This window comes from Chthonomonas calidirosea T49 (genome assembly GCF_000427095.1).
GTDB lineage: Bacteria > Armatimonadota > Chthonomonadetes > Chthonomonadales > Chthonomonadaceae > Chthonomonas > Chthonomonas calidirosea.
This window is the reverse complement of record NC_021487.1, coordinates 2,650,655-2,765,997: the sequence shown is the minus strand read 5'-3', so window position 1 is coordinate 2,765,997 and position 115,343 is coordinate 2,650,655. Positions and strand designations below refer to the sequence as shown.

Annotated in this window: 107 protein-coding genes and 3 tRNA genes (2 of these 110 running past the window's edge); 62 read left to right on the top strand and 48 right to left on the bottom strand. The window is 54.9% G+C overall.

Annotated elements, in window-relative coordinates; translation table 11 throughout:
* Nucleotides 1–390: the 3' portion of a hypothetical protein gene (locus CCALI_RS11595; protein WP_016483674.1), read on the top strand. The gene continues 48 nt to the left of window position 1, outside the view; only the last 390 of its 438 coding nucleotides appear in the window; the start codon falls outside the window, past its left edge; its stop codon occupies nt 388–390.
* On the top strand, nt 387–1,067 hold the full coding sequence (locus tag CCALI_RS11590) for a cyclase family protein (RefSeq protein ID WP_016483673.1): 681 nt from the start codon (nt 387–389) through the stop codon (nt 1,065–1,067). Before CCALI_RS11595 ends, CCALI_RS11590 begins: the two co-directional genes overlap by 4 nt.
* Here CCALI_RS11590 and CCALI_RS11585 read toward each other — a convergent pair.
* On the bottom strand, nt 1,029–2,117 hold the full coding sequence (locus tag CCALI_RS11585) for an alcohol dehydrogenase catalytic domain-containing protein (RefSeq protein WP_016483672.1): 1,089 nt from the start codon (nt 2,115–2,117) through the stop codon (nt 1,029–1,031). The two genes, CCALI_RS11590 and CCALI_RS11585, sit on opposite strands and share 39 nt — an antisense overlap.
* 364 nt (nt 2,118–2,481) lie before the next feature.
* On the opposite strand from CCALI_RS11585, the gene CCALI_RS11580 reads away from it, so the two are divergent.
* A complete protein-coding gene (locus CCALI_RS11580; protein ID WP_016483671.1) occupies nt 2,482–2,724 on the top strand; it encodes a hypothetical protein in 243 nt (80 codons plus the stop codon).
* Nucleotides 2,725–2,878: 154 nt separating this feature from the next.
* Nucleotides 2,879–3,334: a GtrA family protein gene (locus tag CCALI_RS11575; protein WP_016483670.1), complete on the top strand. Its 456-nt coding sequence runs from the start codon at nt 2,879–2,881 to the stop codon at nt 3,332–3,334.
* Here CCALI_RS11575 and CCALI_RS11570 read toward each other — a convergent pair.
* From CCALI_RS11570 to CCALI_RS15400, 3 genes are all read right to left on the bottom strand, one after another.
* A complete protein-coding gene (locus CCALI_RS11570) occupies nt 3,328–4,203 on the bottom strand; it encodes an NAD+ synthase (protein WP_016483669.1) in 876 nt (291 codons plus the stop codon). The genes CCALI_RS11575 and CCALI_RS11570 overlap by 7 nt on opposite strands.
* 6 nt (nt 4,204–4,209) lie before the next feature.
* Nucleotides 4,210–5,118: a nitrilase-related carbon-nitrogen hydrolase gene (locus CCALI_RS11565; protein ID WP_016483668.1), complete on the bottom strand. Its 909-nt coding sequence runs from the start codon at nt 5,116–5,118 to the stop codon at nt 4,210–4,212.
* A gap of 312 nt (nt 5,119–5,430) precedes the next feature.
* Nucleotides 5,431–6,255, bottom strand: a complete 825-nt coding sequence (locus tag CCALI_RS15400) for a ferritin-like domain-containing protein (protein WP_016483667.1) — start codon at nt 6,253–6,255, stop codon at nt 5,431–5,433.
* Between the two features lie 443 nt (nt 6,256–6,698).
* On the opposite strand from CCALI_RS15400, the gene CCALI_RS11555 reads away from it, so the two are divergent.
* Together CCALI_RS11555 and CCALI_RS16210 are read left to right on the top strand one after the other, a co-directional pair.
* Nucleotides 6,699–7,565 (top strand): phytanoyl-CoA dioxygenase family protein, encoded by an 867-nt coding sequence (locus CCALI_RS11555; RefSeq protein WP_016483666.1) that lies wholly within the window; start codon nt 6,699–6,701, stop codon nt 7,563–7,565.
* 110 nt (nt 7,566–7,675) lie between these two features.
* Entirely contained in the window at nt 7,676–7,828 is a 153-nt protein-coding gene (locus tag CCALI_RS16210; protein ID WP_156415936.1) for a hypothetical protein, read from the top strand.
* A 24-nt stretch (nt 7,829–7,852) separates the two neighbouring features.
* Here the strand turns inward: CCALI_RS16210 and CCALI_RS11550 are convergent, their stop codons facing one another.
* The 3 genes from CCALI_RS11550 to CCALI_RS11540 form a co-directional block, all read right to left on the bottom strand.
* Entirely contained in the window at nt 7,853–8,242 is a 390-nt protein-coding gene (locus CCALI_RS11550; protein ID WP_016483665.1) for an ArsR/SmtB family transcription factor, read from the bottom strand.
* Between the two features lie 286 nt (nt 8,243–8,528).
* Entirely contained in the window at nt 8,529–9,221 is a 693-nt protein-coding gene (locus tag CCALI_RS11545; RefSeq protein WP_016483664.1) for a response regulator transcription factor, read from the bottom strand.
* Complete coding sequence (locus CCALI_RS11540; RefSeq protein ID WP_044949175.1) at nt 9,199–10,371, bottom strand: two-component system sensor histidine kinase NtrB; 1,173 nt, start codon at nt 10,369–10,371, stop codon at nt 9,199–9,201. The genes CCALI_RS11545 and CCALI_RS11540 overlap by 23 nt, the downstream gene beginning before the upstream one ends.
* 269 nt (nt 10,372–10,640) lie before the next feature.
* On the opposite strand from CCALI_RS11540, the gene murA reads away from it, so the two are divergent.
* The 9 genes from murA to CCALI_RS15395 all read left to right on the top strand — a co-directional run bounded on the left by murA (nt 10,641) and on the right by CCALI_RS15395 (nt 19,576).
* On the top strand, nt 10,641–11,924 hold the full coding sequence (gene murA, locus CCALI_RS11535) for a UDP-N-acetylglucosamine 1-carboxyvinyltransferase (RefSeq protein ID WP_016483662.1): 1,284 nt from the start codon (nt 10,641–10,643) through the stop codon (nt 11,922–11,924).
* 10 nt (nt 11,925–11,934) lie between these two features.
* Nucleotides 11,935–12,924, top strand: a complete 990-nt coding sequence (gene mreB / locus CCALI_RS11530) for a rod shape-determining protein (RefSeq protein ID WP_044950445.1) — start codon at nt 11,935–11,937, stop codon at nt 12,922–12,924.
* A gap of 19 nt (nt 12,925–12,943) precedes the next feature.
* Entirely contained in the window at nt 12,944–13,615 is a 672-nt protein-coding gene (locus CCALI_RS11525; RefSeq protein ID WP_016483660.1) for an S-layer homology domain-containing protein, read from the top strand.
* Between the two features lie 3 nt (nt 13,616–13,618).
* Entirely contained in the window at nt 13,619–14,140 is a 522-nt protein-coding gene (locus tag CCALI_RS11520) for a hypothetical protein (RefSeq protein ID WP_016483659.1), read from the top strand.
* 24 nt (nt 14,141–14,164) lie between these two features.
* On the top strand, nt 14,165–15,097 hold the full coding sequence (locus CCALI_RS11515; RefSeq protein ID WP_016483658.1) for a hypothetical protein: 933 nt from the start codon (nt 14,165–14,167) through the stop codon (nt 15,095–15,097).
* A 2-nt stretch (nt 15,098–15,099) separates the two neighbouring features.
* On the top strand, nt 15,100–16,251 hold the full coding sequence (locus CCALI_RS11510) for a Predicted dehydrogenase (RefSeq protein ID WP_016483657.1): 1,152 nt from the start codon (nt 15,100–15,102) through the stop codon (nt 16,249–16,251).
* Between the two features lie 17 nt (nt 16,252–16,268).
* Nucleotides 16,269–17,591: a magnesium transporter gene (locus tag CCALI_RS11505; RefSeq protein WP_016483656.1), complete on the top strand. Its 1,323-nt coding sequence runs from the start codon at nt 16,269–16,271 to the stop codon at nt 17,589–17,591.
* A 234-nt stretch (nt 17,592–17,825) separates the two neighbouring features.
* Nucleotides 17,826–18,479: a nucleotidyl cyclase domain-containing protein gene (locus CCALI_RS11500; RefSeq protein ID WP_016483655.1), complete on the top strand. Its 654-nt coding sequence runs from the start codon at nt 17,826–17,828 to the stop codon at nt 18,477–18,479.
* 5 nt (nt 18,480–18,484) lie between these two features.
* Nucleotides 18,485–19,576: an HD-GYP domain-containing protein gene (locus CCALI_RS15395; RefSeq protein ID WP_016483654.1), complete on the top strand. Its 1,092-nt coding sequence runs from the start codon at nt 18,485–18,487 to the stop codon at nt 19,574–19,576.
* A gap of 3 nt (nt 19,577–19,579) precedes the next feature.
* On the opposite strand, the gene CCALI_RS11490 is transcribed toward CCALI_RS15395, so the two are convergent.
* On the bottom strand, nt 19,580–21,304 hold the full coding sequence (locus tag CCALI_RS11490) for a GspE/PulE family protein (RefSeq protein WP_016483653.1): 1,725 nt from the start codon (nt 21,302–21,304) through the stop codon (nt 19,580–19,582).
* Nucleotides 21,305–21,455: 151 nt separating this feature from the next.
* A tRNA-Phe gene (locus CCALI_RS11485) sits at nt 21,456–21,528 on the bottom strand.
* 261 nt (nt 21,529–21,789) lie between these two features.
* Between CCALI_RS11485 and CCALI_RS11480 the strand changes: the two genes are divergently transcribed.
* The 5 genes from CCALI_RS11480 to CCALI_RS15390 all read left to right on the top strand — a co-directional run bounded on the left by CCALI_RS11480 (nt 21,790) and on the right by CCALI_RS15390 (nt 25,545).
* On the top strand, nt 21,790–22,116 hold the full coding sequence (locus CCALI_RS11480) for a hypothetical protein (protein ID WP_075163097.1): 327 nt from the start codon (nt 21,790–21,792) through the stop codon (nt 22,114–22,116).
* Nucleotides 22,117–22,187: 71 nt separating this feature from the next.
* A complete protein-coding gene (locus CCALI_RS11475; RefSeq protein ID WP_016483651.1) occupies nt 22,188–22,862 on the top strand; it encodes a TIGR03936 family radical SAM-associated protein in 675 nt (224 codons plus the stop codon).
* 371 nt (nt 22,863–23,233) lie between these two features.
* The gene (locus CCALI_RS11470) at nt 23,234–23,497 is read left to right on the top strand and encodes a hypothetical protein (RefSeq protein ID WP_016483650.1); all 264 of its coding nucleotides are present in this window, start codon (nt 23,234–23,236) and stop codon (nt 23,495–23,497) included.
* A 145-nt stretch (nt 23,498–23,642) separates the two neighbouring features.
* Nucleotides 23,643–24,878, top strand: coding sequence for an acyl-CoA dehydrogenase family protein (locus CCALI_RS11465; RefSeq protein WP_016483649.1), 1,236 nt, complete (start codon nt 23,643–23,645; stop codon nt 24,876–24,878).
* A gap of 52 nt (nt 24,879–24,930) precedes the next feature.
* Nucleotides 24,931–25,545, top strand: coding sequence for a DsbA family oxidoreductase (locus CCALI_RS15390; protein WP_016483648.1), 615 nt, complete (start codon nt 24,931–24,933; stop codon nt 25,543–25,545).
* Here CCALI_RS15390 and CCALI_RS11455 read toward each other — a convergent pair.
* The 3 genes from CCALI_RS11455 to CCALI_RS11445 all read right to left on the bottom strand — a co-directional run bounded on the left by CCALI_RS11455 (nt 25,529) and on the right by CCALI_RS11445 (nt 29,051).
* Nucleotides 25,529–26,869, bottom strand: a complete 1,341-nt coding sequence (locus CCALI_RS11455; RefSeq protein WP_016483647.1) for an MFS transporter — start codon at nt 26,867–26,869, stop codon at nt 25,529–25,531. The genes CCALI_RS15390 and CCALI_RS11455 overlap by 17 nt on opposite strands.
* 152 nt (nt 26,870–27,021) lie before the next feature.
* On the bottom strand, nt 27,022–28,077 hold the full coding sequence (locus tag CCALI_RS11450) for a Gfo/Idh/MocA family protein (protein ID WP_016483646.1): 1,056 nt from the start codon (nt 28,075–28,077) through the stop codon (nt 27,022–27,024).
* A 191-nt stretch (nt 28,078–28,268) separates the two neighbouring features.
* Nucleotides 28,269–29,051 (bottom strand): WecB/TagA/CpsF family glycosyltransferase, encoded by a 783-nt coding sequence (locus tag CCALI_RS11445; protein WP_016483644.1) that lies wholly within the window; start codon nt 29,049–29,051, stop codon nt 28,269–28,271.
* A 115-nt stretch (nt 29,052–29,166) separates the two neighbouring features.
* On the opposite strand from CCALI_RS11445, the gene nusB reads away from it, so the two are divergent.
* The 3 genes from nusB to CCALI_RS11430 all read left to right on the top strand — a co-directional run bounded on the left by nusB (nt 29,167) and on the right by CCALI_RS11430 (nt 32,602).
* Nucleotides 29,167–30,216, top strand: coding sequence for a transcription antitermination factor NusB (gene nusB / locus CCALI_RS15385; protein WP_016483643.1), 1,050 nt, complete (start codon nt 29,167–29,169; stop codon nt 30,214–30,216).
* Nucleotides 30,213–31,097: a bifunctional methylenetetrahydrofolate dehydrogenase/methenyltetrahydrofolate cyclohydrolase FolD gene (gene folD / locus CCALI_RS11435; protein WP_016483642.1), complete on the top strand. Its 885-nt coding sequence runs from the start codon at nt 30,213–30,215 to the stop codon at nt 31,095–31,097. Before nusB ends, folD begins: the two co-directional genes overlap by 4 nt.
* 149 nt (nt 31,098–31,246) lie before the next feature.
* Nucleotides 31,247–32,602, top strand: a complete 1,356-nt coding sequence (locus CCALI_RS11430; protein ID WP_016483641.1) for a C1 family peptidase — start codon at nt 31,247–31,249, stop codon at nt 32,600–32,602.
* A 66-nt stretch (nt 32,603–32,668) separates the two neighbouring features.
* Here the strand turns inward: CCALI_RS11430 and CCALI_RS11425 are convergent, their stop codons facing one another.
* The 4 genes from CCALI_RS11425 to CCALI_RS11410 all read right to left on the bottom strand — a co-directional run bounded on the left by CCALI_RS11425 (nt 32,669) and on the right by CCALI_RS11410 (nt 37,767).
* The gene (locus CCALI_RS11425; RefSeq protein ID WP_016483640.1) at nt 32,669–34,132 is read right to left on the bottom strand and encodes a carboxypeptidase-like regulatory domain-containing protein; all 1,464 of its coding nucleotides are present in this window, start codon (nt 34,130–34,132) and stop codon (nt 32,669–32,671) included.
* A gap of 153 nt (nt 34,133–34,285) precedes the next feature.
* A tRNA-Leu gene (locus tag CCALI_RS11420) sits at nt 34,286–34,366 on the bottom strand.
* Nucleotides 34,367–34,444: 78 nt separating this feature from the next.
* A complete protein-coding gene (locus tag CCALI_RS11415) occupies nt 34,445–36,436 on the bottom strand; it encodes a beta-galactosidase (protein WP_016483639.1) in 1,992 nt (663 codons plus the stop codon).
* Nucleotides 36,436–37,767, bottom strand: a complete 1,332-nt coding sequence (locus CCALI_RS11410) for a DUF1015 domain-containing protein (RefSeq protein WP_016483638.1) — start codon at nt 37,765–37,767, stop codon at nt 36,436–36,438. The genes CCALI_RS11415 and CCALI_RS11410 overlap by 1 nt, the downstream gene beginning before the upstream one ends.
* 257 nt (nt 37,768–38,024) lie before the next feature.
* Here CCALI_RS11410 and CCALI_RS11405 point away from each other — a divergent pair, with 257 nt between their 5' ends.
* Together CCALI_RS11405 and CCALI_RS11400 are read left to right on the top strand one after the other, a co-directional pair.
* Nucleotides 38,025–38,600 carry a DUF1858 domain-containing protein gene (locus CCALI_RS11405; RefSeq protein ID WP_016483637.1) on the top strand — a complete coding sequence of 192 codons (576 nt, stop codon included), beginning with the start codon at nt 38,025–38,027 and terminating at the stop codon, nt 38,598–38,600.
* 2 nt (nt 38,601–38,602) lie between these two features.
* A complete protein-coding gene (locus CCALI_RS11400; protein ID WP_016483636.1) occupies nt 38,603–39,079 on the top strand; it encodes a DUF4149 domain-containing protein in 477 nt (158 codons plus the stop codon).
* 119 nt (nt 39,080–39,198) lie between these two features.
* Here the strand turns inward: CCALI_RS11400 and CCALI_RS11395 are convergent, their stop codons facing one another.
* Entirely contained in the window at nt 39,199–39,693 is a 495-nt protein-coding gene (locus CCALI_RS11395; protein ID WP_016483635.1) for a MarR family winged helix-turn-helix transcriptional regulator, read from the bottom strand.
* 190 nt (nt 39,694–39,883) lie between these two features.
* On the opposite strand from CCALI_RS11395, the gene CCALI_RS11390 reads away from it, so the two are divergent.
* The gene (locus tag CCALI_RS11390; RefSeq protein WP_016483634.1) at nt 39,884–41,770 is read left to right on the top strand and encodes a chloride channel protein; all 1,887 of its coding nucleotides are present in this window, start codon (nt 39,884–39,886) and stop codon (nt 41,768–41,770) included.
* An 81-nt stretch (nt 41,771–41,851) separates the two neighbouring features.
* Here the strand turns inward: CCALI_RS11390 and CCALI_RS15380 are convergent, their stop codons facing one another.
* The 7 genes from CCALI_RS15380 to CCALI_RS11355 all read right to left on the bottom strand — a co-directional run bounded on the left by CCALI_RS15380 (nt 41,852) and on the right by CCALI_RS11355 (nt 48,100).
* Nucleotides 41,852–42,787, bottom strand: a complete 936-nt coding sequence (locus tag CCALI_RS15380) for a DUF1559 family PulG-like putative transporter (RefSeq protein WP_016483633.1) — start codon at nt 42,785–42,787, stop codon at nt 41,852–41,854.
* A gap of 409 nt (nt 42,788–43,196) precedes the next feature.
* Nucleotides 43,197–44,060, bottom strand: a complete 864-nt coding sequence (locus CCALI_RS15375; protein ID WP_016483632.1) for a thioredoxin fold domain-containing protein — start codon at nt 44,058–44,060, stop codon at nt 43,197–43,199.
* A gap of 35 nt (nt 44,061–44,095) precedes the next feature.
* Nucleotides 44,096–44,845 carry a 3-keto-disaccharide hydrolase gene (locus tag CCALI_RS11375; protein ID WP_016483631.1) on the bottom strand — a complete coding sequence of 250 codons (750 nt, stop codon included), beginning with the start codon at nt 44,843–44,845 and terminating at the stop codon, nt 44,096–44,098.
* The gene (locus tag CCALI_RS11370; RefSeq protein WP_016483630.1) at nt 44,842–46,653 is read right to left on the bottom strand and encodes an alpha amylase family protein; all 1,812 of its coding nucleotides are present in this window, start codon (nt 46,651–46,653) and stop codon (nt 44,842–44,844) included. Before CCALI_RS11370 ends, CCALI_RS11375 begins: the two co-directional genes overlap by 4 nt.
* Nucleotides 46,650–47,060, bottom strand: coding sequence for a hypothetical protein (locus tag CCALI_RS11365; protein WP_016483629.1), 411 nt, complete (start codon nt 47,058–47,060; stop codon nt 46,650–46,652). Before CCALI_RS11365 ends, CCALI_RS11370 begins: the two co-directional genes overlap by 4 nt.
* 17 nt (nt 47,061–47,077) lie before the next feature.
* Complete coding sequence (locus CCALI_RS11360; RefSeq protein WP_016483628.1) at nt 47,078–47,926, bottom strand: phytanoyl-CoA dioxygenase family protein; 849 nt, start codon at nt 47,924–47,926, stop codon at nt 47,078–47,080.
* 101 nt (nt 47,927–48,027) lie between these two features.
* A tRNA-Pro gene (locus CCALI_RS11355) sits at nt 48,028–48,100 on the bottom strand.
* Between the two features lie 229 nt (nt 48,101–48,329).
* On the opposite strand from CCALI_RS11355, the gene CCALI_RS11350 reads away from it, so the two are divergent.
* Together CCALI_RS11350 and CCALI_RS11345 are read left to right on the top strand one after the other, a co-directional pair.
* Complete coding sequence (locus CCALI_RS11350; protein ID WP_016483627.1) at nt 48,330–49,880, top strand: PDZ domain-containing protein; 1,551 nt, start codon at nt 48,330–48,332, stop codon at nt 49,878–49,880.
* Between the two features lie 97 nt (nt 49,881–49,977).
* Complete coding sequence (locus CCALI_RS11345) at nt 49,978–50,178, top strand: hypothetical protein (protein WP_016483626.1); 201 nt, start codon at nt 49,978–49,980, stop codon at nt 50,176–50,178.
* 164 nt (nt 50,179–50,342) lie between these two features.
* On the opposite strand, the gene CCALI_RS11340 is transcribed toward CCALI_RS11345, so the two are convergent.
* The 3 genes from CCALI_RS11340 to CCALI_RS11330 all read right to left on the bottom strand — a co-directional run bounded on the left by CCALI_RS11340 (nt 50,343) and on the right by CCALI_RS11330 (nt 52,321).
* Nucleotides 50,343–51,320 (bottom strand): UTP--glucose-1-phosphate uridylyltransferase, encoded by a 978-nt coding sequence (locus CCALI_RS11340; protein WP_016483625.1) that lies wholly within the window; start codon nt 51,318–51,320, stop codon nt 50,343–50,345.
* Between the two features lie 93 nt (nt 51,321–51,413).
* Nucleotides 51,414–51,731 (bottom strand): anti-sigma factor family protein, encoded by a 318-nt coding sequence (locus CCALI_RS11335; protein WP_016483624.1) that lies wholly within the window; start codon nt 51,729–51,731, stop codon nt 51,414–51,416.
* Between the two features lie 2 nt (nt 51,732–51,733).
* On the bottom strand, nt 51,734–52,321 hold the full coding sequence (locus tag CCALI_RS11330; RefSeq protein WP_016483623.1) for an RNA polymerase sigma factor: 588 nt from the start codon (nt 52,319–52,321) through the stop codon (nt 51,734–51,736).
* A gap of 657 nt (nt 52,322–52,978) precedes the next feature.
* On the opposite strand from CCALI_RS11330, the gene CCALI_RS11325 reads away from it, so the two are divergent.
* From CCALI_RS11325 to CCALI_RS11310, 4 genes are read left to right on the top strand one after another with little or no spacing between them, the layout of a single operon-like run.
* Entirely contained in the window at nt 52,979–53,491 is a 513-nt protein-coding gene (locus CCALI_RS11325) for a HEAT repeat domain-containing protein (RefSeq protein ID WP_075163117.1), read from the top strand.
* On the top strand, nt 53,488–54,120 hold the full coding sequence (locus tag CCALI_RS11320) for a type II secretion system protein (RefSeq protein ID WP_016483621.1): 633 nt from the start codon (nt 53,488–53,490) through the stop codon (nt 54,118–54,120). Before CCALI_RS11325 ends, CCALI_RS11320 begins: the two co-directional genes overlap by 4 nt.
* Nucleotides 54,121–54,142: 22 nt before the next feature.
* A complete protein-coding gene (locus tag CCALI_RS11315; RefSeq protein WP_172636652.1) occupies nt 54,143–54,790 on the top strand; it encodes a DsbA family protein in 648 nt (215 codons plus the stop codon).
* Between the two features lie 45 nt (nt 54,791–54,835).
* Nucleotides 54,836–55,423, top strand: coding sequence for a sigma-70 family RNA polymerase sigma factor (locus CCALI_RS11310; protein WP_016483619.1), 588 nt, complete (start codon nt 54,836–54,838; stop codon nt 55,421–55,423).
* A 223-nt stretch (nt 55,424–55,646) separates the two neighbouring features.
* Here the strand turns inward: CCALI_RS11310 and ruvA are convergent, their stop codons facing one another.
* The 6 genes from ruvA to CCALI_RS11285 all read right to left on the bottom strand — a co-directional run bounded on the left by ruvA (nt 55,647) and on the right by CCALI_RS11285 (nt 60,930).
* The gene (ruvA, locus tag CCALI_RS11305) at nt 55,647–56,273 is read right to left on the bottom strand and encodes a Holliday junction branch migration protein RuvA (protein ID WP_016483618.1); all 627 of its coding nucleotides are present in this window, start codon (nt 56,271–56,273) and stop codon (nt 55,647–55,649) included.
* 4 nt (nt 56,274–56,277) lie between these two features.
* Complete coding sequence (hisG, locus tag CCALI_RS11300) at nt 56,278–57,156, bottom strand: ATP phosphoribosyltransferase (RefSeq protein WP_016483617.1); 879 nt, start codon at nt 57,154–57,156, stop codon at nt 56,278–56,280.
* 236 nt (nt 57,157–57,392) lie between these two features.
* Nucleotides 57,393–57,617: a double zinc ribbon domain-containing protein gene (locus CCALI_RS16205; protein ID WP_155850545.1), complete on the bottom strand. Its 225-nt coding sequence runs from the start codon at nt 57,615–57,617 to the stop codon at nt 57,393–57,395.
* A gap of 13 nt (nt 57,618–57,630) precedes the next feature.
* Nucleotides 57,631–58,443, bottom strand: a complete 813-nt coding sequence (locus CCALI_RS11295) for a M50 family metallopeptidase (RefSeq protein ID WP_016483616.1) — start codon at nt 58,441–58,443, stop codon at nt 57,631–57,633.
* A gap of 223 nt (nt 58,444–58,666) precedes the next feature.
* Nucleotides 58,667–59,590: a sugar phosphate isomerase/epimerase family protein gene (locus tag CCALI_RS11290; protein WP_016483615.1), complete on the bottom strand. Its 924-nt coding sequence runs from the start codon at nt 59,588–59,590 to the stop codon at nt 58,667–58,669.
* Complete coding sequence (locus CCALI_RS11285; protein WP_016483614.1) at nt 59,587–60,930, bottom strand: Gfo/Idh/MocA family protein; 1,344 nt, start codon at nt 60,928–60,930, stop codon at nt 59,587–59,589. The genes CCALI_RS11290 and CCALI_RS11285 overlap by 4 nt, the downstream gene beginning before the upstream one ends.
* 222 nt (nt 60,931–61,152) lie before the next feature.
* Here CCALI_RS11285 and CCALI_RS11280 point away from each other — a divergent pair, with 222 nt between their 5' ends.
* The 5 genes from CCALI_RS11280 (at nt 61,153) to CCALI_RS11265 (ending at nt 68,768) form a co-directional block, all read left to right on the top strand.
* Nucleotides 61,153–64,704, top strand: coding sequence for a CRTAC1 family protein (locus tag CCALI_RS11280; protein ID WP_016483613.1), 3,552 nt, complete (start codon nt 61,153–61,155; stop codon nt 64,702–64,704).
* 101 nt (nt 64,705–64,805) lie between these two features.
* The gene (locus tag CCALI_RS16200; RefSeq protein WP_155850544.1) at nt 64,806–65,036 is read left to right on the top strand and encodes a hypothetical protein; all 231 of its coding nucleotides are present in this window, start codon (nt 64,806–64,808) and stop codon (nt 65,034–65,036) included.
* Between the two features lie 341 nt (nt 65,037–65,377).
* Complete coding sequence (locus tag CCALI_RS11275) at nt 65,378–66,577, top strand: multicopper oxidase family protein (protein ID WP_016483612.1); 1,200 nt, start codon at nt 65,378–65,380, stop codon at nt 66,575–66,577.
* 22 nt (nt 66,578–66,599) lie between these two features.
* Nucleotides 66,600–67,820, top strand: a complete 1,221-nt coding sequence (locus CCALI_RS11270) for a hypothetical protein (RefSeq protein WP_016483611.1) — start codon at nt 66,600–66,602, stop codon at nt 67,818–67,820.
* Nucleotides 67,821–67,838: 18 nt separating this feature from the next.
* Nucleotides 67,839–68,768 (top strand): FixH family protein, encoded by a 930-nt coding sequence (locus tag CCALI_RS11265; protein ID WP_016483610.1) that lies wholly within the window; start codon nt 67,839–67,841, stop codon nt 68,766–68,768.
* A 38-nt stretch (nt 68,769–68,806) separates the two neighbouring features.
* On the opposite strand, the gene CCALI_RS11260 is transcribed toward CCALI_RS11265, so the two are convergent.
* Nucleotides 68,807–70,996: a S53 family peptidase gene (locus CCALI_RS11260; RefSeq protein ID WP_016483609.1), complete on the bottom strand. Its 2,190-nt coding sequence runs from the start codon at nt 70,994–70,996 to the stop codon at nt 68,807–68,809.
* A 180-nt stretch (nt 70,997–71,176) separates the two neighbouring features.
* On the opposite strand from CCALI_RS11260, the gene CCALI_RS11255 reads away from it, so the two are divergent.
* The 4 genes from CCALI_RS11255 to minE all read left to right on the top strand — a co-directional run bounded on the left by CCALI_RS11255 (nt 71,177) and on the right by minE (nt 73,856).
* Nucleotides 71,177–71,815, top strand: coding sequence for a sigma-70 family RNA polymerase sigma factor (locus CCALI_RS11255; RefSeq protein WP_016483608.1), 639 nt, complete (start codon nt 71,177–71,179; stop codon nt 71,813–71,815).
* An 81-nt stretch (nt 71,816–71,896) separates the two neighbouring features.
* Entirely contained in the window at nt 71,897–72,496 is a 600-nt protein-coding gene (locus CCALI_RS11250) for an anti-sigma factor family protein (RefSeq protein WP_016483607.1), read from the top strand.
* Between the two features lie 243 nt (nt 72,497–72,739).
* Nucleotides 72,740–73,555: a septum site-determining protein MinD gene (minD, locus tag CCALI_RS11245; RefSeq protein WP_016483606.1), complete on the top strand. Its 816-nt coding sequence runs from the start codon at nt 72,740–72,742 to the stop codon at nt 73,553–73,555.
* A 25-nt stretch (nt 73,556–73,580) separates the two neighbouring features.
* Nucleotides 73,581–73,856, top strand: a complete 276-nt coding sequence (gene minE / locus CCALI_RS11240; protein ID WP_016483605.1) for a cell division topological specificity factor MinE — start codon at nt 73,581–73,583, stop codon at nt 73,854–73,856.
* Between the two features lie 4 nt (nt 73,857–73,860).
* Here the strand turns inward: minE and CCALI_RS11235 are convergent, their stop codons facing one another.
* The 6 genes from CCALI_RS11235 to CCALI_RS11205 form a co-directional block, all read right to left on the bottom strand.
* Nucleotides 73,861–74,706 (bottom strand): MBL fold metallo-hydrolase, encoded by an 846-nt coding sequence (locus CCALI_RS11235; RefSeq protein WP_016483604.1) that lies wholly within the window; start codon nt 74,704–74,706, stop codon nt 73,861–73,863.
* Between the two features lie 9 nt (nt 74,707–74,715).
* On the bottom strand, nt 74,716–75,678 hold the full coding sequence (locus CCALI_RS11230) for a ribose-phosphate diphosphokinase (RefSeq protein ID WP_016483603.1): 963 nt from the start codon (nt 75,676–75,678) through the stop codon (nt 74,716–74,718).
* A 217-nt stretch (nt 75,679–75,895) separates the two neighbouring features.
* Entirely contained in the window at nt 75,896–77,368 is a 1,473-nt protein-coding gene (glmU, locus tag CCALI_RS11220) for a bifunctional UDP-N-acetylglucosamine diphosphorylase/glucosamine-1-phosphate N-acetyltransferase GlmU (RefSeq protein ID WP_016483602.1), read from the bottom strand.
* A gap of 155 nt (nt 77,369–77,523) precedes the next feature.
* Nucleotides 77,524–77,958, bottom strand: a complete 435-nt coding sequence (locus CCALI_RS11215) for a DUF1844 domain-containing protein (RefSeq protein WP_016483601.1) — start codon at nt 77,956–77,958, stop codon at nt 77,524–77,526.
* 187 nt (nt 77,959–78,145) lie between these two features.
* A complete protein-coding gene (locus CCALI_RS11210; RefSeq protein WP_016483600.1) occupies nt 78,146–78,487 on the bottom strand; it encodes a histidine triad nucleotide-binding protein in 342 nt (113 codons plus the stop codon).
* A gap of 21 nt (nt 78,488–78,508) precedes the next feature.
* Nucleotides 78,509–78,880 (bottom strand): phage holin family protein, encoded by a 372-nt coding sequence (locus CCALI_RS11205; RefSeq protein WP_016483599.1) that lies wholly within the window; start codon nt 78,878–78,880, stop codon nt 78,509–78,511.
* Between the two features lie 141 nt (nt 78,881–79,021).
* Between CCALI_RS11205 and CCALI_RS11200 the strand changes: the two genes are divergently transcribed.
* The 3 genes from CCALI_RS11200 (at nt 79,022) to CCALI_RS15370 (ending at nt 82,209) form a co-directional block, all read left to right on the top strand.
* Nucleotides 79,022–80,290, top strand: coding sequence for an MFS transporter (locus CCALI_RS11200; RefSeq protein WP_016483598.1), 1,269 nt, complete (start codon nt 79,022–79,024; stop codon nt 80,288–80,290).
* A gap of 103 nt (nt 80,291–80,393) precedes the next feature.
* Nucleotides 80,394–81,176, top strand: a complete 783-nt coding sequence (locus tag CCALI_RS11195) for an outer membrane lipoprotein-sorting protein (RefSeq protein ID WP_016483597.1) — start codon at nt 80,394–80,396, stop codon at nt 81,174–81,176.
* Nucleotides 81,177–81,198: 22 nt separating this feature from the next.
* Nucleotides 81,199–82,209 (top strand): YcjF family protein, encoded by a 1,011-nt coding sequence (locus CCALI_RS15370; protein WP_016483596.1) that lies wholly within the window; start codon nt 81,199–81,201, stop codon nt 82,207–82,209.
* 3 nt (nt 82,210–82,212) lie between these two features.
* On the opposite strand, the gene gatA is transcribed toward CCALI_RS15370, so the two are convergent.
* Together gatA and gatC are read right to left on the bottom strand one after the other, a co-directional pair.
* On the bottom strand, nt 82,213–83,679 hold the full coding sequence (gatA, locus tag CCALI_RS11185; protein ID WP_016483595.1) for an Asp-tRNA(Asn)/Glu-tRNA(Gln) amidotransferase subunit GatA: 1,467 nt from the start codon (nt 83,677–83,679) through the stop codon (nt 82,213–82,215).
* 3 nt (nt 83,680–83,682) lie between these two features.
* Nucleotides 83,683–83,976: an Asp-tRNA(Asn)/Glu-tRNA(Gln) amidotransferase subunit GatC gene (gene gatC, locus CCALI_RS11180; RefSeq protein WP_016483594.1), complete on the bottom strand. Its 294-nt coding sequence runs from the start codon at nt 83,974–83,976 to the stop codon at nt 83,683–83,685.
* Nucleotides 83,977–84,120: 144 nt separating this feature from the next.
* On the opposite strand from gatC, the gene CCALI_RS11175 reads away from it, so the two are divergent.
* The 3 genes from CCALI_RS11175 (at nt 84,121) to CCALI_RS11165 (ending at nt 86,109) form a co-directional block, all read left to right on the top strand.
* On the top strand, nt 84,121–84,441 hold the full coding sequence (locus CCALI_RS11175) for an ArsR/SmtB family transcription factor (protein ID WP_016483593.1): 321 nt from the start codon (nt 84,121–84,123) through the stop codon (nt 84,439–84,441).
* Between the two features lie 79 nt (nt 84,442–84,520).
* Entirely contained in the window at nt 84,521–85,645 is a 1,125-nt protein-coding gene (arsB, locus tag CCALI_RS11170; RefSeq protein WP_016483592.1) for an ACR3 family arsenite efflux transporter, read from the top strand.
* Nucleotides 85,642–86,109 (top strand): arsenate reductase ArsC, encoded by a 468-nt coding sequence (locus CCALI_RS11165; protein WP_016483591.1) that lies wholly within the window; start codon nt 85,642–85,644, stop codon nt 86,107–86,109. Before arsB ends, CCALI_RS11165 begins: the two co-directional genes overlap by 4 nt.
* On the opposite strand, the gene panC is transcribed toward CCALI_RS11165, so the two are convergent.
* From panC to CCALI_RS11150, 3 genes are read right to left on the bottom strand one after another with little or no spacing between them, the layout of a single operon-like run.
* Entirely contained in the window at nt 86,072–86,971 is a 900-nt protein-coding gene (gene panC / locus CCALI_RS11160; RefSeq protein ID WP_016483590.1) for a pantoate--beta-alanine ligase, read from the bottom strand. The genes CCALI_RS11165 and panC overlap by 38 nt on opposite strands.
* Before the next feature lie 2 nt (nt 86,972–86,973).
* A complete protein-coding gene (gene panB, locus CCALI_RS11155; protein ID WP_016483589.1) occupies nt 86,974–87,789 on the bottom strand; it encodes a 3-methyl-2-oxobutanoate hydroxymethyltransferase in 816 nt (271 codons plus the stop codon).
* Nucleotides 87,790–87,797: 8 nt separating this feature from the next.
* A complete protein-coding gene (locus CCALI_RS11150) occupies nt 87,798–88,643 on the bottom strand; it encodes a RecB family exonuclease (protein ID WP_016483588.1) in 846 nt (281 codons plus the stop codon).
* A 309-nt stretch (nt 88,644–88,952) separates the two neighbouring features.
* Here CCALI_RS11150 and CCALI_RS11145 point away from each other — a divergent pair, with 309 nt between their 5' ends.
* From CCALI_RS11145 to hisS, 10 genes are all read left to right on the top strand, one after another.
* Entirely contained in the window at nt 88,953–89,972 is a 1,020-nt protein-coding gene (locus CCALI_RS11145; protein WP_016483587.1) for a Domain of unknown function (DUF4380), read from the top strand.
* A 152-nt stretch (nt 89,973–90,124) separates the two neighbouring features.
* On the top strand, nt 90,125–91,180 hold the full coding sequence (locus tag CCALI_RS11140; RefSeq protein ID WP_016483586.1) for a hypothetical protein: 1,056 nt from the start codon (nt 90,125–90,127) through the stop codon (nt 91,178–91,180).
* Nucleotides 91,078–92,472 carry a tetratricopeptide repeat protein gene (locus CCALI_RS11135; protein WP_155850542.1) on the top strand — a complete coding sequence of 465 codons (1,395 nt, stop codon included), beginning with the start codon at nt 91,078–91,080 and terminating at the stop codon, nt 92,470–92,472. The genes CCALI_RS11140 and CCALI_RS11135 overlap by 103 nt, the downstream gene beginning before the upstream one ends.
* Before the next feature lie 129 nt (nt 92,473–92,601).
* Nucleotides 92,602–93,069 (top strand): CRTAC1 family protein, encoded by a 468-nt coding sequence (locus CCALI_RS16830; protein WP_016483584.1) that lies wholly within the window; start codon nt 92,602–92,604, stop codon nt 93,067–93,069.
* Nucleotides 93,066–94,091, top strand: coding sequence for a LacI family DNA-binding transcriptional regulator (locus CCALI_RS11125; protein WP_016483583.1), 1,026 nt, complete (start codon nt 93,066–93,068; stop codon nt 94,089–94,091). Before CCALI_RS16830 ends, CCALI_RS11125 begins: the two co-directional genes overlap by 4 nt.
* A 250-nt stretch (nt 94,092–94,341) precedes the next feature.
* Nucleotides 94,342–96,021 carry a hypothetical protein gene (locus tag CCALI_RS11120; RefSeq protein ID WP_016483582.1) on the top strand — a complete coding sequence of 560 codons (1,680 nt, stop codon included), beginning with the start codon at nt 94,342–94,344 and terminating at the stop codon, nt 96,019–96,021.
* A gap of 11 nt (nt 96,022–96,032) precedes the next feature.
* On the top strand, nt 96,033–100,829 hold the full coding sequence (locus CCALI_RS11115; protein WP_016483581.1) for an alpha-2-macroglobulin family protein: 4,797 nt from the start codon (nt 96,033–96,035) through the stop codon (nt 100,827–100,829).
* Nucleotides 100,829–101,629: a VanW family protein gene (locus CCALI_RS15365; RefSeq protein WP_016483580.1), complete on the top strand. Its 801-nt coding sequence runs from the start codon at nt 100,829–100,831 to the stop codon at nt 101,627–101,629. Before CCALI_RS11115 ends, CCALI_RS15365 begins: the two co-directional genes overlap by 1 nt.
* A gap of 267 nt (nt 101,630–101,896) precedes the next feature.
* On the top strand, nt 101,897–104,161 hold the full coding sequence (locus tag CCALI_RS15360; protein ID WP_016483579.1) for a S53 family peptidase: 2,265 nt from the start codon (nt 101,897–101,899) through the stop codon (nt 104,159–104,161).
* 133 nt (nt 104,162–104,294) lie between these two features.
* Nucleotides 104,295–105,596, top strand: a complete 1,302-nt coding sequence (gene hisS, locus CCALI_RS11100; protein WP_016483578.1) for a histidine--tRNA ligase — start codon at nt 104,295–104,297, stop codon at nt 105,594–105,596.
* Between the two features lie 135 nt (nt 105,597–105,731).
* Here hisS and CCALI_RS11095 read toward each other — a convergent pair whose 3' ends face one another.
* The gene (locus tag CCALI_RS11095) at nt 105,732–108,728 is read right to left on the bottom strand and encodes a GxGYxYP domain-containing protein (RefSeq protein WP_016483577.1); all 2,997 of its coding nucleotides are present in this window, start codon (nt 108,726–108,728) and stop codon (nt 105,732–105,734) included.
* A 296-nt stretch (nt 108,729–109,024) separates the two neighbouring features.
* Between CCALI_RS11095 and CCALI_RS11090 the strand changes: the two genes are divergently transcribed.
* The 4 genes from CCALI_RS11090 (at nt 109,025) to CCALI_RS15355 (ending at nt 113,213) form a co-directional block, all read left to right on the top strand.
* Nucleotides 109,025–109,459 carry an STAS domain-containing protein gene (locus CCALI_RS11090; RefSeq protein ID WP_016483576.1) on the top strand — a complete coding sequence of 145 codons (435 nt, stop codon included), beginning with the start codon at nt 109,025–109,027 and terminating at the stop codon, nt 109,457–109,459.
* Nucleotides 109,460–109,545: 86 nt separating this feature from the next.
* Complete coding sequence (locus CCALI_RS11085; protein WP_016483575.1) at nt 109,546–109,749, top strand: hypothetical protein; 204 nt, start codon at nt 109,546–109,548, stop codon at nt 109,747–109,749.
* A gap of 312 nt (nt 109,750–110,061) precedes the next feature.
* The gene (locus CCALI_RS11080) at nt 110,062–111,945 is read left to right on the top strand and encodes a hypothetical protein (protein WP_016483574.1); all 1,884 of its coding nucleotides are present in this window, start codon (nt 110,062–110,064) and stop codon (nt 111,943–111,945) included.
* Nucleotides 111,942–113,213 carry a glycoside hydrolase family 5 protein gene (locus tag CCALI_RS15355; protein WP_016483573.1) on the top strand — a complete coding sequence of 424 codons (1,272 nt, stop codon included), beginning with the start codon at nt 111,942–111,944 and terminating at the stop codon, nt 113,211–113,213. The genes CCALI_RS11080 and CCALI_RS15355 overlap by 4 nt, the downstream gene beginning before the upstream one ends.
* A gap of 45 nt (nt 113,214–113,258) precedes the next feature.
* Here the strand turns inward: CCALI_RS15355 and CCALI_RS11070 are convergent, their stop codons facing one another.
* Both CCALI_RS11070 and CCALI_RS16395 read right to left on the bottom strand, forming a co-directional pair.
* Complete coding sequence (locus tag CCALI_RS11070; protein WP_016483572.1) at nt 113,259–113,477, bottom strand: hypothetical protein; 219 nt, start codon at nt 113,475–113,477, stop codon at nt 113,259–113,261.
* 14 nt (nt 113,478–113,491) lie between these two features.
* Complete coding sequence (locus CCALI_RS16395; protein ID WP_016483571.1) at nt 113,492–114,382, bottom strand: prepilin-type N-terminal cleavage/methylation domain-containing protein; 891 nt, start codon at nt 114,380–114,382, stop codon at nt 113,492–113,494.
* 440 nt (nt 114,383–114,822) lie between these two features.
* Here CCALI_RS16395 and CCALI_RS11055 point away from each other — a divergent pair, with 440 nt between their 5' ends.
* Nucleotides 114,823–115,343: the 5' portion of a redox-sensing transcriptional repressor Rex gene (locus CCALI_RS11055; protein WP_016483570.1), read on the top strand. The gene runs 322 nt beyond the window's last position; the window shows 521 of its 843 coding nt (coding positions 1–521); it begins with the start codon at nt 114,823–114,825; the stop codon falls past the right edge of the window.

Genomic DNA, 115,343 nt, shown 5'->3' with positions numbered 1-115,343 from the left:
CTGCCGCTGTCGAAACAGCAGCGCATTGTGCGAGCTGTCATCCTGATAGTCGGCAGCATCACGCTGTTCTCCTTCCTCTTTGCCGATCCCCTATTACGCACCTTCACCCATAAAAACCTGCAGGGCGTTCGCCCACAAATCGGCACGGCGATTGTGGTCACCTTGGTGCCCGCGGGTAGCTCGCTTTTGGGTACCCCGCAACCGCCGCTAGTGGTCGTGCGTTTTCGCGGCCATCTCTATCAGGCCGGCAAGGTCATTGGTTTCGACCGGCTGCAACTTAACCGCCCGGCGCGCATCGTCTATCGCGTGGGGCATAACGCAACGATCTATGTGGACGAAGTGGCCCCTCTCAACTCATCCCAGAACGTCCCTCCAGGAGCAAAGCCTTGAAGATTATAGACCTTTCACAGCCTATTTTCGATGGAGGCCCCAACTGCCCAGCCCACCCACCTATTCGCGTTGAAATGAGGCTTCAACACCCGCAAGACGGCTGGCAGCTCGAACTATTCGCTTTCGCCGCCCACACCGGCAGCCACATAGACGCGCCTCTTCATCGTCTCCCCGATGGCGCCTCCATCGACTCCATCCCCCTCGAGCGATTTGTCGGCCCGGCCTATATCGCCGATCTGCGTCCGCTGCAGCCTAAAGAGCCGATTACCGAGGCGAAACTAGCCGAGGCTCTGCCGCACCCTCTGCCGCCCGATAGCGTTGTCCTTCTGGCTACCGGTTGGGGTGATATTCGCGAGCGCAGCCAGCGATGGCTCTACGAATCCCCCAAAATCGAACCCTCCACAGCGGAATGGCTGGTGGCGCACAAGGTACGCGGCGTGGGTATAGACCATTGGGGCATTGGAGGTTGGGACGCGGAAAACGATAAGGCGGTGCATGCTATCCTTTTGGGAGCTGGCATCTGGATCGCCGAGGAGCTGCGTTTGCCGCCAGAGGTGTGCAGACTGCCCAGCCCCCAGCTCTTTATGGCTCTGCCCATTCACCTCAAAGGCGCTTCGGGCGCCTGGTGTCGCCCCGTGCTACTGGTGGCGGACGACATCTCTATTCCTCTCGGGTAGACCGTGCGGATAGAGCGTCACCTTCATGCCCTGGCGGCTCTCCATCACCTTAAAGGCCTCGTGTATCTGCGTTAGCGGGAAGCGATGGGTGATGAGCGGTTTCACGCGCACCACCCCCTCCTCTAGCAACTGCACGGCCTGCTGATGCTGGCGCGGCACACTGCCGTGCGAGCCTGTGAGAAAACACTCCTTATAGTGGATCGTATTCGAGTAGAGCTGCATCGGACGAGCGCTTTTGGGCAGGCCCCCAAACAGATTGACATAGCCCCTGTGCGCCACCATCTCTACCGCCTGCTCGTGCGCCTCTACCGACCCGCTGGTGGTAATAACAACGTCAGGCCCCTCGCCCCCCGTCTCCTCCCGACAGCGCGCGACAACATCCTCCTCTTCCGCAGCGATGTAAACATCGGCTTGGTAGAATTTGGCCATCTCGAGCCGAGCCCGACTTCGCTGAACCCCAATGACCTTCGAGGCGCCGAAATAACGCGCTAGATCGATCATCATGCAACCGATAGGGCCCAACCCGATGATCACCACACTTTTCCCCGGCCCCATGTTCACCAGCTCTAAGCCGTTGATGGCGCAGGCAAGAGGCTCGGCAAGCGCCGCCTCTTCAAACGAGAGACGCTCGGAAAAAGGCGTTACCGGCCCCTCCTCTAAAAGCAGCTTCGGCAGCAGCATGTACTGCGCAAAAGCGCCCGGAATCTGGTAGCCCACGGCGTAGTTAATGGGGCAGTTGTTGCCCAACCCAGCCTTGCACCAACGACACTGCCCACAAGGCACATCCGCCCCAAGCGCCACGCGGTCGCCCTCCTTTACCCGCTCCACATGGCGCCCTACCTTTACAATCACTCCTGCCGTCTCATGTCCGATGATGGTCGGGGGCTTCACACGTGGGTTTCCATGGTGGAGAATGCGTACGTCCGACCCACAAATGCTCACCGCCTCCACTCGCATAAGCGCCGAATCGTTGGTGACCTCCGGTATGGGCACCTCGCGAACCTCAAGGCGGTCAATGTCTTCCAAAACCGCCGCCTGCATAAACTCCATACTACGCCATCCATCCTTTACGAAAATGTACTTAGATCATACCTACCCCTCTCCACAAATTGTCCTCTTCCAAATGGTGCCTCGACGTGGTTCACGTCACGGTATTTCTGCGGGATTTTTTTGCGGCCTTCAGCAGTATATTTGATATATCGCATCGCAAAGAGCCGCGTTGCCGGCAGGCTCTTTTCAGTTCCATCAGAAGCTACTATTCCACGTTGGCTCATGTGCAATGTTCGGAGGGCCTATCTCTGTGACGATCGGCGATCTCCTAGGCGCCGGTCCGAAAAGATGAGACCTCCTCGTGTTCTCGTTCGAGTGGCATCCGCTCGACTAGAAGGTTGTAGGTAGGAGGTAGACGCAAACCGTGAAACACTGGATCATCGAAACCTATGCAGGGCAGAGTGTTCTGATCCACTACTGCCGCTATGCGGAAAACGACATTGGGAAAGAGGCGTTACGTCAAGATATCGGCGGTGGCTATGTACGCTGCGATCTGTGCGGCGAAAAGTTCCTTCCCCCTACGCAACCGCACCATCCTCGCCTTATTTTGAAACTGCAGCCTCTCTTGGAAGACTCGATTGCAGAAGAGGAGGTTACTTCCTGCTAAACCCTCAGCCCTTCACTATCCAATACAGATAGTTTCTGCGGTGCGTGCGCTTTTCTCTCGAAAAGAGGTGCCCTTTTGGAGAGAAAATGGGGTTTTGTGTCAAAATGAAGCGGTTCACTCACAACCCTCTTTTACCTACGAGAAGGAGATCTGTATGGAAACAACCACGCCCGTCGTGGTAAATAGCTCGAGCTGGAATCAATTTATTAAATTTTGCATTGTGGGCGCCTCAAGTACCGTAATAGATGCCGGTCTGTTCAATCTTCTGCATCTCGCTTTGGGCCTCCATCCCTACTTTGCCCGCACCCTCTCGTTCTCCGTGGCCGTGGTCAACGGCTTTATCTGGAACAGCCTGTGGACTTTTCGCGGCCTCGGCAGCGGCTCGCGCCACGCGCAGTTCGTAAAGTTCGCCGTTATTAATGTCGTGGGGCTTTTTCTTAATCTCTTTATCATGAGCGTGGTCTACTATCTTCTCAGCGGCCATCTGCCGCGCGCTCACGAGCACGCACCGCTGCGAATCAATATCGCGCTGGGAGCCGCCATTGTGATCGTGGCCTTTTGGAACTTCGGCGCCAATAAATACTGGACGTTTCGGGGCGTACGTCAGTAGTCTACCGGCCGCAGATAGTAGTCGTTGATCGAGGTGGAGGAGATCATGGCCGTGGTCGGCAGGTGCCGCTTCCAATGCGTGGAGTCTAACCGCCCTTTCACCAGCTTTACCTCTTCCTCGGTGAACCCCATCTCCAACAGGCGAGCGGGCGGATAGCCGCGCAGCAAGAAATAGAGAATGCGGTCGGCCTTCTGATAAGAGATGCCAAAATCGCCCTCATCGGTCTGCCCCACAATAAGGTCGGCCGACGCCGGCTTGTTCACAATGACCTCTGGCACCCCCACATAACGCGCGAGTTGCCAAACTTGGGTTTTGTAGAGGTCGCCCAGCGGGTTGATGGGCGGGGAATCGTCGGCGTGCCAGGTAAAGTAACCTAGCAAGCGCTCACTCTTATTGCCGGTTCCCACCGGCAGCGTGCCCAACTTCTGGCTTTGGTCGAAGAGCACGATCATGCGCATGCGCGCCATCACATTCCCACGCCGACGTGGGTCGGCATCGGGAGCATATTTTAAATAGCCATCCACTGCATCGGTAATCGGGATGGTCTCCATGCAGATGCCGGTTACTTCCGCTACGAGGGCCGCATGCTCGAGGCTCTCTTGAGAGGAGGTTTTGTAGGGCATGCGAATGCCGAGCACGTTTTTGGGCCCGAGCGCCTTTGCCAATAAGAAGGCCACTAACGACGAGTCGACTCCGCCCGAAATTCCCACAACCGCTTGGTGAAAGCCGCGCCGTCGCACGATCTCATCTTGCAAAAAGGCCACCAGCCAGTCGGCCAACAGGGGCGCGTTGATCTGCAGAATATCCTCCGACTCCGCGGTTAGAGGCTTGGCAGAGATAATAGGTAATCGTTGCCGTTCCTGTTGCATAGGCGTCTACTCCCTGTGCACCCGTTGTGCGGCCACCTCCAACTCCGCTACCACATCGCCCAGATTGGCTTCGAGGTCGGCTAAAAGAGGCGAGGTGGCACGTGCAATGGCGACATCTTCTCTGTCTATGGTGGCCGTTACGATGCACTCATCTCGGTCGGACCCCATAACCAAACACTGCCCCCAAGGGTCTACCACCTGGGATGAGCCGGTAAATCCCTTTCCTCCCTCAAACCCAACCAGCCCCGCATAGACCACCCAAATGCCATGTTCGGAGGCAATAGCGGGCAGCAGGATATTGTAGTGAGCGATATTTCCCACATTTTTACCGGTGAACTCACGCCCAGGCGACGCGCTGGGAACGTAAAGGATCTGCGCCCCCTTGAGGGCCACAATGGTGGGAGCGACCGAGTGCCAGATATCTTCGCAAATGAGTATGGCCGCGCGCCCAAAACGGGTGTCGAAAGCGCGAAAGGTGCGGCCGCGAGAGACAAAACGCTTCTCGTCGAAGACACCATAGGTGGGCAGAAAGAACTTGCGGTGCACGTGCTTCAATCCCGCCTCAACCTTTGCGGCAGGCGATGCCAGCGTGGCGTAAAGAGCGCTGTTGTAGTAACGGCCATCCCAAAGTTCATAAAACCCCAATACCACGTCCAGGCAGGCATCGGGACGGCGCACTCTTTCCCGATAGAGCCGGAGCAGATCCGCGTAAACGCTCTCGGCAGAACGCGCTACCTCCCGCACACCCCCCTCTAAAAAATAGCCGGAAAGCACCGTTTCCGGCAAAACCAGCACATCGGTCTGCGGCAGCTCCTCTTCCAATTGTGAAAAGAGTTCGGCCACCCGCTGCAAATTCGCCTCGTAGTGCCCTTTGATGGGTTTGATCTGCGCTATAGCCAGATGTAGCTTCGTCATCGTCTGCTTAGCCCCTCACTCATTTTACCTTGTGGGGGCGTTGCCGGTTCCCGCTCAGGCGCAACCACAAGAGGCATGCGTAATGGCTGGCTTTGAGAATCGGGGGGTGATATAAACAAAAAATGCGTGGCTCTTGCACGAGGTTTGAGGGACAAGGTGGAAGCAGGCCTCTTTCGGTCTCCGGTCATAGACCTTAAGAGCGTTCATCCCTCATTTTCGAGCAAGCGTTTGCAAGAGCCACGCCACGCGAGCCTTAAGTAAAATTCCCTTCCTCTCGCAAAAGGGGAGCGACCGTCCCCATCTGTCAAGCGGTTAGGAGTTAGGAGTCGTGCTGTCCAGAGTCACCGTCGGAGTTTCGGTGAGGTAGAAGTTGGCGGTGGTATTGAACTGATAGGGCGTCGGGTCGAAGCCGCTTCCGCTTGTCGGAGGCGTTACAAACGGTCCGAGCGCCTTCACCACATCGTTAATGGTTTGAAATTTGGGGCCGGTGGTAGAAAAGGTGCGTTCGAAAGCGATGTTGTTCGCCGCGTGCCCACTGGCCCCAACCACCGATTCCGGGGTTCCGCTAAGGCCCGTCACGGATGTAAGACCTAAATCGGCCGCAATGACACGACCGAGGGTACGGTGCTCGCTCTCCACGCCAAGAATCTGGCCCGCCAAAACTTTGAGGGCGCTGGTGGAGAGGTCGCGAATACCGATAAGGTAGGCCGCAATAAAGGCATCTTCAAGGGTGATCAAGGTGTTAACAACCGTCTGCGCGTTCTGCTGGCCATTTGCAGTTGTGAACATGCCGATAGGGAAATAGAAGGTAAGTGCAAGCGGCTGTGCGCCGGCGCCTACAAGCACCTGATAGTGTAGAGCCTCCTGCTCGCGACCGGCCACAAGGTAGGCTTGATCGTTTGCATTTCCATTGAGACCGCTGGTGTAGACGGCCGATTTGATAATGTTGTCGTACATCACGGTAGCTAACGCTTCGGCCGTGGCGGCAGCGTTGATGATGGTTGCGTCCTGATTGGTTGAAGAGGAGCTGCTTCCTCCACATCCCGAAAGCAAAAGGCCCGCCGTGGCACTTAAACCAAGAGTTCCTACCCCCGCCATAAAGCGGCGTCGGGAAACGGCTTGTTGAAGCTCGTTCATAAAACAGTATTTCCTCCCTTAATCTGTTCAGAATATGGTTCGCGCCATCTTTCTGAGCATGCGCAGGAAAGGGTTGAACCCACTAGTCTGTTCCTGCTAATAACATCTTAACCTATGAGGATTAAAGGAAGGTTTCTAGAAGGTTTCACAAAGTTTACAATTTTGACCTAGCCCAAATAAAAAGAAGAGACAAACGGGTTCAGCCTACGCCTCCCTGCTGAAAAAGGCCGTCGAACTTCGCTTCTAAACCCAAATACCCCCTCCCAAAGACAGCAGGCTTGCGCCTAACTTTTGAGGCTCTGTCGTTTAAGGCAGCCTGTGGCAGCAAGACACAGTACTTCCTCTAAGAACGGCTTTTCCCCTCCGCCAAAAAGACCATGGAATTTCGCAGCCAAATAAGGTAAATCTACATGCTAGGTATCATATAAAAGGAGACGAGCACGATGCTTACCCTTACCCCAACGCCCGACGAGATGCAAACGGGCCAGCTCTCCCCAGAACACCTGCAGGCCGCGCGGGAGGCGATTCTTACAGAAGGCTTTGTGGTGCTAAAGAATGTTGTAGATAAAGGCCATTTGAAGATCCTCCAAGAAAAGATGCTGGAGGATCTACACGACCTTCAAGCTAGAAAGGACGCGCCTTACAACTGGAACAGAGGGAATATCCAACAAGATCCTCCGCCGTTCCCTCCCTATCTGTTCCAAGATATCTTGCTAAACGATCTTGTTATCGCCGTGACAAAGGCGGTGCTCGGCCCTAAACCGCGTAACGTGTTCTATAGCGGCAATACGGCCCTGCCAAGCCCCTACCGTCAACCCGTCCACCTCGATATGCCCCAACTGTATAAAGAGGACGGCAGCGTATCGGCACCCTACGCTTTGGTTATCAACGTGCCGGTCGTTACCATGAATCCCGAAAACGGCAGCACGGAGATCTGGCCAGGGACGCATGCTTGCGCCGAGGTAGATAACGACTGGCCCAACTTGGAGGTGCCAGAACCGATGCTGGCACGCCAAAGAAAGATCGCTCCACCGCTGCAACCTACCGTTGAAGCGGGCTCCGTGTTGATCCGAGACATCCGCTTATGGCATGCGGGAATGCCGAACCGGACGCCTACTCCCCGCCCTATGATCGCCATGATCCACGCCGCCTCTTGGTATCGTCATATCGGTAGCAATCTACGTTTTCCAAAGGACACGGAGGCCTTTTTCGCGCATCCGGAGCTTATAACGGAAGCTGTCTTCGTAGAGGAGCCCATAGACTACCTCCATCAACCTCACGGTTTTGCCTATCAGGCAGAGGCAGAATAGGAGAAAGGGCGAGCAAGCCAAGCGCGCTCTGCCGAAGGGCTCTGGAGGAGGGAGCTTGCTTACTCGCCCATCCCTTGCTAGTTAGGGGCACAACGGGCACGGTGGGCAACATGGCGGACAAGTGGGCGGGCAGTGAGGGTTGCTTTGCCGTGCCGCGATCGCCACCTGCACCCGTGGCGCTCTCGCATGGTACCCCCCGTTCCGGTGCGTTGCGCGTGGTTTGGCGATTGTGCAAGGCGCAAGCACCGACAGCAGAGCACTAAAGGTTACTACGGCTCCGATCCGGCTCATCTCTCTTCACCTCCTCCCCTGTCAAGCTGATAAAACCCCAACACACAGCAGCCGCATTCGCGCATCGCCAACCGCTGCTGAATGCGCTCGGCATCGCGTTTTAAACGCCTATCCGCTTCCAGAGAGGCGCGATAGGCGGCAAAGAGCTCATCCAGCAGTGGCCTGGTTGCTGGCTCGAGCGCGTAATAGACCCATCGCCCCTCCCGCCGCGTTTGGACAAGCCCCGCTTGCCGTATGATCTGCAGGTGCGTGGAGAGCGTGGATTGACGCAATTCCAAGGCATCGGCTAACTCGCAAACGCAGAGCTCCCCCTCCCGTAACGCATACAGAATGCGTAGCCGGATGGGATCGGAAATCGCCTTGGCGAAGAGCAGTAGATCGTTCATTTCGGTTTTTATCGTATCGGATTTTCTTGATATATTATAACACACCGCTCTCCTCTTGTCAAGAGCAAGGGGAACGGTAAATCGTCCTATCAGAGATGAATCGCCTTTTTGGCAGTTTAGGGGCACCAACAGCTACCGGTTGTAAAAGCGCGCTAGAAAGCCGTCTCTCTGCAACACAGCCTTTTGCCGGTTCGCGCTAGGAGGGGGAACAGACGGCTCTACAAAAATACACGAGGTCAGCGAGGCCCACGTTGGGTTAGAGCACCGAAAAGTTGGTCGTCTGAAATTAGGAAGGAAACACCAGCTGATAACCGAACCCACGTACGGTGAGAAGATATTTGGGGTGGTCGGGATCGGCCTCGATCTTGCACCGCAGCCGGCGAACATAAACGGCCAAGGTTTTGGGGCCTGTTTCGCTTTGGAACCCCCAAACGTTCTCAAAAATCCATTCGGAAGAGAGCACCTTGTCCACATGGCGCGCCAGGAGAGCTAAGAGCTCGAACTCTCGTTCGGTCAGTTGGGCCCGCTTCCCCGATATAAAGGCATCGTGCCGATCGAAATCCACCACGAGATCGCCGATACGAATCTCGTTCCGCGCTTCTACGGGGCGGCTATACTCGTTTGCGCGACGCAGTTGCGCCCGCACCCTCGCCACGAACTCCCGTGGAGTGAAGGGCTTCACGATGTAGTCATCGGCCCCAACTTCTAGCCCAACCACGCGCTCGGCGCTCTCGCCACGTGCCGAGAGGAAGAGCACCGGCATGCGATGCTTCAGACGAATGCGGCGACATAAAGAAAAACCGTCCATATCCGGCAGCCCAACGTCGAGCACAACGAGGTCGAACGGCTCCCCCTCCAAAAGGCGCAGCGCTTCTCTAGCGCTCGAAGCGCTCTGGCAGAAGAACCCCTCGGAGAGCATCAGCTTTTCGAGGGAGCGCACCAAAAACGAATCGTCATCAACCACCAAAACTCTGGTCATTTTCGCCCTCAATAGCCGGCAGCATCACGACGAAGCAGGCCCCCTTGCCCGGCCGGCTGCGCACCGTGATGCGCCCTTTGTGCTCACCCACGATGCGTTTACAATTATACAGCCCAAGCCCCGTTCCTCCAGAGCGCGTGGTAAAGAACGGCATAAAAATCTGTTTCTTTATCTCTGAGGCGATCCCTGGCCCAGTGTCTCGCACCTCCAAATAGAGTTTTCCGCCTTTGCTATAGGTTCGCAGCGTGAGGGTGCCCCCCGTTGAGGCCATGGCCTGAAAGGCGTTCAAACACAGGTTGATGAGCAGCCTATCTATCTGAACCGGGTCGCCCCAAAAGGCCGGTAAGCCTTCCTCCAGTTCATAGCAGAGGCTCACATTGCAGGAATCGGCCTGAGCGCTGAGAAGCGGCGCGACGTGTCGGATGCGATCGTTAAGCAAGACCGGCTCCCGATAGCACCTATCGGCATGAGTCATGGCCAGCAGCCTTTGGGCGAGCACTTCAAACCGATGGAACTGCTCGATGAGCGCGGCCGCGCTCTCAGAAGGCAACTGCTCGATCTCCATGCGCATGGTGGAGAGAATATTGCGAATGTCGTGCGCTACGCTTGCCGAGAGCGTTCCAACCACGCGCAGTTTCTCGGCCTCCAACAGGCGACGTCGCGTCTCCTGAAGGATCTGAGTGGTTTTGTGCAGACGACGGCGCACCTGCGCTTGCAACCGCTTCATTTCGGAAATATCTAGAAATGTCCAGAGGCGGGCAATAGGTTTCCCCTGCGCATCGAGCACGGGCGCGGTAAAACGTCGAAGAATGCGGGGCGGGGTTTCACGCAACTCAACCTCATCTTCACCGGTAAAATAGGGGTCGGCGTAGGCCCGCTGAATCATCGCCTCGAACTGTGCCGGATGGCGCACCCTCGATCGCGCCCAGGCGCGCACGCTGTCTGGGTCGCTCTCCACCACCAAGCGGGGTGGAATAGAGAACAGCTCACCGAGGCGCCGGTTCGCCACAATGTCTTGCCGATCCAGTCCGCTCACGAGCACCCCGTAGTCTATGGATTGTAGAAGCGCGTGCAGTAGAGCCTGTTCTCGATGACGATAGAGCGGATGAAGCGCGATGTCTTCATAAACCACTTCGTCTGGATGTGCCATTTGACCGCTACCTAAATCTTCTTTTGAGACGGCAGGAGTAGGAAGGGAGTTCCTAACAATTATAACGGATTTTGTAAGAATTCGGAATGACCTGTTTTGCTTCAACGATCGGCCATTTTCAAATGAACCCGCGAAACGATGGTTAAGCTGTGGGGTATACTGTAATTTGCTTATGAAGCGAAAGGCCATTGACATATCTACCGGCCTTTCTCACGCTCCCTAAATTTTTGGGCTTCAACAAATGCACTTATTAGAGAGGCTGCTTATCTGTGGAAAAGCTAGTTATCCGGGGCGGTTCCCCCCTATCAGGTGAGGTATACATCGGCGGCAGTAAAAATGATGCGCTGGCCATCATCCCTGCGGCGTTGCTGGTGCCAGGCAAAACCCGCCTGAGAAACGTCCCTCGCATCACGGATGTAGATAAGATGCTCGAAATTCTTCGGCATCTTGGGGCTAAGGCTGATTTTCTACCCGACAACACGCTGGAAATAGACGCCACGCAACTCACCACCTCCCAAGCCCCTCACGAGCTGGTGCGTCAAATGCGTGCCTCCTTCAACCTGTTGGGCGTGCTTCTTACGCGGTTTCAAGAGGCCGCGGTGGCGATGCCTGGTGGCTGCAACATTGGGGCGAGGCCGGTGAATTTCCATATTAAGGGGCTCGAGCAGTTGGGCGCCCGCCTTACCTTAGAACACGGCATTTACGTGGGAACGTGTCGGCGTCTTGTGGGCACAAATCTCTACCTGGAATTTCCTTCTGCCGGTGCCACACAGCATCTCATGATGGCCGCTTGCTGCGCGCAGGGCCGCACCGTTATCCAAAACTGCGCTCAAGAGCCAGAGGTGGTGAACCTCGCCGAGTTTCTTAACGCCTGCGGCGCCAAGATCAGCGGAATGGGCACCTCGACCATCGTCATTGAGGGCGTCGATCGCCTCTATCCTACCGAGTTCTCCATTATTCCCGACAGGCTCCAAGCTGGAACCTATGCGATCGCGGCGGCAGCTACAGGCGGCGATGTGTATATACGTAATGCCGTGCCAGACCACTGCCGCGCCGTATTAAACAAGTTGATGGAGGCCGGCGCCGAAGTAACCCCCATTGATGGAGGAATGCGCGTGCGACGAGTAGGCAAAATCCACCCTACCGACATAAAAACCATGCCCCACCCAGGCTTTCCCACCGACATGCAACAACCCTTCGTAGCTCTTCTTACCATCGCCGATGGGGTCTCCGTCATCACCGAAACGGTCTACGAAAGCCGCTTCCGCTACACCACCGAGCTGCAGCGCATGGGGGCCGACATCCGTGTGGAAGGCCCAACTGCCATCGTTACGGGGGTTCCTCAGCTAAATGGGGCGCCCGTGAGCTGCACCGACCTGCGCGGCGGCGCCGCCTTGGTGATCGCTGGGCTTGTGGCGCAGGGCGTTACCGTGGTCTCCGAACTCGAACATCTTGACAGGGGCTATGAGAACCTTGTAGAAAATCTAAGGGGGCTTGGCGCCGACATCGCGCGAGTCCCCGAAGAACAAGCGCGGAGTTACGAGAGTGTTTAACCTGTTTCCTATGCTCGGAATTGACTTGGGCACCGCCAATACGCTGGTCTATCAGAAGGGAAAGGGCATCGTGTTGCGAGAGCCCTCGGTGGTGGCCGTTTCCGCCCAAAACCGCAAGGTGTTGGCGGTGGGCTCCGAGGCTAGCGAAATGCTAGGACGCACGCCCGGCAACATCGTGCCGATCCGCCCTATGAGCGACGGCGTTATTGCCGACTATACCATCACTCAGGCCATGCTTCGCTACATCTTTGATCGCGTGCTCGGGAAACGTTGGCTGCTTAACTTTCGCCCACGTGTGCTTATCTGCGTGCCCTCTCAAGTAACCAGTGTAGAGAAGCGCGCGGTGCTCCAGGCCGCAGAAGAGGCTGGCGCCCGTGAAGCCTACCCCATTGAAGAGCCCATGGCAGCTGCCATCGGTGCCGGTCTACCCATCTCCTCCCCTGGCGGCAACATGGTGGTGGATATCGGTGGTGGAACGACCGATGTGGCCGTCATCTCCCTTGGCAGCATCGTCCATAGCGAAAGCCTGCGTATCGCCGGAAATCGTATGGATGAGGTGATTATGCGTTACATCCGCAACGTCTACAACCTCATGATCGGCGAACGTACCGCAGAAGAGATTAAAATGCGGATCGGCTCGGCCTACCCACTTCAACAAGAGCTTACCATGGAAGTACGCGGCCGTGACCTGGTGGCCGGACTGCCGAAAACGATTCAGGTTACCTCCGAAGAGATTCGGGAGGCCCTTTCCGAGCCCGTTAGCGCCATCGTAGAAAAGGTCAAACGTGTTTTGGAAAAAACACCGCCGGAGCTTTCTGCCGATATCATCGAACGCGGTATCATGCTTACCGGAGGAGGAGCCCTGCTTCGGGGCCTTGATCAACTTATCTCCTCCGTCACGGGCCTGCCTGTTCGCGTTGCCGAAGACCCCCTTACCTGCGTTGTCATCGGAACCGGAAGGGCCTTAGAAAATATGGCGGCCATTCGCCGCAGCGCCTGATATAAGGAGACGGCCACCCATGAAACGACTCTGGCTTCTTGTACTTCTCCTCTGTGCAGTACCCGCTCTTTGCTTGCCGCCCGACGTCCGCCCCAACCATTGGGCGGCAGCCTATGTGCAACAAGCGTTGCAAAACCATCTGCTCTCGCTTGAATCGGATGGGCGCTTCCATGGCGAACAGAAGATCACGCGGATAGACGCCGCCATCGCCCTTGCCCGATTGGCAAAGGCGCTTCAAGAGAACACCTGGCACGCCGCCCCTAGTAAACCGGTGCCAGAAAGCGTTGCGCAGACACTGAAAGCGCGCCGCTGGCAGAACCGCCCCGTTACACGCTATATCCTGGCCTCGGTGCTTTGCCGCGTCGGAAACTATGTGGCCAATGGCATTACGCGTGCGCCGGCGAATGCGCCAGATAAAGCAAAGTCGGAAGTGCTTCCAACGCATGTGACCATCGCTGTGCCTCCTACCAATCCAGCCTACACCTCTTTGCAGTATCTGGTACAGCATCGTGAGATCGGCCCCGACTCCCCTCTTCTTAAAGCAGATCATACCCCCCTGACGGCAGCGCAGCTTAGTGTGGCCGTCGCCCAGATGGTTGCCGGGCTAAACGACCAGCTAACCTCCCTCGGCCACGACGCCCAAGGCAACACGCCCGACGCCAGCTTTCATAAACCCAAAGGAGGGCACTGAGAGGTGCCCGATGCCTCCACGCCGCTACGGTGTCACTGCCGGCGTCATGAGATAACCTCCCTGCGGTGTGCGCGCTGCGGTGTGCCCATATGCCCTCACTGCTCCGTGGTCTACCCCGCCGGCATGCTCTGCAAACAGTGTGCAAAGCCCGATCGCGCCGCCCGTCTACAACTGCAACCCCAAGAGCTCCTCTTGACGCTCGTCGTCGGAACCGTGGTTAGCTACGTGGCAGCATGGCTTCTTTTGCTCGCCGAAGGGGTGCTCAGCAGCGTGCATCTCGGCTTTTTTGCCATTTTCTTGGCCTTTTTTCACGGGATGCTGGTGGGAGAAACGGTGCGCCAAGTGACCCGATTTAAACGCGGTACTCAGGTGGAGCAACTGGCTTGGTTGGCAGCAGCCTTAGGGCTGATCGGCATGGCGCTCTACCTGTCCGGAGGCCATCTCGGGGCTTTACTAGACCTGATGCTGTGGTTACAAATAGCCCTCAGCATTGTTGGAGCGCATAACCGTGTTCGTGCTTACTAACCTAGGTGCGGAGAGAAAAACGCCGTGAAACGCGTGGTTAGCATTAGTCTAGGCTCCTCACGACGCGATAAAAAAGTGATCGCCCGGTTTTTTGGAGAAGAGTTTTCTATCGAGCGCATCGGCACCGACGGCGACAAGCAGCGTTTTCGTCGCCTTGTGCAGGAGCTAGATGGCAAGGTGGACGCCTTTGGTGTAGGGGGGTGTGACATCTATCTCTACGCCGGCGATCGCCGCTACGTGTTTCGCGAGCCGCTCTCGCTGATGGCCGGTGCCCAAAAAACACCTTTCGTGGACGGCAGCGGCCTCAAGCATACCCTTGAACGAGAGACCATCGCCTGGCTCGATGAAAACAAGGTGGTGAATTTCTGTGAAAGCTCGGTTCTGTTGATGAGCGCAGTGGACCGCTTTGGGATGGCCGAGGCGCTGGTACAACGCGCGCGTTCCATAGTGTTTGGCGACATTCTTTTTGGACTTGGACTGCCTATCCCCATTCGCTCTTGGACAACCCTTCAACGCCTCGCCCGCCTTATTCTTCCCATTGTGGTGCGCTGTCCCTTCCAGTGGTTCTACCCAACCGGCGAAAAACAGCACCAGAATGTGCCCAAATTTCCCAAGTTTTTTCAAGAGGCCGATGTCATCGCTGGCGATTATCTCTACATCAGCAAATATATGCCGCAACAACTCTCTGGTAAAACAGTGATCACCAATACCACTACCCCTGCCGATGTAGAAGAACTAAAACGCAGAGGCGTGCATAGGCTCATCACCACTACCCCTGTGTTCGACGGACGCTCCTTTGGCACGAACGTTATGGAGGCCGTGCTCGTAACTTTACTACAGAAACGTCCTGAAGAGCTGACCCCGCAGGACTATCTGCAGAAACTGAAGGAGCTAGATTGGAAGCCGAACGTGCAGGTGCTTAACCCACAACCAGCGATCTGCGCTCAAACCGTGTAATTATGGAACGCTTTGCCTTTGTTGTTCACCCTATTGAGGCCCGCCGCGATGTGGCACGAAAATATCCCATCGCGCGCTTCCTTCCAGTGCGCCTCATTGAATGGTTTTTGACCCGCCAAAACCCTCTGGTGGTCTGCGAAGTGAAAGGCGTGCGGTCGCTAACGGGGAAAGAGCTGGAGGGCTGGTTTATCGGCTGCCCCCTTACACCGCATCAAATGGTTACGCTTCCCTACGAGCAGGTTCTCGAGAAGCTGGAACAGTGTGGCCGTATTGCCCTCGATCTGGGCGCCGGCATTATGGGGCTTGGAGCCTTCACTTCGGTTGTAGGAGACGGCGGCATAAGCCTTGCCAAACGACTGCCCGATCTAGCCATCACCACAGGGAACTCTTACACGGTGGCAACGGCTATTGAAGGCGTTAAAGAGGCCGCTCGCCTCATGGGGCATCATATCGAAAACTCGGTGGTGGCCGTGGTGGGAGCTACCGGCTCCATCGGTTCCACATGCGCCGAGATATTGTCCCGGGAAGCCCCGGCTGTCGCCCTTGTTGGGCGCGATCTCTCCCGTCTGAAACAGCTGGCCGAACGCCTTAAATCCCAATCGCAAGCGGAGTTGCGTCTTTTTACCGATGTGGCTACAGGCCTCCGTGATGCCGATGTGATCATTACGGTTACTAGTGCCGTGGACGCCATTATTTTGCCGGAATACCTTAAACGCGGTGCAGTCGTCTGCGATGTGTCTCGCCCTCGTGACGTTTCCGTGCGCGTTGCAAAGGAACGGCAGGATGTACTGGTGATCGAAGGGGGCGTTGTTCGGGTGCCTGGTGAAATGCATCTGCCCTATCCCAACAGGCCCGACGAAGAGTTCGACTTTGGTTTTCCGCCCAATACCGCCTACGCCTGCATGTCCGAAACGATGATGCTCGCGCTTGAGGGGCGTTATGAAAGCTTCACGCTCGGCAAGGAGGTAAGCGTAAAGCAGGTAGATGAGATCAGTCAATTGGCAGCGAAGCACGGTTTTTGTCTGGCTGGTTTTCGCGCCTTTGAGAAGGAGGTTACCCCTGAGCAGATCGCGCGTATTCAGGCGGCGGCCGGCGTCGCTCCTACCTCTATTTCGGTTGCAGTGCCCCCAATAAAAACCCATCAGACACCCTAGGCCCTATTCACAAAGCGATGAAATACCTTACTCAGCTTTTAGGAAAGCGTGTGCTTACTCCCGATAAAACCTACATCGGTAGAGTGACCGACCTCGTCGCCGAACTTGGAGGCCGACTACCGGTTGTGAGGGGAGTTCTCATTAAACGCAAGTCCGATGAGCTCTCCCTTCCCTTCTCGGAGATCCTGTTTAATGAAGACCCTGCCGGACCTCAAGGAAGCGGTCGTATTCTGGGAGATGTCTACCTTCGACGCCCCCTAGAAACCATCTCCCTCTATCAACCCGACGAGTCGCAGGTGCTCTACCTGCGTAGAGATGTGCTTGACCGGCAGATCGTGGATATTCACGACCGCAGGGTGGTACGCGTTAGCGATGTACGATTGGCGGTTTGTGGGACAGAGTACTGCGTGGTTGGCGTGGACGCCAGTTTTCGCGCCCTGCTAAGGCGCCTCGGCGCTATTAGCGTGCCTATCGAAGCGCTCTTCCGGCTGATCGGCCATCCGCTGCGCTCCAATCTTATCGCTTGGGACGATGTGCAGACACTGGAGAGAAGCGCACAAGGAGGAACCATTCGCCTGAAGGTCTCTCATGATAAGATCGCGCGCCTTCACCCAGCCGACATCGCCGACATTGTGGAGCAACTGACGCCGCAACAGGGCGCCGAGGTGATCGAAAGTCTCGACACCGAAACGGCCGCCGACGCCATTGCTGAGGCAGAGCCAGAAGTGCAGGTGCAGATTATGCAACAGCTCGACGATGAAAAGGCGACCGACATCCTTGAAGAGATGGAGCCGGACGAAGCCGCCGATGTGCTTGGCGATCTGCCCGAAGCGCGCAGCGATGAGCTTCTAGACCAGATGGAGCCGGAAGAAGCTCGTGATGTGAAAGAGCTCCTTGCCTACGATGACGATACCGCCGGTGGCCTGATGACCACCGAGTTCGTCGCGATACACTCCTACCTCACCTGCGAACAGACCATTCAATATCTGCGAGAACTAGCCCCTAAAGCCGAAACCATCTACTACATCTATGTTGTGGACGCAGAAAACCGCCTCGTGGGCGTTCTCTCGCTCCGCGATCTGGTGATTGCCCCTCCGGAAACGCCCGTCTCTGAGATCATGGAGCCGAACGTCATCCGCGTGCATGTGGAAGACCACGCCGATGAGGTCGCCCAGATCCTAGGGCGTTATAACCTACTTGCCGTTCCGGTGGTGGACGAAGAGGAGCGGCTTTTAGGCATTATCACGGTAGACGACACCCTCGAACGCCTCTTGCCGCCGGAGAGGCGACCTCGCTTGCCAACCCCTGCCCTGACCGACTCCACGGAGGCCGAGTCATAAATTGACCGTCTCAGGATAACGGCTTGCCTCCTGCCTAGCCCTCACGGTCACATCGTTTGGCAGCGCTCACCCCCACACTCTTACTGTTTTTTCTCACTTCCCCAAAAGAATTCAGCCTCGTTCTCCGATAATCTCTAGTGTTCGACCTATTGCTCCTTACTTAAATATCCCCTCTCCGTTCTTTGAAGAAGGAGCTAGGCGAGCCTAAAAATGTTTCTTGGAGCACGCAGCAAGATGGAAATTGAGTGGGAGCAGCCACACACGACCGTTCCGGAGGCACGTTTAGGAAACGAAGCACCCCCATCGCCTAAACGTCTCGATATTTTATTGCCTGCCGACCAAACCACAGGGGCCGTAACGACGCAAGCCGGTTATGTCTATCTTCATGCGATGATCGAGATGGTGAGCCGCAAAAACCAGCCGCTCTCCTTGGTCTGTATCGCCCCAGATGCATCACCAACCATGGAGTTTCTCGGTGAAACCGGTAAAAATCTCATTGGACAGGCCATTGTCCGATGCATCCGTCAGGAGACGCGCGATTACGACCTCGTCTATACCCTCACCTTACCAACAATCACCGACACGCCCGTGTTCGCGCTAGTCTGCCCGCTAATGAACGAAGCGGAGGCGACCGCACTTGGGGAACGTTTGCGAAAAATTATGACATCTCAAGCAAGCGCAGAAGATCATCCTTGGCTCTCTTTTAGTGTAGGGGTAGCCTCTATCTCTCTCGACGCCCCAGATGCCGACAGTCTTACCGCCAGAGCGTGCGCAGCTCTCCAGAGGGCGAGGCGTTTGGGAGGTGGACGACTCTGGCGCCACTCCGATACGCTACGCACCATCATCGAAAGCGAAAGCCACTCCGACGAGGACACCACACGCGAGTAGAGACCATGCGACACTCGAACGCTCAGCAGTTTCTTATAGCGCCAGCTTTCGACACTTCTTCCACACAAGACCTTGCCTTACGGGTAGATGAGGCCTATAGCAGTCTTGAAGTGAACGTTCTGCTTCTAGAGCCTAACGATCAGCTACGTGAGGCCTTGGCCGTGCAGCTCGCCGCAGAAGGCTACCAGGTGATCTGCGCAGCGACAGCGCACCGGGTCTTTGAGCTGCTAGCCGGCCAATCTTTCGACCTTTTCATAGGGAAAGAGGAAACACCACCGCGCTCGCACGAGCTGATTCTTGAGCTGAAAAAACGGTGGCCTCATCTTCCCTTCATTCTGCTGGTAGAACGAGCTCATTTGCACGTGGCCCAACAAGCGCTCCGCCACGGGGCAGACGATCTCTTCATTCTATCGCAACCCCTGGAGGAGCTAGGTGAGGTTGTCGAGCGGAACCTCTCGCAAGAGGCGCTTACCCGCCGCCGTACCAAGCGCTATCGGACGATGTTGCAGGCCTCTGGTGAAGCGGTGCTCGACGCCATGCTCACCGCCTTGGCACTACGAGATGTCGAAACAGAAGAGCACTCGCTTCGCGTGACCGCCTATACCATCGAGATCGCAGAAAGAATGGCCGTCTCTCAAGCGGAGATGTACCATATCGAGCGCGGTGCTTTGTTGCATGACATCGGCAAGATCGGCATTCCAGATCAGATTCTGCTGAAGCCAACGAAGCTTACCTCCGAGGAGCGTCGGAAGATGCAGGCGCACTCGATTATCGGATACAACATGTGCGCACGTATCGAGAGCCTGCGGGGCGCCGCCCGCATCGTTCTCCACCACCACGAAGCCTGGGATGGCAGTGGTTACCCCCATGGGCTGCGCGGTGAGGCTATCCCTATCGGCTCCCGAATTTTTGCCATCGCCGATGCGCTGGATGCCATGACAAGCAATCGGCCTTATCGCCGTGCTTGCTCGCTTCCAAACGCTCTTGAGGAGATAGAGCGATGCAGTGGCTCCCAATTCGACCCCAACATCGTAAAGGTCGCGCTCTCTGTGCCCTTAGGGCGATGGGAGCAGTTACGACACGTCGCTAGCACCTAAATCCTATTTCCCACTTCCCTCTTCATGCTCCACCGCTAGAACGCGACTTAGCTCGTCCGGTGTGGTAAGGCCTTCAACTACCCTCCGTAAGCCGGCCTCTCGCATGGTGATCATGCCTTCGAGCCTGGCCTGCCGTTGTAGGTCACTTCCAGGCCTCTGCTGAAGGGCCATTTGGCGCAACGTCTCGCTCATGGGCATGAGCTCAAAAAGGGCCGTGCGTCCTCTCATGCCGCGTCCTCCACAGCGCGGACAGCCTGTACCCCGCGCAAGCACCGGTCGAAAACCGTTCGGTAAACGAATTCCCAAAGAATCCAGCAGTCCGGGCGGAGGGGGAAACACCTCTCGACAATGAGGGCAAATCGTGCGCACGAGCCTCTGCCCAATGACTCCGATAAGCGCCGAGCTAATAAGAAACGGCTCAATGCCCATGTTCTGAAGCCGAACGATGGCTCCGGGGGCGTCGTTTGTATGCAAGGTTGAGAGCACAAGATGGCCGGTGAGCGCGGCCTGGATGGCCGTCTCTGCCGTCTCTTTATCGCGTATCTCCCCCACCATAATGACATCAGGGTCTTGTCGCATCAAGGCGCGCAACCCACTGGCAAAGGTGATACCGATTTGAGGCATCACTTGCATCTGGTTAACGCCGTTAAGGTGGTACTCTACAGGGTCTTCAATGGTGCTGATGTTGCGCTCCGTCTGGTTAATGCGATTGAGAATCGAGTAGAGTGTCGTGGTCTTTCCCGATCCGGTGGGACCGGTGACCAGAAGAATGCCGTAGGCCTGACGCGTCATCCTATCGAAAATAGCCTGCTGCTCCGGCAAAAGCCCTAACTTGTCAGGGCTGGTGAGGATACCGGTCTTTTTTAGCAGGCGCATCACCACCTTCTCGCCGTAGATAACAGGGATGGTGCTGACGCGCAGGTCATACACTTCGCCGTTCTCCCCGTGTATTACAAATCGGCCATCTTGTGGGCGCCGTCTCTCCGCGATGTTCATATGAGCCAGGATCTTAATGCGCGAGATCACGGCGGCATAGTGCCCCCGCGGCAAGGTCATCTGATCATAAAGCAGTCCGTCCTGACGAAAGCGCACCCGCACCATGGTCTCCTGCGGCTCGATGTGGATATCGCTTACCCCGCCCGCGATGGCGTCTTGAATAAGGCCGTTTACCAGACGCACGATGGGGGCGTCCTCTGCCATTCCAAGCAGCTCGTCTGTGCTCAGTTCCGCCTCGGTGGCCTGGCTATCCATCTCTTGTAACACCGAGGCCGCTCTAGGCCGCTGTCGATAGACGCGCTCGATGGTCTCTAGGAGGTCCGATTCAAGCGCTAGGTAAGGGAGTATCCGTTGATTAAAGCGTCGTCGCAACTCATCTATAGCGCTAACGTCGAGCGGGTCGGCCAGCGCCACACAGATGCCTTCCTGCTTCTTCTGAAAGGGAAGCGCCCGAATGCGCCGCGCCACGGCGTCCGAAAGGGCATGGGCAACCCCGCTGTCCACATAGGTCTCGCTAAGGTAAATGAAAGGAAATCCTGTGATGGCCTTCAAACAGGGGCCGAGATCGTTGGGCGAAATAAAACCTAGTGAGACAAGGGTTTCGCCAAGAAACTTGCCGGTCTCTTGCTGCACCTGCAAGGCTTTTTGAAGCTGCTGGGTATTGATGAGGCCGGTTTCAACCAAAAGCTCTCCCAAACGGGCGCATCGCACCTCGATGGCGAGGTTTGCCATAGCGGTCTCTCCTACAAAATCAATCCGGGGTTCTAGAAGAGTTATTCCGCAAAGGCAGAAGAAATTACCATGCAAGAAATACGGGTTCGACTCTCCTCGAGTCGAACCCTGAACCATAAGAAGCGAAAAATCCAGATGGTAAGGAGGAAAGTGCCGAGAACAGGAATCGAACCTGTGACACGCGGATTTTCAGTCCGCTGCTCTACCAACTGAGCTATCTCGGCCTGACCCTACCAAACCTATTATAACGCTTTGGGCGTCTGCTTGTCAAGATAAGACCCCTAAAGCCCTCCTCAATGGGTAACGTAGGCACCGATCAAACCGTAATTTGAGTAGTTGTGCCATAGAATAGTTTTACGGTAAACTATGGTTGTGGTACGCATTTTCGCTTGTCTCTGCCACAAGCGAAAGCAGGTTTTAAAGTCTAATCCATTATGTGGTTTCGTCTATGGGACGAAACCATCGTAGGAGGTCAAGAGTTCGTTATGAAGAAGACAGCTTTGTTCTCAACTCTTCTCACCGCCCTCAGCGTCTCTGTGGCGGTGGCTGCTCCACCAGCCAAGAAGGCTCCGGCGAAAAAGCCCGCTCCCAAAAAGCCGGCCATCGTGGATGTGTGGACGTGTCCCATTACGGGCGATAAGGTAGATCCGAAGATGCAGGCAGGAAAGCCGGTCGTTGTAGGCCACTATCGGGTTCACTTCTGCTGCGCTGGCTGCCCCAGCCAGTTTGCTAAGCTCACCCCGAAGGAGCAGCTTGCTAAGGCGGAGGCTGCCTACAAGAAAGATCACGAAGTAAAAACCAATAAGAGCTAGCATCTATTGCCTACATCTAGGAAAAAGAGCGGAAGCGCTGTGCCTCCGCTCTTTTTCGCAAGTTAGCTTCTATGCCGCGTTACATTCTTTTTTTTACCAAAGAGGAGCCTGTCCGCTGGTTAGGTCACCTCGATATTTTACGTACTTTTGAAAGAGCTATTCGGCGTTCCGGTCTACCTATTGCATTCTCCGGTGGCTTCAACCCACGCGAGCGTCTCTCTTTTGCCTCGGCCTTAGGCGTGGGTATTACGGGAGCGGAAGAGCGAGTAGCCTTAGAGCTTACAGAGCCTATTCCTCCCCAAGAGGTACAAAAACAACTTAATGCCGTGCTTCCGCCCGGCATTCGGATCGTCCAGTGCTTTCCCGTTTCGGAAGAGCAACAGGAACGCAACCTGTTTAGCGAACTAGACCGTGCCGACTATGAGGTGCTTTGTAGCGCTTCAGAACCGGTGAGCGCCGAAGCGATAGAGCAGGCGATTGCCCACCTGCTGTCTCAATCCCAGGTGACGATCCCGCGCGAGCGCGAAGGCAAGACGCGCCTCGTAGACATAAAGCCCCAACTCTATTCCCTCCAACTCAAACCAGGAAGCCTTCAGAACGGCCGATTTCTGCTGATCATGCGTCTCGGCATGGGGGAGACAGGCAATGTGCGCCCTAACGAGGTGATCGAGGCGCTTGGTCAGCAGGTGCCCGGCATAAAGGTCCATCGTATCCACCGGCTTCGCCTACTCGGCCCCGACTCCTAACGCTTAAACCAAAGGGCTTATTCGCTACATGCACCCCATGCAAGCGCCCGAGCAGACAGTAGCAAGAAAAGCGCAAAAATGGTGTTGTCGAAATCTAAATATCACGTTACAATGAGCTTGTAGCTTCAACTTGTGAAGTTATCCATTCTCTTTTTTCAAACAAACGAGGATCATCTCAGACTATCAGGAGTATCAGATCGCTTGAACCGCTTGGGTATACGCTATTATCCGATGCAGACATATGCCGAGCTGCTGATAGAGGAGGCAGGTTCTACTCTCACAATCCTCTACTTGGACTTGCCTACCTCTACGACGCTCCCTATTCTTCCGACGTTCCTCGCCTAAACACAAAGAAGGTTCTACAAACGCTATTGGAAGAGACGGCCGGGCCGAAAGCGATGGCCGTCTACCATCAGTCGGAGGCACACAACTGGAACGGACCTGTACCCAAGGTAGAACTGGTAGACCCACAAAAATTGGGACTATTGCTCGGCGTGCTTGCCGGCTACTATGATTTCTTGCAAGATAACAAGGCATTAAAGCAGAGTGCCTATGTGAAGAGATGGTACCATCTTGTCAACCAAACCCTTGAGGCGCGGTATGGAGACGGTTCCAACAAAGAGGCCATGAGGTAGAGCGGATTGCACATTCAGCAGCTCCGCATCTTGCTGTCGTGTCTTCTCCAGTTATGGAGGGCGAAGCCTGCAATCCATGGGGTTTTTCGCTTGGAGCAGGTAAACTTTAAATAGCAGCATGGCACGATGAGAGGAGATAGGAGCAATGGCTTCCGGCAGCTGTGGCCCCACAGATAATACAGAGGATGCGGTGGGCTTGCCGATTCCAGAAAGCGCCCACGCCAACCCCGAAGAAGAACAGCTTATTGCCAAGGCACGCCAAATTGCCGAGGAGGTGCTACTGCCTAACGCGGAGAGAAGCGACCAGGCCGAAGGTCCCAACCGCGAGAATTTTCGTGCCCTTGCAGAAGCCGGCCTTCTCGGCATCGCATTGCCCAAAGAGTACGGCGGCTCGAACGTCTCGGGCGAGACGCAACGTGCGATCACCGAGATACTGGCCTCTGCTTGCGGCGTTACCACCTTCGTGCAGGCACAACATCATGGCCCTTCCCGCATGATCGCCAATGGACCGAACCCCGCCCTCAAAGAGCGCCTTGTGCCGGAGCTCGCAGCGGGACGGATGCTGTGCGGCGTTTCCTTTGCCCATTTGCGCCGCCCAGGGCCTCCCGTGCTGCGCGCAGAGCCCGTGCCCGGCGGCTATCGTCTTTACGGCACCGCCCCATGGGTCACTGGATGGGGCCTCATGAATCAGGTGGTCTTTGGTGCGACTCTCCCTGACGAGCGTTTCGTTTATGTCTGGGTGCCGGCGCATCGCGAGGAGTTTCCAGAGCTGTTCGAGGGGCTGACCCCGCCCGATGGGGACTGGGGGCGCTACCAGGCTTCTCCTCCTTTGCGCCTCTGTGCTATGAACGCCTCAGCAACGGTTACCCTCACCCTGGAAGGTCTTTTTGTGCCGGAAGCCCATCGCTTGCAATTTTCCGATCGAGAGACCCTGCGCTGCAACGACCGTAAAGGCGTTTTGGGAGGAACGGCACTTCCCATGGGTTGCGCCGCCGGAGCTGTGCGTCTGCTCTGCAGTCTAGCGGAAAAACGCCCCATCCCTGCCATTCGTCAATCCGCAGAACACTTCACACAAGAGCTTGCCCGCACGCGTCGTGCCATCGCAGAGTGGAACGCTCGCAACAACGAGCCGGATTTCTTTGAAAAGGCGGTTCGGCTACGTGCTCATGCCATCCGCTTGGCCGTTCGCGCCGCCCATGCCGCGGTAGCGGCTAGCAGCGGAGCGGCCAATCTCCTCTCGAACCCGGCCCAGCGCCTCTTCCGAGAGGCGATGTTCTACACGGTTCAAGCACAAACCCAAGAGGTGATGGCCGCCACCTTACAGCTTTTGGAAGAGGAGACGTTGGAGGACCTGCTGCCGCCTCCGGAAACATCTGCCTAGCTCTTTAAGGGCAGCAGCAGGCGAAAAACCCCATGTTTTTGCAGGAGGAAGGATGCCCGTTCTTTCTGTGGCGCACGATGTCGTCTGCCCTTGGTGCTGGGTAGGTCGTCATCAGGCAAAACGCTTGAAACAAGAGTTTCCAACCCTCGAATTTAATTGGCTCGGGTTCGAGCTTTTACCAGAAGGGTTAACCTACACACCCCCTCCACCCGATCCGGATGCCGACAAAAAACCGCCCGTGCCCACGCGTTTGGAACTTCTCTTAGCAGCGGAAGGGCTTACGCTACCCCAAAAGCGAAAGCCGATCTCCAACTCCCGCCTCGCCTTGGAAGGAGCCGAGTTTGCTAAAGAACAAGGACGAATCGAGCCCTATTTAGATGCCCTCTACCACGCCTATTGGGAAGAAGACGAGGATATAGCAGACAGGGACGTCCTGCGCGAGATCGCCAGGAGAGCCGATCTCGATGTGCACGCATTTGATCGGTGCCTTGACGAGCGCCGATACCGAGATCGAATCGTCGAGTTCGATGAACCGGCCCATCGCGCAGGCGTTTGGAATGTGCCCACGTGGATGTTCCCCGAAAAATGGGTTGCAGAACAGCCCTATCGCGTGCTACGTGAAATGGCGGCACGTTTTGTGGCCGAGGCAACTACTCCTGCTCGATAGCGGCCGTACTCGGTCTCTCCTGTACAGTGAAAAGCGCAATGAGAAAAGCCGTTAGCAGCATAACCGCACACCCAAAGAACGGCCATCCATGGTCGGGAATCACCAGAAACCCCATGCGAAAGCCCGGTTGCCTATAGAGAAAACTGCCGGCTCCTATGCCCACGATAGTGCCTAGAGCCTGCGCGGTTCCTACAGCCCCAATAGCTGCACCGCGTTGGCTGGCATCGCTTAAGGAGCTTACCAGCGCCATCCAAGCGGGGAAGGCCAGCACAAAGCCAAGCCCCAGCAGCGTGCCGTAGATCGGCAAAGTGGTGCGGTGCAAAAACAGCACCATGAGCCAGAAAGAGACGGCGCAGGTTCCAATGCCGATCTTGATCGCCAACGGCTTCCCCAATCGGTCGCCCAAGGCCCCCATCGGCGCCGAGAGAACAGCAATAAGAAGTGCTGGAATCAGCAACATGCGCCCGAAGTCCGTTTCTGTAAGCCCCAGCGCCTCCATCAGAAAGAGCTTTACATAGGCCATGATCAGCCCAATACCGAGAAAAGTGATGAAGGTCATAAGCAGTATCATGGGCATACGGCGCATCATGGCGCGAAAGGCCTTAAAATCGAACTCGCTGGTGGCCTTCGCATGGGAGGCTCCAGGGTGGTCGTTGGGCAGCACGATCACGGCAACCAGCGAGGTTATGAGAAACAGCACAGAAGCCAAATAGAAAGAGAAGCGTACGGGCGACGCCCCATGAAGATGGAGGCGGTGCCGAGCAAGATCGTCTATCGCCCCTCCGAGAAACGGCCCTGCTGCAACACCAATAAGATAAGCGATGTTGAAGTAGCTCATCGCGGCGGTGCGTCTGCTTTCGGGAACGTGGTCGCCGATAAGGCTAAACGCCGACGGCCATAGGGCCGCCGCTCCGATGCCGTCGAAGATGCGCAGCAGGATCAAGGCAAAGGGGTGATGCACATAGGGCGTCAGCACGGCCGTGGCCGTAGAGAGAAGCGGGCCGGAGATCATCATGACTTTGCGCCCGAATCGATCGCCTAAAATGCCAAACGGCGACTTCAACAGACCCTCCGTCACCAGAAAAGAGAGCATGGCGATGCCCACCAGATGATCGCCAAGTCCAAGGTCATGAATATAGACCGGCATGGCCGACACATTCACGGTGGTGTAGCCCAGCTCGCCGAACACGGCCACGCAGACGATAGCCAACAGCAGCCCCTTCACACCTACTGACGGGGCTGAGGTAGTGGCCACAACCGCTTCCTGAGAGGTCTCCCTTCTCTCTTCAGGGCGTTCAGGTGGGGTTTCTGTGGGCGCTTCCAAAGGAAACTCTCCTTTGTCTAACGGAATAATCGGTAGATGCCTTTAGCACAGCCGATACGATTTTCAAGACGAAGAAGTCCATAGGCTTGGTTTCGTTATCTTGCGAAGAACCCACCTGCATGCCTAGGCATGCAGGTGGGTCGAAGAGGATATCAGGAGATAGCGACTTCTTTGCCTGTTTCTGCAGAGCGATAGATGGCCTCGGTGATCTGCGCCACGATCAGGGCTTGCTCGCCGGTTACCAGCGGCTCCTTGCCATCGCGAACGCACTCCACAAACGACTTGATCTCGGCGTTGTAGGTGTTGAACTGCTGGCCTCCGCCAGGCACACGCGGCTCGAAGTGATAGAGCGCTTTATGCTTCTCCTGCACAATGGTGGGAGGGCTTGTTTCGAGGCCACCGTCCGTGCCTAGGAGCGTGATATTTAAGGTGTCTTGCTTCCAGTTGGCGGCGAAACTTGACTCGATCGTCATGGTAAGACCGTTCTCGAATCGCACAAAGCCAACGGCCAAGTCCTCCACGGTGAAGTTCTTATAATCCCATTGGCCCATAAACCCAACCAGGTCGCGATTTCCCAGTTTCTGGTAGGTCACACCGGTAGCGCTAATGGGCTTCGGATGCCCCATAAACCAGAGCGCAAGATCGATCACGTGCACTCCAATATCTATGAGAGGCCCTCCACCCTGCTTTTCTTTATCGGTAAAAACGCCCCAACCGGGAATGCCGCGCACGCGCAGGGCCTGCACACGTGCATAGTAGATATCGCCCAGATCACCCGCATCTACGAATCGCTTCAGTGCCTGATGGGTAGGCGAAAAGCGCGAGTTGAAGCCGACCTGCAAAATTTTGCCCTGTTTGCGCGCCGTCTCCACCATCTCTTTCGCCTCCTGAGTGTTGATGGCGATAGGCTTCTCGCAGAGCACATGCTTGCCGGCCTTCAGCGCATCCACGGTAGGCCCGTAGTGTGCCGCGTTGTGCGTGCAAACAGAGACCGCATCAATCTCGTCGAGCTCCAGTAGCTTGCGGTAATCGTCGAACAGATGCTTTACTTGGGGATAACGCTGGGCGGTGCGTTGAAGCGCTTCTGGATTGATGTCACAAAGAGCCACAATCTCACACTCATCAGGGATGCTAGCATAGCCAGGGAGATGCGCTCCATTGGCAATACCCCCTGTGCCGATCACACCCACTCGAACTTTTTTAGCCACGTTCTCCTACAGTCCTTTCTTATTGTTGTTTTTCTGTTTGTAAACAGCGATAAAACTTGTCCTCACCTTGGCCCTCTCCCGCAGGAGAGAGGATGATCTCACGACGTATACGTACACTGACAACCGCTTCCTCTACTAATCCCGTCACAGATTACTTAAAAACGTTCGTTCCGCTTCGGGAAACGCCGATTCTAACCGGTCTTAAGAGGCTGCTGCGTCCTTTGAGAACGCCACACCAGCCTTACAAAACGCGGTAGCAGCAGCACCTTGCTCAGTTTGCGCGGGTTGTTTAACAACCGCCATAGCCACTCCAAATGAAGCCGGCGCATCCACAGAGGAGCACGCCGCACCTTTCCGGAGAGCACATCGAAGGTTCCTCCCACGCCGATCGCCACCGGCACACCAAGCGTGCGTTGATAGGCGGCTATCCACTTCTCCTGTTTCGGGATCCCCAAGGCCACACAAAGGATGTCGGGTTGGCAGCGACGTATCTCATCAAGGATAGCCTCGTTCTCTTCCGGGCCGAAAAATCCATGATGCGCCCCCACAATTTGAACGCCCGGATATCGCAGGCGCATGCGCTCGGCTGCCGCCGCCGCAATGCCGGGAGCTGCACCGAGAAAGTAGAGGCGATAGCCCTTCTGAGCGGAAAGCACGCAAAACCGTTCCACAAGCTCAACGCCCGATACGCGTTCCGCCAAGGGCGTTCCCTGCCGCTTCGCCGCCCAAAGCACCCCTGCGCTATCCGGCGTTATAAGGTCAGCAGAGAGTAAAATCGAGCGTAGCTCTCTGTCCTCCTGCGCCATCACCAACATGGATGCGTCCGCAGTGATAATGTGCCGAGGCGTTCGCTCCTGAATAAATCGCTCTACGATATCAAGAGCCCCCTGCATGTCCACGCGATGGACAGGAAGCCCCAAGATGGTGATGGCGGGAACTGTTTTGCCGTCCGCCTGGGTCTGAAGGTCGGTCATTCTCTAAACCATCCTCTGGGGTCTACCCCAAAGCCGGCGTTTCTGGTGTACAATATCGTGCGTGAAGAGTCCTATGGCGTAAAGTCCGCTTAGAAGTATACCTTGAGATTTCAAAATGCGAATTAGCGTGCGCCGATTAGCGCGTGAATGGGCTTTGAAAGTGCTTTATCAATACGATGTGGGCGATGGTGACCTCCATGAGGTGCTTATGACGGCCATGGATCACCTTCGTCAGGATTTTGTACATCTCGGGTCGCGTACCAGCAGCGGCTCCCCTTTCGAGGAGATCTGTTTAGACGTTCTCACACAGCCTCTGCTGCCTCGACTTCCTCACTTTCATCTCGCGTTGGCGCGCCTTTATGCGTTTGTAGCAGCCGCTCTGCTCGGAGAGGCTCCGTGGTGGCAGGAGCAGCTTCTGGAAAGGGCCTTGCGGAACAAACTGCCCGCAGGAGCTTTGCAACCCCCCTATCTGCTCTCTGCTCTCCCCAAGCGAGCTTTCTTGCCACCTTCAGGCCATCCGCTAGAAGCCGATTATGAAGCCCTAAGCCCTCAAGAGAAGACGGAACTAGAGCAGTTTCTCCACGAGATGCGCGAAGGTCTGCCTCGTCACCTCGAAAGCCTTCTGCGTGGCATCGGTCGCCAAGAGGCGAAACGCATTTTGGATTCGCTGCCTCCCTCTGCGTCCCTCGAAGAGACCCGCAACCTCTTGCTAGCCCAACGCGAGGAGTTTAATCGGCAGCAGATAGCGCGTTGGCGTCGTATTGCAGATACGGTGAGGCACTATCTTGAACTATGGCTTCGTACCGCTCCCTTTGCTACCCAACTGGTACTCGACGTGTCTCAACACCGCAATCAGCTCGATGAGGCCATCGGAGAGACGGCCGTAGGGTGGCGGCTGGAACGCCTCGTTGCGGTAGATCGCAACATCCTCCGCATTGGCGCTTGCGAGTTGCTGATCCGACGCGAGCTTCCAGCTGCCGTTATCATCAACGAGGCCGTGGAGCTGGCCAAAAAGTATAGCACCGCCGATTCGGGCCGCTTCGTCAACGGAGTGTTGAGCGCAATGGCCGATAAGCTCGCCGCCGCTCCAACGCCATCACCCCAGCTCATGGAACAGGAAGAGACCCTCATCGAAATGGAACTTGACGGAAAGGACGAGAGTTGAGCGAACAGACGGAACGAAAAGCCACTTTACTCGACGGTACCGCTACAGCGCGAGCGATCCGCGCTGAGATCGCCGAGGCTGTACGCGCGTTTAAACAGGAACGGGGCATTGTGCCACATCTGGCAGCGGTGCTCATCGGCGATAACCCCGCCTCAGAAACCTATGTGGCCATGAAACAGAAGGCCTGTGGATGGGTCGGTATGGAATCGTCGGTGCATCGCCTTCCCTCCGACACCACTCAGGAGGAGGCTGAAGCGCTTGTAGAGCGTCTCAATGCAGACCCCCACGTCCATGGCATTCTCGTGCAGCATCCACTACCGAAACATCTGCACGAGACGGCCGTGCTCGATAAGGTATCGGTAGAGAAGGACATTGACGGCATCAGCCGCATGAGTTTAGGCGCCCTCGTCAACGGCGAGCCGGCCTTCCCCGCCTGCACACCCGCCGGCATCATTGAGCTGCTGGATCGCTACCGTATCCCTATCGAGGGCAAACACGCAGTGGTCGTAGGACGCAGCATTATCCTAGGAAAACCTATGGCCCTTCTTCTCCTAAACCGTAATGCAACCGTTACCATCTGTCATTCCCGCACACCGAATTTGGCCGAGCAGACTCGCCAAGCCGACATACTCGTTGCCGCGGTGGGACGTGCTGAGATGATAACCGGCGACATGATTCGCCCCGGCGCGGTGGTTATAGATGCCGGTTACAATCGCGTAGAGGGCCGTAGCGGGGATGTGGGCGACGTGCACTTCGAATCGGCTGCGCAAGTTGCTTCCTATATTACTCCGGTTCCAGGCGGAGTCGGCCCCATGACCATCGCCATGTTGCTGCGCAACACGCTCCTTGCCGCCATGGGGAACTATCCGGCCACCAAATAGCCGCCATTTCAACAACCCGAACGCTATGCAGCCCTCAAAATGCGACAGGCCGGAGGTTCCTAACCCACTCATAGAGGAACTCCGAAACCAAATGTCGAAAGAAGAGTCTTGTCTTGTAGTTAAGTAAAACCTAATCTGCGAGGAAACAGATGGCAAAAAAAGCGACTTCGAATAAAGGCCCTCTCTGCCCAGAACACCTGGAACAGATGCGCCGTGACTTTCAAGCTAACCCTATCTTTCGAATGGCAATGAACGCGGTCTGCAAAACCCCAATCAACCAGGTGGCCTTAAATCGCCATGTGGTTACCCGCACCAACCACACCTTTTCGCATATGGTGAAAACAGGCGCGGCCACGAGCCAAGAAAGAAGCGGACGCTGCTGGCTCTTTGCCGCGCTGAACACCCTGCGGATGACCGCAGCGGAACAGATGAACCTTGAGGACTTCGAGTTTTCTCAAAACCACCTCATGTTCTGGGATAAGCTGGAAAAGGCCAACTATTTCTTAGAAAATATTCTCAAAACGCTTGATGAACCTACCGATGGCCGCCTTATTAACTGGCTTCTACAATCGCCTATCCAAGATGGCGGACAGTGGGATATGTTTGTCAACCTTGTGCACAAGTACGGGCTCGTCCCCAAAAGCATCATGCCCGAAACGGAGAGCAGCAGTAATACACCTAGCATGAACCATTACATCACCGCCAAGCTGCGCGAAGATGCTGCCGAGCTACGTAAAGCCCATAGCAAGGGCGCTAAAGAGGCCAAACTGCGTGAGCGCAAAGCCGAGATGATGAACGAAGTCTACCGTATGCTTTGCATCCACCTCGGCGAACCCCCTCAAGAATTTCTTTGGCAATGGCGTGACAAAGATAAAGTCTTTCATCGTGACGGGGTCATTACCCCCCACGAGTTCATGCAGCGTCATGTGCCCGTAGATCTCGAAGAGCGAGTCTGTCTGATCCATTGCCCTATTCTAGATTACAACAAGCTTTACACAATTGAGTATCTGGGCAATGTGGTAGAAGGCCACATTGTACGCTATCTCAACGTAGAGCTTCCCGTTATGAAAAAAGCCGCCATCTCCATGATAAAGGATGGCAAACCGGTTTGGTTCGGATGCGACGTAGGGAAACACTTCGATCGCGACTTGGGGCTTATGGACTTAGAGCTGCACGATCTGGAGAGCCTCTATGGGGTCTCCTTTGGCATGGATAAGGCTACCCGCCTGAACTACGGCCATAGCCAGATGACACACGCCATGGTGTTTACTGGCGTAGACCTCGACGAGGAGGAGCGTCCGCGTAAGTGGCGTGTGGAGAACAGTTGGGGCGATAAAGGCGGCGATAAGGGCTTCATGGTGATGACCGATCCTTGGTTTGATGAATACACCTACGAGGTGGTAGTAGAAAAGTCGTATGTCGAGCCGAAAATTCTTAAAGCTCTCGATACGAAGCCCATTCCTCTGCCTCCCTGGCATCCGATGGGGTCACTGGCTTGCGCCTAACAGTGCCCACTCCTGCGTTACGGGCAGCCGCATTGGCTGCCCGTAACTTTTACTCTACTCAGATCCTTAGAAGAGCGTCGCTGTCCACGTGCCGGAACCGTTGAATACATTCCCCGACACCAAACCGCTACAGCTCCAACTCCCTTGTAGCGAGGGTTGCCCTAACGCTGCACTGGCGGAGATAGTGGCCGAGGCACTCGCACCGCTCGCCAACGGAAATACGGGCGCCAGAGACAGCGTGTTGTTTGAGCCAAGACTACCGAAGGCAAGCACCACCTTTTGATTATGAGGCAACGTGGTATCGGTGTTGTCGTGGGCATACAAAAGTAACTCCTTGTTAGGAAAGAGGAAAAGGAACCACGAGCCAGAAGGCCCCGATGAACTGCCAGTAGCCTGGGCGGTAAATGTGCCCACGTAGGCGGCGCCCGGAGTCCCCGTGAGAGTGTTCGTGTTGTCTTGAGAGCCACTTTGGCTACCGGTCGAGCTTCCAGAACCGGCTGGCGGTGGAGGCGGTGTGCTGCCACCACCCGAATCGCTCTGCGCCGAGGCGTGAGTCGCTTCCCAATGGCCATCCAACTGCCCGTTCGCGGAAGCCCAATGCCCGTGCATCTCTTCCCCGTCCACAGCACCGTTCACGGTGTAAGAGGCATCAGTTGTCGTGGCTGTAAAGGATCCGTCCGACTGGAGCGTCGCAGAAAAGCTATCCGCATCGGAGACATGCCCTCCACTATCGGCCAACACAAGGACGCCCTGCACGGTAGAGTGAGTCGTATCTACCACGAGGTCTACGAGAGCATGAACCGCTTTCCCCTCGTTCTCCTCATCGGAGGCCGCCTGCGACGGAGGTTGCCCCACATAAGCTCCGCCGATCACCGCTTGTGCCTCCTCTTGCTCGACCTGTTCGGCCACATTTTCTTGGTCGGTAAGTTGTTTGGTAAGGTCAATATTGGGTCCGTGCCCCGCCTGCTCTTGCGCAAGCACCTGCTGCACAAACTGGCTTACCAACGTGCCGAGATTGGCCGTATTGGAGGCCAGATTCGCTTTGAGCTGTTGCAGCAAGTAGCCCACTGCCAATGTCGTGTTTTCGTCGGCATCGGCCACAGCAGGGCCATTCGATGAGGAGGCATTTGTGGAAGCATAGGTAGCCACCGTTATGGTCGTGGGAGTGCCCGTGCTGGTAACGGTTTTGCTGGCCTGCACCACGAAATTATGCCCCGCGGGCAGGTTCTGGAACTGGTAGTTTCCGTTGGAATCGGTTGTCGTGGTGGCAACCGGAGGCCCGCTAAGCGCATTGGCGCCTCCTTGGGTAATATCGTAGAGGCTGACATTGGCGCCGGGCAGCGGCACATTCGTGGACGTCGCTCGGAAACTAACGCCGCGCGTTGGGGTTCCGGATGGCACGGTCACCGTTCCGGTAAGACTGGTGGTGCTCCGCGTCCCTAAAGAGCCTCCTCCACCGCCACACCCTGTTAAAGCCACACCAAAACCAGCGGCAGCGAAACCTAAAAGCAGGTAACGACCAACTTTCATCGTCTGTATCTCCTGGATCAAAGTGAAAATGCCCGTCCGAAGGGCTTTTGGGGATAGGTTGTTAACTCGATTATCGGATGTTCAAACAGAAAAGAACATAGTAGAAAAACGAGAAGTCTAACCCGTTTGTGACATTCATAAAGCAAAAAAGAATGCCCGGGGCGGGATTCGAACCCGCAAGCCTTGCGGCAGGGGTTTTTAAGACCCCCGTGTATACCATTCCACCACCCGGGCCTAGAGGCGAATTCGCCCTATCTGCGTGCCGCACGCAGACAGTTTAAGTATAGCACTCAAAAGCAGAAGGTTTCAAACCTATCGTACCTCAAAAAGGTGTACGGCATACGGCGCTAGGTGAATGCTCTCATCGAAACGCACTCCGGAGATAAGGTCGGTGAGCGGAGGCCGCAGAGGAGTGCGCATCGGCAACGTGTGCGAACGACGTGTGTGGTTGATCACAAAGTAGAGGGTTCGGCTGTTATCTGGCGCCACGCGCTTTGCTACTTCTACTCCTTCCGGCACATCGTGATAACTGGTCTGCAGATGAGCCCTGGAGACGAGCCAATCTGTGAGGGCTTTTTGTAACGTCTCCTCCAACCAAGCCCCCACATACAGCACGCCTCCCCCGCTTTCATGCGGATGCCACGTCAGCGCCGGGCGGCCGTCTAACCAACCGTTCGAGACACCATAGTGACCCAAAATCTCCGTCCGGTCGCTCAATGGGCGCAGGCGCTCCGCCCAAATACGTCCCTGCCCCTCCAGCACGTCGCCCAATGCAACCTTCACCGGCACCTCCTCGTCCAATGCATAGTACTCCTCCACCTCAACGCCGGCGATCTCCCGCAACGGCCCCGGCTGTAGATAAGGATAAAGGCGGTTATGAATATCTCTCTGCCCACAGCGCGGCGTCAACACCAACAAGCCTCCCCGTGCCACGTACGTCACCAAGTTCTGAACCACCTCTTCCGATAGCACCATGAGCGCCGGTGCGATCACAACCCGATAGCCAGCTAGCTCCGCCTCAGGACGAAGAACATCCGCTCCGATCTGCCGAGAAGCTAGGGGACGATACCACTGATAAAGATAGTTCACCGGGTCGAAATCGCGATGATGACGTTGAAAATTCACCGCCCACCGCGCATCGTAGGAGTGAAGAATGGCTACTTCGTTGCGTACCTCTGTATTTCGGAGTACGTCGGACACTTTGGCAAAATCGGCACCGATCTCCTTGGCCTCCTCATAGAAGGGGCGCGGCTTGCCATCGGCCCCGATCAGGCAGCCATGCAGCTGCTCTTGGCCCCCAGGAGCTGCGCGCCACTGCCAATAAAGCAACGCGTCGGCACCGTGCGCCACCGCATGGAAAGCCATTACCCTCGCCTCTCCGCGATACAGCACGTTATTAACGCTAGCCCAGTTCACGCTGCCTGGCTGAGTCTCCATCACCCAAAAGTTGCGACGCTTTAGCCCTCGCGTTAGGTCGTGCAAAGCTCCTGTTGTGAGATAATCGTGATGTCCAGTGCCGATATACCAGTCCCACGAGACCATATCGAGGTCCTCGGCCAAAAGGTAGTGGTCAAAATCCTCATACCACCCCATGTAATTGGAGGTAATCCACTGTTCGGGTCGTGCATAAGCACGGATCGTATCCACCTGCACCTTCTGAAAGCGTCGCCATGTGTGGGTTACAAAGCGTCGAAAATCCAGCATCAACCCTGGATTGTGGGGGCCTATTGGAAGAGGAATCTCCTCCCAGTTGTCGTAGGACTGACTCCAGTAAGCGGTAGCCCATGCCTCATTCAACGCCTCTAAAGAGCCGTAACGCTCCTTGAGAAAGGCATGAAACTGGCGTCGCGCCTCCTCGGAATAGTCGGCATGGCCGTACTCATTGTCTATCTGCCATCCGATCACTCGTTCATCTTTACCGAAACGCCTGGCCATCTGCTCTACAATCAGCCGACTGTACTTAACAAACACCGGACTGTTCGGAGAGCCATGGCAGCGGTTGCCGTGCTGCATGGGGCGCCCATTGGGCAAGATAGTTAGCGTCTCAGGATACCGATGGGTAAGCCAAGCGGGTGGGGCCGCAGTGGGGGTACCCAACACAACGGCGATGCCGTTGCGATGCAGCAAGTCCACCGCACGTTCCAGCCAATCTAGCCGATAGTGCCCCTCAATGGGCTCCATGGTAGACCAGGCGAACTCCGCAATGCGGCAAACGTTCATACCCAGATCGCGCATCAAGCGAACATCCTCTGGCCAGCGCTCTTCCGGCCAATGCTCTGGATACCAGGCATTTCCAAAATACATTACTCTCTCTCCTCAAGGGGGAACGATCTTAAGATCAACCCGCTATAAAGCTTGGGATAAAAGTAGGTGGATTTTTGGGGCATTTTGTCGCCGGCGGCTGCCACATCGCGTATCTCTTGTACCCGTGGAGGGCGAAGCAAGCACGCTAGCTGAAAAGCACCCGACTGCACGAGCTGCACCGCCTCCTCCTCATTGCGCGTATAGGCAACATCCTCCGTGTGCGCCAAGTCGTGCCACGATATACCTAACGTGCAATCAAGCACCAGCACCTGAAGCAGACTTACATCTAAACGCCGCCAGGCCTCGCTATGTCTTTCTGGGAGAATGCTTTCCGGCAAAACCTCCTCACGCGGCCGTAAACCATACGCCTTGCTCGGCAACACCACCACGAATCTACGCTCTGTCTCCGCTCCCGCGTTTAACCAGTCCCTCGCCGCTGCTAGCTCCATCGGAAACACATGAAAATGTCGCTCCAAAAGTAGCCCCAACGATTCAAGCCGCTCCGAGGCGATGTTTCTCACCAATCGGTGTGTGGGCAGCACCACCAACCCCAAATCTTCAAAAGCGGTTAGGCCCATAAGAATAAAATCGTGCGGCCTTGGCGGCGTAGAGGGCCCACCCTGCTCTCGTTGATAGTTCAAAGCCGTCTCATAGCGATGATGGCCATCTGCAATCCAGACGCGCTTTTGATGGAACTGCACCTGAAACGACTCCAAGAGATCGGGGGCGGCGCAGGCATACACAATATGCTCCTCACGGATGTCGGGGTTAATAGGGCTGGGCAAAGCTGCTGTTAACAAGGGAGAAGTCGTCTGCAAAGCCTGCCGCAAAAGGGCACTTATCGCACCATCCGCATCCTCATAAAGCCCATAAATTGGCTCAGGATTGGCCTTCGTAGCCCGCATTAACCGAAGCCGATCCTCCTTGGCCTTCGTGTGAGTCTCTTCATGAGGCAGCACCACGCCGTTTTCGTAAGGCTCAAGCTTGAGCGCAACTAGCAACGCCCAGCGTTCACACACTCGTCCAGATTGGAGAGGATGAGGAAATCGCTGAAGATAGGCGTAGAGGCATGGCTGTGCGTCTTGTACAAGCACCCCGGCCCGTAGGGCATCTTCTAAAAAAGCGGCCGCTCGTGTATAGCGATTAAACTCTTCGTTGTCCCCAACCTCCTCCCTATTGAGAATGAGTCGGACGATGTTATAGGGATGTTTACGATAGAGGTCTTCTTGATCCTCCGCAGAGAGCACATCATAAGGCGGCGAGATGACATCCGCAAGGTTGACCCGCTGCGGATCGTAGTGTATCCCACGAAAAGGTTGAACGACGGCCAAGAAGGTTCGGCTCCTTTTTACTGAAAGATTCTTCTCCATATTTTAGCCGATCCAGTCCCCATCTGAGGACTTTTGAGGGTTAAAGCTTCGAACCAGGTTCGGTTTCTACCTGCTGCTTCTCAGAACATCCGCTCCCCTACAATATCGCCCTCTGTCTACCACTTTCGCTCCTATCGCAACACAAAGAGCCGTCACCAATAATGGATAAAAATATCCAAATGTGAGGTATAATCTTTTTGAGAAAGGAGGAAAGGCAAATGCGAGTGCCTCCCGATATGAAAATTAAGAAAGTGCTCGAACTCTACGAGGGCATGCTCGATGTTGTCGTAGAGCTTAGCCCCGAGTTTAAACGACTTCGGAATCCTGTGCTTCGGAAAGCGATGACGAACCGCATCACCGTGGAGCAGGCCGCTCGCATAGCTGGCGTGCCGTTGGCGAGAATGCTCTATACGCTTAACGTTGCTGCCGGTGAAGATCCCCAGTGGATTATAGAGGAGCTCAAAACCCTCCCCTACGCGGCCCATGAGGTTCAACCAGTGAACCCTTCGCATAAGCCGCAAGAGTTGGCTGAGCTAGCTGATAGTGACCCACGTATTCAATTTCTTGATCTCATGCCCTTCGATGAGCGCCAGGAAGACCCCCTGCCCACCATTCTAAAACAGCTTGTGGCATTGAAGGATAAGCAACAGATTCTGCTGATACGCCATCCGTTTGATCCGATCCCCTTGCGCGACCTCGCCCTCAAGTTTGGCTTCTCAAGTTGGGCAGAAGAGAGAGCGCCGCATGAATGGTTTACCTACTTCTATCGTCCAGCACAAAGCAAGGAGAAATAGTGATGATTTGGAGCTTACTGTTCGTGCGTCAACTGGCCTTAACCCTTTGGCTTGGAGGCCTAGTCGTTATTGACTTCGTGGAAACACCCATTCGCTTTCGGGTACCGGAGGTTAACCGAAACCAAGTCGTTGCGATTGGAAGACGTGTCTTTGCCGCCCTTAACAAACTGGAGGTGATCGCTGGAGCCATCTTGTTGCTTAGCGACGCCCTTCTGCTTCCCCATTTTCGTGCGGGCGTACGTCCTCTAGAGCAAAGTGCAATGGAAACGGTAGCCGCCATGTGGCTGGCCGCCTCAGTGCAACTAGTGTGGGTAAGACCGCGCATGTCGGCGCTAACACGCGGCCTAGACCTCGTTAACCGCGACCCAGCCGATCCGAGGTTCGCCAAAATAGGCCGCCTCCATAAGGTCTACTCGGGTCTTGATCTGCTAAAAATGCTGCTAGGCCTTCTTACGCTCGCCTTATGGGTTCATCCCTAAGCGAATCATAGGTTTCAACGCAGCGATTCGGGAAACGACCGTACACCTATAGGCAGCGGCTTTGCTCTGGCGCGACAGACATATCTGCCTTCGATGGGGCGCAGAGACCTACGCCCCTACTAAAGTTGGCGGTCTTCGCGCGCGCATTTTAGGAAATTCTCGTCTGAGGAATGAGGTTCTTGGCTTTTTTGAAGGTGGCGTAAGAGCTGCTCCAGATGAGACGCAATCGCAAGGAGCTCGCGCTTGTGGGCGGCGGTAAGTTGCTCGAGAATATCGGCACCTTGGCGCGTCAGCCGTATATAGCTCTTTCGTCGGTCATCTTCGGCCGCAGTCCTCTCTACAAGCCCCATCCGCTGTAAACGATTGACCAGCCCCACAGCGCTCTGATGGTGAATCTGCAACCTTTCAGCCAGCTCGCCGTTGGTTACATAGTCACGGCCTGGGTAGCCCTTTATAGCGAGTAAGGCCTGATGCTGACGTGGCGTCAACCCCTTTGACTCGGCAGCTTGCTCGCTGAACTTCAAAAAACGACGCAGCGCATACCGGAAAGAGGCGAGCGTCTCGTAGTCCTCTTTCTCAAGGGCTTCAAAAAGGCGATCTGAATGCTGATTCATCTTCCTTCTCATTCCCCATGCGACTATCTTCTTTCATTACGTCCGCCTATAATGCGTTATCAGCAGACCATTCTAGTCCAAAAACCCGATCAGGCCACTCCACAGCTTCCACACCCTATTATGTCGTATTAAGACATAATAGGGTATAATATTGAAAAGCACAAACCACACAAAAACGACAGAGGGTAAGATGCAGGATCGATCAGCTAGTAATGGCTTGGCGCCGATAACTCCTGATGCCGACAGGACGCATACGCCTCAAAAACGCGGTTTTCGACTCTGGACGATCACGGCACTCGCCGTCATTATCGGCGTGTTAGCAGCCTTTGTTGCCTACCTTCTCTACGATCTGATCTCTCTGCTCACCAATGTCGTTTTCTATCATAAAGTGGCCTTCACGTTGCCCAACATCACCTCTAACCCTTTGGGACCGTGGCTTGTTCTCGTTCCTGCTATCGGCGGGCTTATCGTAGGGCTGATGGCCAAGTACGGCACGCCCAAGATCAAAGGACACGGTATCCCTGAAGCAATGGAGGCTGTCGTCACCAGCCACAGTAAGGTTGAGGCGCAAGTGGCCATCTTGAAGCCCCTCTCAGCAGCCATCGCCATTGGAACCGGAGGCCCCTTCGGCGCCGAAGGGCCGATCATTCAAACCGGCGGGGCCGTAGGCTCGTTGGTAGGGCAGCTGATAGACACGACCCCCGCTGAACGCAAGGTTTTGCTTGCCTGCGGGGCTGCTGCTGGTATGGCGGCCATCTTCAGTACCCCCATTGCGGCGGTCATCCTTGCTATTGAGCTGCTACTTTTTGAGTTTAAACCGCGTTCCTTCATTCCCGTCACGGTTGCTAGCGCTATCGCCACTATTGTGCGCTATCAACTGCTAGGCACTGGGCTGCTCTTCAAAGTCGGGCCTATCCACTTCAACATTTTTCACGATCTTCCCTTCTACATTCTTCTCGGCCCTATCTGCGGGCTTGCCGCCATCGGCTATACGCGGGCTCTCTACTGGTTTGAAGACCTCTTCGACCACCTGCGTGTAGACGATGTTTGGAAACCGGCCATTGGTGGGCTTATCTTAGGAGTCATCGGCCTATTCGCCCCTCGCGTTTTGGGGGTAGGCTACGGGAACATAACCGCCATTCTTAACAACCAACTTCCCGTCGCTGTCCTCCTTACCATTCTTATCTTCAAGAGCCTGGCACTGCTTATCTCTCTAGGCTCGGAGACCTCTGGGGGTCTTCTTGCCCCGATGCTGATGTCGGGCGGGGCGTTAGGTGCGCTCTACGCTATAGGAATGAACCATCTCTGCCCTGCGGCCTCCCTTTCTCCTGGCGCCTTTGCGGTGGCGAGCATGGCGGCCATCTTCGGCGCGGCCTCCCGCTCCACCTTCGCCTTTATTCTGTTTGGCTTCGAGATCACCCGCAACTACGGCTCACTCCTTCCCCTCATGATCGTCAGCGCCATCGCCGATGGAGTCGTTCTTCTCTTCCTACGTGAGACCACCATCATGACCGAGAAGCTGGCGCGACGTGGTCTAACCATCCCCCAAGAGTACGAGGCCGACGTGCTGCAACAGGTAAAGGTTGACGAGGTGATGGATCGGACTCCAGGCGTAGTACCCGCTAAGAAAAAGCTTGCGGAACTTGCCAAAGAGATAGGCACCTTGACCGATCCTCAGCTGCATAAGCATCGTGCCCTTCTTGTTGTGGACGCAGAGGGAAAGTTGGCGGGGATAGTGACTCGTGGCGACATTCTGCGCGCTTTAGAGCAACACCCAGACGATGAAAACCTCACCGTCCTCGATGTCTGCAGCAGAAACCTCGTTGTGACCTATGAGGACGAGACCGTCTACGAAGCCATGGAGAAGATGCTTCTCCACGATATCGGTCGCCTTCCGGTGGTCAAACGGAAAGACCCGCAGCAGCTTGTGGGCTATCTTGGCCGCGCGGAGGTGTTAAAGGCGCGTTTCCTTAGGTTTCAGGAAGAGCAGCAGATTCAGCCCGGCTGGTGGAGAGCGTATCGTGGATCACGCAGCGGCCCTCCACTAAAAAGCGGCGCCCGTCCTCCTTCCGCTTAACAGCTTCCTTCCCTGCCATGGAGGAAGAGGGGGCACGTCTCCAACGTGCCCCCTCGATTTTCGTTTAAAGCCAGCTAAGGACTACTGGCAGGCCGGGTGCGGGCCATCGGCATCGGTTGTCCACAGACAGACATCACCGATAAGCTCCTTATAGGGGATAGCCTTGGCATGACCGTCCACAAACTGCACGTTCATTATGCCGTTGTGGCGCGAGGGGCCGTCGTTAAGGGCCTTCTGCACGCCTGCGGCACCGCCGTAAGGTCCGGCCTCGCCGCCTGTCCAGCTCCAACGCGCATTACCGATGTTCTTCCAGTAGTGCCCGTAGAAGGCTCCCTGTCCGGTCACATAGTTGCACTCGTTTCCGTTGGCCTTATTTGCCTGCCAAAGCCCAGACTCGTTACAGACATCGGGCACAGCGCCGTAGTAAGAAGCATCCACGACAAGCACCGTAGAGGCCACACGCGGGACAGCAGCATCCGCCACCACGGCAACGGCCCCACCATAAAGCGTCGCATAGTTGCCGGCAGGGCTCATCCAGGCGTCGTTGTGCCCATAGCTGTCCTGCCCTCCATATCCCACGCCACCACAACCGACCGCCGTGTTGTTAGCGGAGCCACCGCATTGTGCGCCATCCGTGTTCCACTTCACGAAGGCATTGGGCGCGGAGGGACACTTCCAAAGGTCGTAGTTTTTGGCATAGGGGTAAAGCAGGCTGATCCAGAAGGTTTTGTTGCGGGCGGCACCGCTAATGGTGGCGTTGCCCACAGGGTCCTGAAGGAACGGGTTGCTATCCGGCCCCGAGTTCCACCGGTGCGGATAGAAAAACTCATCATAGTCTTGAACGTACATGCCGGTCGCTAAACCGATCTGCTTGAGGTTGGACAAGCAGGAGATGGCGCGCGCTTTTTCACGCGCCTGCGCAAACACGGGGAAAAGAATCGCTGCCAGTATCGCTATTATCGCGATAACAACAAGCAACTCAATGAGCGTAAAACCGCTTCGAGTGTGACGCTTCATAGAATCGATCTCCTTTGAGACGAAATTTTTTGATCTGTATGCCAGGCTGGGCATCCGTTAGCTATGAGGAGCCTTCAAATCTGTGCGTTGTCATCCTTACTCCTCGAACGCCATTATGCCAAAGCCATGTTAAGAGGGGATTAAGCGAGTGTTAAGAGAAGATTAAAATTTGATGAACTTTGTTTTAAGTGAAAACATGGCAAGGTAGTGTTAGAGGGAGAATAGATTGTCTTAGAAAGAGGGTCTCCTATTTGGCGTAGGAGTCATGAACGCAAAAAAGTCCTTCCAAAGGGCCCCTGGAGGACAAAACCTAAGGGGGCATGCACGACTAATGACCAACGCCCATTAAGGCCGAAGGGAGTCTTTTTAGGAAATCTTACGATTCGCTATGGCAGGCGCGGACGCCTTTTTAATGGGTTTGTAACTGAGCGGCCTGAATTTGAGATAGCATCTGCTGAGCCGCTTGATGCATCTGCGCGGAGCAGCCTCGAATAGCCAAAACCGCCTTAAGCTGAGTAGTGGCAGGGGTGAGTTGGTTCTGAGCGGCATAAAGCATCGCAAGATACATGTGAGCTTCAGCCTGCATATCGGGGATACGAGTTTTTTGAGCCGCCTCTTTAAAATCGGCAGCGGCGCGGCTGACGTTGCCCGCATGAATGTAGGCCGATCCACCCAGAAGCAGTGCCTCCGCCAACAGATTTTTCGATCCGCTAGGGTCTACGCGCCGAATCCTGGCGATCAGCGGTTCCACGGCGCTAAGCCGCCCGGCCTCTACATAGATATGTAACAGCCGAAGGGCCGCTGCTCCATCGTTGGGATGAGAGCGCACATAGCTCTCCAAACCAGGGAGCTGCCGATACTCTGCAACGATATGATCCACATCCGCAGCAAAGTTCGGAGCCGGTTCATACCCTCCAATGCGCCCAACAACTTGGCCTTGACCATCTAGAAAAAGCACCGTTGGATAACCTGTCACCTCATAACGCTCGGCAGCCGCACGTCCCTCTTTGGTGGTCTCAGCATTCAACTTCACCGGGATCACCTGCCGAGCAGCCTGCACCACAACCGATTGGGGGTAGACATCGCTATCGAGGCGTTTGCACCAATAGCACCAGTCCGTATAGATATCTAGCATCACTAACCTGTGTTCGCTGCGCGCTTTTATCAATGCGCTCTTAAGGGAGTGCGACCAGGCGATGCCGGCTCCCCAAGCTCTCTGATAACTGAGACACAAACCTAAAAGCGCGATTCCAAAATACAGACGACGCAACATCTTTTTTATATCTCCTAGGCGAGCGTTTCGCTCCCTTATTTGTCCGCCTTTTTAGGCGGGTTCGGCAGGGCATTTTTTAGGGGCACGATCCATATGTCCCGAAAACTCACTGGGCAGCCATGGTCTTGCAGCATAATGGGCCCGGTGGCTACCATAGGCCCGGGCAGGCTTGCGGTGGTAGGGCCTTGTATCTCCACGTTATCGTGCACCTTAACCCCATTCCATATTACGGTGATTCGTGGCTTTTCGATGAGGTTACCATTGGCGTCGAAACGAGGAGCCCGAAAAATAATGTCGTACGACTGCCACTGTCCCGGTGGCAGCGCCGCATTCTCATCGGGGTCGCGCTGGCCGTAGATGGCACCACATCCTCCCGCAAAGTAGGTAGGATTGTTCACCGAATCGAGAATTTGTACCTCATAGAGGCCATGATTATAGACACCGCTATTGCCCCGTGCCTGGCCATGTGCGTCCGGCATATAGGGAATCCGAAACTCCACATGCAGGCGATAGTCGCCGAACTTCTGCTTGGTGATGATGTTGCCCGTTCCAGGCTTCACGGTGAGTACGCCATCGCTTAAATCCCATTTCACTGGACTGCCATCTAGCTGAGTCCAAGCATCCGTGTTCTTTCCATCGAACAACACAATGGCGTTGCGAGGCGGCGGCACAGGGCGTGTTGGGCCGTGCGGGGGAATAAACTTCTTGGTCGGTGTTTCCTGAGCCTTTAGTGCAGGACCGCTCAGCACGAACAGAGCGACAAACAAAAGAACGAAACGTTTCATTGGCGAACCTCTCCTCCATTGGGTGGTGGCAGTGCACCACGGGCACTGCGAATGGCTGTCAGTATATCAGGTAATCGTTCGGGAGGCAGGGCGTCGGCAGGATAGGCCTCTTCCAGATAAGGCCACCAGTTGAACTGGTCAATATAGGACAGATCGAAGATCATCCATCCCTCACCTTGGCGCGCAGCCGCTTGAAGGGCGCGAATCATCTCTTCAGGATGCCCCTCATAGTCTGGAACATAGATTCCCGGATAGAGCAGAGTGCCGTTCGCCAATGCCAGGCGAGAGATGCGTGCCGCCCCTTCCACGGTGAGGTCTCTGCTCTTCCCTTGGCGTATAGCCTCTTCCTCGGTAGCAATCGGATAGTAACATCCTGTAGAAACCCACGTGAACAGCTCGGCATAGCCCGTATCAGGGTAGCCATCGGGGAACCAGCTATAGTGCAGAGGCGTCCAAGGGCTGCCCCAGTTGACCCCCACAGGGTAGTAGGCCGGGTACCAAGAGCCAACATAGGTTCCCACCGGCAACCCCGGTTTAACCGCATGCACCGTTCTCACCACATCGGCAGCGAAATCGCGTATCGTCTGCGCACGAAACCGAATCCATTGCGAATAGAGGGGACCGGGGATAATGGGGTCACCCGGATGGGGAGAGAACCGATAGATATCTTCCGGCCAATGGGCTACCGGATGTCCGATGTACTGTTCGAAAGCACGGCGGGTAATGTCGCTGAAATCGTTGTAGAAATCGGCGTAGCGGCATCTATCGAGCACAAACCCATCTATATCGTAGCGGCTCGCGATATCGCGCACCATCGCCAGCTCATAACGACGAACGTCCGGATTCAGCGGGTTCACAAAGCAGGCCACCTTTTCATTGGCTGCCTGGGCGATCGGCACCAGGGGCGTTTGAAGGTCGAAACGTACGATGGCGCCCGGCGTAAGGTGCATCCCTATCCACTGCTGATCGGAGGCCCTGGTCGCCGAGATAAGATAGCCCTCGTCGGGCGCACTTAACGGATTATCTCCTAAAAGAGCACTATCTACAAAACCGGTCACGCGGTCGTCTTTATCAATCACCAGATTGAGCTGTTGGCCAACCGCTGTGTTCGAGGACGCATTCGATGAGCGGTTCAGATCGCTGCCGGTGGTCTCTAATCCCACCATGGCCTCTGCTTCCTGCGATAGCACCATCGTATCTTGAGGAAGCACCTTGGCGCGATTGGAGGCGGAAGGCTCGCCCTCGACATAGATCGGGAGACGGCTTCCGTCCGGTGCGATAAGGCCCCGGTCCACCGTGTAGGTCACCGACTGCCAATCGGGGTGCGCATACGCCGGCCCTACCTGGTAGTACTTATGCCCCTCACTAAGAATATTAATATCGGCATCCACCTGCAGCCCCGCTTTGTGGCCGGCCTGTACAAATGCCGCAAGGATGTCAAAATTGGGGAGCGGATGTCCTTGCCACACCTGCATTCGAGGCGCCACACGGCTATCGTAAAGCGTGAGACCAGCCAACGGTTTCACATCTACAACAAGGGTGTTGATATGCGCCGCTTTACAATGGGCCACAATGGCTTCCACGCCGGCCTGCGTTGTGGAGTAGTCCACAACCTCCGGGTGGCCGTTCACCATCAGGGTGCGCGTGATATTAGCGGTTCCATCTACCCACAACATGCGTTCTTGAGCGCCGATGGCGCCCACAATGCGACGTGCGATATCGGGTATCTCCTGAGCAGAGGCTGGCTTAACGCAGAGCAAAAAGGAGCCTATCAGCACGCAATAGCAGCGTTGTATCCTGAACCTCATGGCGCTTTCTTGGTGGTTTCAGAGGGAGTTTTGGGGGTCTCACCCCACATCACCTTACGGCGCGGCAGAATGCAGACGACCGCAATACCGGTGAGATAGAGATAGTAGCAGACGATTCCCAGAGTGGGTGGCATAAAACATAGCCCACCTAAAATCGGTGGAAACCCCTTCGCACGAACCAGCGTGATGGCGCCGACGCCGGTAATAAAGGCCCCAATAAACGATAAGAAGAGGGGAAGAAGAGAGAGCTGCCAAAAGGGAACCACCGAGACCTCTGGACGCGGGCCTGTCGGATTGAGCAGAGCTTGATGCGTGCCGCTCGATAAAAACAGTCCCACCACCAGCTCAATCAGGATACCCACAGCGAACCCGATGGTTCCCCAAAAACGATAGATGTCCTGTTGCAAAATCCCCTCCGCGCTTCTTAGGATACGCCGGCAGTCGTCTGCCGCTTCGCACTCCAAATAAGAGGGTTTTGGCGGTCGTTGTTCAACAGGTCGCCCACTTTCAGCGAAGCGAAATAATCCGGTGGAAGCACATTACGCTGCCCGTTGAACCGACAACCATCCGGCATGTAGGCACAGGTCATCGCGCGACGCGGGCGCGGGGTCATGTTAGGTCCAGCAGCGTGGGCTGTAAGCCCATTATGGAATACAGCGCTCCCCGCTGGACAGGCCGCCGGCACGGCCTCGATCTGTTTCCATTCAGGGTATATCTTGAACAGATCCCCCATGTTATGCCCGATCCCTACGTTCTTCTCAGTGGCCAACTTGTGTGTCCCGGGCAGATACCACAAGCAACCGTTGGCAAGAGTGGCGTCGTCCAGCGCAACCCATAGGGAAATGGCATCGCGTGAGAAGAACGACCAGTAGGGAACGTCCAGGTGCCAGGCAGTAGGGTTGCCATAGGGAGGTTTAATGAGCGCCTGATCGTGCCAAATGCGAATGCCATCCACCCCGGCCAAAGTGCCCGCTATTTTGCCGAGACGCTCATCCAGCATTAACTTGGCCATGCCCTCATGAGTATCCGCTAACCGCACGCACTGCACAAAAACCTGGGCATAGTAGGCATCAGGGTCGGCTTGGTTGACCAGCGTCTCCGGTCTATCCGCGCTAAAGCCGGCCCTACCGGCCGCCTCCAAGCGTTGCGCCACAGCCTCTTCCGTGACCTCTCGCCATAGTTGAAGCTCGTCGGCATCCAAAAAATTCTCGATCACCAGAAAACCGTTCTCTCGATAGAAGGCGATCTGCTCATCTGTCAGTTCGATCCGCATTCGGGAACCTCCCACAGTTCGAGTCTCCTCTAAAATTCTACTCCAAATTTAGCCCAAAAAACATAAGCTGGGCACTTCCTTAGTGGAAGTGCCCAGTTTTATCGGGGTGACTGGACTCGAACCAGCGACCACACGCCCCCCAGACGTGTACTCTACCAACTGAGCTACACCCCGATTTTCAGCGGAACGGCGCTCTGCCGCGATCTATTTTACTCCAACGGCCTAGCCCTTGTAAAGAGACGGAAACATGCAAGCCGTCAATACTCGTATGGACTTGTAGCAATGCGGCCGCCTTGCTATCGCAACAGTTACACAAAAATTGGTGAAACTTTTCCTTGCTCCATTTGTCCTACAAACTAAGGAGCGAGGCGACCCAAAACCTTTTGTTGAGGTGAGAATACATATGCTCCAATACCGAAAACCGTCTAGCGTTCTGTGGTTTCCTGTGGTGCTTTTGGCTGCAGGTGCCGTGGCTTTGGGTTTTCATGCAAAACCCGCCCAAACGGCAGATAACGACGCACAAACCGGCCCCGCTCCGGTACAGCCCTCCGCATCAACGCTTAGCCTACAAGAGGATCTAGTACGCGTAGCCCAAAAGCTGAGACCCTCTGTGGTGATGATTAAGAGCGTCCATACCTTGAGGAATATCTCCATTAATGGCAACCCGTTTGTTGTGCCCCAAATTCCTCAATTTCAATTTCCACCCAACGGAGGGCCTTTCCCAAACATTCAAATTCAGCCTGTCCCTAACGTTCCTTCGTTTCCTCAGCGGGCCACAGCCGCCGGCTCCGGGGTCATCGTGCGTAGCGATGGCTATGTCATCACCAACGACCACGTGGTGGCCGGCGCCGATAAGGTGACGGTTCAGTTGATGGACGGACGCACCTTTGTGGGGAAGGTCTATCGCGATCCACGCAGCGACCTTGCCTTAATCAAAATCAATGCGGATAATCTGCCCGCTGTGCAGTTCGCTAACTCCGACGACGTGAAGGTGGGCGAGATCGCCCTAGCCTTTGGAAGCCCCTTTGAGCTCAGCGACACCATGACGATGGGGATCGTCTCCTCGCTGCATCGGCACTTTGAGGTCAGTGAGGGAACCAATGGCTACTACTATCCAGACCTCATTCAGACCGATGCCAGCATCAACCCTGGCAACTCCGGCGGCCCCCTCGTGGATATCTATGGGCGCGTCATCGGGATCAACACGGCCATTGAAAGTCAGACAGGCGGAAACGTTGGTATAGGCTTCGCCATCCCCTCCAACACCGTGCGCTATGTGATGGACCAGTTGATCTCCAAAGGCCGCGTCGTACGGGGCTACCTCGGCGTGGTGCCCTCAACCCTCAACTACGATCAGTCGCAAATGCTTGGGGTTAAACAGGGAGCCTTCATCCAGATGGTGGAGGACGGCAGCCCCGCTGCAAAGGCAGGAATACAGGCTGGCGATGTGGTCATCCGATTTAACAATCAGCCCGTCACCGACGAGGCCAGCTTCCGTGACCTCGTGGCCCGAACGGCGCCAGGTACAACCGTTCCCGTAGAGGTCTACCGAAATGGACATGACCTCACATTGAATGTCACCGTGGGCGAGGCGCCTTCCGATCAAACCGAGCAACCGCAACAGCAGCAAGAGATGAGAAAGGCGCGTGGACGCATGGGCATCGAGATCGGCGATGTAACAGACCCCGATCTCCGCAAGAAGTTCCAGCTGAACGACGAGGTGAAAAGCGGTGTCTTGGTGGTGAATGTCTACCCGAATAGCCCCGCCGCTGACGCTGGCATTCAACAGGGAGATGTGATCATCGCCATCAATGGAAAGCCCGTTAAAGATGCGCAAGCTCTCTCTGATGCGCTCGCTGCGGAACCCTCTGGTGCCACGGTGCGGGTAACGGTGCGACGGTTCTCTTCCAACGGACCAGGCGAGACGTTGGTGCTCTTCGTCACCCTGTACTAACGCCGAACCGAACGCACCATGAAAACGGATTCTTGAAGTGGGGGCTACCCCACTTCAAGAACATTCTCCAAAAACAGTAAAAGGTAAGGATACAAAGATGGCACAGACGATTACCGACACTCAAGAGTCAAAAGACAACATTCGAGTGCCGGACTGGCTCTATAGCTTCTCGGATGAGCAGTTCGTTTTCTGGTGCAACCAATATAAGCTTCAGGTGTGTGAAGAGGTGCGCCCCTTCTCGCGCGAGGAGCGCGCCGCCATCTATCGCTATATGGTGCGCCAACACCTTATCGAATAACCGCTGCTCACCTTTGGGAGAAGAACCCGCACAAAAGCGTGCGGGTTTTTCTTTTGGGCGCTGGCAGGAAACCGCGGATGAATCTGCCTGCCTGCACGCCCAAACCGTGGGAGGGAAGGGAAGCGGAGGGTGAGGCGTGCAGGCAAGTGGTGCCGTCCCCCTTTCTAGTCCTGCCGGAACGGTTCGGGAACCTGCTTTTGGGGCACCGCCAAAGCGCGCACTAGAGCCGCCAACATCTGCTCTTTGTAAACGGAGTTGAGGGCAAGCGCCGCCTGTGTCTGTGCATACCCAAACGGTATGCCGATATCGTGCCGATCGCCTACCGCCTCAAAAGCGATGACCCGCTCGCCGGCTGCCCGTGCCCGCTCCTGCGCGCTTGTTAGCTGGAACTCACCTTTCTCTCGAAGGTCGTTATCAATGGCATATTTTAGGCTCTCGAAAATGGCTGGCGTAAAAATATGCATACCAAAGAAACAGAGATACATCCCATGCAGGAGGCCCGCTTGCCGTAGATGCTTTTCGGCATACTCGATGGTGGGCTTTTCATAGATAGCGTGCACCTCGTAGACAGGAGGCTGTTCCGCTATGCGCTCCCCGCAGACGGTGCCGAACAGGTGAAGCAACTCCGATGGGGTCTGCTGCACGGCGGAGACGGAACAGCCATATCGGTCATAGATATCCATAATTTGGCGGGCGCATCGCTTTTGCTCCCCAGTGGTGTAGATGTGGTCGCCCAGCATCAACAAAAACGGCTCATCCCCCACCCACTCATGCGTGAGGTAGACCGCATGCCCAAAGCCCTCTGGGCTTTCTTGCACGACAAAGGTCAGTCGAGCCGCGATCTGCTGTAATCGCGCCGATTGCAGCAAAGCCCAATCCTTTCCTTTAAAAAGGCGTATCTCCTCGTTGGTCAAAGGCCGGAAATGCTGTTTTATCTGCGGGTAGTTTGTCGGATTAACGACCAAGCAAACCTCCTCGATGCCACTTTCCAGTGCCTCCTCGATGATGATCTGTATGGCCGGTTTGCAGATGCCATCGCGATCCATAAGCGGCAGCATCTCTTTCTGAATGGTGTTGGTAGCCGGATACATACGGGTGCCGCGTCCGGCTGCGGTAATGACCGCCTTTCGAACTTTGCTCATAGAAACCTTTTGGGAAAGCGCGTTTCGTTGGCTTTGAACTAACGTTTGGTTTATCTTTCGAAAACGCGCTTTCGCAGAAACCTCCTTTCGTCGTTAATGGCTTGATTTGTTGGTTGTATCGTCTTGGAGAAAAGGGAGCAGACGCTGTGTCGGCGAGGGCGGCTCTGTTTTTGGAAACAGCGACTCAAAATGGGCCTGCAACCGCGCTTGTGCGCGCTCCAAATAGGCTGGTGAAGGCTCGGCTTTAGGAACCGCTTGCCACACCATCGTCCGTGCCACCTCCAACGCCTTCAACCGATGCGCACATCGGCCACAGCGCAACAGATGCCGCTCCAAACGCTGTTTGGCCTCATCCGGCAAAACGCCGTCTACGGCCAGGTCAATAAACGTTTCCACATCGTCACATCGCATTTTTAGCCTTTATCTTCCTCCAACATCGCCGTGAGCGTCCGGCAGAGGGAGCGTCGCGCCCGATAGAGCAGGGATTTCGTCGCCTCCACAGAACGCCCCAACATCACGGCGGCCTCTCGCGCATCCCACTCCTCCACGTCGCAGAGCATCAGCACCGTTCGCTGGTCTTCAGGCAGCTGCTCTAGCGCCTGACGCACCAGCAAAACGTCTTCCACCTGCCGATAGGGCTGACGGCAATCCTCCTGAGCCTCCATGTCCTGAGCCTCTAACAACAGCAGACGCGGTTGGCGCAGGCGATCTCTACATAGATTACGAACGATGCCGAACAGCCAAGCCCGAAACGGGGCCTCCCCTCGAAACGAAAACGCGCGTTCAAACGCCCGTAGAAACGCCTCCGAGGTCACCTCCTCTGCATCCTCGCGGTTGCGCAGCAGATGATAGGCATACGCGTAGACCTGGTGCACGTACATCTCAAAAAGGGTATCGAGGGCCTCTCGGCTGCCAGACTGCAGGCGCAGCACCAGACGCTGTTCGAAAAGGCTCCCCGGCCCCCTATCTTCATCATCTCGCGGTGCCCCAAGTTCCTCCATCTGTTACGACGCTCCCTGCGAAGCAAAAGTGTCGTCAACCCTTTGCATCTCTTCCATTATATCCCCTTTTGGGCACTGCGGACGCGGCTCTTTGTTCGTTCGACCTACTCCAAGTCTCCGCCACGCCTCTCTCGTTGAGCGTTCATTTTTCGTTTTTAGTTTTCAGTTTCAGGGAGCTAAAATTCAAAAATTTTTTTGGCCGTCTGTCTAAAAACAGCCCCGTCAAACGTTTATAATATAGTTTATCGCCCTATAGGGGGTAAACTACAAGCAATGTGCTGAATAGCGTTAGTTTCAAGAAGGTATAAAAATGCTTCTGCGCCATCTGCTTGCGGCGTTTCTAACCGCTTTGGTTCTAACCCTCGGCTGCCTCGGGGCACCCACATGGGCTGTGCAGACGCCTAACACTTCAATCCGTCCCTGTCCGGATTGCTACNNCAACANACACTGCGCTACTGATCCAGACTGTCTGGACTGTTGTCATACATACTGCAGTTCCAGTGGGCTAGAGGAGGATCACTGTGCAGCTTGCTGCCCGGTTTCTGCCAACTAGCCCCCTATGCCTTAAAGTTACACCGTGGTAAAATTCAGAAGGGTCTGGAGGGTTATTGTCACCATCAGAATAACCCTCCTCCCATCCAAGTGGACGAAAAAAATATGAGTCGCAAGAAACTCTTTGCTATTGGCATCGGGATCGCCCTAGGTGTGCTTGTGGGCGTGATCCTCTTTTGGCCTTACTACCACACCCATTGGAGCCCTGAAGCTAGGTTGGCTCGAGCCACCGGCATGGACCCAACCGTCTATGTTAGGGCTCGTGATATTGATATGAAAGCTCGTCATACACACTCTTTATCATCCGCCGACATGGCTCAGATAAAGACGTTTCTTAACTATGAAGCCTCTAATAGACCCTCTATTATTCGCATGCGAGCTATTGACGCGCTTACACAATTAAGACACACTCCCTACGCAGTAGAGGCGCAGAGGCTGATTCAAACCAAACTCTCCGATCCAGACCCGTATGTACGGATTTTCGCCTTGCGTCATCTTAATGCGATGAACCCTCAACTAGGTGCTCAGGAGGCAGAACGCCTTCTCTTCGATCCGAATGAAGACGTTCGCTCAGAGGCTTCCCTCATTCTTAAATACGATAAAGGAGTACAGCCATGAAAAGAGCGGGGTTTACCCTCATTGAGTTGCTCGTCGTCATCGCCATTCTCTCGATTTTGGCAGCACTGCTCCTGCCGGTTTTTGCTCGTGCCCGTAAAGCAGCGCTTACCTCACAGTGCCTCTCCAATCTCCATCAACAAGGGGTTGCCATCGCCCTCTACCAACACGACTATGATGGCTACTATCCTTATGCCATCGACAATTTTACAAGACAATTTGCGCTGACTGCACCTCCAGACCAGCTGGACTCTCCTTATATTCCTTATCTTCTCAAAATGGGGGACTATGTCGCTCTGCTCTATCCTTACCTAAAAAGCCATGAAGTATTTCATTGCCCCGCAGAGTACCATTTGCCGGGCACAGGCCCTATTTGGCAGATGTATCGCGTCTACGGCTGCAGCTATGAGTACTATGGACAGTGGCCTGCACTTTTTCATCAAACGGAGCAGTACTATCATGACCCCGCAGAGGCCATCATAGTCTCCGACATACAACCGTGGCACGGTAGTTATGGAATTCCTCCCTCCCTCTATATACGTTCCAACGTTCTCTTTGCCGACTTTCATGTAAAAACAGTTTCCGACGATTACCTCTACACACATATTCCTCTATACGCGTTCTTACCATGAGCCGAGAGAGGGATACATGCAAATGATATTCGTGCGCAATAGAGACGTGTTGTTGGTTGGCTTACTTGCGTTTATCTCTCTGTCGGCACTAAGCTTCACGATCCACAAAATCGTGGAGGATGCTCGGCGTATCTCGCCGCCTCCTACCCCCATTGCCATTGCCCCAACGCTTGTTATTGGGGCACATCCAGAATTTTTTGGCGATCCCCACGCTCCCTTTACTCTTGTTGAATTTGGCGATTATCAATGCCCTCCCTGTTACTATGCCGCAACTCGTATCCCGTCTCTCATACAACACAGCAAAGGCCGACTAAGGTTCGTCTTTCGAAACTTCCCTATCGAATCCATTCATCCTCTTGCTATGCAAGCGGCCGTGGTAGCCGAAGTTGCCAAAAGACACGGTAAATTTTTGCTTTTTCATGATGCAATCTATGCCAATCAAATTTCGCTCTCATCTGCTTGGCTTAACACCCTTCTGCAGTCACTACACCTCTCTAAAATCCAGCTTCAACAGGACGAGTCCTACGCACGTCGGGCTATTGCAGAGGATGTTGCTATCGCCAAACGGTGCGGCCTTACAGGAACCCCATTTTTTCTACTCATCACACCACAAAACAGGGTTTACCGCCTCACTAATATCGAGCAAGTAAGGAATTTCGTGCCATTATAAATGCAAAATCTGTCCACGTCACTCAAAACGAAGAGCAAGATAGCTATGAACAATGATGGTGAACGAGATTTTTCTAAGCTCTATCAAGAGGTCTGTCGCAAGCTGCGCGCCCACGCACCAAACCAAGAGGAACTTCTGGAAGCTGTTCAGGAAGCTTGGACACGCTGCTATGAGCATCATAAACAGGATCTACCCGACCACGAACTTGTCGCCTGGCTGTTGAAAACGGGAAAAAACTATCTTATTGACACACAACGCACCAAGAGACATCAACGTAGCATCCAAGAACAGTTAGCCTACATTCTCGATAGAGATATCACCCTCGACAAAGACTTCGACCACACAGATCAGACGGTCTGCATCCTTCAACTCGCCCAAACGCTTCCTCCAGTAGAGCGCCAAATTATCCTCCTCGTCCTATCGGGCAACGACCTCAAAACCATCGCTGAGATACTTGAACTCCAATATCCCACAGTGGCGAAGCGCTACGAGAGGGCATGCCAACACATTCGGGCACGCTATCAAGAAGCATGTCGCAGCGTAGATGGCGCCTCTCCGCTTCAAGATGAGGCCAACTACTCTCCAAGCGAAGAGGATACGACTACCAACGTAGAGAACGACAATGCCTCCTAGCAAGTGCGTTATTCTGCCCATGAAACAAGCACAAGCAGATGTATTTGAGAGAGACCTCTGTTTGGATCACTCGGCGATTGAACCTCGGTAGCTCGGTGCACCTGCTCCCAATCAAGTTCTGTGCGGTGGATTTGCTGGTGGCGTGCCATGGTCTACAACCCGGGCCAGCTAGCACCGGCTTACACCCCATGCAGCCAAACGACCCTGTAAAGGAAAGCTGTGCCTACTGCCTTCGTGAAGTAAGCAGCTTCAGGCCCGCTTGAAGCAGCGCAGCGGCGTCGGTTCGATCGGGCAGATCGGGAAAGACGCGCTCAATGGCTCGCCGAGCATCCGCACGGCTATAGCCCAAAGCCACCAGCCCCTCGATGGCATCTTCCCAGGCCGCGTTTTCTAAGGCCGTTCTCTGAGCGGTGCCGGTGGCCTGTTCTATACGTTGCTCGAAAGCGAGCACCGAAACCTTATCTCCCAGCTCTAGGCTAAGCCGCTGCGCCAGTTTCGGCCCCACACCGGGCACTTGGGTAAGCCGTTTGATATCGCCTGTGGCCAGGGCACGAGCCAGTTCTCCCTCATCTAGCGCCGAAAGCAAGGCCAAAGCGGCCTTAGGTCCCACGCCGCTTACGCCCAGCAACAGCCGAAATATCTGCAGCTCCGTGATGCGCGAAAAGCCGTACAGCGACAGCTCATCTTCCCTTACCACCAGGTGCGTTAGCAGCGTAACATCGCCTTCGCACGCGCTTAGGCTGGCAAGCAGCGGAGTCGGCACATGCACCAGATAGCCCACCCCAGCGACGTCCAGCACCACCGCACCAGCATCCGCCCGTACCACCCGCCCACGAAGCTGCGCGATCATGGTTTCAGTAGATCACCTTATTTAATGGGTACTCCACAATGCCCTCAGCGCCCGCCCGTTTTAGCCGCGGCAAGAGATCTCTTACCGTGTTCTCCGCCACGATGATCTCGATGGCCACCCAGTTCGGATCGGCCAAAGGAGAAACCGTCGGGTTGCGCAGGGCGGGCAGCAGAGAGGTGATGCTTTCGAGATCGGCTTTGGGCACGTTCATCTTTAGCCCCACAAGCTGCTCCGCGTTAAGCGCGCCCTGCAACAACATGGCGATGTTTTCGACTTTGGCGCGCTTCCACTCGTCTTTCCATGCAGCGCGATTCACAATAAGGCGAGTTGTGGAGACCAACAAAACGTCCACAATCTTGAGATCATGGGCGCGCAGGCTGCTTCCCGTCTCCGTGTTCACGACGATGGCGTCGGCCAGCTCCGGCACCTTTACCTCACAAGCGCCCCATGAAAACTCCACCTGCGCGTGCACTCCATGCCTTTGCAGATAGCGCTCGGTTAATCGCACATATTCGGTAGCAATGCGCTTGCCTTCCAGATCGTGCACCGAGTTGATGCCCGAATCGTTCTTGGCCGCCAACACCACGCGAATGGGGTTGAGCGTGGCTTTGGAGTAGACAAACTCCGCCACCTCCTCCACATCAGCCCCATTGTCCTCTATCCAGTCCTTGCCCGTAAGGCCTGCATCAAGAATGCCCTGCTCCACATAGCGAGGTATCTCCTGGGGGCGTATTAACAGCGGCTCTAGCTCCGGATCATCCACCGTAGGGTGGTACGATCGCCCGCTGCTCATGCGAAACTCATAACCGGCCTTTTTGAAGAAGGCAAAGGTGGATTCTTGTAGACTTCCTTTAGGTATCCCAATACGTAACTTTCTTTCCACGTCTCTCGTCCTCGATGAATTAGGGAGTTATCGTAGTATACCTTACCCTGCAAAAGCCTCTCAGGCCGTTTCCGCAAAACAACAGCCGCCCCGTTCGCACGTCCCAGCGTGAATGTTTTGGGAGGCCCTCTGAAAATCGGCAAGATAGCCTCCTTTTCCAACCGAACAGGAAGTCAGCTTAGGTCAGAGAGCCCTTCTTAAACGGCCTGGTCTCCTGGCCGCTTTCGACACCCAAGCTACAGATAGTCGTGATCCGGCAAAAACACGTGGCCACAGCGCCAGCAGCGTTCGGCATCGGCGGCGCTGATGGTTTTACAACGCGGACACAGGTGAAGCTTTATGGGGAAATGGCCGCATTGGGGGCAGCGCCGCGTGTCCCCATAAACCAGCGCTCCACAATGCTCGCATGCGCTCGCCTCCTCCGACCTCTGTTTGGGGACGTGCCTCTTTTGTGAAAACATCGTTTCTACCCCCTCACAAACCCGCCCCCATGGGAACTTGTCTCTTCCTTCGCGAGGTTCCGCGCCAATAGCTGAGGACGGAAAGCATGAGAATGCCTATCGCCACCAAAGCCCATAGCACCGCCCAAAAAGTGGGCGTAAGCCCCACAGCATGCGCCATGTTGGTGGCATCGTTCTGACCAAGATCGTTGGCCGTAAGCCCAATAAGCACCCGCAGATCGATAAGCGCGTCCAAACAGCACTGCACGGCCAGAAAAGCCGCCAAAAACTCGGCAACCTGCGGCGAGGCAAATCGCCCCGCCAAAAGCAGCAGAGCCACAACCGATAGCCCAGCAATAAAAGTAAAAGCGCCGCTATGAAGCGGATTACACCACAATAGCACCACACAGAGCAGGTAGGCGGCAACCGCATAAAGAACCGCCCGGCCCGCATGTCGCCACCGCGATAGACGCCCAAACTGCAACAGCAGCGCCCCAAATAGAGTGGCGCCTAAATAGCCCGCCGAGTCGACAAGGCCCTGCGCCCAAGGGGACACCACAGAGTAGGTGACGCCGCTGCCGGATGGGGCAATGCGAATGTACTCCACCTGCCCACCGGTAAGGACGGTGGCCAACGCATGGCCACTCTCATGGACAAAGGTAACAAAGAGCCGTAGAGGATAGAGAAGCTGCTGCGCATAGGGAACAAAGAGTAAGACCACCGTTACGGCGGTGGCGAGCAACAGCATAAGGCGTGACCGGACGAGTGGGTCTATCCCAGAGCGTACCGACCTAGGCGCCCCTGCATCTTGCGGGCTGCCCGAACCTGAGAAAGGGGAGCTGTTCATAGAAATTGTCTTCTCCTACACTCCTCTACGTAATTCCAAAGCAAATGGCTTCACCCCGTCAACAAGCGCACGCCTAAAAGGCATCGGTTTTTACGCTTGACGCGACCGACGATCTGCCTCCGAGCCGTATGACCGGTTTACAGAAAACCGACTGGCAATAGGGCCGCCGCACTCCCCGCTAAAGAGCTGCGAACGTGCGGGCGCAAGGCGTTACGCCCGCACTTCAGCTACCTGCCAAAATTTTGTCTACCCGCTGGCTCACATCGCGCAGATAGGCCGCATCGCCACCGGCAAGCTCGGTGGTCATGTAGCCGGTATAACCGATCTCGGCAAAGGCGCGCCGCACCTCCGGCCAATCAATGCTGCCTTCGAGAAGGTTCACAAAATGACCACCGATACCGCCAAAAAGCCCGGGTCCTCCTTTAAAGTCCTTAAGATGTACCTTCTGAATGCGATGCCCTAAGGTGCGAATCCAGTCCTGTGGCCAAGCAAAAGGAACCACGTTGCCCACATCGAAATAGGCCCCCACCCAAGGACTGTGAAACGAGTCGACAAACGCCGCAAACTCCAGCGGACTTAACAGGAAGTTGTTCCAAACCTCCTCTAGGCAGATTTTGACTTGCAGTTGCTCTGCGAAAGGCACGAGACGCCGGATGGCCTGTTGCGCACGACGATAGGCCTCCACGTAGCGCGTTCGGGCATCCACCACAGCGGGCACCAGCAGAATATCATCGGCCCCAAGCGCTTTGGCGCATCGAAGGGCGGCCTCGGCATTTTTCAAGCTCTGTGCGGCCGCTTGCGGGTCGGGGCTGGAGAGCGGCGGGTCCCACCCGCCGTAGATCACCGAATGAATGCGTATCCCGGCCGCCTCGGCAGCAGCCCGCAGGCGCTCCTGCTCTTTGGGGTCGGCTAGCGGCGGAGCCTCCACCCCCTCAAACCCCACATCGCGCGCCAGTTTCATTCGATCTTCTACCGTGAGGTTCCCCGGCAGCATAGAGTAGAGCACCGCCTTGTGAGGGCCACGCTCCGCTTTCGGCGCAGCCACCTGTGCGCCAACAGCACCGGCCAACAGCGCTGTGCCAGCCGCTCCCCCAACAAAGGTTCGCCGACTGAGGCCCGCATCGCTTTCTGAACGGTTAGGCCTCATGATTCTTTCACCATAGGAAGTTTCCACGGGGCCCGATAGGGCGGCATCAGCAGATGGTTGGCCTCCCGATCGCCGATGACCTCAAATTTGGTGTTATCCCAATGGATCTTGCGATTCGCATAAAGAGACGTATGCGCCAGGTTGAGGGCGAGATGAAGGGGCAGGTGCGCCTCGAAGTTGCAAGAGGGCTGCTGGCGCGTCTTAATGCAGTCTATAAACTCGCGCCAATGCCCCGGCGAGGGCGGTACCACCACAGGATAGTCCGTTCGCTCCACCGGCTTGCCGTTTTTGTCTATGACCTGGCAGAGATCGTAGTTGGCGATGAGTGTCGCATCTTTTCCATGGAAAACAATGCCCAGCTGGCGATAAGGCCCCATTTCACCTACACCGAAATTGAACCGGCTCTGCTGCATGAGAATCCAGGTCATATTCATATTGGGATACTCCCAGATCACGTGCAGGGTGTCGGGCACATCGGCGATACTGGTCGTAGCAAAACGCCCTCCGCTGGCAGACACGGCCAGAGGAGCCCCTAGTTCAAGCGCCCACACGGGCAGATCGACGATGTGCGGGCCCAGCTCATGCAACCAACTGTTGACGTAATCCTTGAAGTAGCGATGCATGCCATCGCGAAAGCGCCCGATATTGAACGGCACTTTGGGAGCAGGCCCCAGCCAGAAGTCCCAGTCCAAACCCGGCAGCGGATCGCTATCGGGCGGATGATCGAGACCCTCGGAATCGTCGTTCATAGTGCAGATGTTGGTAACCGCCGTAATCGGCCCCAATGCACCGGATCGCACGATGTTAACGCACCGATGATAGTTCTCCGTGGCGTGAATCTGCGTCCCTACTTGGGTAACGCGTTTGTAGACGCGCGCGGCACGCGCCATCATAAGGGCCTCCATGGGGTACCGGCTCATCGGCTTCTCACAATAAACATCCTTACCCGCTTCACAGGCTAAAATGGAGATAATGGCGTGCCAATGCGGCGGAGTCGCGATCACCACCGCGTCAATATCTTTCTGCTCCAGAAGTTGCCGGAAATCATGATAGGCTTTCGCTTTGCCGTCGGTAAACTTTACTGCCCGATCAAGATACGGCTGGTAAACATCGCAGACGGCCCCTATCTCGACGTCCTCCATCTGCCCGAACGTCTGCATGTGAGCGCCGTAACCGCGCCCTGCCACCCCAATAAAGCCCAGCACCACTTTGTCGTTCGCAGAGACCCGCTTGCGTTTAGGCGCCGCTTTCGCCTCGGTGGCCGCGCCTAGCGCCGTTGCTGCAACAGCCCCACCGGTAGCCTGCAAAAACTTTCGTCGGCTCATCTCTTCTCTCTTCATCTATGTTCTCCTCGCAGGAAAACCAAAATAACTGCCAATAACTTCCTCATTCGTTCTCCGCTTTCCTGCTTCTCCGCTTTACACTGCTAGGAGTGTCTTGTCGCGAGCTTCTAACATGGACTATAATTTAAGCCGAGCGCGAGGCCGGCGGCTTCGCCAGCCTATTTCACAGAAAAAAACACTTCTGCTATACTGCAAAGAATGGAGTCTTCTTTGTTCCTTATGTCTCAGCGGGCGCGGCTTGGCCTGCTATGGTTCATCGGCATCGTTTGGGTTTGCGGCTGCTCTCCTAAACCCCGCGCCTCTTATCTTCAACTGGTCTCCGATTTCACTATTGGCAGCGTCGCTCTCCAAGTGGCGGATAACGGCGGCCACGCTAAAAAATATCTCAAACTGGCCAGCGAAATCGCGCCGCAAGAGCCCGCCATATGGGCCGACCTCGGCCTTATGGAGCTGCGTGCCTCACCACCGAACTACCAAAAGGCAGCCCAGTACCTTCGAAAGGCCGAACAGCTCGACCCCAATAGCAGCGCTATTCAGCGGCTACTCGGCCTGCTCGCGTTTCAACAGGGCAAAATTAACGAGGCCATTTCCTACTACCAAAAGGCTGTACAACTCAACCCCAACGACCTTCGTGCCCGCTACGAACTTGCCTACAGCTACGATCAACTCGGCACGCCGGCCGGGCTTCAACAGGAACTGCAGCAACTTAAGGCCATTTTGCAACAAAGACCCGATAACCTTTTCGCTCAACTCCAGCTGCTCCAGGTGGCCGCACGTCAAGGAGATGTGGCAACCCTTAAGCAGGCCATCTCTATGCTGCAGACGAGAACTGCCACCTTTCCGAAAGAGTCCTTGTCGCTTTTTGCGCAGCTTAAGGCGGCCGTTCAAGCGAATAATATTCGCCAAGCAGCTCTTCTCTCTCGCTTTCTGGAAAACAGCCTTACCCTCACTGGTACCTACTTTCAAAGCCGCTTGGCGCTGGCAGGTAGCGCCAACCAGATCGGTGAGCCGATCTTACACTTTTTGAAGCTTCCCAACCCGCCCTCCACTCCCGCGCCACCCGATCAACAGCTCTCCTATACCCCTCAACCGGTTCCTACTCCCCTCAACCATGCTGTCCTTGCAGGGGCTACCTGGTTGGATAGCAGCGGGACTCCCTTGCTCTATGTGGCCGATGCGAAAACCGTGTGGCTTGGCAACGGACAGCAGCTCGCCTTTCCTAGCGGTTCTGCAGCCGTTCCCCCCGCAAAAGATGGCATTCTTCCTCTCGATGTCAACTACGATGCCCGAATGGATTTTGCTCTCGCGGGTGCCGGTGGCTTTCGTCTCTACGTGCAGACGCCCCAGCAGACTTTTCAGGATGTCACCTCTCAAACGCATCTGCCCGCTTCCCTCCTTACTACCCCCTATGTAGCTGCTTGGCAAGCTGACCTCGATGCTGATGGCAATATGGATATCATCCTCGCTCCCCTTCATGGCAAGCCCCTGGAGCTGCGCAACAATGGGGACGGAACTTTCACCCCGCTTCATCCCTTTGCTGACCTAACCGATGCGCGTGCTTTTGCCTGGGCCGACCTCGATGATAGCGGCAACCCGACCCCCTGCTTCTTGGATGCCCAAGGCCATCTCCACCTGTATGCAAACCTGCGCTCCGGCCTGTTTCAACCGGAAAAAGGGCCTGCCCTAACGACAAAGTTGGCCGCTCTAGCCGTGGGCGACGCGAACCCAAATGGCGAAATAGACCTTTTAGCCCTAACGACGACCGGAGCCGTCCTACGCATCTTTTGGGACGCAGAGAGCACCTCATGGAAAAGCGCCCCCCTTACCACCTGGCCGAACGCCCCCCACGATCTGCTGCCGGGAAAAGCCACTCTGTTGATGGGCGATTTGGATAATAACGGCGGTGAGGACATCGTGGCCTCTGATGGACATACCACACAAATTTGGCTTTGCGATGAGCACTGGCACTACCTTCCTTACCTTACCCTTCCGTACGCCGTCACCACCATAGAAGACCTTACGAACAACGGCCTGCTCGACCTCGTCGGCACCGATGCCAAGGGAAAGCCGGTGGAGTTGTTGGCCCACTCGCCCAAAGCCTACCATTGGCAGGAGCTGCGCCCTGCGCCCGACCCCACCGAGTTCCGCTCGCATACAACCTCTACAGGCAATGCACGCATCAACTCCTTTGCTATTGGAGGCACCATGGAGATGCGGGCCGGTCTCCTCTATGAGAAGCAACCGATTCTGACACCGGTCGTCCACTTCGGCTTGGGCACCTATCCGCACGTGGATGTTCTGCGCACGGTTTGGCCCAACGGCGATTCCAGCGCCGAGTTTCTCGATACGCTTAAACCCGACGCCTCGGTGCCAGCCCCTCACCGTCTTACCGGCTCTTGCCCCTTCTTGTGGGCATGGAATGGAAAGGAGTTCGCTTTTGTTACCGACTTTCTCTGGAGCTCTCCACTGGGGCTGCGCATAGACGCCCAAGAGACGGCGGGTACTCCCCAAACCACCGACTGGGTGAAGATTCGAGGAGATCAGCTTGTGCCGCGAGATGGCCTCTACGATGTGCGTATCACCGCCGAACTTTGGGAAACGCACTTTTTCGACTATGTGGCTCTTATGGTTGTAGACCATCCGAAAGGCACGGAGGTTTGGACGGACGAGCGCTTTGCCATGCCGCCCCCTCCGCATCAACTGATCGTAACTGGCCCTCTCCATCCGGTGGCTTGGGCAAAAGATGATCAAGGGCACGATGTATCGGCCATTCTGTCCGCGCGCGATGGGCGCTATCTTGGTGGATTTGGCGTTGGACGATTCCAAGGCGTTACCCGCGACCATTGGGTGGAGCTCGACCTAAGCAATGCTCCCCTTCTCACGAAAGGGAACGCACCGTATCGTGAGACCCACAAGATTGTCAATAAGGAGGGCGCATCAAACTCGCTTCTACAAAATAGCTGCTCTGCCGGCTCGCTTTGGTTAGTTTGCCAAGGCTGGATTCACCCAACCGATAGCTCCATCAACGTGGCCATCAGCCATAGCCACTATCCCAAACCGCAAAGCCTTTCGCTTTGGGTGCCAGATGCAAAAGGCCGGTGGATCGAGGTGCGTAAGAATATGGGGTTCCCCGAAGGCAAACTTAAAACCATCCTGATCAACCTCGACGGCGTGTTCCGCCCCGGCGCCCCCCGACGGCTTCGTCTACGAACGAACCTGGAAATCTATTGGGATGCCATTCGCTGGGCCGTTGGCCTGCCGAAAACTCCCCTCCATATCCGGCTGTTGCCAGTTCACACGGCCGTTTTGCGCTATCGAGGCTTTTCCGATATCCGCGCCAAAGACGCTTTCTCTCCGGAACTTCCTGTCTCTTACCAAGTCGCTACCAAGGTGGAGAAATGGCGCGACCTTATCGGCTACTACACACGGTACGGCGATGTCCGCCCTCTGCTAACCCACATAGACGATAGATACGTGATCATGAATGCTGGCGATGAACTACAGCTCACCTTTCGCGCACTGCCGCCTCCCCCACCTGGCTGGACCCGTGATTTCATCATGATCGGCGATGGGTGGGAAAAGGATGGTAACTATAACACAGCCTTCTCGAAGACGGTGTTGCCTCTGCCATCTCATGCCAACCCCAACTACAACCGACCGCCCGGTCCCCTAGAGGACGATCCCGTCTACCAAAAGCATCGCCAGGACTGGCTCACCTATCAAACTCGATGGGTCGCTCCCTATGCCTTTATGCGGGGTATTCGCCCTTGAAACACAGAGGTCCGAATCACGCAACGCTTCCCCTCTCGCAAAACGTATTAGGCTAGGGTAAAGTAGATGGTATCCGTTGAACAGGAGAAAATGGTGACGTTTTGGCGCAACCCTCGCATTCTGTGGCTTGTAGCCGGCATTCTGATAGGGCTTTTGGCACTCCTGCCGCAGCCTGTAACGGCTGCTTTGCCGCCATCAACCCACCCTGGTTGCTGCCAGAAACACCGTTCTATATGCTGCTGCTCGCCTCACCTCCCGTCCTCTCCGTCCTGCCTCTTCTTGGGATGTACCTGCACCCTGCATGGCAAAAGCCCTGCGCTCGCTCATTATAACGCTTTCCAGTATGTTGGAATGGTGCCGAAGGCCCCTATCCCTCAAATACCTGCCATGGCCCGGCTCCTCGCTTCCCATCGTTGTTCATCTCTTCCCGTTGCATCCGCAGTAAACACCCCTCCTTCCATTCGTGCCCCTCCTTTCAAAGGCTAGATTGCGACCGCTAGATATTCTTTCGATTCCTGCTTTCACAATCTGATAGCGGAAAATATCTCTGCAAATCTGCCTTTAGTACATTATTGCGTCTTTTTCAAGAAGAGACGTAAGTGCTTTGCTACCAACCTAGAAAGGAAGGGATAGACCATGTTTTCTAAAAAAACAGATAGAGCGACGCCGCTTCTTGTCGCTGGTTGGCGGGGTGGGCGCTGCCATGGCAATGGGCAACGCTCATGCACAAACCGAACCGACCGTCAGCTCTGCGGCCTCTTCGAACGGATGGCCCACACAGTTTGACCCCACGCGCATCGAACCACGCTGGAACCCGCGTGAAATGCCGAAACCCGGCGATGTCATTCACGAATACGACATCGAGTTAGTGATCGCCCGACACGAGATTTTGCCGCGCATCGAATATCACGCCTATGCCTATAACGGAACCGTGCCCGGCCCAGAAATTCGCGTGAAAGAGGGGGAATGGGTGAAAGTGAACTTTACCAACAAAACCCACGACTTTCATACCATTCATTGGCACGGTATGCAGCTGGCCAATGAGATGGACGGTGTCCCCCTGGAGACCCAGTTTCCTGTGGCCTATGGACAAACCTTTCAGTACCTATTTCGCGCTCAACCGGCAGGCACTCACTTCTATCACTGCCATAACATGACTCCACTGCACATTCAGGCCGGCATGTATGGGGCGCTGATTGTGGAGTCTGACAACGACCCCGTCCGCAAAATATTTCCCTACACGCGCGATTACACCTTGGTGCTGAGCGAGATTGACCTGAACATGGTGCGCGAGCAGATGAATGCGATGTTGCAGATGGGGCATGTGATGGACGCCATGAACGGCTCTCCGCAACTGATGCGTGAAATGTCGGGAAAGATGATGGGCTGGTTTGTCAACAAAGAGGCCTTCCTCAAAGCCGTCGAGGAGGGTTGGATACCCCCCTACGATCCGAGCCTTACCGGCTCGGTAGAGCCGCCTAAACCCAACTTCTTCATGATCAATGGGGTCTCCTACCCCATGACAGAGCCTCTCCGAATTCGTCGGGGCGAGTTTATAAGAGTGCGGCTCATTAATGCCGGGTTTATGCCTCACTTCATGCACCTTCACGGCCATGATTTCTGGGAGGTCTGCAGAGATGGTGCGCCCCTGTCCTCCCCTATTCAACGGAACACCATCCCCGTGTTTCCCGGGGGCACCTGCGACATCATCATTCACGGCAACAACCCGGGCAGTTGGCACTTCCACGATCATAGCGATCTCGCCTCTACGAATAATGGGGTCGCACCTGGGGGAATGATGACGATGCTCATGTACGACGACATGGCGGAGGCCGGCGTGCACGTGCTGGACTACGTGGCGGTGAACTCTTAAAAACAAAGGAGAAAAATTACGAATGTATAAATGGATACCTATTTTCGTTGTTCTCGCTGTCGTCTTAACCTGTCGGCAAGCGGTGGCACAGGGGTCGGCGGGCCCTATCCCTGAAAAACCCACCATCGCCCCCCAAATCGAGCTTGATGGCACTGGCGTTGCCACCCTAAACTATCAGGTGCCGCGCCCTGCACCGCCACCAACCGGCTCCGGCAGCACCACCAACCTGGATTTCTCCGATTCGTCCCTTCTGCTCGGCATCTCTCAGCGGCTCTATCATGGAGGCATCGGCAGCCTGGTCATCGGCACGGTAACGACCGGAGAAAGCGAGGCAGTCAGCAAAACCAGCCTCCTGCTTAGCCAACTCTACCTCGACTATCAAACCCAACCTTTCGAGGCCTATATCGGCCGATCGAACACCCCTACTCACCTTTTCGACTTCCCTACCCTGCGTGGAGATGACCTTAACGAGTTCGTGAACCTGCCCAATCCTTTTTCCAACGGAGCCATTGCCGATGAAACGCGTTACAGCAACGTTGCCGCCATCGAATGGAACAGCCACCTACGCAACTTCCTCAACCTGCACGTGCAGCATCTCCTGCAAACGGCAGCCCCTGGCGCCGGCCAGACCGGCATCAACTCCTATGGACTTACCTTTCGCTACGAGGCCCCACCGGCCTTAGAAAGCATCGTCAAGATACCGTTTTGGGGGCTTGGTTACGAGCATCAAACGGTTGGAAGCACCCAAGGCGGGCCGTCCGATGTCCTCTATGGTGGGATCATCTACAACATCGCACCCGACCCCATTCATCGCCTTGATCTGCGTCTGCTCGATATCTACAGCTTCAGCAACGGCCTCCACAGTTTCACTGGGTTCGCCGATACCTACCGCGCGGCAGCCAACTCCGTGGCGCTCTCCTTGCGCTATCTCTATGCACTCAATGGTGTTCCGGGCTATGAGGTCGCTCTTACCGCAGGCTTCCGCAACTATGCTCGTGTGCACGATGCCAACACCTTTGCTCTGGCACTTACCGGTGCAAAACGCCTTGGAGACGGCTTTGACCTCGTTTTCCAGTATGTCTACCAGCATCGAGCAGGTGCTTATGCTGCCGCAGTAGGGCAACCGAAGGATGAAAACCGGTTTGAAATAGGGTTCGTGTTCCATTTTCAAAGCATCTTTAACCAACACATCGGCCCTCGCCGAACCCTCCAAAACCTACAGCACCAGTACATCCCAGAGTAGAAGAGAGGATAGAAAACCATGAAGCAACGAATTGGGAAAATACAAACCATCCTTATAACGACCATGGTCGCGCTGAATGCGCTCGCAGCATCGGCGCTGCCCCAAACTACAGACCAAGAAAGCATGAAGGATATGCCAATACTGCGCCCACAAAAGACCTATGTGGTGACTGGGAAGGAGGATTGGAGCGCGCTTACCGGCTTTGGCACAAAAACGGCGGAGATCACCATGATGAACCTCATGATGATCGGTGGTTCCGGTATGGAACACATGAGTATGCGTACGGATAGGGCTTCCAGTGCGCCCGAAACGGTGTCGCCTTCCCCTAACGGTCAGCAGGTTCGGGCTACTATAACCCCTAACCCACCCAAAGTAGGCCAAAACCAACTCGATCTCTTTATCAGCGGCCCCGATGGCAAACCGCTCAGCGGTCTTAAGCTACAGGCCACGGTCGAGATGACCAACATGGATATGGGAGTGGCACATCCAACCGTAGAAGAGGTGGAACCAGGGCACTATGTTGTAAAACCCACCTTCTCCATGCTCGGCCCGTGGCAAGTGCGAGTAGTTGATGCTGGCGTTCCAGGCAAGTTTCACAGCGACTTTCTCTTCGACGTTGGTTCAAAAACGCCTTGGTCTCAACCTCAGCCCTGGCATGTAGAGCTCACTCAGCCACTTGACAAGCCTCAGATCGGAAAAAATACTCTTGTCTTTCGTGTGCTCAACCCGCAAGGCGAACCGGTAAAGGGAGCTAAAGTGCAGGTCTCTGTGACCATGACAAGCATGAACATGGGCACGGCGCACCCGAAGGTCGTCGAGAAAGACGGGGTCTACTCTACCCAAGTCGAATTCACCATGTTAGGGCCGTGGCGAGTTACGTTGCGCATAGCACCGCCAAACGCAAAGCCCTTTGTGCAGAATTTCGATTTTGAGGTAAAGGCAGAGTAGGGGGCGCAAGGCCCTGCCCCCTACTCATGTTGTTCTCACTAATGATTAATCGTCAGACTAAAGTCATCCACTACAAAATTCGTAGGTACGTTGGTTGTCTGACGTGCGGTTATCCGCAGCAGCAGTGTTTTACCTGAAAACGCGGTTGTACGATAGGCTCCACGCACATAGAAATAGCCAGGACGTGCGTTGAGATTGGAGAAGGTCGGAAGTGACCACATTACACGTCCTGTGTTGGGATCTATAAACTGCACGGTAAGCGTGTCCACAACCCGGTTGGTACGCTGTTGCGTGTCAATATGAAGGTAGAAAGAGAAGTAAGGTATGCCTGTAATATAAGTCGGGAAGGTAACTAGCTGTTCCAGAGTGTCGGTTTGAGGCTGGTTATGCCCACCAAGCCAAGCGTCCCACTGGCCGGAGTGAGGCGGTTCCTGTGGACTATCGTTAATGATCGAGGGGCTGGAAACCTGCCACGGTGCGGGGTTGCTAGCGCCCTGCTCGAAACCAGGGTTCCCAATGAGGTTCGTAGGAGTTGGGCTTGGCAAAGAGGCTGAGGCGAGATCCGTTAGCAGGTTTGCAGCAATAGGAGTGCCTAAGCCGGTGACATCGTCATAGCCGGGCACGGCCTGATAATACTTATTGTTGCCGATCGTAATATCATGAAAGTCCTGCGCATAATGCGTTGCATTACGGGCAATGGCATAGAGCGCGGGGTTGGCGAACCCCAGTGGGGGTAGATTTGCCTGAGCACGAGCCTCATTCACCAGAGCCGTGAAGGCCGCCCAAGAGGGCGCGCAGGCACTTGTGCCTCCCACATTGATCCAGCTACCCTTCAAAAGCACAGCATAGCCAATATCGCTATTAAGCGCTACATCCGGTACGTTGCGCATGGTGGTCGAACCTTTAGAGGCTGCCGAGATCATCCCCTGCTGATAGGAAGGGATAGACCACACGGCGCTAATGCCTCCACCGCTTATCACCGAGCCGATCTCCTGGCTCCAAGCGCCACCTGGGCTTACCGTGTAGAGCCGTGTCCCCCCGGTACCAACCATGTAGGGTTGAGATGCTGGGTCGTCCACGCTCAACGTTGTGCCATCGTCATAGGCCCCGTTATCACCGGAGGCTGCGTAGACGGTTTGTCCTTGTGTGGCCATCTGCATGAAGATGATGTTCTCTGCTTGAATAATGCTTGGTGGCATCTGATCCTCTGGGGCCCCCCAAGAGGTGGAGACCTGTTTAGCGAGGTTATCGTTGGCGATACGCGCCCAAGTATCTATATAACCCGAAGCCGTATTAGGCCCCTCGTAGACGAGGATTCGCGAAGCCCCAGGTGCCAGTCCCACCATGAGCTCGATATCGAATGTCACCTCAATGGCGCCACTGCCCGGTTTGCCGTCGAAACCGTCTATCAGTACGTTCTGCAAGGGGACATTGGGTAAATGGAAGTAGTTTTCATATCCAAGAATATCCGACGGATTATAACCGTCAAGCTCTAAAAGCCCCAAAGTTTGGCCTGCACCGGTTTGTGCCGTGGGGAAGCTATAGGCGGTTTTAATATCGGAAGGAGATAAGCCGCCATTCGGGCCTGTGCCACCACGCGGGCCTACTCCAAACACATTGTAGGCTTGAGAAAATACATGAACAAAGGGGTGGATATCGGCTGCGGTATCCAGCCCAACCACGCCCGCGAGAGGCACTGGCGGTGCTTCGGGATTGCGGTCGGGAGCGCGAAAGAGTCGGCCATCGGGCCCTACAAACTGAAGGAGATGCAGCCCAAAGGCCTTCTCTACAGTGGAAGCGGGCGCCTCAACATCAAGCAACAGGCGATTCCGGTGGATTCCAACCACACGAAAACCTTGAGCTTGCGCCCATGAGGCAACTTGGGCGTACTCCTGAGGCGTTGGCGAGAACAACGCGGTGAACTGCTGGGGCGTAAGATAGTGGCCGTACAACGGATCCGATGGGTCGTACAGTCGTTGGATCAGTTGTTGAAGCTGTTGCTGATGGTGCAACGGTAACACCAGTGTCAGCGAAAGCACCTCATTCGGCTCCGTTCTAGCCACCGGATGTGAGAGAGCCATAATGGAGGGCAGATGTCCAGGTAAACGCTGCAAAGGCGCTTGCGCCACCGCCCTCGTGGACGTAAGCACAATGGTCACAAGAAACAGCACCCACCCATAAGCCCTATTGCTTCTCAACACGTTGCAAAGTTGGGTACATCTAGACATGGAGATCCTCCTCTTCAGGAATCGCCGCCATAAAGGCTCGAGCGTATACGAAGCAAACCTAGTCTTATTATAACACGGCTACATAGGTCTCTACATAGGCCTCCCCTCTTCTCGAAAAAAGGATAGACGGGAACTTCTGCCTCAAAAGAAGCCGTAAGGCAAAGAGGAGGCTGCAAAGAAATGGATATTGCGAATCTCGTCACCACATCGGCAAAGGCACAAAACGATCGTGAGGAGTTCGACCGCCTCGTGCGGCGATGTCATCGGCAAGCCTACAACATCGCCTACCGTCTCACAGGCAACCATGCCGACGCTGAAGACCTTACTCAAGAATCGTTTCTCCGTGCCTATCGCTTCTTCGATCGCTATAACCGATCGATGCCCTTTGAAAATTGGCTCTACCGCATCATGTCACGTGTCTTCATTGACGAGCTTCGCAAAAAACCCAAATGCCACATCCAGTCTCTCGACCAACCTCTCCCCGGTAACGATAATGATAGCGATATCCTCCTCGAAATTCCCGACCCCGATTCCGATCCACAAACCATCCTCATGAACCAAACCCTCGAAGAAAACCTGCAACTCGCCCTTAACTCTCTTCCCGTAGAGTTTCGTGTGGCCGTTGTGCTTGCAGATATCGAGGGGCTTTCGTACGAGGAGATCGCCCAAAGCATGGGCTGCTCGTTGGGAACCGTTCGTTCGCGGCTGCACCGGGGTCGCAAAATGTTGCGCAAGAAACTGAACATCTTTCCCAAAGAAGAGACCGCCGATGACGAAAACGATTCGTACACCGGCTTGGGCATAGAGGAAACAGCTTAAAATTTGGCCTATTGCTCCTTTTCGCAGTCGGTTTATCAACTTTTACATAGAGGAAAACTAGAGAGATAGGAGAGCCTAAGAGTGATCTGCTACAAAGTGAAATCTCTTCTTTCTGCTTATATTGATGGCGAGCTATCTGAAGACGAGTATCGGTTTGTTACCCTGCACCTGCAACGCTGCGCAGCGTGCCGTAAAGAACAACAGGAGCTTCTTACAACGAAGCGGCTCCTTTCTTCCCTACGGGTAAAAGTGCCACGATGCGATATTCCGGAACAGATCGCTCGTCGTCTCGACACTCAAACTGGCCCTTCTGTAGTGCAAAGCTTCAACTGGCAGCATTTCCTAAGAGAGCTATTTGCACCACCCAAACTCTCTCCGCGCTTCACGGTTCTCATGGTTACATTCTGCATTCTACTGGCTTTTCTTGCTTACCGCAAGCATCATCAGCCGCCTACCATCCTTTGGCATTCAGGCGGCAACACTGTTGCCTCCACGTTTACCAACGATATGCTTACCCCAAGCGACAGTGAAGAATCGCCTTCCTATACCTTTGTTCCTACCCAACCGGTTACCTATCAGAACGCCGAGCCTATTCTCCCGCTCCATCCTGAAACGTTCCCTTCTTCGTTCTCTATCCTGTACCACCAGCGTTTCTTGCCGTTCACTTTCCCGAACCACTAACATCCGTTCCCCATCCTCTATTAGAAGCTCTTCTTCGCGAAGAGCTTCTCTTTTTTTGCCGATTTCTGGGCACCTCCAAGCGTTCAGGGGATCGATTTCGCGCTTGAGATTTTGATTGTGACCGAGACGATCGCGCTCCACATTTTAAACGGAGGATAGTTTTTAGGAGAAGGAGGCGCGAAAGGAGCGGGTATAATATCCATCTAATTGCAGCAAGATCACCCTTTTAGGAGAACGCCCTCCATGACATGTGAAGCACGGGTCATTGTCATCACCTCTGGTAAAGGCGGTGTTGGCAAAACCACCACCACGGCCAACATAGGCGTAGCCCTCGCCGCGCTCGGCGACAAAGTGGCCTTGGTGGATGCGGATATCGGGCTGCGCAACCTCGATCTCGCCCTAGGCCTTGAAAACCGCATCGTATACGACATTGTGGATGTGGTGGAAGGCCGTGCAAAACTGCGCCAAGCGCTTGTGCGCGATAAACGTCACCAAAACCTCGTTCTGCTTCCCGCAGCGCAAACGCGCGATAAAAGCGCCGTAAGCCCTCGCCAAATGCAGCAGGTCATCACAGAGCTAAAAGACGAGGGGTTCGGGTTTATCCTCATCGACTGCCCTGCCGGCATTGAACAGGGGTTTCGCAACGCCACCGCCGGCGCTACCGAGGCGATCGTGGTAACGAACCCTGAAATGGCCTCCGTACGTGACGCCGATCGCATCATCGGCCTGCTCGAAGCGCAAGAGCTGCGCGACCCCATGCTCGTTGTAAACCGTATTCGCGTGCAGATGGTGAAAAACCAGGAGATGCTCGGTGTAGAGGATGTGCAGGAGGTGCTCGGTAAATCGGTACGCCTTTTGGGCATCGTGCCCGACGACGAGAGCATCATCACCTCCACAAATCGCGGCGAGCCTGCTGTTCTCAGCGAAAACAGCCTGGCAGGGCGAGCCTTTCACAACATCGCACGTCGCCTTCGCGGAGAAGAGGTGCCTTTTTCGGAATTAGAAGAAAAAACCGGCCTTTTAGAGCGGCTGCGCAAGATGTTTGCCGGAAAGAGATAGACGTTCGGGAGAGAGGAGCGGAGCCATGGCAATGAATATTCTAGAGAAACTGTTCGGGCGGGGAAGCCGATCGCCACGGAGCGTGGCCAAAGACCGCCTACACCTGGTGTTGATGCACGATCGGGCTGCTATCTCCCCGGCCATCATGGACGAGATGCGTATCGAGATCCTTAAAGTGCTGTCGCGCTATATGGACATTGATGAGAGCGCCTTGGAGATGAATGTGGAGCGGGAAAACAACACCGTCGCCCTCATTGCCAACGTCCCCATACGGCGTATCTACACAGAAAAGCTAGAGTAACCCTTCACGGCAGCGACACTCGTTCCCCAATCGGCCCTATCCAATACGGCACTCCAGGATATTTGGCCTCCAAAAATTGGGTGAACTTCGTTGGGTCCTCTTGGTTGCCCACGAACATATCGTAATGCGAAGGGACTACAAGTCGAGGACGCAGCTCGCCGGCAAGTTCCACAGCCTCTTGGAAAGTGAAGTTGCCTATGATGCCCCGACGATAGCGTTCGGCATCGCGCCCGTTAATAGGCAAAAAGAGCACGTCGAAATGCGGCCATTGCTGCAGGGTCGAGAGCAACCCCTCATACATAATCGTATCGCCGGAGTGGTAGAACCGCAAGCCGTCTGCTTCTACTACATAGCCTAAGTAGGGAAAGCCCACTTCGGGCTTTTCGTCGAAGAACTCATGTTTGCTTTTAATGGCCGTAATACGCGCTCCTCGCTCCTCTAAAACTCCACCGGCATTGAGAGGTCTTAAACGTTCGGCGGGGATGAGCGCCTCCTGAAGCATTCTCTCGGTTTCGGTGGGGGGACACACAAAAAGCGCTTTGGGCGAGGCTTGAACCATGGCACGCAGGGTCTCTGGACAAAGGTGGTCGCCATGGCCATGGGTTACCAACACAAAATCGGCATAACGCCCCTCTGCAGGGGTAAGCGGCGGCGGATTACACCGCGATTCCCAGGCGGCAAACCAGGGATCAATGTAGAAAACCAATGCACCCACCCGTACCACAAAGGTGTGTTGACCTAACCACCAAAACGCACCCCGCTCCGTTGGGTCACAAGGCCGTGCGATGTCCTCAAGAAGCCGCGTATGCGTCTGGGCTGTGGCGACGCGCACCTTCGATTCGCTTCTCATGGCCGCTCTCTAATGATGCCCATAGTTAATAAACAGCTCACTCACCGAGCTATCCTCGTGAATGCGTCGGATGGCATCGGCAATAAGAGGCGCCACCGAAAGCACCTTGATCTTGGGGATACGCTTGTTCTCCGGCAGAGGCACCGTATCCGTTACCACGAGGGTTTCAAGGGGAGAGCACTGGATACGCTCCACCGCTCTGCCCGACAACACAGCGTGTGTGCAACAGGCATGAACAGCGGCGGCTCCCCGCTCCATCAGCGCTTCAGCTCCTTGTACAATCGTTCCAGCCGTGTCAATCATATCGTCAATCATCACGCACGTTTTGCCTTCCACATCCCCGATGATCTCCATGATCTCCACTTTATTGGGCGCGGGTCGCCGCTTGGCAATAATGGCAATAGGGGTATTGAGGTGTTCGGCTAAGGCGCGCGCACGCGCCACGCCGCCTACGTCGGGCGATACAACCACCGTATTCCCGTTATACAGCCCTTCAGAGCGCAGATATTCGGCGATAATAGGGCCGGCGTAGAGATGGTCAACCGGTAGGTCGAAAAACCCCTGAATTTGGCCGGCATGCAGGTCTACGCACAGCACCCTGCTAGCACCTGCCGTGGTGATGAGGTTGGCCACCAAGCGCGCGGTTACCGGCTCGCGAGGACGCACCTTCTTGTCCTGGCGTGCATAGCCGTAGTAAGGCAACGCTACGGTGATTCGACGGGCAGAGGCCCGCCGAAACGCATCTATCATAATGAGCAGTTCCATGAGGTTGTCGTTCACCGGAGCACACGTAGGCTGAATAATAAAGATGTCTTGACCGCGCGCGCTCTCCTCGATCTTCACCCCAATCTCACCGTCGGAGAACTTACTGACCTGTATCGCACCAAGCTCGATACCAAGCTCTCGAGCAATTTTTGCCGCCAACTCCGGGTTGGCGTTCCCTGTGAAAACGCGCAGGGTGTTGGTTTGCATCCGCTCTCTCCTTGCCATAGGGCCTGTAATCGCTCAGATACCGCCTCGCAGGACGGTGTTCTTTCGGCGGGCAAAATAGGGCACGGCCCTCCCGCTCTTTTAGATGGTCTGCTCGTCCTCCGCGTACCCCTAGATGCGCCAATTTTCACGCAAAACCAGAATTGGTTGCCTATTGCGCGCACACGAAACGCAAAAAATTTCGTTTATAGAATCTACCTTATTTAGAGGCGTTCTTCTGCTCCCCTTTATTGGCTTTGCGTTGCCTATAGTCTGCCGCCCACCCCTCCTTCACCGTCTGGTAGGAGCGGGCGATGGCCAACGCATCGGCGGGCACGTTGGCCGTGATCACAGAGCCCGCTGCCACGAAAGCACCCTCACCAACCTCCACCGGCGCCACTAGCGTAGAGTGGGAGCCGATAAAGGCGCGAGAACCTATCCGTGTACGGTGCTTTTGGTAACCATCGTAGTTACAGGTTATGGTGCCGGCGCCAATATTGGTTCCCTCCCCTATCTCCACATCGCCCAGATAGGAGAGATGCGACGCCTGGACACGCGGGCCCAGTGTGGCGTTCTTAAGCTCCACAAAGTTCCCTATACGCACCCCTGCCCCTAAATGCGAGTTGGGACGAACCTGGGCATAGGGGCCGACACGCACATCATCTTCTAATACGCTATCGACTAGCCAAGAAGCGTACACCTGCACCCGATTCCCCAGCCGACATCCTTCAATACGCGCAAACGGTCCCAAAACGCACTCTTCTCCGACCTGTGTTCCCCTTAACAAGAGCGTATTTGGGTGAATAACGCTGTCTTGCCCAACCGTTACATCTACATCTATCCAGGTGCTCATGGGGTCTACCACGGTTACTCCGGAGAGCATAAGGTCTTCCAATAGACGCGCCCTCAGCAACGCCGCAACCTGTGCAAGCTCTACCCGTGTGTTAATACCTAGCGCCTCCTTGGGGTCTTCCAAGGCCACCGTTTCCACAGGTGCCCCTTGCTGCACAAACCAGCCGATGACGTCCGTAAGGTAGTACTCTCCTTGAGCGTTGTTTGGGCGCAGCTGGGCAAGCGCCTCCCAAAGCCGCGATCCATCAAAGGCATAGATAGACGAATTGCATTCGCAACATCGGCGCTGCTCCGGCGTGGCATCACGCTCCTCCACAACCCCGATCACACGCCCCTTCTCATCACGAAGAATACGACCGTAACCGGTCGGGTTTTGCAGCTCCATCGTCAACATAACAGCGGGAACATGAGTCCGCACTCTGGTCTCAACAAGCTGTCGAAGAGTCTGTGGGCGCAATAGGGGGGTATCTCCGGCTAATACAAGCACAGTATGTGGCCAGCTTGCCAAAAGGCTTTGAGCAGCGCGCACAGCATCTCCGGTGCCCAGAGGCCGCTCTTGATGCGCAAACTCCAGTAGGTGCCCATCCGGTATCGCCTCAATAAGCCCCGAGCGCACCCGCTCCGCTTCATGCCCCACCACCACGATCACGCGCTCGACGCCGGCCTCCCTACAGGCCCGAACCACATGCGCCGTAACGGGCAAACCGCAAAGAGGATGCAGCGATTTTGGTAGACGCGAGCGCATACGGGTAGATTTGCCGGCCGCAAGCAGTACAGCTACCGTGGGCGGCAAGGGCTGTTCCCCTTCAGAAGAGACATCTTGGTAAGTGGCGTGTGTCATGCAGATAACTCCATCCGACGAAATCGCTTTCGAGCACAGAAAGGCCCCCTATGCCCGCCTTCAGCCTATCTTTCCCCCAATTGGAGGAGAAAGAATCCGCCACCTAGCCGTGTCAGAGGCGTTTCAAAGGGAGAAGTGCGGCCTAGAACACGCCTTCATTTGGCACGAGCAGCGTAGTTAAGGCGTAGATCGGTTAAACGACGTCGCAGTTCACGCAACTCCTGCTCCGGCAGATCGCGCTCCACTTTGCTCAAAAGAAACTGCATACAGTCTATGGCAAGCTGCGCCGCCGGTAGGTTCTCCTCGGCTTGGCCGGTTTTAGGGTTTGCATGAAGCCCCAAAGCGCGCCACGCATGAGCATCAAAAATACCTACGAGCGCTAACGCCAGCTGTTTTACCTCCATCTGTAAAGCAATGAGAGGCAACAACATCTCCGGGCTTGGCATCCCCTCTTCGCTCTTGGGGGATACCGTATCGGCTGTTGGCTGAGATGATGACGCTTCTACAGACGATGGCTCCGCCTCCTCACGCTCGGCGGCGGTTGACGCGCGACGGTCTATCACACGAAAATCCGGTGTCTGATCTTCCATCGTCCCCCTCCCTCAGGCTCCTGAACCCTCTAATTTCCCATCTCTTGCCCTTCTGCAGAAGAGAGTATAGCACAGATCGAGGCCAATTACCAAGAAATTTTTGCTATACAGGACTAGGTAAGTCTTCCAGAGTGGGGTTCTCCTTATCGCGTGTGAGAAGGCCAAGGCATCTGTCGCCCCTAGAGTGTTAGCCGGGAGGCCACGTCATAAAACGACCACCAAGAATGTGCCAATGAAGATGATAAACTGTCTGTCCACCATTTTCCCGACAGTTCACCACCACACGAAAACCGTCGTCGGCAAGCCCCAACTGCTTGGCCACCTCCTGCACGCAACGCAAAGCTCGGCCAAGCAGAGCGGTGTCCTCTACGTCCAAAAGAGTGGCGAAGTGTTGGCGAGGTATCAGCAGGACATGTACCGGGGCCTGCGGGTTCAGATCGCGAAAGGCCACAAACTCGTCGTTCTCGTACACCTTCTCTGCCGGAATGCTTCCTTCAGCGATCCGACAAAACACACAGTTTTCTGCCATAACTCCTATCTCCCTAAATGTTTAACTGCGCTCTCCCCTATCCTTTAAAAAGAAGTTGAGAAGTCCGCTAATAAGTCCCATCGCGATAAAGCCGAACAGGGCGGCCTTTGGACTGGTGATACGAAAGGTAGGAAGCACTGTGCCCAGAATCCAAAAACAGGCCACATTCAGAGCAAATCCAAATAGCCCAAACGTGAGGCAGTTGATAGGCCAGGCAAAAAAGAGGATGATGGGACGAATCAACGAGTTAAACAGCCCTAATATGACCGATACCAAGAGGATGGTGACCACATACTCCGTTCCCTTTGCGTGAATCTGAATGCTTGGGTAGAACTGAACCAGAATGTAGAGCGCGAGCGCACTCACAGCCCATCGGGTAATCCAATTGCGCACAGCTACACCTCCTCAAAATTGCATAGGGGATTCGCCACGCTAAAAGTATACCCCTCTCACAGCGGTCTGCAGGAAGTCGCTTAGGCGAAGGTGTATATATAGAGCAGTTTCGAGAAATAGAGAGAGGAGTAAAGAGAACCCATGCCTTTTTTCTTACGGATGCGCCTAATTCTCATGATGTTTTGGGAGTATGCCGCCTGGGGTGCCTGGATGCCTATCATCAGCGACACATTAGAACATCGAGGGATCAGCGCTACCAGTACGGGCGCGATCTTCGGAGCCTTCTGGCTTGGGTGCGTCATCACCCCCTTCATCGGCGGGCAGATTGCCGACCGCTTCATGCCTAGCCAGATATTCCTCGGGATTGCCCATATTCTCGCGGCCATTGCAGCCTTTACCATGGCACACCAGCATTCCGTCATCGGCCTCTATGCCTCCATGCTGGCATGGTCGCTCGTTTTTGCCCCCACGTTGGGCATCACGAACTCCATTACCTTGCACCATGTTTCGCGCTATGTGGAGAACGAAAAGATTCGTGAACGCGAGTTCTCCATCATTCGTACGGCGGGCACCATCGGGTGGATTGTGGCCGCATTTCTCTACTTAGCCTATACACGGCTCACCCACTATCAGGCGGAAAACCTCAACACCCCCATCGCAGAGATGATGCTTACCGGCATCCTCAACCTCGTGATGGCCGTCACCTGTTTCTTTATCCTTCCGAACACGCCGCCCGTGAAAGAGAAGAAGGTAGATCCTCTAGCCTTTCGCGAGGCATTTCGTCTTTTTCGAGAGGTGCCCGGCTTCACCATCTTTATCATCATCTCCTTCTTTGCCGCCACGGAGTTCATGTTTTTCTATAATCTCTCGGCCCCCTTCCTCGACAGCCTGCACATACCGCGCAACCTCATCCCCATCACCAAGTCCATTAGTCAAGCCACCGAGGTCATCGCGCTGGGCGTGCTGTTGCCGCTTTGGTTGCCAAAATTTGGCATGCGCTGGTGCCTACTCATCGGCAGTTTTGCGTGGCCGTTGCGCTATTTTATTTTTGCGCTTCAAAAACCGCTCTGGCTTGTGGTGGCCTCGTTGGGCCTGCACGGCTTCGGCTATGCCTTTGTCATGGTGGTACAGCAGCTCTACATAGACCGCGTGGCGCCGCGCGATATTCGGGCAAGCGCCCAAAACATGATCAACTTCTTCACTTTGGGCGTTGGTAACGTCATCGGTAGCTACTTTAGCGGATGGGTACAACAGCATTTCACCGTGAACGGCCAAACCGATTGGCCACCGGTGTTCATTCTTCCCGCCATCACCACGCTGATCTGCGCCGTGGCCTACATGTTTACCTTCCGAGATGAGGATGTGGAACGCATTGCCGCCCTCAGAGAGGAGCAAGCGGTGGCGGTATAACCCGCACCGTGCGTCACATGAGAAAGACGTGTGCGTTTTGGACGTATAGTAGGAGGGTAGACAAACCCTCCCCTATTTTATGGAGAGAAGGAGAAGAAAGAAGGTGCCTTTCGCGTATGACCCTGCTCGGAGAGCGTTTTTAACCTCAGCGATAGGGCTCACAGTGTTATCTTGCTATCACCCATCGCAGGCTCTAGCCGATGCCATTAGCCCCGACATTCAAAGCTATGTGGTGAAAGACCTGCAGGACTTCCAGGCCTATATTCACCTCTTACGTTACAACGCAGAAGCGGGGCGACGTATCAACAAGGACTTTGGCTTGATCTACGAGTGGATGCAAAAAGCCCAGGGTGATTTGCTTGTTCGCTACAAAGAACCCGACATGTTTCGCCTAGATGGCCGTTTTGGCGCCCAATCGGGCGTGTTTATTATCAACGGCACCACACAGATCGTGCGGCTGAGTATAGGGTTTAAAGATGTGCGTGACCTTGGCAAGAGCCCTGGGAAACGTAAAACCCTCTTGGACATGGGGCTCATCTCCCCATACTATCTCTCCTACACCGAAGCTGAGTTTCAGGGAGTGCGTCCGTTTAAAGGGATTCCCTGTGCTGTCTTCCGTATTAGCTACCGCGATAAAAACCTCGACACCTCTTTTCGGCTTGTATGGATAGACCCCAAAACACATGTTACTCTAAAACGTGAGGAGTATAGCCAAGAGGGAAAACTTCTCTCTATTTGGTACTATAAGAACATCAAAAAGATAACATCAGAACTGTACATGCCCACCGAGATAGAGGTAGACGATAATCAAGGGGTGCTGGCAGGGGCCACCACTTATAGAGACATTAAGGTGAATATCCCCATGCCGGACAGCCTTTTTAAGTAGGCGTGTTCACAAGGAGAGAAACATGGAATGTGCGGGTGTGAAGCTTCCAGGGCCGAAAAGCTTTTGGGAGATCGTAAAGAGTGTAAGCGCAGCGGAAATAGCGCGTGAGGCACAACGGCCGATTCATCTTGGCATCGTTGGACCAGCAGAATCACGCGAGCCGATCATCCGCGCACTCCACTGTCTTCCTTCCGACGACTCCATGCCCTCTCCTACCGCCTCTCGCGTGGTCCCAGGGGCTACTTCCCTCTCTGTTTATAACTCCTTTGCAGAAGAAGACGGTTTTCCTCATGCACCCGACTATCACGACGTCATCATCGCCCTCACAGATTCTCGTGAAGGGGCGCCAGAAGGTGCCCCTATCTATAGCGTTTCCGAGCTAGGCGGCTGGGCCAACACATTGGCGCGTATTCTAGAGGACAAACCCGATCTTGCTCTTGCTTTAGCTCGCAGTTTTCCTTCCTTCCGCCCCCTAGTAGCCCGAAAAATCATCCAACAGACCGCCCTGGTCAATGCCGAGTTCGCCATGCTCTCCGGCCTTGTGGAGCAGGTGCCTCTGTTAGGAGCTATCGGCATTCCCGGAGCTGCCTTCAGCGACATCGTGGTCCTCACCAAAAATCAGGTGATGATGACGATGCGCTTGGCCGCCATTTATGGGCTAGAGGTGGATTTTCAAAGCCGCCTGGCCGAGCTGGCGCCGCTGCTCGGCAACGCCTTTGGATGGCGCGCCATCGCCCGTGAGTTGGTTGGCCTCGTGCCAGTTTTTGGGTTTGTTTCACGCGCCGCTATCGCCTACGCAGGAACGATCACCGCGGGGCGGGCCATGCAGTTCTACTACGAAACCGGACGCCGTATGAGCGCAGCACAGATCCGACAGCTGTATCGGGAAGCCTTTACCGCCGCAAAACAGAAGCTACGTGGGCTTACACCTCAAAAAGCTCGTAAGGCGCTCCCTTCACCTTCAGAGCCGCTCCCTATAGAAACCATAGAGCGCGCGGAAACTCCGGAAACGGTGGAAGAGAGCGCCCGCTAAACGCTAATTCTCTGCGATCTTTGGATGGTGCCGATGCCAACCGGTAGCCTGTTCGTAGGCATGGCCGATGCGCAAAAGCGTGGTTTCGTCAAAAGGCTTTCCGATAAGCTGTAAACCCACCGGTAACCCGTTCACGAAACCGCAGGGCACCGATAGGCCGGGAAGCCCCGCCATATTCACTGGAATGGTGCACACGTCAGCCAGCTTCATCTCCAACGGATCTGCCTTCTCCCCTATGCGGAAAGCAGGAGTAGGAGAGGTCGGCGTAACAAGCGCATCAAAACGCTCGAAGGCACGGTCGAAATCGCGACGTATCAGGGTTCGCGTCTGTTGGGCACGACGATAGTAAGCATCATAGTAGCCTGCGGAGAGCGCATAGGTTCCCACAACGATGCGCTGCTTTACCTCGGTGCCAAACCCCTCGTCGCGCGTTTTCTCGGTGAGCCCGATATGGCCGACCCACTCTTTCGAACGTAAACCATAACGCACCCCATCAAAACGTGCCAGGTTGCTGCTGCACTCCGCTGGGGCAATGATGTAGTAGGCGGCCAGAGCGTAGTCGGTGGTGGGAAGGCTGCACTCCTCTACAACAGCTCCTAAATTGGCGAGCACCTCAATGGCCTGCTGCACCGCAGCAGATACCTCAGGCTGCACGCCCACCCCAAAATACTCCTTCGGCACGCCCAGCCGTAACCCCTTTATCTCCCCAGTCAGCGCCCCCACATAGTCGGGAACCTCCAGGTTAAGACATGTGGAATCGAGGGGATCATGGCCGCTAATAGCCTGCAGCAAGAGGGCGCAATCGGCCACCGTGCGCGCAAAGGGGCCTATCTGGTCGAGCGAGGAGGCGTAGGCGATAAGCCCATAGCGGCTTACCCGCCCATAGGTCGGTTTCATACCGACAATACCGCAGAGCGCCGCTGGCTGGCGGATGGAGCCCCCTGTATCGGAACCGAGAGCGAGTGGAGCCTCTGCCGCTGCCACCGCGGCCGCAGAGCCGCCAGAAGAGCCTCCTGGCACGCGCTCCAGGTCCCATGGATTGCGAGTCGGCCGAAAACCAGAGTTCTCAGTGGAGGAACCCATGGCGAACTCGTCCAAATTCGTCTTGCCCAAAAAGACCATCCCGATTTCACGAAGACGGGCTACCACGGTGGCATCGTAGGGCGGCACAAAATTGTAAAGAATTTTCGAGGCGGCGGTCGTGCGAATTCCACGCGTGCAGAGGTTATCCTTTAGCGCGATCGGGATGCCAGCTAACGGATGGAGCGGCTCCTTACGGGCACGCTTCTCATCTACCGCCTTCGCCTGAGCGAGCGCCTCCTCCGGGGTCACGGTGAGATAGGCCTGAATATGGGGGTCTAGGGCCTCAATGCGCTCCAGAAACAGGGTGGCCAGCTCCTGAGCGCTTACCTCGCCTTTGGCAAGAGCCGTGCGCATGGCCGCCACAGACCAAAAATGCCGTTCGGACATGGCTTACGCGTCCTCCACAATGCGAGGAACCACAAAGTAGCCCTCACGCGCCTCAGGCGCGTTGGCCAATAGCTCCTCACGTGACATAGATGGCATGACTTGGTCAGGGCGTAAAACGTTGTAGACAGGGATAGAATGCGATGTCGGTTCGACCCCTTCAAGGTCGAGCTGCTGAAGTTTTTCGAACTGCTGCAACAGGTTGTTAATGTTCTGGGCTTGTTGTAAAACCTCTTCGTCGGTGAGCTCCAGGCGCGCCAAAAGCGCCACCTTTCGCACCTCTTCCGGAGTTAAAGCCATATCGGTTCCTCAGCTCCCCCTAAATTTCTTCTACGTGGAATTGATTATAGCACGGATAGAAGGATATGTTCTTGGAGACACGACGTGAAGCACCGCTGCTAGGGTATAATCTATCGTAAAAGGGCGATAAACGAGGTGATGTGAATGGAGTGTCAGGCCGATGCAGCTCCCGAAACGATCTCGGAAGCGAGGCTGCAACAACGTCTACGATTGGCAAAACTTTGCAAGGCGCTAGGGCATCCGGCACGTCTTCAAATCCTGCAGTTTCTTGCAACGGTTCCCACCTGTTTTTGTGGCGATATCGTCAAACAGCTTCCTCTCGCCCAGTCCACCGTGAGCCAGCACCTCAAAATTCTCAAAGAGGCCGGCTGGATTCAGGGGGAGATCGAAGGCCCTCGAACCTGCTACTGGCTCCATCAAGAGACATTGGCCGAGTTCAAAGCGCTCGTGGCAGAACTACCCTAATTTTTTACATTGATTTTATCGTTTTTCGACGATAGACGATAAAAACAGAAAACACTAAGAAAAGAAAGGAAGACGTTTCTTGAAACGAATCTCCATAAGAGACCGCTGGCTAACCGTATGGATTGGCCTCGCCATGCTCCTAGGGCTGGGCATCAGCGCCCTGTGGCCTGCATTCTCTACCTGGATTGGCCGGTTTCAGATAGGCACGATCAATGTGCCAATTGCAATAGGTTTGATTTTGATGATCTACCCACCTTTAACCAGGGTAAACTACGAGGCGCTACCTATCGTCTTTTCCAGCAGAAAAATACTGGTACTTTCCCTCGTGCAGAACTGGGCAATCGGCCCTCTGCTGATGTTCATGTTAGCGCTGCTCTTTTTCCATCACTCTCCCGACTTTCTGGCGGGCCTGGTGCTCATTGGGTTGGCACGTTGCATTGCCATGGTACTGGTTTGGAATGAGTTGGCCGAAGGGAATACAGAGTACGCAGCGGGGCTAGTCGCTTTCAACAGTGTGTTCCAAGTGCTGTTCTATGGCCTCTACGCTTGGTTCTTTCTAACTCTGCTGCCCCCGCTGTTTGGAGTCAGAGCAAGTCGAATTCATGTTGCAATAACGGCGATTGCTTCAAGTGTGAGCCTCTATTTGGGGGTTCCCTTCATAGCCGCCCTTCTAACGCGCTTTGTTCTCATCTCTAAGCGCGGTTCTACGTGGTATGTCGAACGGTTCTTGCCCAGTATCCAACCGTTAACGCTCGTTGCCTTGCTAGGTACAATAGGGATTATGTTCAGTATTAAGGGAAAAGCTATTCTGCATGATCCCGCCGAAGTGCTTCATGTAGCGATTCCTCTACTCCTCTATTTTGTCCTTATGTTTCTGGTTAGCTTTGCGATGGGAAAGGGGATAGGAGCTCCCTATGCGCAAACGACCACGATCGCCTTCACGGCGGCTAGCAATAACTTCGAGTTGGCCATAGCGGTGGCCATATCGCTTTTTGGCATCGGCTCACCAGAGGCTTTTACAGCCGTTATCGGTCCTCTCATCGAGGTTCCTGTTATGCTCGGGCTCGTGCATGTCGCCCTCTTTTTGCAACGTTGTTATTTCGGAGACATTTCAGCAGGCTCGGCTACCGTGCCGTCTGGCGATGCGATAGGATGCTGTCATTCCCTTACAGACCAAAATATCCTGTTAGAGGAGGAAAGATGAAACAGAAAGTGCTCTTTCTCTGCACACACAACTCGGCACGTTCCCAAATGGCCGAAGGGCTACTACGCGCCTTGGCAGGCGAGCGTTTCGAGGCCTATAGCGCCGGCACAGAGGCGACCTTTGTGCGCCCTCTCGCTATCGAAGTGATGAAAGAGATCGGCATAGACATCTCTGGGCAGACCTCAAAGACGTTAGAACGCTACCTGTCTGAACCGTTTGATTTTGTGATCACCGTCTGCGATGCAGCCGCGGAGGCCTGCCCTAGCTTTCCGAACGCCAAACGGCGCTTCCATTGGTCGTTGCCCGACCCTTCGAGAGCCACCGGCTCCGAAGAGGAGCAACGAGATCTTTACCGCCTGGTGCGGGATAGGCTGCGGCAATATATCGAAGAGGAGCTCCTTAAAACCGCAGAACCCACAGACTCCCCTAACCCTTCTCCCCACGACGCAGCTGCATCGGGGTGAGAGAGGCTCCCTGAGCGGTCAGCAGCATGTTATCTATGAGTCGTGTGGTGCCAATGCGCACAGCTAACGCCACCAAGACGGTATCCTGTTCTCCAATGGTTTTAACAGACTCCAAAGTTTCCGGGTTCACGATGGCCACATAGTCCACCCATGCAGAAGGCTCCAGCCCCAGAAAGGCCTCCATCTCTTTTCGGATCTTCTCTGCATTGCGTTCGCCCCCGCAGAGAGCTTGCTGGGCAAGCAGCAGAGCACGGAACAACACCGTTGCTTTTTGCCGCTCCTCTGGGGAAAGATAGGCATTGCGTGAGGAGAGGGCAAGACCATCGGGTTCGCGCACCGTTGGCAGCACCACGACCTCAGTCGGGATATTGAGGTCACGAACCATGCGTTCTATAATAACCGCCTGCTGATAGTCCTTCTGTCCGAAATAGGCTCGGTCGGGCTGTACGATGTTCAGCAGTTTCGTCACCACCGTGGCGACTCCAGCAAAGTGGCCGGGTCGGTGGATGCCCTCAAGAGGACGGCTGAGGTGTTCGACTTCCACTTTGGTCTGAAAACCTGCCGGATACATCTCTTCGACATCGGGGGCGAACACCGCATCTAGCCCAACGGTTGTGGCTAGTTGGAGGTCTTGTTGCAGGGTTCGTGGGTAGGACTGAAAATCCTCGTTTGGGCCGAACTGGGTAGGGTTTACGAAGATGGAGGCCACAGCGATATCGCAGTCGGCCTTTGCTCGTCGAAACAGGGAGAGATGCCCCTCATGCAGGGCCCCCATGGTGGGCACAAACCCAACCGATTTTTCTTCTTGTCGCAAGCTATGTAAATAGGTACGTAACTCAGCAATTTGATGAAACAAGCGCATCTTTATAAACTTTGCTCCTTTGAAGGAAAAACTCCTCTACGAACTTCTTCGGCATAACTGCGCAAAGCGCTCTCGATCTGTTCTCCGATGTTGGCGTATTGCTTTACATGGCGGAAGGGACGTCCTGGCGGAATGGCCAGAAGATCGTGCCAAACCAACACCTGCCCGTCGCAGGCGGGGCCGGCTCCAATTCCTATGGTAGGTATCGAGATCGAAGCGGTGATCTTGGCCGCAAGATCGGCAGGGATCATCTCTAACACTACACCAAAGGCACCTGCTTCCTCAAGCGCCTTCGCATCCGCTACCATTCTCTCCGGAGCCTCCGGCTCACGCCCTTGCAGCCGATGCCCTCCTAACAGATGCACCGATTGGGGAGTTAAGCCGATATGCCCCATAACCGGGATGCCCGCACCGGTTAGTTTTTTTATTAACCCTGCGATCAACGCACCTCCCTCAAGCTTAACCGCCTGCGCTCCTCCCTCCTTCAGCAGACGAATAGCGCTTCGCATGGCCTCCTCCTCTCCTATTTGATACGAACCAAATGGCATGTCGGCAAGTAATAACGCCCGATGAAGGCCACGCCGGACAGCTTGAACATGGTGCAGCATCATCTCCAAGGTAACCGGGAGGACATCGGCAAAGCCAAGCATGGTCATTCCCACCGAATCCCCAACGAGAACAACATCCACCTCGGCCCGCTCAGCCAACAAGGCGGAGGGGTAATCGTAGGCCGTTACCATCACGATTTTCTCGTTCTGCGCTTTCCTAGCGCGCAGCTCCGGCACTGTAATTCGCCCACGCCTCTCTTTGCTCTGCATCCTCTTATCTACTCCGACTCCGCATTGTGAGGAGGAGGTTCCTCCTCACAAACATCCTCTCGCCTCTTCGATTGCTGCCAAAACCGGGTGCAGCGCAACAGAAAGTCGCACGTATCACAAAGAGGAATACGTTTGGGGTAAACCTCCGTGAAATCGGTCTGCAATATCTGTTCTACGATTCTATCAAGGTCTTTGGCGAACTCTTCAAGCGCGTCATCACTAAGGGCTACCGTAGCTGCCTCCCCTGTGCGCAGGCAATAGATAGTCGCACAAACCGGAGCTTGGGGATAAAGCCGCTTTACCAGCAGTTGATAGCAACACATCGCAAGGCTAGAGGCCACGTCCTCTGGGGTAACCGTGGTAAGCCCGCTTTTATAATCAATGATCTCTAAAGTGCCGTCCGGATGGCGGTCAATCCGATCCACTCGCCCTTGAAGAATATAGCGGCCCATATCGTAAGAGAGCGTCTTCTCGGTCGCAAAAAGCTCACGCGGCTCACTACGCTGGGTTATCTCTTGTCGGTACGCAGCAACGATCTGCTCGCCCATCGCCAGATGCTGCGCCTCCTCTGCCGCGTCGGTGTAGCCGGCCTGCACCCAGTTTTGCCGTAGCGACTGCACCAGCTCCTCAGAGGTCAGTGATGCGCCTTGCTCGTGAAACTGGCGTAAAACGAGGTGCAGCGTGGTGCCAAAGCTATAGGAAGCACGGGGACGTTGGTAAAATCTACCGATACGATCCAGATAGATATAACGGTACTTTACAGCACACTCCAGGTAGGTCGCGATTCGCGTGGGGCTAAAGATGGGTTTGCGTTTTGCACTCTCCGATCCATCTGTTGTTTGAACTGTGCGCATAGATGATAGCTTCCTTCTCTGCATCAAAAGCCCAGGGAACGGTGCCCCACGCTATGCGCTATTTTACCGCAACTTGGAACCTCACGAAAAGTGCTCGCTCGCAGCTTGATGGAGTTCATCCCACCTGCAAAGCTCTACCTCCGCGGGAATTGGGGTGATCTCAAGAGATGCTCTACCTCTTCGTAGAGGAAGCCTTCACCTCTGAGCTTAAGAGTGAATAGACCAAACGTTATTTCTCCAAAAAGCAGGAATCGGTTGGAGAGAGAGAGAAATAGGAGAACGCTTCACTCTACTATTGGAGGCCTCTGCATGACATTTCACATTCCATCAAGCACTTGGCTTCTGCTGGCTCTGTTTGTCATCGGTGCGGGCAGTGCGGCGGAAGCCCAGGTAAAGATCGAACGCGATGTGCCCTATCTTGGCACTCCGCACAATATTCGCATCAGCAACGGCACCGTTGAGCTGATTCTAACGACCGACTACGGCCCGCGCATTATGCGCTATGCCTTCGTGGGCAGCGGCGACGACGGCAATATGTTTGCGACTATCCCCGGTGTGACCCTTAGGACCGAGCTGGGCGACTGGTATATTCGAGGTGGCCATCGTCTTTGGCATGCACCAGAAGCCATTCCGCGCTCCTACGTTCCCGACAACAACCCGATACAAGCCGAGATTGACGGCAATACGGTAAAGCTCATCGAGCCAGTAGAAGAGGTAACCAACATCCAGAAAGAGATATGGGTGACCCTCGATCCTCAAGGGAGCCACGTCACCGTGGTGCACCGCCTCACCAACAAAGGGCTTTTTCCGGTTCAGATGGCCTGCTGGGCGCTCACTGCGATGAATGCCGGAGGAAAAGCCATCTTCCCTCAGGAGCCCTATGTCTCACACGATGCCGATATCAGCCCAGCGCGCCCGCTAACTCTTTGGAAATACACCGATATGTCGGATCCTCGTTGGATGTGGGGCAAACAGTTTATTACCCTCACCCAAGATCCCAACCGTTCGGCCCCCCAAAAAATCGGTATCGGCGACCATCAAGGGTGGGCCGCCTACTACCGTAACGGCAACCTCTTCCTCAAACGCTTCAACTATCACGACGATCAAACCTACCCCGACTTCGGCTGCAACGTCGAAAGCTTCACCAACAACGTCTTCCTTGAGCTAGAGACCCTGGGGCCTCTGGAAACCGTGCCGCCAGGTGGCACCATTACCCACACGGAGCAATGGTGGCTCTTTAAGAATGTAGACCTCGGCACCGGAGAGGCCGGCATCGCCGCCGCTCTCCAGCCCATCCTTGAAGAGACAGCCCCCGCCGCCACAAAATAATCTCCTCCTTGCGGCCGTGGTCTTATATCATCTACAGACCGCGGCCGTCCCGCTTTTGAAACCAGTAGACTACAAAAACGGTTAAGAAATATAACCCCACATACCATCAAAACGTCTAAAAGTTAAGATTCTCCTTTGCGGGAGGGACAGAGATGCAGTTCTTTACAAGATGGTTTAAAACCGGGATATGCTACCAAGCACCTATCGTTTGCCGAAAGCCGACCCTCTTGCTCATCTTACAAACGTCGCTTATGCTCGTCTGTTTTGAAGCACCAACAGCGTTTGCAGGACACTACGTCGTTTCATATAGTGGCGGTCAGATCGTCACGACGACTGTCCGCGACAACAACCAACAGATAAAAATTACCCCAATGCAAACCGCCTTAAATTCCACACCGTCAAACGATAACGGGATCCCGCTCCCCGGCTATAAGGCGGAGATGTCGTACTTCAGCTCCAAAGCAGGATTCTCTATCTCTTCCGAGCTTGACGGGCCGTTGACAGCAACGTTTACATGGGTGCCCGATCGTCACGAACCTCCACCAGCCTACGCCATTGTGAGAAGGCGCTTTTACCTAACCGGCTTCGTCAACTGGAACACTCAACCCCTTAAACTCACTATGGACAGCGGTCTAGGCCTGCCCCTTAAAATAAAGATGCAGAGACCTAAAAACGCAATTTATGAGATAGGTGGGGCCAACTGCTTGCTGATCGCACATCCCGCATCCCATTTTTCCGTGTCGATCTCTCCAAAAGTTGTTCTACCAAGCGTGCGAACCGATCTTGAAGGAGGTGGGTTTATCCATATTGTCTTTCAGGCGTTCGTTACCCCTATACAGATGAAGCTTGAAGGGTGGCCTGAAACCCCTGAAGGTACCGAGTTCATGGTAGGAGAAGGGATTAAGGCCTCCATTACGGCCGACGATCTGACCCCTCAAAATCTGCAGTGGAAGATAGATGGAGACTGCCATCCCTTCAAGGCTTGGGACATCGATTTTGCTTCCGCATACCATTCTGTCGCCCGCTATATTCCCCTTGAACGGAAAGATCTCACCGCCAAAGAGCTTCATTTCTATCCCCCACCCCAAGCCGCCATAACCAGCTGGTGTGCACTTGCGATATTCCCCTGCCTCCCGATTCGCTTCCCAAAGGCGGGTTTCATCATCTCACGATCACCAGCTCCGACTTTGTGGTGCTCCATCCCGTAATAACAACCCCATTCTCCGCCTGGGTGCTCCACGACGCCGCCAACAATACCACCACGGTTCTTGACAATACGGGAGTACTAGGCACCTATGGCATTTTCTTGGTCTATGGTCTCGATGGCCCTGTTCCCTTCTCGCAACCAGAGAGTGGTGTTTTTCCCAGCCTTTCCATCTGCCAGATCATCCAACCCAAACGGCGATATATTTTAGCAAACCATCTGATCTCCCCCGTGCCCGGCCCCGATAAGGCGTTAGACGATCAAATTCTATTTCCCAATGGCACTCTATTACCTATGGCCATAGGCCTGCCCTACCCGTTTTTCGACGCTCCAAGTATAGCGCCTCCACCAAAGGCCTCCAATATCGCCGAGATAGAGGTTAATGATACCTTCCATGACTATCTGCTCTTTCAACCGTTGGGAGGATGCCCTATCCCCATCCAAGAGATCACCTGGCAGTGGCAGGCACACGCCGTCCGCCACAATAACCGCTGGTCGCTCTTGCCCCATAGCCGGCTCTCTTGGCGGATAAGCCCATACTATCCACAGTTGCCCCAGTGGAGCCAGCGCGTCACTCGCCAATCCCTTTACGATGTCTGTTTCCCAATAACGCGATCGGAATTCGGATCCCTGATCGGGGCCTTGAACCATCTACAGAACTTTGGGCTCGATCTTGTCCGAGTTGGTCAAGGAGCCGATGACAACGGAGATCTCGCAATCGCGCTCCAGCTCTATCAAAACGCCCTTGCACACCTTAACGCTCTGGACTTTCAGACAGAGCTGCAAAATGACATGTCTTTCCAGTTCGCGCTCGGTGGGAGCCTTCCAGACACGAAGTTGCTCTATTCCGTGCTTGCTCAGAAAGATCAGGTTGTCCAGGGGATCTCTGAGGCCTTACGCCGATTGGTAGCTGCAGAGATCTATCTCAAGATGGGGCAAATCCAGCTTGAGAGAGGCAAAGCCGCCGATGCCCTACAGTCCCTAAAAGAGAGCCAGCAACTCGAGCCTCAGAACCCCATGGTTTCGCTCTATCTCTCGCTCGCCTACTATCGCCTTGAGCACGTTCAGCAGGCTCGCGACAGTTTTGCCCAGTATGCAGAAAAGAGCGGTCGCGCTTTCACAACCATCGACTACGATACCCCACAGAAGCTTGGTGGCCTGATACTGCTCTCCCTGGCCGCTGAGGGGAACTGGGGTCTTCTAGGTCCTGCAGGAGATAGACGGCGTGCGGCGGCCTATGAAGCGGAGGCAACAGCCCTGCTACCAAACGCCTCTCTGCCGCCCTATCGTGACTAGGAGGCGAGAGGGTATTGCATCTTATGGCATAGCACAACCAATCTCGAGGAGAAGATAGAATAAAGTAAAGCGGTTTACTTATTTTCTAACGGTACTACCTACCGCCAGCCGACACAACTGTTCCATAACGTGGAGGGAACTCTATTTCGTGAGATAACGGCACAGGCCGGCCCCGATCTGCTGAAGCCCATTGTAGGACGTGGGCTGGCCATCGGCGATTACGATAACGACGGCCGACTGGACGTGCTTGTAGTAGATGCCGAAGGAGCTCCTCTGCTCCTCCACAACGAAACCCCCGCTGTAGGTAACTGGGTGCAGTGCCGTTTGCAGGGCACACGCAGCAATCGCGATGGGCTGGGGGCTCTGGTGTGGGTAAAGACGGAGGAAGGGAAGCGCTATCTACGCCTGTGCCAGACGGATGGTTCCTACATGTCGGCTTCGGACAAAAGGGTTCATTGCGGTGTGGGTACAGCGAAGGTAGTGGACATCGAGGTGTACTGGCCGAGTGGGCAGATAGATGTCCACAAACAGATACCGACCAACCGTATTGTCTCTTTGATAGAGGGTAAGATTAGAGGAGAGGGAAGGCTTTCATGAAAAAGCAACGTGTGCGCATTCAGGACGTGGCGGAAGTGGCGGGTGTGTCGCCAACAACGGTCTCTTTGGTTTTTAACGGCCGAGCTCACTCCATTCCGGAAGCCACCAAACGACATGTGCGTGAGGTAGCGCTCCGCATTGGCTATCGTCCTCATGCCGCTGCACGCGCCTTGGCGACAGGCAAAACCCAACGGATTGGGGTTATCCTCAACACGCCCGATAGCCTTGTCTATCAGTCGGCTTACCATAGCCCGATACTCTCTAGCATTCTCGCAAGCCTCCCACGATATGACTACAACATGGTGCTTCACTCGGCTCACTTCCCAGATTGGCAATCGCAAGCAGCCGATATCCAAAGTGGATTAGCCGATGGAGCTATCCTCATCGGTCGTGAGGGCGCCGACCCGCTAACCTTTGCCCTTCTCGAAAACGGCTTCCCCATCGTCTGCATCTCCTATCATGTAGACCATCCAGCCTGCTTCGCGGTAGATTGCGATAACGAAGGCGGCGTTCAAATGGCGCTAGAGCACTTTCTCTCTATCGGACGCAAACGCATCTTCTGCGCGATTCCGCAAACGGCAAGCTCTTGGACAAAAGAGCGTACGCAGAGCGCGGTTCGCTTTGCCCAGCAGCATCCGGAGATCGAACTGCTTGTTGCAGATTGGCCTTCAATGGGCGACCATACTCCCACGGCGTGGATAGATGCTCTGAAACAGCTGCCTTTCTTTCCTGATGCTTTGCTGATCGACTCGGAATATATTGGGCGTAACTTTGTCGAATCCGCCGTCGCTCAAGGGCTGCACATCCCAGAAGATATCGCCGTCATTACCATTAACTCCACCGAGATCAGCGCTACCGCTCACCCTCCTATCAGCTCGCTATGGCAGCCTCTTGATGAGATAGCAGCCACTGCTGTGGAGATGCTTGTTGCCATCATCAACGGTCAACTGCCCTCTGAACGAATTCGTCGCTTCCCTATGCGTCTCGACGTTCGTGCTAGCACCGTGGGAGGATGGGGTTAAAGAAACAACCTCAACAACCTACTTCCCACTATTTTAAAGCCCAAAAACTTCGTTGACAACCACTAATCACTCTGTTATAATAATCTCATCTACAAGTAAGTTGGCGCTACGTAAAAAGCTAGACTTACGGCAGCATATAGAAGAAACTTATCGCGGCTTTTTACGTTCCTATAAATAGTTTGTTGGATTGCAAATAGTTTGTTGGATTGCTAAGCACTGTCTTTCAGTGTGTCAGAGGAGGGTCACACCTATGGAGTTGTTTTTATTTCGTAGCGCCTTAGGGCTTTGCGGCATCGGCGTCGTTGCGTCACTGCTCCTGTCATGGCCGATTTTTAGGTGGCAAAGCCCACGTCCCCACCTGCCTCGCCGTTATCTGCTGGCCGCTGTTGGCCTTGCGATACTCGGCGAGCTCGTTAGCCTTACGATACATACTCCGCATACGCTTGCCCATGGCTTCAGCCTCGGCTACCTCTTGGGCACCATCGGAGCGTTGGGCGGGCTTTGGGCTCTGTATCAAACGGCCGTCGAAGAGCCTTCCATTCCCACCAGCGGGGCTGCTGTAGGCGCGACCGCTTCAACCATCCCCTATTTTATCGCGCTGGGCGTTATGGCGGTGCCGTCGCTTTGGATGCGCAATAGCCTGCCCGATGTGCATTTCGGGGTGGCCATAGGCTGGTTTGTATCTACTTTTCTCACTGCCCTTGGGACCGAGAAAGAGGGCGCGGTGGGACAGAGGCTCTGGCTTCAGCAGATAACCGGTTTGGGCTTTGTTTTGGCCTTGCTGCTGTTGGCCGTTGCTGGGGAGTACCGCAGCCCCTCTCGCTTTGGTGCCTCCAGCATCCCGGTCCATTGGAGCGCCATTGGCTTTGCTCTTGCCGATGCCACCCTGTGCTTGCTCTTTGTCGCCTCGCTGCCATTTGCCGGTTTGGGGAAGCTGGCCGACCGTCTTCGGTGGCTTAAAGAGCTACCAGCACAAGCCGAGGCCACACGCCTTCTGCGTGCCATGGTCGGCGCAGCCCTCCTGATGGGCGCCTGCCACCTCCTCAGCGCAAAAGAGATGGATCATCCCCCGTTCACCCTCCTAAGCGCCATCGGCAGCTTTGGAACGATTCTCGTTTGGTGGCTGCTCGAAACCGGTAAACTCCGATCGCAAAATGGGGCTTGGGCATGGGCTTGGCAGACAGGCGCGCTGAGCGCATTGCTTGTGCTCGTTGGATATATGGCCGCCTACCAACTTTTGGCGGGCTTTGGTATCGGGGTGATGCTTATGGGAAGCTGGCTCGTTATTGCCGTGCGTATCGCTTCTACCAGTGTCGCCGAATATCCCCTCCGAGCGAAAACGCTTGGACAGATGCTGCTGATAGGTCTCTTTGCCGTGCAGCTAGGCCTCTACCGCCTCTTCCTCATTCGCTATAGTGCAGACCTCTGGCACCGCGATCTGGCCGACCATTACGCCCTCTTTGGGTTTTTAGTAGGCGTTCTTGCTCCACCGCTTGTTCAAGGCTATCTGCTCTCTTGGACAGATTTCGACCGAACGAAAACCCTCCCGCTCTATCATCTATTTCTCACTGGGCTGCTGACGCTGCTCATCCCTGGCCTCGTCTTGCTGATCTACGGCTCCAAGTGCGCCGAGAGCCTGTTTTTTGGGCTGGCGCTCACATCGCTTCTGCCGCTGTTTCAACCAGATGACCAGCAGAACGGAGTCTACCCAACGCTGTACGGTCTTTTACCGACTCTCTTCTCCATCGCCACGATGCTCGCCCTGCTGCAATGGAGCCAAACGGTGCTTCCTGTGGCCAACTTCGCACGGGAAGAGAAGATACGCATCGTGCTGATAGCTGTAGGCTTTCTGATTCTGGCGACTTTTGCCGGAAAGATGGGCGGTTATGTTGATCGGCGCCGACAAGCCAAAGCGGCTACACGCTCATGAGGAGCGACCTAATGGAAACGAAACAACCCTCTTCCTTTTGGCATCTCCTGCCCATTGTGTTCGCGCTCGCCTTCATAGGGCTTGGCCTCTCCTATCGCATCTACCAAGATACGCCTATAGGAGGGGTTACCGGAACCGTCTGGCTAAATGACCTTCATAAACCGATTGCTGGGGCCGAAGTGGTACTCACACCTGCAGGCAACAACCCTTATCGCCATCAGCTGCGTACCCTCAGCAATCTACATGGCAAGTTCCTTCTCTCGCGCGTGCCCACCGGAGATTACGATGTCTCCGCCGACACGCCAGCCCATAGCATCCAGATAAGTCGCATCCATGTGGGGGAGGGATCGCTTACCCCGGTCACGCTATTTTTACAGCGCAGCCTCTCCCGTTTTGAGATAGTGCAGCGCCAAAGGGTCTTTGGCACCAAAGAGCAAGGCCGATTCGCCGTGCGTGGCTACGTAAGCGACAGAGTTCCGCTAGATAAGGACTCGTACCATGTGCAAGTTTATCGCACAAAACTGTCGCAAATCCTGCAAAATAAGCAACTTGCCTCGGCGCTAGACGCTCTTAGCGCGGCAGATACCATCTCCACGACGCACTATCTGGCTTCCCTCCTACACCCCACAACAATGCCCACCCCCAAACTCGTTTTAGAGAAAGAGGTGGCCATTGGAAAGCCCGACGTGGAAGGCTTTTTCTATAAACGCTTTGCTCTTCCACCGCTGCCTCCAGGTCTGTATCTTCTTCGCCTTCGCCATCAAGAGGATTGCGTTGCGGGTTGGCTGCAGATCACCGACATGGGCATGGTGCTTAAACAGGCCGATACACAGACGCTCGCCTATGTGGTGGATATGCCTAGTGGGGATCCGATTCCACATTGCATGGTGCGATGCTACCATGAAAACGAAGTGCGCCTGCAAACCCAAACAAACCAAAACGGTCTGGCACTCTTCACAAATCCCCAATCCCCGTTCCTCGAAAGCCAGTTTTTTGTCGCACAACGAGGCGACGATGAGGTTGTCGTAAAAGGAGCCAACTTCAACTCGAGTCGCAACAACCTGTACACCGTCAGTATCTATACAGAGAGACCTCTCTACCGACCTGGACAGACCATCTACTTTAAGGGTATCGCACGTCGCAACCAGCTAACTCCTGTGGCAACTGGCACCTCAGATGGCGGCTCGGCCTGGAGCTATCGGCTTCCTCCTCCCCATACGCCCGTGTCCGTGGTGATGAACGATCCCAAAGGCATTCAAGTGTACAGCCAAACCCTCTATACCAACAGCTTCGGCGCTTTTAACGGCAAAATGACCCTGCCAATTGAGGCAACCACCGGCACTTACACCCTTTTTATCCAGATGCCCGACGGTGTGACGGGCTATACAAAGGATATCGCTGTGGCCGCCTACCGCAAACCCGAGTTCCAGGTAACCCTCACCCCAGAGCGACCGCTTTATGTGCGAGGCGAGCCCATTCGCCTCCACGTCCATGCCTCCTACTTTTATGGAGCGCCACTGGCCAACGCCGTTGTCTCCTATCAGGTGTTTAACCAGAGTAACCTACAAAGCATGGATGAATACGACATTTTCCCAGCCTCGCCTGATGAGGGGGAGGCGCAAAGGGAAGGCTATTATGGCAGCCTAGAACAGGAAGGACAAACGACTCTTGACTCGAACGGCGACGCGGTTATCAGCGTACCAACCAAGCCCACCCACTCTTTCGCGTTTCTGCCCCAACGCGAGATCGCGGATTTTGATGTTACCGTCACCGTCAACAACCGCCAAGAGGAGCAGCGATGCCAGGTGCCTGTGGTCTCAGGCGACTACGCGCTGGATGTGCAGCCCACAGGCTATTTCTGCTTACCAGGCCAGTCCATCAGCGTTTTGACAACGGTGCATACCTGGCAACAGCAGGCCGTTCCTCAGCAGCCGGTAACCCTTGAACTTGCTTACGAAAAGTTGGGAAACTATTCGGACTACCATCGCTACCTTTGGACAACCCTACATGCTACCACCGATGCCCTGGGTCGTGCTGTCTTCACCTTTCAACCGCCGCACGCTGGCAGTCTCCAACTCGTTTTACGCACCCGTGACGCCAAAGGCCGTTCCATCGAAACCACCGATAGCATCGAGGTGTACGATGCATCTTACGAAGGGTCTACTTCCTTTACTTCCACCGATCCCACTCTCCTCACCGATAAGCGCGCCTACACTCCAGGCGAAACGGCACAGCTTTTACTCGTCTGCCCTATTGTGCCGAGCAAGGTGCTTATCACCTTAGAAGGGAATCGCATCTATCGCACCTTTACCGTGGCTATGTCTCAACATAGCCTGGTGGTGCCCATTCCCATTCTCAAGGAGTACGGGCCTAACGTCTTTATCTCCGCTTGCTATCTTGGCGCTAAAGCTTCGGGCAACAACAGCATCTCCGTACGTATTCCCGTTCCAGATAAACGCCTTTTTGTTACCCTAACACCCGATCACCCCTCCTACGGCGACCATCTCCCGCTCTATCTGCCCGGTAGCCGTGTAACCTATCACATTCACGTCTCCGACGCTCATGGAAGACCGGTAAAAAGCGATCTGTCCTTTGCCGTTGTGGATGAGGCCATCTTTAAGCTTCAGGAGGAATCGCCCGATATCGTTTATCGAGCCTTCTATCCCTATCGCCAGAACTCGGTGACCACCTCTTTCTCTAACGACACCGTCACGTTAGGCAGCGAGCAGAAAGCAGCGAGCACCATTCAGATACGCCGTAAGTTCGCCGATACCGCTCTTTGGGCACCCGACGTGCTAACCGACTCCAGGGGCAATGCCACTGTTTCCTTCGCCGTGCCAGATAACCTCACCACATGGCGGGCAACCGCCATCGCCCAAACCATGAGCACCCAGTTCGGCTGGCAGATAAGCAAAATCCAAGTCTCGAAGCCGTTTCTGTTGCAAATGGAACTTCCTCGTCTTCTTACCCAAGGCGACCAGGCCACCGTAACGACCAGCGTACGCAACGACACAGGCCTACCCCAAAACGTCATCGTACGTCTACAGGCAGAAGGCCTCCAAATTCAAGGAGCTGTCCAACAGCAGCTGCATATAGAGAACGCCCAACAGGCCACACTCTCCTGGCAGGTTACAGCCCCCTTGTTCGGCTCGGCAAAGCTTACGGCCACTGCTTGGACACTGCCCACCTCCACCGGTGGCCCGTCGTTTAACGATGGCGTTGAACTGCCCCTCACCGTTCGTCCCTTCGGCCGCACCCAGCTCGCATCCTATTCCGGTGAGGTCGGTGCCGGTAACCCGCAGGTTGAGGTGTTTCGCCTCAACCCTCAAACAGTGCTCTCGGCCACTCAGGTGAAGGTACACCTCATTCCCTCGTTGGCCTCCGCCTTGAGCGACAGCGTGGACGCAATCAGTGCCTATCCCTACAGCTGTGTGGAGCAGACGGCAAGTGGCCTTATTGCCAACTTGGTGGCCTCCAAAACGCTGCCGCGGCTTGGTTTGAGCGCTTCGCCCGCTATGAACTCCGCCATTCAGGAAAACGTTGCGCGCCTCTACCGCCTACAACACGATGATGGTGCTTGGGGCTGGTGGCAGTATGACAACGACGACCCCTGGATGACCGCCTATGCGCTCGAATCGCTTCTACTCGCCATGAAGTACGGCTATCCTGTGGCTCAGCAGGTCATAGATAGCGGTGCTAAGGCGGCTATTGCTATGTTGCCCAAAACCCCTCTCGATGTCCAGCCCTTCGTCCTCTACGTGCTTCTGCAATGCGGCAATCGAGAACTTGTCGCTAAAGCACGCTCTCACTTCATCCTTCCCGGCCTCTCCTCAGAAAACCTAGCCTATACCGTGCTAATAGATAAAGCGCTTGGTCGTAGCCTAAACGATTCGCTCAACGCGCTTCTTCGTCGCGCAAGAATAGAAGGAGCTCTGATGCACTGGGAGGGGCAGACGGTGCCTGGCTTCTTCTACGCCGATTCAACCTACACAACACTCTTAGCCTTACAGGCGCTTCTCACAGCCAACCCCCAAAACCCCTTGATCGAGTCGGGCCTTCGATGGTTTCTGCTGCGACATGCCGATTCTTACTGGATGAACACGCGCGACATGGCCCTCGCCATCCGTTTTCTTGGCAGCTATCTGCTGCAGAAAAGGATGCACAGCCCAACCGGCACCCTTGCCATCTCGGTGAACGGCCGCCTTGTTGCCCATGTTCCCATAAGTGCTCAGATGCCTTTGCGCGATGTGACCGTGCCTCCTGGGCTCTTGCAACTTAACAAGAACACGGTAGAGCTAAAGCTACTTGAAGGCAGCAGCCCGATCTTTTACACCCTTGAGGTACGCAGCGTTGAGACCACTCCAAACGATCTGCCGCTGCCCCCGCTTAAGCTACCCGGCTTTCAATTGACACGCAACTATTATCGCCTCTCCGACAAAGGCGAGCTGATCCCGACCAACGATCGCTTTGCCCCCAACGAGTCGATTCTGGTGCGCCTTAGCTTTGTGGTGCCAAAGGACATGAGCTACGTGCTCATGGAAGACCCCTTACCGGCCGGTTTAGAGGTTACAGAGCGCGGCACGGCCGATGTGGAAGGCGACTGGGACTACTGGTTCTCTAGCATGGATATCCGTGATGACAGGCTCACCTTCTTTATTCGTTCCCTATCGAAGGGGAAGCATGTCATCGATTATCACCTGCGAGCCCAGACGGCTGGCCGTTTCACCGCCTTGCCCACTCGGCTCCAAGCAATGTACGACCCAGATACAAACGTTGAAACCGGCTCAGAACGTGTGGAGGTACGATAATGCGGTGGACAGAGGCCCTCGGGCTTGGCCTGTTTGCGTTGGCAAGCGGTTACGGCTTTTTGCAGATCGCCGCCACATCCCCACCTAGGGAGGTCCGTATTGCAGGATATGTCAGCAGCCTGCGCGGCAGAAGCCCCTCACAGCGTCGAAACGCCCGCCTCGCCGCATGGGCCGTTAACGGTGCGGTGGTGCCACCAGGAGGCCTTTTCTCTTTTGATAAACGCGTCGGCTCTTGGTCGGCAGACCATGGCTACGTGCAGGCACCAGTGAGTTACGATGGGGAGCTCGTCAACGCGGTTGGGGGAGGGGTGTGTCAAACATCCAGCACACTCTACAATGCAGCCCTCCTTGCCGGCATGCAGATTGTGGAACGGCACCCGCATCACTTCTGTCCGGAATACGTGCCGCCGGGGAGAGATGCCGCCGTGGCACAAACGATCATTGATCTGCGCTTCAAAAACCCCTATCCATGGCCCGTTCGTATCGAGTGCCGAGCTACCCAGGACACACTAGAGGCAAGCTTTTGGGCCCCAAAGCAACCGACTCTCCAAGCGCACGTGGAAACCCAGATCCTCTCTACCACACAACCACAGCGTAAAACGATGATACTATCTAATAACAGCCGAGGGCATGGTCTGCATGCGCGACTCCTTTCCATCGGAGTGCCCGGCTACCGAGTCATTACCTATCGTACTTTCACCCGCCCCGATGGCACTATCGTCCGTAGAGAGCGCATTAGCGATAGCACCTATGCGGCTGCCGACCGCATTATCGGCATCTATCAGACCTCATTAAGATAACCTACTTGGCGCGGCCAGCCGGCGAGGCTCTCTTTAAAACTTATGAAACGTAGCAAGTTTCGAACACGTCTACCAAACTAAAAAAACTGCTTGCGCCAAAAGCGCACGTTTGATATAATAGGCACGAGAGATTTCGTGTTTCTTGCACCAAAAAAGACCAGACATAGATTAGAAGGGACTAAACTAGAACAGAAGTACTAGGAGTACCGCATCCTATTAGGCGAGTAAAGGAGAGCTTTAGGAAAGATAAAGAAAGGAGATTTATCTATGAGGGGTTTACTAACGGAGTTGCTGCACCGTCTCGCGCTGCTCAGCAGCGCTGGTGCATTGATACTGTCGGTCCAAGGCGCTATCGGTCAAAAACCTTTATACCGCTTGGAGGGGCATCTGCCTGCCGTTGTCGCACGCTCAATTCCTGGGCAACCTTTACCACCAACCCAACCTCTGCAACTGATGCTGGTGCTCCAAATGCCGAACCAGAAGAAACTTGATAACTATGTTAAGCGCATTTATACGCCTACCGACCCGCTTTATCATCATTACCTAACCCCACAACAGTTTGGGGATATGTTTGGCCTTTCCCAGGCCGACTACAACAGGGTGATTCAATGGGCGAAATCGCAAGGTTTTCAGGTAACGCAAACCTATAAGAACCGTCTCTTACTCGGCGTTACCACATCGGCAATGAAAGCTCAAAACGCTTTCCATGTGAAGCTGCGCCAATATACCGGTCCAGACGGCAGCAAGTTTTATGCGCCTGATCAGAACCCTGTAGCCCCACCTGTACCTATTGTGGGGATCGTAGGGCTAGATAATGCAGGAAAATTAAAACCGCTTCTCCAATTTCCAGGAGGTTACGGGCAACCACCATTCATTGGAAGTCCATATCCACCCACCCAAGGTGGGCCTTCGGTCCCTATCAATAGCCCTCCCATCTACACCGGTCCAAGGCCATTAAACGTTGGCACGGGACCTGCTGGCGGACTTGCGCCAAGCGATATACAAACCGCCTACAACATTACGTCGAGTGTGCTGCGTGGAGATAAACAAATACTAGGGCTTGTGGAGCTCGATGGTTATGTGGCATCAGATATAACTCAATATGTCAGCCAATTTGGTCTCAACGCGCCAAGGCTTCAAAATGTGTTGCTTGACGGCTTTAAAGGGACACCTGTTTCCCTTGGCGGACAAATTGAAGTGACATTAGATATAGATATGATGATCGCCTTATCTGACAACGCATCAGAAATTCTCGTCTACGAATCTCCAGATAGTCTCTTTGATCTTCTACTCAATTTTGCAACCATAGCAAACGACGATATTGCCACCTCGATATCCTGCTCATGGGGCCTTCCAGAAGATCAAACACCCCTTTCCTACCTTATCGCAGAAAACTACACGTTCGTTCAAATGGCGACGCAGGGACAGTCCTTCTTCGATGCAGCCGGCGATAATGGAGCTTATGATGATGGCTTTACTCTGAGCGTAGATAATCCCGCGGATCAGCCGTTCGTAACGGGTGTGGGCGGAACAACACTTACTACCAATGGACCCGGCGGAGCCTATGCCTCAGAAACAGTTTGGAATAATGATGTCATTGACGGCGGCGGTGGTGGAGGAGGGGGTATCAGTATTTACTGGGCTCTCCCAGGCTATCAATATGGACTGATCTCTCCTGCTTCACTAGGGTCGCTATCTCTACGGAATGTCCCAGATGTAGCCCTAGATGCCGATCCAAATACGGGCTATGACATATATGTCAATAACAACTTCGGCTGGTTTACGGTTGGTGGCACCAGCGCAGCTGCTCCGCTTTGGGCTGCCTTTACAGCAGATATAAATGCAGGCCTCACCGCCATTCATCAAAACCCGATCGGGTTTATCAACCCTGTTTTATATAATATCGCTAGAAACAGCACGAAGTATGCCAATGACTTCCACGATATCACAACGGGAGATAATGGATTCTATCCGGCGGTTCCCGGTTACGACGATGCTACTGGCTTAGGAAGCTTTAACGGTGCCAATCTCTATGCCGAACTCGTCCAGCCGCCGCCTCCCGCAAACCTCATCGGAAATCCGGGTTTTGAAAATGGTTTCGATCCAAGTCCATGGATTGTAACCCCGGGCGTCATTTCGGACAGCCTGATCGAACCTCCTCACGCAGGCTATTGGGATGCTTGGCTTTGCGGTTATCCGCTGCCGCATACCGATATCCTAGAGCAATTTGTGAGCATACCTAGCGCTGTCTCCAATATAACCCTTTCCTTCTACCTCCATATCGACACGGCGAATACGGCCACTACGGCTGAGGATACTCTTCAAGTGGAGATATTAGATCCCAATGGCAACTTGCTTGACCTCGTTCACACCTTCTCAAACCTTGACGCCAATACGGGCTATGTAAAGGAGACCTTCTCTCTACCCACTACATTAGCAGGTCAAGTCATTATCCTCCGACTTGTGGGTACGCAGATCACTTTTGCTCCCACAAGCTTCGTCGTGGACGATTTTAATTTGACAGCGAATTAGATCTTCTCGACCGCTTGCTCAACACCCTCTTCTTCAGCGTGAAGCGGAGGGTGTTTTTTTGCCTCATTTGACGTTTCTCTCGGCTAGAATGTACAATGCACAGAGAACTTTTTCATGGCAAAAGGAGGCCCTATTGCGTTATTCCGCTCCCCCCTACATGTACGATGTGTTGCCCTATCCGCCATCGAAAGAGCCATGGCTCTACTCGGCAAAATGGCGCTATGTGGAACGAACTTTTCAAAACCTCTGTCGGTACTACGGCTATCGTGAGATTCGTACGCCGATCCTGGAGCAGACAGAGCTCTTTACGCGTAGCATCGGTGAAACCACCGACATCGTCAGCAAAGAGATGTTCACCTTCACCGATCGGGGTGGGCGAAGCCTTACTCTGAAACCAGAGGGGACAGCGCCCGTAGTTCGGGCTTGTATCGAGCATGGCCTTTTTGCCCAATACCCTCTTCTCAAGCTCTACTACACCAGCCAAAATTTCCGCTACGAGCGAGGCCAAAAAGGGCGTTACCGACAACATGAGCAGCTCGGCGTGGAGGTGTTCGGCTCCTCAGACCCGGCTATAGATGCAGAGGTCATCACCCTTGCCATGGATTTCTATCGCGCATTGGGCATCACGGAACTCGCCCTGCATATCCATACCGTTGGCACGCCTGAGGCACGTGCCCGCTATCTCGAAGCCCTGCGCAACTATGTTCGTCCTTACCTTAGCCAAATGAGCCAAGATGCCCAAAAGCGCTTCGAGCTGAACCCGCTGCGGATGCTCGATACCAAAGACCCGAAAGAAAAAGAGATTTTAGCCGAAGCTCCTAAACTGCTTGACTATCTCGATGCGCAAAGCCGCGATCAATTCGAGCGATTGCAAGAATATCTTCACGCCCTTGAGACGCCTTTTGTAGTGGACCCTATGCTCGTTCGTGGTTTTGACTACTACACCGGCACCGTGTTTGAGGTGAAGGGCAAAGGGTTGGGAGCACAAGACGCGCTTTGCGGAGGAGGACGCTATGATCGCCTTGTGGAGGAGTGTGGCGGCCCTCCAACCCCCGGCATCGGGTTTGGACTGGGAGTCGAGCGCTGCCTGCTCACTCTGGAAGCTCTCTCCATTGTCTTACCTGTAGAGGATGAAAACCCGCAGGTGTTCCTCATTTTGTTAGGGGATAGCCTGCGTCTGCGCCCTATCGCTGTTCGCCTACTCCACGATCTTCGCAGGGCTGGCATATGCGCCGATATGGACTACCAAGGAAGAAATTTCAAGAAACAGCTAAAACGTGCAGACGATCTGGGTGCCCCCTATACCCTGCTTCTCGGTGAGGACGAGCTAGCTCGTGGCGTGGTAGCCCTCCGTAATCAAACGACCCGTGAACAGCAGGAGCTGCCTCTAGAGAGCATTGTTAGCTCTATAAAAGAACGGCTTGCGCAAGGCTGATCGTCACGATGCAAACCCCGGCACCCAATAGCGGGGCTTCGCTGCAATGCGAACATAGGGAGCAAACACAAGTTTGCTCCCTACACCTGCTCTACTGAGAGACAAAGGCCTCAGCAGAATGTCTTGCTGAATGAGCTAGGGGCGACGCATCGTGGTCGTTGTACCGCCGCTGATGCGCCATAGATCTACCCCATCCATCCGCACGCCCACCTTACCATCCCAATAGAAGCGCGTTTCTAAGGCGCCGCCGGGATGATGAAAAACAAGAGGGACGTACACATAACGGCCTAGTGGCAGCTCCGACAGGAGCACCCCACGTTCGGCGAGCACAGGCACCCCACCTCCTACACAGCTATCTACTAAGCCTACGGAGCCCTCTTGTTCTCCTACGCGCTCTATGCGGAACAACGCCAAGTAGTCTCCCGCCGGCATCGGCACATAGGGGCCGAAAAGCGCATGACCTGCCTGGTCTTTCCCCGGTAAGACCTGCCAAGCCCTGCCCCCAATCGCTCTAGGATCCGTAACCATAGCGCCTGTTTGGTGGGCGAGAGCGCTCACATCAAAATGCTGAACATAGCTCAATGTGGGAAGCGTACCACTTTTTGTCCGCAGCACCTCTAAACCGCCCACAAGTTCACTTGGGTCGATCGAGCGCAGCTGTACCGTTGTTCGGTGCGAGGGGCCCCCTTCTACCGTCGCTTCAAGCTGCACCGTATCTGCTTGTGGCACACCGGCCACGCTTACAGGGACTTTCACATCTGGAGCCAACGCGGCTAGATTTCCCTCTATCTCAACGTCCGTCATGCCGTCCGTCACTCGAACCTGTGCAGAGACCGGATGCGATTCCACGTTCTCTAATGTGCATTGGAATCGTAAAGGCAACCCAATGATACGCGCTATGAGATTTGGACAGCTCACCAGCAGCTTTTCTTTCTTCAGATACTCTCTATAGAGAGCCCCTAGCACATCCGGGCGCACTACCACATAGTCGGGACCTAAGCGCCTCATGATCTCTGGTAACATGGAGAGATCGGTGAACCAGTTGAGCGCAAATAGATGCAGAAAAGCGGGGCGACGTTCCGGTGTAATAGCCTTTATCTGCTCCACTAATGAATCGATCTGCTCCTCACGTGACAGCTGGCCATTCCAATTCGTCACCGCATGGAACACCGGTAGGTTGCGAACAATCGGGTAGGTGGCCTCATCGTAAGAACCCACACGGCGTCCGTAGTCTGGGAAGAGCGCCTGCAATGTGGGAATGTCCTCGGCATAACGGTCTAATAGCGAGTCGTGCGTAATGCCCATAATCCAGCCGTCCACGATATCCATATGACGATAGCCCTCGGCCGTTTGATACAGAAAGCGATCGAAGACCTCTTGGCGATAAGGCGCCTTGTAACGCGCCCCGAACGAATCAGGATAGGTATAACCAATGCCGGAGACGGCCCCCACGAACTGATCATCTGGCGAGGCCGTTTGGTAGTAGTAGTTGGCGATATCGGGCATAAGCAGCCAAGACGAGGGCGATATCGTCCAGCCGATGGGCATAGTACCTCGTACCGGGCTTTTCCAGAGCACCGGGAAGTTGAAAACACTGAGTACCGGCAGATTGTCGCCATCCGAGAGGATCCAGGAGACGTAGACTTTGCGCGGGTCTAACTTCGGCGGCGCTGGGTGGCGCTGGTGAAAATTCGGCAGCCGAATCCCGCTATGCACACTGAGGTTGCTGCAGTCGGTACTACCTACCAAATAGCGCCCAAACTCAGCAAAGAGAGTAACTCCAGGCCCTTCGCCAACTCCGACATCCTGCCCGGCATAGGGATAGCTGATGACAGGAGCGTCCGCTGGCATTTTGGCAAGAAGCTGCTCCATAAGGTGCATTTCTGCTGTCGGATCAGCTCCTGGCCTTGCCCCGTCAATAGGCCCCGAAATCCAGAAGATAAAGATGCGATTCTCCACAAGGTAATCGCGCAGCGGCATTTGCTGCGGATAGGTGCAAGAGATCACCTCATGATTGAGGTGAGGCCACAAATTGTCAAACGCCCACTGATAGGCCTGTACATCTGTCGTCCAACGTCCTCTTAAATCCTCCTTTACAGGAAGCCCAAGCTCTTTTGCTAACGAGGGCGTAGCGACCAAAAGGTCGTCAATGCTGGCGATCATGGTTGCAACGTTCACCGATGCTGGCCGTGTGGGGTCTGTTACCACAAGCCCATGATAGACGCTGCGATACTCCTGGAGAAGCTGGTGAGGATCGGTTACTTCCTTCCATCCCTTGATCCAACCATTTTGGCGCATCCATCGCAACCAAAACGGGTCTTGGTCGTTGAGGAGATAGTAGATGCGGGGCCTTTGACGATTGACCAGCCCTTGTAGGCTCAGCAAAAGGAGTTGCCAAGAAGGCCCCTGCTTCCGCAGATCAAGCACCTCTAGTGTGGAAGCAGGCGTGTGCGAGCGAGGAAACAGAGGCGTCCCTGCTGGCGCGAAGAGAGGAGTTAAATGGTTCGGTTCCCCGCTCTCGCGGGCCGGCGGCGCTCGATGAATAAACTGAGAGAGGTTTGCCCCTTCTACTCGAAACAGCGTCACTTTATCCACTCGCAAGTTCGCATATCCCGCCCAGTTCACACGTACCTCAAGCGCCCCACCAGGATAGTGGAATGGCAGCGGAATCTCCACGTAGTGTTCACGGGGAAGATCGGCCGTGGCTAAATCTACCGAGTTCAGGATATTCTGTCCGTAATCTATGCATGCATCTAGCGTGCCTACGATCTCTTCATCGGTGGAGCTGGTGCGCTCGACACGGGCAAATGCCACATAATCGCCCTGGGGCAAGGTTGTGATGTAAGGTCCGTAGAGCATGGCAGCGCTCGGTTCCCCCACTGAGGCCTCCCAAGCTTTGCTCTCCGTGGCTTGAGGGTCGGAAACAGCCTTGCCCGTTCCATGTTTATAGAGCGTCCCCGCAGCCGCCCATGTAGCCACAAGCGTATAGGAGCCGGAAGGGACCTCAAAGTGAGGGGGAACCTCACGCAAAATGTCCTCAGGTACCTGAGCAGCAGCCTTTGTCCATAGACCAAAGCAGCTCAGTGCAAGCCAACACACAATCCCGCAAATTAAGGGGTATCGAGAGACCACCTAAACCTCCTCAAGATGAGATTTGGGGCGCGATGAATGGCGCCCTTACAGGAGTTACACTTTCTGGAAAAATCCGAGAATTCCTGCCGGAGGCGATTCGCACCTCCTTCCCCACTGCCCGTCAAACTTTCTTATGGTAAATTTCAGGTGGAAATATGGAATAACGAGACTGGGAACGGTGGTTCCTGAGGAAAAGAGCGAGCGGAATGCCAAGTTCTCTCTTTCCCCTCCTTTTCTCAAGCGCTCCTGCCGATAATGAAGCCAAACGTTCTCGGTAGAGAGCTTTTGAGGAACCCATGGAAAACACGTCGTGCAAGCTACACCTTTATCTGCATAGCGGCATACCCGTGCTCACACTGGAGGGCGAATGGAATGAAGGCATTCAGCAGCAGTTGGCAGAGGCTATCAACTACCTCTTGCTCACTGCTCACTTCGAGGTCGTGATCAACCTCGCTAAAGCACATCGTCTTCCTTTGCTCGACTTAGCCTGGTGGCACGCCTTCGAAACGCTAGGAGAACGTCTCGCCGCTCATTACGGACGTCTCGAAGTTGTGGGCAACAGGGAACACGTTCGCATCGCCTCTGCACTACGAAGACAACGCCTGCAGTGGGCGCTTACCGAAGAGGAGGCTATCTGCCATCTGCGCGGGCGAAGCCAATGCGGACAGAGTGTTGTGGTGCGCGCGCACCTAATGACACCCGATAACGAGAGAGGTCTTCAGCCCGTCTGAACGAACGCAGAACTTATTTCGTCCAACAGATAGGGCACGCCAAACACAGGCCACCGACCGACAGATGAATACCGAGGATGCACTCTATGAAAAATGAGGATACACGCTTAAAGATCGTTCGACTTCTCGAACCGTCGCTCTGCTTATCTTGCCGCTACGCCTCCATCGCTACGGTGGAGATGGAAAACGGCACAAGCCGGCGAATGCTGCATTGCCGCCGATTCGACTGCGATAACTGGCAGACCGAGGAGATATCGGAAACCCCGCGCTCCATACAAGAAGAGAGCTAAGGCCTACCTGCCTCTGCTCAGCAGGCAGACAGGCACCCCGCCCTATCTCCTCTGCCAACATAGCCAACGAAGCAGAGATGCTTGACATAAACAAGGGAGTATCTTCGCAAAGATACTCCCTTGTTGTTCCGAAGCAGACATGGAAGGCACATTTTCTGCGATGACTTGAAGATCGCAGTTGCCATTTTGCTTTTTACAAAACAGATTCCTTCTCAGAAAAACGTTCCCCTATCCGAAGCAACAGGCAGGAAAGTTCGCCCTTTTTCCTCAATTTATCCAGCAAAGCACTCTTCCTCGAAAGGAGATTCCCTCATGTCCCGTTGTCTACGAGCTCTTGTGGGAGCCTTGTTGCTTCTCATCTCCTTTGTAAAACCCACCAAGGCTCAACAAAAACCTACTCCTCCCGATGTCCCCGTGCCGCAGGCGCCCGGCGTTCGCGACCTCGCATTCGATACATGGGTAGGCGTGGATGCACTTGGCAGAAAGCTACCAACAGCAACCGATACCCATCCGCCCCGCCGCCGCTTTGTCGGCATCTTTTATTTCATCACGCAAGGCATGTTGGCACGTTACGATGCCGGCGGCCATGCCACCTACGACGAGCCCCGCAACCTACATGACAACACAGAGATCATCCGAGAACTTCATGGAGATCCTCTCACGAAACCGCAGGGCTGGCAACCTTATGCGGTCTACTGGTGGGGAGAGCCGGCTGTAGGCTACTATATGGCCGATGACCCTTGGGTGATACGACATAACCTGCAGATGCTTGAAGAGGCCGGCGTTGATGTGATCCTCTTTGATATAACCAATGCACTAACTTATCAACCGGTCTACCTTCAGATCATGGCCGTTGCAGAACAGATGCGCCTGCAGGGTAATCCCACCCCGCAGTTCGCCTTCGTTACCCACTCTCGGGGTGGCTACACCGTTACGAAGCTTTATAACGACTTCTACTCTCGTAACCTCTTCCCAGACCTCTGGTTCTATTGGCAAGGCAAACCGCTTATCCTTGGCGATAAGAACGCAAAAATGGATGATGGCTCACCGCTCGATCCCAAAATCCGCGACTTCTTTACCTGGCGCTATTCATGGGCATGGGATCCAGGCCAGGACAAGTGGCAGTGGATTGACAACTATCCACAGCGCTGGGGCTGGCATACCGATCCTAACGCTCCCGAAGAGCTGCCCGTTGCCGTGGCTAGCCACCCCGTAAACGATATCGGTAGAAGCTACCATGGGGCACCGGACCATGGAGGCTACGAGCCCCCTCTAAACGACCAGGACATCGCTGCCGACGTGAACAAGGGGATCTATTTCCAAGAGCAGTGGGATCGCGCCCTGCAAGTAGATCCGTTGTTTGTATTTGTCACGGGCTGGAACGAGTGGACCGCGATGGCTTTTCCCTCACCAGGCCCTTCGCTCCATTTTCTAGGCAAACCAGCACCACAGGGCACATTCTACTTTGTGGACGAGTACAATGAAGAGTTTAGCCGAGATATCATGCCGATGAAAGGCGGCTTCGGCGATGACTACTACATGCAACTAGTGGAAAACATTCGCCGATACAAAGGGGTACGCCCTATACCGATTGCACATGGCTTCCATACCGTCCCCCTTGGCGATTTCGAGGCATGGCAAAATATCTCGCCGGATTTTCTTAACTTCATCGGCAACACCATGCACCGCGATTGGCCCGGATGGGGCACCAACTACTATGTGGACAACTCCGGCCGTAACGATATCATCGAAGCGAAAGTAGCCTGTGATGCAAAAAACATCTACTTTTATGCCCGCACGCGAGAAAAACTAAGCCCTTATACGGATCCCAACTGGATGCAATTGCTGATTGATAGCGACCAAAACCCCAAAACCGGCTGGCACGGCTACGACTTTGTGGTGAATCATAAAGTGCTTAGTCCTACTGTTACGACCATCCAGAGTCTGCGCACCGGGAAAGTGTGGCGCATTGCCTACCGTGCTAGAGGCAATGAGCTGATGGTTATCGTGCCAAGAAGTATTCTCGGATTGACGAATCTACAGAAAACCACGTTCGATTTTCATTGGGTAGATAACGTACCGATAGGCGGCAATGAGAACATTATTAACTTTTGGTATGAAGGCGACAGCGCTCCTGATGGGCGCTTCAACTATCGCTTTATAGATGAGCGTAGAGAGGTGGCTTCAAAGAGATGATCTCCCGGCGTCACTTGTTAGCAAATGGCTGTGGACTGCTTGCAGCTGCCTGTTATAGCACCAAGGACGCGCCCTCATTGGCAGCAACACCGCACCGTGAGAGCGCCTCTACTATGCCTTGGCTGCGGACACTCGGCACGCAGATCGTAGACGAAAAGGGAAACCCTGTTGTTCTTCAAGGCATTAACCTCGGAGGGTGGCTCGTCGAGGAGATGTGGATGTTGCCGTTTATTACCGAACCGCCCTCCGGCAGCGATCTACCTCCAATTCGCGATCACGTTTCTTTGTGGAACGTTCTACAAACACGCTTGAGCAAAGCAAGTAAGCTTCGTCTGATGGCCGCCTGGCGCGATCACTGGATAACAGAGGAGGATTTCAGGCGCATTCGTGATATCGGCTTCAACTGCGTACGCCTTCCCTTCCTCCACGATCTGTTTGAAGAGGAATCAAACCCTTGGCTTTGGTTGGATAAGGCCGTTGAATGGGCAGGCAAATACGGCCTCTACGTCGTTTTGGACATGCATGGCGCACCAGGTCGCCAAAGTCGCGATCACCACACGGGGGAAGAGGGGCGCAACCGCTTTTTTTACGACCCTAGCTATCTGGAGAGAGCCGAGAACCTCTGGCGAAACATCGCCGCACGCTATCGTGATCGCCCCGAAATAGCGGGTTACGACCTGCTGAACGAGCCGATGGGGGCTCCTAATACGGCCATGATCTACCTCGCGGAAGACCGCCTCTACCAGGCCATACGTTCTGTAGACAAACGGCATCTCCTCTTTTTCGAAGATGGCTACACTGGGCTGTCCAATATGCCCTATCCTAATGTGCTTGGCTGGACAAACGCTGTGCTTAGCGCTCACTCCTACCAGTTCCAAGCAAAATCCGCCCAAGATCATTTGAACGCGCTCCGAGGGCTCATCGCGAACGTAGAACAAACTATCTATCAACAACGAAAAACCCCCTTCTACCTCGGCGAGTTCAATCTAGAGCCACATGGCACGCCTCAAACCTTGGTCACATGGGCACAAATGCTAAATGCCCAACAGATCTCGTGGTCGCTCTGGACCTACAAAGTGACCATGCGAAATGGAGACACCTCCATGTGGGGACTATATCATAATACCCATCCCATAGCGCAGCCGCTCGATCCCTATCGGGATAGCGAGTCGGCGCTGATCGCCAAAATGGATCAGGTGAAAACAGCGAACCTCGAGGAGAATACTTCTCTCACAATGGCGCTTCAACAGGCGCTTAAAGCAAAGTAGGGCGAAGCAGTTGCTTCGCCCTACTTTGCTGGATAGCCTACCCCATCAGTCGCCGCTGGTGGCTGCGTTCGGTTCAGGAGCGGGAGGTTGTGATTGCATAGTCTGTCCGGCGCTTTGGTCCATCTGTTGCTCTTGCTGATGTACCTTTTCCGATTCGCTCACCGGATGGTTTGGAGAGGGCTTTTCCGAAGGTTGCGAGGAGCATCCTGCTAGCCCTACCGTCATAAGCAGGAGGAACATAAAGAAGATGCTGAGTCGCTTCATCTCGTCCTCACAACTTAGTAGAGGTTCCACAACGGCCAAGGCTGCGTCCACGAAGGTTGCTGCGTGGTGTAATAGGCCATGTTCTCGTAATTAGGAATCGGCATTCCACCATATTGAGCTGAAGTGGGACACATGCCGAGGAACGCCGTGGCCTTCATCCATTTTGCATGGCCATCACAGTAGCCGATGTTGAATCCGTCGTTATGTGGGGCGAACTTTTTGTTTACCGGATTACTTGGGTTGCCATCCGGTGGAAAGATCAGCTTCGCCCAGTATTCGCGCGTCGCCTCTGGATAAGCGATGAGGTGAGTGCCGTTCCCAACATCATAAGAGCCAACAGCAGGGTAGTTTGTCTCCATCGTCAACATGGCTTCAGCCGGCGAGTTCAGACCGGCCAACTTGCCACCCGTCCATGAATCGCGAAACGCGCCATAGCGGTTAGGATTTCCGTACGTGTTCAGACTTCCGGTAATGGCGAGGTTAAGTCCGTAACCAGCACCGAAAATCTCGGCATCGTACAACCAGCTTGGCTGATCGTAAGTGCGACTTGGACAGAACATGATCTGGTTGTTCTTAGTGTAGGGATAGGTCCACCACCACCATTTGTAGTGGTTGATTCGGTCTCCGTAAGGTCCATTACACCCTATGGCCGTAGAGGGCGCCCCTGGCAAAGGCACCGTACCCCCGTTTGCGCAGTCGTCGTTTCGCGGCCAGGTCTCATCGTAGTCCTGCACGTACATCAGCAGGCCGAGGATCTCCTGTTTTGTATTGGACAAACAGGAGATCTGACATGCCTTTTCGCGCGCTTGCGCAAATACGGGGAAGAGTATCGCCGCGAGAATGGCGATAATGGCGATAACTACGAGAAGCTCAATGAGGGTAAAACCCTTCTTCTTTCCTTGCATACCGACTTTCTCCTTCCGTTTTGCTGGACTGAACCCTTGTGGAGTTCAGACACAAAGTGGATTTTGGTGAGGAACAAAGAGCGGCATCGATCGGGTAGATCGACGTTGATCGAGAAAGTGCTGGAAACGATACAGTTAGCATTGTACCACGTTTACAGCACATTTCCATTCCCCTCGCAAACTTCGCTCTTGCTCCAAGCAAGTTATACCAAAAGGAATATTAAGGAGCTTTTAAGGAGGAGTGTGCAAAAAATTTTTTTGAGAATCGGCACTCTGTCCACAATCAACACGTTACCGTTCGCGTTCACCGGTAAAAAATATGGAATAACCTAGAGGCCCTAAAACCCTATTAGCAGGCATGGAAAGGCTTAACGGAGAGATTGCGCATTGTTTCACAAACCAATTGACGGCTCTACTCGCAAGGGGTATACTGCCCTTCGATGGAAGACGAAAACCACGTTTTGTCTCGCGCAACGATGCCGGGGTTCGACCACACGAATGAGGTGGAAACCTTGACACAAGTTCCTAATAGCAGAGTGCCCGTTCCCACCCTGGAGCGGTTAGCCACCTATCTACGCCTGCTTCATGACCTGGATCAGGCGCACATCGAAACCGTCTCCTCGAGTGAAGTGGAACGCCAAACAGGTATCAATGCCGCTCAGTTCCGTAAAGACCTCTCCTACTTTGGAGAGTTCGGAAAACCGGGCGTTGGCTATAACGTGCCTGAACTGCGCCAGCGTATTACACGTATCCTAAAAATAGATAGACCTAAACCTGTTATTCTTATTGGGGCGGGGAACTTGGGTTCGGCTTTAGTGGGTTATCCGGGGTTAAAGGAGCATCAATTCGAGCTTGTGGCCGTGTTCGACAACAACTACGGCAAAATAGGGCGGCCTCTATGGAACCTTATCATACAGGATATTGCGCGCCTGAAAGAGCTAAATAGCTCTCTCAAAGCCCG

What these genes read in the sequence shown, in the direction of transcription:
- CCALI_RS11375 (WP_016483631.1), bottom strand. Translation starts at nt 44,845, where the DNA reads ATGAAACGTTTCGTTCTTTTGTTTGTCGCTCTGTTCGTGCTGAGCGGT.
- CCALI_RS15400 (WP_016483667.1), bottom strand. Translation starts at nt 6,255, where the DNA reads ATGAACGAGCTTCAACAAGCCGTTTCCCGACGCCGCTTTATGGCGGGG.
- CCALI_RS16210 (WP_156415936.1), top strand. Translation starts at nt 7,676, where the DNA reads ATGGCGGACAAGTGGGCGGGCAGTGAGGGTTGCTTTGCCGTGCCGCGA.
- CCALI_RS15360 (WP_016483579.1), top strand. Translation starts at nt 101,897, where the DNA reads ATGAGGGGTTTACTAACGGAGTTGCTGCACCGTCTCGCGCTGCTCAGC.
- CCALI_RS11415 (WP_016483639.1), bottom strand. Translation starts at nt 36,436, where the DNA reads ATGTATTTTGGAAATGCCTGGTATCCAGAGCATTGGCCGGAAGAGCGC.
- CCALI_RS11320 (WP_016483621.1), top strand. Translation starts at nt 53,488, where the DNA reads ATGAAAAGAGCGGGGTTTACCCTCATTGAGTTGCTCGTCGTCATCGCC.
- gatA (WP_016483595.1), bottom strand. Translation starts at nt 83,679, where the DNA reads ATGTCCGAACGGCATTTTTGGTCTGTGGCGGCCATGCGCACGGCTCTT.
- CCALI_RS11090 (WP_016483576.1), top strand. Translation starts at nt 109,025, where the DNA reads ATGGAAAACACGTCGTGCAAGCTACACCTTTATCTGCATAGCGGCATA.
- CCALI_RS11555 (WP_016483666.1), top strand. Translation starts at nt 6,699, where the DNA reads ATGCTTACCCTTACCCCAACGCCCGACGAGATGCAAACGGGCCAGCTC.
- CCALI_RS11490 (WP_016483653.1), bottom strand. Translation starts at nt 21,304, where the DNA reads ATGGCAAACCTCGCCATCGAGGTGCGATGCGCCCGTTTGGGAGAGCTT.
- ruvA (WP_016483618.1), bottom strand. Translation starts at nt 56,273, where the DNA reads ATGATCGCGCAGCTTCGTGGGCGGGTGGTACGGGCGGATGCTGGTGCG.
- CCALI_RS15390 (WP_016483648.1), top strand. Translation starts at nt 24,931, where the DNA reads ATGCCCGTTCTTTCTGTGGCGCACGATGTCGTCTGCCCTTGGTGCTGG.
- CCALI_RS11395 (WP_016483635.1), bottom strand. Translation starts at nt 39,693, where the DNA reads ATGAATCAGCATTCAGATCGCCTTTTTGAAGCCCTTGAGAAAGAGGAC.
- CCALI_RS11370 (WP_016483630.1), bottom strand. Translation starts at nt 46,653, where the DNA reads ATGAGGTTCAGGATACAACGCTGCTATTGCGTGCTGATAGGCTCCTTT.
- CCALI_RS11505 (WP_016483656.1), top strand. Translation starts at nt 16,269, where the DNA reads ATGAAATACCTTACTCAGCTTTTAGGAAAGCGTGTGCTTACTCCCGAT.
- mreB (WP_044950445.1), top strand. Translation starts at nt 11,935, where the DNA reads ATGCTCGGAATTGACTTGGGCACCGCCAATACGCTGGTCTATCAGAAG.
- CCALI_RS11145 (WP_016483587.1), top strand. Translation starts at nt 88,953, where the DNA reads ATGACATTTCACATTCCATCAAGCACTTGGCTTCTGCTGGCTCTGTTT.
- CCALI_RS11125 (WP_016483583.1), top strand. Translation starts at nt 93,066, where the DNA reads ATGAAAAAGCAACGTGTGCGCATTCAGGACGTGGCGGAAGTGGCGGGT.
- CCALI_RS11545 (WP_016483664.1), bottom strand. Translation starts at nt 9,221, where the DNA reads ATGACCAGAGTTTTGGTGGTTGATGACGATTCGTTTTTGGTGCGCTCC.
- CCALI_RS11165 (WP_016483591.1), top strand. Translation starts at nt 85,642, where the DNA reads ATGAAACAGAAAGTGCTCTTTCTCTGCACACACAACTCGGCACGTTCC.
- CCALI_RS15365 (WP_016483580.1), top strand. Translation starts at nt 100,829, where the DNA reads ATGCGGTGGACAGAGGCCCTCGGGCTTGGCCTGTTTGCGTTGGCAAGC.
- CCALI_RS11480 (WP_075163097.1), top strand. Translation starts at nt 21,790, where the DNA reads ATGAAGAAGACAGCTTTGTTCTCAACTCTTCTCACCGCCCTCAGCGTC.
- CCALI_RS11475 (WP_016483651.1), top strand. Translation starts at nt 22,188, where the DNA reads ATGCCGCGTTACATTCTTTTTTTTACCAAAGAGGAGCCTGTCCGCTGG.
- CCALI_RS11400 (WP_016483636.1), top strand. Translation starts at nt 38,603, where the DNA reads ATGATTTGGAGCTTACTGTTCGTGCGTCAACTGGCCTTAACCCTTTGG.
- CCALI_RS11540 (WP_044949175.1), bottom strand. Translation starts at nt 10,371, where the DNA reads ATGGCACATCCAGACGAAGTGGTTTATGAAGACATCGCGCTTCATCCG.
- CCALI_RS11350 (WP_016483627.1), top strand. Translation starts at nt 48,330, where the DNA reads ATGCTCCAATACCGAAAACCGTCTAGCGTTCTGTGGTTTCCTGTGGTG.
- CCALI_RS11150 (WP_016483588.1), bottom strand. Translation starts at nt 88,643, where the DNA reads ATGCGCACAGTTCAAACAACAGATGGATCGGAGAGTGCAAAACGCAAA.
- CCALI_RS11235 (WP_016483604.1), bottom strand. Translation starts at nt 74,706, where the DNA reads ATGAGAAGCGAATCGAAGGTGCGCGTCGCCACAGCCCAGACGCATACG.
- CCALI_RS11260 (WP_016483609.1), bottom strand. Translation starts at nt 70,996, where the DNA reads ATGTCTAGATGTACCCAACTTTGCAACGTGTTGAGAAGCAATAGGGCT.
- CCALI_RS11175 (WP_016483593.1), top strand. Translation starts at nt 84,121, where the DNA reads ATGGAGTGTCAGGCCGATGCAGCTCCCGAAACGATCTCGGAAGCGAGG.
- CCALI_RS11210 (WP_016483600.1), bottom strand. Translation starts at nt 78,487, where the DNA reads ATGGCAGAAAACTGTGTGTTTTGTCGGATCGCTGAAGGAAGCATTCCG.
- CCALI_RS15370 (WP_016483596.1), top strand. Translation starts at nt 81,199, where the DNA reads ATGGAATGTGCGGGTGTGAAGCTTCCAGGGCCGAAAAGCTTTTGGGAG.
- CCALI_RS15395 (WP_016483654.1), top strand. Translation starts at nt 18,485, where the DNA reads ATGCGACACTCGAACGCTCAGCAGTTTCTTATAGCGCCAGCTTTCGAC.
- CCALI_RS11215 (WP_016483601.1), bottom strand. Translation starts at nt 77,958, where the DNA reads ATGGAAGATCAGACACCGGATTTTCGTGTGATAGACCGTCGCGCGTCA.
- CCALI_RS11390 (WP_016483634.1), top strand. Translation starts at nt 39,884, where the DNA reads ATGCAGGATCGATCAGCTAGTAATGGCTTGGCGCCGATAACTCCTGAT.
- CCALI_RS11270 (WP_016483611.1), top strand. Translation starts at nt 66,600, where the DNA reads ATGTATAAATGGATACCTATTTTCGTTGTTCTCGCTGTCGTCTTAACC.
- CCALI_RS11525 (WP_016483660.1), top strand. Translation starts at nt 12,944, where the DNA reads ATGAAACGACTCTGGCTTCTTGTACTTCTCCTCTGTGCAGTACCCGCT.
- CCALI_RS11080 (WP_016483574.1), top strand. Translation starts at nt 110,062, where the DNA reads ATGTCCCGTTGTCTACGAGCTCTTGTGGGAGCCTTGTTGCTTCTCATC.
- CCALI_RS11315 (WP_172636652.1), top strand. Translation starts at nt 54,143, where the DNA reads ATGATATTCGTGCGCAATAGAGACGTGTTGTTGGTTGGCTTACTTGCG.
- minE (WP_016483605.1), top strand. Translation starts at nt 73,581, where the DNA reads ATGGCAATGAATATTCTAGAGAAACTGTTCGGGCGGGGAAGCCGATCG.
- CCALI_RS11500 (WP_016483655.1), top strand. Translation starts at nt 17,826, where the DNA reads ATGGAAATTGAGTGGGAGCAGCCACACACGACCGTTCCGGAGGCACGT.
- CCALI_RS11575 (WP_016483670.1), top strand. Translation starts at nt 2,879, where the DNA reads ATGGAAACAACCACGCCCGTCGTGGTAAATAGCTCGAGCTGGAATCAA.
- nusB (WP_016483643.1), top strand. Translation starts at nt 29,167, where the DNA reads ATGCGAATTAGCGTGCGCCGATTAGCGCGTGAATGGGCTTTGAAAGTG.
- CCALI_RS11265 (WP_016483610.1), top strand. Translation starts at nt 67,839, where the DNA reads ATGAAGCAACGAATTGGGAAAATACAAACCATCCTTATAACGACCATG.
- CCALI_RS15355 (WP_016483573.1), top strand. Translation starts at nt 111,942, where the DNA reads ATGATCTCCCGGCGTCACTTGTTAGCAAATGGCTGTGGACTGCTTGCA.
- CCALI_RS11405 (WP_016483637.1), top strand. Translation starts at nt 38,025, where the DNA reads ATGCGAGTGCCTCCCGATATGAAAATTAAGAAAGTGCTCGAACTCTAC.
- CCALI_RS11425 (WP_016483640.1), bottom strand. Translation starts at nt 34,132, where the DNA reads ATGAAAGTTGGTCGTTACCTGCTTTTAGGTTTCGCTGCCGCTGGTTTT.
- CCALI_RS11070 (WP_016483572.1), bottom strand. Translation starts at nt 113,477, where the DNA reads ATGAAGCGACTCAGCATCTTCTTTATGTTCCTCCTGCTTATGACGGTA.
- CCALI_RS11140 (WP_016483586.1), top strand. Translation starts at nt 90,125, where the DNA reads ATGCAGTTCTTTACAAGATGGTTTAAAACCGGGATATGCTACCAAGCA.
- CCALI_RS11570 (WP_016483669.1), bottom strand. Translation starts at nt 4,203, where the DNA reads ATGCAACAGGAACGGCAACGATTACCTATTATCTCTGCCAAGCCTCTA.
- CCALI_RS11585 (WP_016483672.1), bottom strand. Translation starts at nt 2,117, where the DNA reads ATGGAGTTTATGCAGGCGGCGGTTTTGGAAGACATTGACCGCCTTGAG.
- CCALI_RS11465 (WP_016483649.1), top strand. Translation starts at nt 23,643, where the DNA reads ATGGCTTCCGGCAGCTGTGGCCCCACAGATAATACAGAGGATGCGGTG.
- CCALI_RS11445 (WP_016483644.1), bottom strand. Translation starts at nt 29,051, where the DNA reads ATGACCGACCTTCAGACCCAGGCGGACGGCAAAACAGTTCCCGCCATC.
- CCALI_RS11295 (WP_016483616.1), bottom strand. Translation starts at nt 58,443, where the DNA reads ATGAACAGCTCCCCTTTCTCAGGTTCGGGCAGCCCGCAAGATGCAGGG.
- CCALI_RS11280 (WP_016483613.1), top strand. Translation starts at nt 61,153, where the DNA reads ATGTCTCAGCGGGCGCGGCTTGGCCTGCTATGGTTCATCGGCATCGTT.
- CCALI_RS11230 (WP_016483603.1), bottom strand. Translation starts at nt 75,678, where the DNA reads ATGCAAACCAACACCCTGCGCGTTTTCACAGGGAACGCCAACCCGGAG.
- CCALI_RS15375 (WP_016483632.1), bottom strand. Translation starts at nt 44,060, where the DNA reads ATGTTGCGTCGTCTGTATTTTGGAATCGCGCTTTTAGGTTTGTGTCTC.
- CCALI_RS11120 (WP_016483582.1), top strand. Translation starts at nt 94,342, where the DNA reads ATGGAGTTGTTTTTATTTCGTAGCGCCTTAGGGCTTTGCGGCATCGGC.
- CCALI_RS11290 (WP_016483615.1), bottom strand. Translation starts at nt 59,590, where the DNA reads ATGAGGCCTAACCGTTCAGAAAGCGATGCGGGCCTCAGTCGGCGAACC.
- CCALI_RS11550 (WP_016483665.1), bottom strand. Translation starts at nt 8,242, where the DNA reads ATGAACGATCTACTGCTCTTCGCCAAGGCGATTTCCGATCCCATCCGG.
- CCALI_RS11345 (WP_016483626.1), top strand. Translation starts at nt 49,978, where the DNA reads ATGGCACAGACGATTACCGACACTCAAGAGTCAAAAGACAACATTCGA.
- CCALI_RS11340 (WP_016483625.1), bottom strand. Translation starts at nt 51,320, where the DNA reads ATGAGCAAAGTTCGAAAGGCGGTCATTACCGCAGCCGGACGCGGCACC.
- CCALI_RS11325 (WP_075163117.1), top strand. Translation starts at nt 52,979, where the DNA reads ATGAGTCGCAAGAAACTCTTTGCTATTGGCATCGGGATCGCCCTAGGT.
- CCALI_RS15380 (WP_016483633.1), bottom strand. Translation starts at nt 42,787, where the DNA reads ATGAAGCGTCACACTCGAAGCGGTTTTACGCTCATTGAGTTGCTTGTT.
- CCALI_RS11430 (WP_016483641.1), top strand. Translation starts at nt 31,247, where the DNA reads ATGGCAAAAAAAGCGACTTCGAATAAAGGCCCTCTCTGCCCAGAACAC.
- CCALI_RS11360 (WP_016483628.1), bottom strand. Translation starts at nt 47,926, where the DNA reads ATGCGGATCGAACTGACAGATGAGCAGATCGCCTTCTATCGAGAGAAC.
- CCALI_RS11285 (WP_016483614.1), bottom strand. Translation starts at nt 60,930, where the DNA reads ATGAAGAGAGAAGAGATGAGCCGACGAAAGTTTTTGCAGGCTACCGGT.
- CCALI_RS11330 (WP_016483623.1), bottom strand. Translation starts at nt 52,321, where the DNA reads ATGGAGGAACTTGGGGCACCGCGAGATGATGAAGATAGGGGGCCGGGG.
- panC (WP_016483590.1), bottom strand. Translation starts at nt 86,971, where the DNA reads ATGCGCTTGTTTCATCAAATTGCTGAGTTACGTACCTATTTACATAGC.
- CCALI_RS11115 (WP_016483581.1), top strand. Translation starts at nt 96,033, where the DNA reads ATGGAAACGAAACAACCCTCTTCCTTTTGGCATCTCCTGCCCATTGTG.
- minD (WP_016483606.1), top strand. Translation starts at nt 72,740, where the DNA reads ATGACATGTGAAGCACGGGTCATTGTCATCACCTCTGGTAAAGGCGGT.
- CCALI_RS16205 (WP_155850545.1), bottom strand. Translation starts at nt 57,617, where the DNA reads ATGTTTTCACAAAAGAGGCACGTCCCCAAACAGAGGTCGGAGGAGGCG.
- CCALI_RS11255 (WP_016483608.1), top strand. Translation starts at nt 71,177, where the DNA reads ATGGATATTGCGAATCTCGTCACCACATCGGCAAAGGCACAAAACGAT.
- CCALI_RS11310 (WP_016483619.1), top strand. Translation starts at nt 54,836, where the DNA reads ATGAACAATGATGGTGAACGAGATTTTTCTAAGCTCTATCAAGAGGTC.
- panB (WP_016483589.1), bottom strand. Translation starts at nt 87,789, where the DNA reads ATGCAGAGCAAAGAGAGGCGTGGGCGAATTACAGTGCCGGAGCTGCGC.
- CCALI_RS16395 (WP_016483571.1), bottom strand. Translation starts at nt 114,382, where the DNA reads ATGCAAGGAAAGAAGAAGGGTTTTACCCTCATTGAGCTTCTCGTAGTT.
- CCALI_RS11565 (WP_016483668.1), bottom strand. Translation starts at nt 5,118, where the DNA reads ATGACGAAGCTACATCTGGCTATAGCGCAGATCAAACCCATCAAAGGG.
- CCALI_RS11085 (WP_016483575.1), top strand. Translation starts at nt 109,546, where the DNA reads ATGAAAAATGAGGATACACGCTTAAAGATCGTTCGACTTCTCGAACCG.
- glmU (WP_016483602.1), bottom strand. Translation starts at nt 77,368, where the DNA reads ATGACACACGCCACTTACCAAGATGTCTCTTCTGAAGGGGAACAGCCC.
- CCALI_RS11200 (WP_016483598.1), top strand. Translation starts at nt 79,022, where the DNA reads ATGCCTTTTTTCTTACGGATGCGCCTAATTCTCATGATGTTTTGGGAG.
- CCALI_RS11510 (WP_016483657.1), top strand. Translation starts at nt 15,100, where the DNA reads ATGGAACGCTTTGCCTTTGTTGTTCACCCTATTGAGGCCCGCCGCGAT.
- CCALI_RS11335 (WP_016483624.1), bottom strand. Translation starts at nt 51,731, where the DNA reads ATGCGATGTGACGATGTGGAAACGTTTATTGACCTGGCCGTAGACGGC.
- gatC (WP_016483594.1), bottom strand. Translation starts at nt 83,976, where the DNA reads ATGGCTTTAACTCCGGAAGAGGTGCGAAAGGTGGCGCTTTTGGCGCGC.